This window comes from Paraburkholderia sp. A1BS-2L (assembly GCF_051125205.1).
Lineage (GTDB): Bacteria > Pseudomonadota > Gammaproteobacteria > Burkholderiales > Burkholderiaceae > Paraburkholderia.
The window spans coordinates 515,986-628,493 of record NZ_CP120429.1; the positions used below are offsets into that span (position 1 = coordinate 515,986).

Sequence of the window (112,508 nt, forward strand, 5' to 3'; positions counted from 1 at the left end):
GCCACCGGGCGCGCGCTCATCGTGTTCGCGCGCCAGCACTCGCTCGGCCCGGCCGGCTTCGCGCTGCTGCGCGGCGCGTTCTGGGCATTGCGGCGGCGCCGCGTTGCGCCCGCGCACGTCGTGCTGCTCACGCGCCAGGTGCGGCGCGCCGAGCGCCACGTGCGCGCCGGCATTCCGGCCATGGCGGAGAAATACGATCAGTCTGGCCAGCGGGCCTGGTAAATCGCTGCGCTAGCCGCGATAGTCCTCGATGATCGGCACGACCTGGCCCGCGATGATCCGGACGTTTTCCCTGCCGGTCAAGCCGTGGTAGCGATAGCCTTGCAGGTCTTTTGCCACGCTCGCGGTGTCGAACTGCCGCGTCGCGATGCCCCCGTCTTCCTTCAGCTGAATGCCGTTCTGCGCGCCATATTTATCGCCGAGACCCATGCGCTGAATTTGCGCCGACGACAATTTGCCATCGATGGTCAGCGCACGCGCCACCGCCTTGATAGACGTGTATTGGGCCGTCAGTTGCTCCTTCTTCCATAGTTGACGAAGCCCATCCGGGAGCCGACGATTTGCAGCACGCGACTGATCCGATTTGCGCCGCGCTCGATATTCTTGATCAAGGCATGACCGGAACGAAGTCGCGATATTCGACCTGCGCGCCGCGCACCACGATCGCGGTGGACTCGGGCACTTCGGCCCACACTTCCGGTAAATCGCCGAGCGGCTCGGACACGAGCAGGTAGGCGTCCTCGCCAGCGGCAGCGATGCGCGGGTCGTCGGGATAGAGTTCGCGCAGGTGCCTGAACGACGTGGTGTGAAAGAGCGAGCGCGAGTTGCGCTCGCTCGAATAGCGCACGGCCACGAGCTGTTCGCCGTCGCTCGCGCAAACCGTCATGTTGAGCGCCGGCTCGATACCGTGCTTTTTCGCGGTGGCCTCCACAAACCCCACCATGCGCTCGAGCGCCGGCACGGGATCGACTTCGAGCCCGAAGGTCATCGCCAGATAAAACATCGCTTCGGAGTCGGTCGAGCCTTCGATCGCGCTGAAGCGCCCCGGCTCGACCGCCACCAGCAATTCGCGGCGCACGAGCGGAAAGCTCTGGATCAGCCCGTTGTGCACGAACATCCAGCGCCGGTGCCGGAACGGGTGGCAGTTGGTCTCCTGCACGGGTGTATGGGTGGCGGCACGCACATGCGCGATGAACATCGGCGCGTGCACCGCGCGCGCGATTTCGCGCAAGTTGCGGTCGTTCCAGGCGGGCTGCACGCTGCGATAGCGATACGGAATGTCGTGCGGATGCTGATACCAGCCGACCCCGAAGCCGTCGCCATTGGTGGTGGTCGCGCCAAGCTTCGAATGCAGGCTCTGGTCGATCAGCGAATGGCGCGCATGAAACAGCACTGTTTCGAGCGGCACGGCGTTACCGGTATAGGCAAGCCAGCGGCACATGGTGACCTCCACTTTCAACGACTCGATGAACGACCCGACGTGGCGGCCGGCAAGACCCCGTGCGCCCGGTTTTAAATAGCCGCGTGCCCGCCCAGCAGCGGCACGAGAAAGCCGCTCAAGCCAGTAAGAATAATCTGCACGCCGATGCACAATAGCAGGAACGACGAAATGCGCATGGCCACGCGCGTGCCTTCCGCGCCCAGATAAAATGCCAGGCGCGCGGCGCGGCTGTAAACGTAATAGATCACCAACACCACGAGCACCGAGATCACTATCGAGGCAATGCCCGAGAGCAGAAATGCCGACAGCTTGTGCGTGCGGTTCGCGTTGAGCGCGATGGCCGTGGCAATCGAGCCGGGGCCCGTGGTCAGCGGAATCGTGAGCGGGAAAAAAGCCTTGCCGGTTGCCGACGCGGCGCTGAGCGGCTTGACCGGATGATCGGCCACCGACGGCTCGGGTTCAGGCGCATTGAGCATCTGCCAGCCGCTCACGGCCACCGCGAGACCGCCGCCGATACGCAGCGCCTCCATCGAAATGCCGAAGAAATGCAGGATGGGCGTGCCCACGAAGAACGCCGCCAGCAGCACGAAGCCTGCATTGGTGGCGACGCGCTTGGCGAGCAGGCGCCGTTCTTCGTCGCTGAGCGAGGCCGTGCGGTCTAGAAAAACAAAGGCAATGCCGAAGGGGTTGATGATGCTGATCAGTCCGGTGAAACCGAACAGAATGTCTGAAATCAGGCTCTCGATCATGTAAGCGATCCGGTGAACGCAGCAGGCCCAAATGGCGCCGCCGCCGGCAGCGAGCAGTGTAACCGGAGCGGCGCGCACCGTGCCGGCCGCCTGCCGGCCCGCCAACGCAAAACAACCCGCTTCATGACGCAGCGCACCAAGCCGAGCCATCCGCACTCGCCGCGCGCATCAGGAATATTGGCAGCTTTACGGGGCGCATTCGCGGGCATAGAGTGGACCGACCGAACCCAAACGAACCCCAACCGAACCCGAAACAAGGTTTCCCTTTTACCCAAAGGAGTTGCCATGTCACTGAGGTTGCTCGCTGCGCTACCCTTCATCGGCATTCTGCTAGGCGTGCCGTTCGTCAACCGCACCGAGCCCCTCGTGCTCGGCATGCCGCTCGTGCTGGCATGGATCGTCATGTGGGTCGTGCTGACCGCGGCCATCATGGGGCTCGTCTACAAGCTCGATCCGGCCAACCGCGACGTGCAGGACGCACAAGGCGGGGTGCGATCATGAGCGCGCTGATCATCATCGCGGCGATCACCGTGATCGCGCTTTATCTGGGCATCCGCGCGCGCCGCGGCCACGACATGAGTCTCGAGCAGTGGTCGGTGGGCGGACGCAGCTTCGGCACCGCGTTCGTGTTCCTGCTGATGGCGGGCGAGATCTACACCACCTTCACGTTTCTCGGCGGCAGCGGCTTTGCCTATGGCAAGGGCGCACCCGTCTATTACATCCTGACTTACGGGACGCTTGCGTACATTCTCTCGTACTGGATGCTGCCGCCCGTGTGGCGCTACGCGAAAGAACACGGGCTGGTCTCGCAGCCGCACTTCTTCGCGACCAAGTACCAGAGCCCCGCGCTCGGCGTGCTGGTCGCATGCGTGGGTGTGGCCGCGCTCGTGCCGTATCTCGTGCTGCAACTGAAGGGGCTCGGCATCATCGTGTCGACGGCCTCGTACGGCGCGATTCCTTCCACGGCGGCGATCTGGATCGGCGCGGTGGTGGTCACCGCCTACGTGATCTTCTCGGGCGTGCGCGGCTGCGCGTGGAACTCGGTCGTCAAGGACACGATGATTCTCGCCATCGCCGTGTTCCTCGGCATCTACCTGCCGGTCCATTACTATGGCTCGCACGCCGAGATGTTCCGCGCCATAGACGCAGCCAAGCCCGGCTTCCTCAGTTTCGCAGCGAAAGGCCAGGGCGTGACGTGGTTCCAGTCCACCACGCTGCTCGCATGCCTCGGCTTCTTCATGTGGCCGCATACGTTCATGTCGGTCTACACCGCGAAGAACGAGCGCATTTTCCGCCGCAATGCCGCGATCCTGCCGCTTTATCAGCTGATCCTGCTGTTCGTGTTCTTCTGCGGCTTCGCGGCCGTGCTCAAGGTGCCGGGCCTCAAGGGCACCGACATCGACCTCTCGCTGTTCCGCCTGTCGCTGCAAACCTTCGATCCGTGGTTCGTGGGCGTGATTGGCGCAGCGGGGGTACTCACCGCGCTCGTGCCGGGTTCGATGATCCTCACCACGGCATCCACGCTGCTCGCCAACGATGTCTATCGCGGCGCGCTGAGTAAAAACGCCAACGACGAAAGCGTCGCGCGCATCGCCCGCTTCTTCGTGCCGGTGGTCGCGCTGGTCGCGGTGGGCTTCACGCTCAAGGGCGGGGAGACCATCGTGGCGCTGCTGCTGATGGGCTACAACTTCGTCACGCAGTTGTTCCCGGCGCTGGTGTGCAGCCTCGCGGCGCGCAACCGCGTGACGAAGCAGGGCGCGTTCTGCGGGATTTTCGCGGGCGTGCTGGTGGTCGTGCTCACTACGCTGCTGCACGTGAGCGTCGCGCAACTGATCCCGTTCGCGTCCGATACGTTCAAGGACATCAACATCGGCTTTCTCGCGCTCGGCGTGAATATCATCGTGCTCGCTGCCGTGAGCGCGCTCACGCAGCCGCGCACGCATGCGGATCACAAGCACGCGGGCGCGCACTGAGATCTGCACCGAGATCCGCACTGATTTCGATTGCGAGCTTCAGTTGCGATGGTTGTTTCGATGATGGGCGGCGCATTCGTTGCGCCGCTTTTTTTTAGTTCGCCGGCACTGGACCGACGAAATTCAATTCTTTGCCGCGCGTGCCGTAAACACAGTGATCCCGTCACTGCACACTCGTCAAGCGCGCCGATGACCGACACACTCGAAACCGCCCCCGGCACCGCCTCGCTCACGCCGGCCGACCTCCCGCCCGGGCAGCCGCTCGAATGGCCGCTCGTGGACCACGACGGCACGCTGCTGCTCGAACGCGGCGCCACGCTCGTGGGCGAGATGGAGCGCGATTTTCTGTTCCGCCACTTCGCACCGCAGCGCGGCGACCGCGCAGCGCTCGAGGCCGAGGACGCATTTGCACCCGCGAAACCGCGAGAGCACGAAGCCGCGCTGACCGTGCGCGACCTGCATCTTTCCATTGGCGCGTCGATGGGCCTGCGCCCGCAACAGGGCGCCAGCGGCGCGCCGATGCAGCCGTGCAAGCTGATCGGGATTGCGCCGAACGAATCGATCTTCGCGACGCTGCCCTACGCCGATGGCCGCCCGACTGCCGTCACACCCGGCGAAAATGTCGAAATCGTGGCGATTGCGAGCCAGGCCGTCTATCGCTTCGTCTGCACGCTGCACGCGATCCATCACGCGCCATTGGGCTATCTCGTGCTCTCCGCACCAGCCCATATCCGCCTGCTGCGCGAGCGCAAGTCGATCCGCGTGCACGCGCGCTTTCCGGTGCGCTTCGGCATCGGCGCCGAGGGCTATCAGGGCGTCGCGCTCGCGCGCGGCATCAGCGCGCTGGGGCTCTCGCTCGTCGCGCCATGGGCGCTCGGCCAGGTGGGCGAGCGGCTGCGCATTGCCTTCAGCCTGCGCTCCGGCAATCTCGACACGCCCATCGAAACCAGCGCGATCATTCGCAACGTGCAGCAGGAAGACGGCGCGCAATGCTCGCTCGGCCTCGAGCTCGACAGCCTCACGAGCGCCGAGCAGATAGCGATGAAAGTCTATGTGTTCGACCGTCACGGCGACGTGATCTACTAGTGACCTGTTCCGGCTCATAACAGGCCCTGGCAAAGGCACGCGCTGAATCGGGCGCTCCGGTTTTACCCCTGGTGCGGCGCGCCCCTTGCGCGAAGGCCGAAATGCGTATGCTATGGTACCTGCGCATCCTCCAAACCGGCCTCCACGGCCGCACTCTTCCATGGCACAGCCCTTTGACGAAGCCGAACGCGCGGCGGTCTACCGCGCGATCCATGAGCGGCGCGACATGCGGCACTTCACGCCCGGCCCCGTCGACCCCGCGGTGCTCGCGCGTCTCTTCGACGCCGCGCATCACGCACCGAGCGTGGGCTATATGCAGCCGTGGCGCATCGTGCGCATCACCAGCGCAGCCTTGCGCGAGCAGTTGCACGAGACCGTCGAGCGCGAACGCCTCGCCACCGCCGACGCGCTCGGCAAGCGCCGCGACGAGTTCATGAAGCTCAAGGTGGAAGGCATGCGCGAATGCGGCGAGCTGCTCGTCGTCGCGCTGATGGATCGCCGCGAAGCGCACATCTTCGGCCGCCGCACCTTGCCGGAGATGGACCTTGCCTCGGTGGCCTGCGCGATCCAGAACATGTGGCTCGCAGCGCGCGCCGAAGGGCTCGGCATGGGCTGGGTGTCGATCTTCGACGTGGACGAAGTGCGCGCGCTGCTGCAGATGCCCACCGGCGCCAAGCCGGTGGCGATTCTCTGCGTCGGCCACGTAGCCGAGTTCTACCCGAAGCCGATGCTGGAGATCGAGCATTGGGCCGAGCGTCGGGTGCTCGGCGAATGCATGTACGAAAACCGCTGGCCGGACGAGCAGACCGAGGCCGTGGCGAAAGCCGAAAGCGCGAGCACGGGTTGCGCGTAGCCGCGCATCCGCGGCTCAGGCACCGATCAAGCGCCGAACGTGACGGCCTCGACGTTATTGCCATCGGGGTCGATGAGGAAAGCGCCGTAGTAGTCGGGACTGTAATCGGGCCGCAGACCCGGCGCGCCGTTGTCCGTTCCGCCAGCCGCGATGCCGGCGGCGTAAAAGCGGTCGACCTCGGCGCGACTCGCGGCGGCGAACGCCACATGCACGCCGCGCGGCGTGCCGGCGTCGCTGGGCGGCACGGCGTGGAGCCATAACTTAGGCATGCCAGGTTTGCCGATGCCGGCAAGATCGCCGTACAGCACGCTGACGCCACACCCCAGCGGCGACAAAGCCGCCTCATAAAACCGCATGCTGCGTGCGAAATCGCGCACGCGCAGACCCACGTGATCGAACATGTCTGTCTCCTGGTCAAAGCCCGTTGCCCAACGGCAGCCCGTGCCGCGGTACGTGAGGACCAGTTTAGTGCGCTCCCCCCGCGCGTGGCCTGGGGAAAATTGCACACTCTCGTGTGCGAGCCGCGGCCCGGCGATGCCTCACTGCGCGAGCGGCTTAATGGAGATCACGTCGGGCATGGCCGGCGCGCCCGCCTGACCAGCGGCGGCGTGATCAACCTCCTTCAGCTTCACGCGCCATTGCGGCGCGCCCGCGTACGGCAGCCGCGCGAGCGCGCCGGCGACCAGGTACGGCAGCGCCTGTTGCGCATCGGCATTGCGGTCGCGCTTCTCCGCACTCACCTTGTAGGCTTCGCGGCCGTCCGGCAGCGCGAGGAAACGCAACGTGAGCGTATGCGTGTAGCGCTTGCCGAACCACGGGAACGACGGCCCTTCGGACGGCACGCAGCCGCCAATGCAATTGCCCCCATTACCCGAGCCGCCGGTTTCCACACCGACGTCGCTCGGCCGCGAGGCCCATGCAGCCGAAACGATATAGCGCGCCGCCTCGGGCGTGCCTTCCTTGAAGCCGCGTTGCGCGAGGCCGGCGCGCAGCAGCGCCTCGTACGGCTGCGGCTCGTTGGCTTGCGCCTGCACGGGCGTGCGCGCGAGCCGATACGTGGCGGCGGCCAGGTCGGTTGCGTTCAGGTCGCCACTTGCTCGCACATCGGCGCTCGCGCCTGCGCAGCCGGCGAGCGCGCCCAGCATCGACAAGGTGCAGATCGTCATCAGGACTTTCACGGAGAACTCCATCGGAATCGTTGGCAGCCGGTTATGGCGCCGGGGTGTGCCATGGTGTGCATTCGGCGCGATCAGGCCAATAACACGACAACGCCGTCAAGCCGCGGTATCGAGCGCCGGCAACGACATCGTCACCGTCGTGCCCTGGTCCGGCGCGCTGTCCACATGGATCTCGCCGCCGTGACGCGTCACCACCGTCTTCACGAACGCCATGCCGAGCCCGGCGCCGCTCACCTCGGGCCGCTGGCCCGCATGAAAGCGCCGGAATGGCTGGAACAGCTTCGCCTGATCTTCGAGCGGAATGCCGTAGCCCTCGTCGCGAATCGAACAGATCACGCGCGGGGCCCGGTCGTCCGCGACAGCGATACTACAGACAATCCTCGTTTCGGGTGGGCTGTATTTCACCGCGTTGTTCAGAATGTTGACCAGGGCCCGGGTCATGAGCGAGCGGTCGGCGTTGATCCAGCCCATCTGCTCGCCGTCAAACGCCGTCTCGATCTGAATGTGCTTGGCGCTCGCCTGCGGCCAGACCTCGTCGCTCGCGTCGATGGCGAGCTCGGTCAGGCTGGTGGGCTCCAGAGCGTATTGCTGCGACTCCGCGCGAGCGAGCTGCACGAAATCGTCGGCGAGCGTGAGCGAGCGGCGCGCGTAGCGCTCGATGCGGTCCATCACCTCGCGCACCGGCCCGGCGGCCAGCGTGCCGCGCTCGCGCTCGGTCTCCACGAGCGCCACGATCGACGCCTGCGGCGAGCGCATGTCGTGCGACAGGAGACGCAGCGCGTGCTCGCGCTGGCGCTCGGCGTCGTGCAGCGCGGTCACGTCGACGAGGCCCGCGATCCAGCCCACCGCCTGCCCCTGCGCATTGGTGCAGCGCGCGTAGCGCAGCAGGTAGTCGCTGCCGTCGCGCGCGCGCACTTCCACGCCCCGCTCCATGAGCTGCGCGAACTCGCCGCGCGCGGGATCGAGCGGCGCGGGCCAGTGCGCATGCGCGAACGCGAGCGTCTCGGGGTTCGGGTCGATGGGCTTCACGAGCGCGAGATCGCCGAATACCTCGGGCATGCCGCGCCCCTCGGCCGCGCTCACGTTCAGGTCGGTGAAATAGGCGCGCGCCGCGTGGTTGGCGATCAGCACCACGCCGCGCAGGTCGGCCACGACGAGCGGCTCCGGCACCGAGTCGAGACTGTCCCAGACGAAGCGGCGCATGTCCTGCAGCCGCTGCGCGGCCTGCGCCATCAGCGCCATCTGCTGGGCCAGCACGTCGCCGCCGAATTCGCGCGGCGGCGTGGGCGCTTCGGGCAGCAGATAGGGTTCGTCGGCAAGCTGGCGCAGCTCCTTGCGCAGATACGCCATCGTCATTTCGAGGCGCCGCCAGCTCCAGAGCGGATAAACGAGTGCGAGCGCAACGATCGCCGGCACCGGCGCGAGCCAGATGCGCGCGTAGTAGAGCAGCGCGGCGCTGCCGGCCAGCGAAAGCAGCGCCAGCAAGGGCAGCAAGAGCAACGTGCGCAGCGGCGAATGGACGAGAAACGCATGCAGCAGGAGCGCAAGCGGTATCAGCGAGGCGAGCACCACGGCAATCGGCGAGGCTGGTTCGATCGCGGTGCCCGACAGCAGCGTGTCGAGCGTGAGCGCGTGGATATAGACGCCGGGCAGCGGCCCGAGCGTGCCCGAGAGCGGCGTGGCAAAGCGGTCGAACAAGCCCGATGCGGTCACGCCCACCAGCGCCACGCGGCCGCGCAGCACGTCGGGCGGCACGCGGCCTTCGAGCACTTGCGAGAACGACACCTTGCGGTAAGTGTGCGTATTGGCGCCGAACGGCAGCAAAAAGCGCGCTTCGCTATCCGCCGCGCCCGTGCGCGTGAGCCTCGCGTCCGCAGCCGCGGTCGCGGCACTGCTCGCGCGATCGGCAAGCGCGAGCGTGCCGTCGCGCACGGCGCGCCAGACCGGCACCATCAACTGGGGCCAGCGCTGCCGTGCATCGCCCTCGAACATCGCGACGCTGCGCACGATGCCGTCGTTGTCGACTTCGAGGTTGATGTGGCCGAGACCCGCGGCGGCCTGCGCGAGCGGCTCGACCGGCTTCACGACCTCGCGGCGGCCGTTGTCGGCCTCGTTGGCGGGAGACAGCAGCACCGGCAGATACGAGGGGCGCTCGCGCAGCGCCTCGCCCAGGCGCGCGTCGTCGGGCGAGGGTTCGGTGAAGAGCACGTCGTAGACCACGGCGGCCACGCCCGCCTTCGCAAGACGATCGACGAGCTGCGCATGCAGGCTGCGCGGCCAGGGCCAGCGCCCCAGCGCGGCAACGCTCTCATTGTCGATCTCGACGATCACGATGTCCGGAGAAACGGGCCGCTCCCGCGCCGCGAGAAAGCGGTCGTACACGAGGTGATCGGCGCTGAGGGTCCAGTGCCCCACCACGCTCAGCAGCACGACGGCGATGCCCGCGCACGCCACGCCCAGCCACTCGAACAGAAAGCGCCGCCCGACCGGACGGCCGGAACGGGAAAGACCGGGTGCGCTCACGCTCATGCGCGAGCGCCTCACCACTCGAGACGGAATGACTGTACCGGGCTGGCCTTCTGGAAGTACCGGCCCCCTTCGAACTGCTCGGCAATCACGGTCCAGTAATAGACGCCCTTGGGCAGGTCGCTGACGACGGCCTCGCCGTTCGTGATGCCGGTGCGGTCCACGAGCGGCGCGCGCAGGTCCTCCGAGGTAGCGAGCACGAAGCGAAAGCGCGTGCTTCCGGCGCTGCGCTGGTCGACGAACCAGCGGAACGCGTAGTCGCGCGTGCCTTCGACGCGCCCCGCCGACGCGCCCAGCGCGAGGCGCCGGCGCTGGACCGCGTAGGTCGACGGCATGCCTTCGAGGCCGTGCTCGTCGATGGCGGAAAAACGCGCGAAGTAGGTGCCGTCCTCGAGCGCGCCGACGGCGACGTGCGGCCCGTCAGAACGCGTGTCGCGAATCAGGTCCAGCAGGCCCGCATCGCGGCCGATCTGCACGTGATAGCTGCGCGCCGCTGTAACGGGCGCGAGATCGAACGCGACGGTTTCGTCGTCCTGGACCTTCCCGGGGTTGCGCAGATCGGGCGCGTCGAGCAGCGCGACGGGCGCGCCCACGGCGCCGCCCGCAAGCGTGAGGCTGCCGTGGCGCGCCGCGACGAGCTGCGTGGACGCGGCCAGCGGCATGCCCGGCGCGGGCGCGACCGAGGCAGCCGGGGCACGCGACGCCGCGTCCACGCCCACCGCGCCCTCGATCACTTCGACCGCTGTCGAGCCTTTATCGCCATCGTAATTCACGCGAAAGCTCGTGCCGCGCACGCCCGCCACCACCGAAGGCGAGCGGATCTGGAAGCGATCGTCCTTGCGGGTGGCCTTGGTGACCTCGGTGTTCAGCTGGCCGCGATGGAGGTTGACCACGCGGTCGGTCGAGCCGGTAAGCGCGGTCTGGCGCAGCGTGGCGAGATCGAGCGAGGCGCCCGGCGGAATGACGATATGCGAACCGTCGGCGAGTTCGAGCGTGGCGAAACCGTTCTCGCCGGTCTGGACGCGGTCGCCTTCGACGAGCGTGCCGCCGACGACGAGCGGCAGCAAGGGCCCCTTGCCGAATGCATGGCTCGCCGGCCCCGAAGTGGCGATCACGCGCGCCGTCAGATGATCCTGGCGCAGCAGCGCGACCGGCACGCGCAGCGAGGTGCCCGGCTGCAGGCGGCGCGGCGCGCTCACGCGGTTGAGGCGCGCGACCTTGGTCCAGTCGGCGGGATTGCGCAGATAGCGCGTGGCGATGTCGTATAGCGAATCGCCGGGCCGCGTGACGTAGACGGCCATTTCCGGCGCCTGCGGGTTCGGCTTGCGGGCTTCGGCGCGGCCGGCGGCGGGCAGCAGTCCCAACGCCAGCGCACAGGCCACCGCGCGGGCAAGCGGCGAACGCGCGAGTGCGCGGGCTGCGCTGTGCGGCGCGGCTGCCGGACCGGCAGGATCCGGCCAGGACAGGGCGACGGCCAGCGTCACGCGCCTGGGCGCGGCGGAATAGAGGGTGGGAAACGCCGAATAAGCGCCCCTCACGCCGCATCCCCCTCAATGCGTTCGAGCCGGTAGCCGTAGCCGTAAATTGGCGTGAGGCGATAGCCGTTCTCAGGCCGCAAGCCGAGCTTCGAGCGCAGCATGGAGACGTGCGTGTCCATGGTGCGGGACGGGATGTCGTCGGACTGCTTCCAGATCACGTCGAGAATGTGTGCGCGCGACAGCGGCCGGCTCAGATGCTGGAACAGCAGCAGCGCAAGCTCGAATTCCTTTTGCGTGAGCGCCACCTGCTTGCCGCCGACCGACGCCTGGCGCGACTTCAGATCGAATTCGTATTCGCCGAAAACTTCTTTCTGCGTCGGCGCGTGCAGTTGATACGCGCGGCGCAGCAGCGACGCCACGCGCGCCAGCAGGACCGGCGCGGAGACCGGCTTGACCACGTAGTCGTCGGCGCCGCTGTTGAGCATCAGCGCGATATCGACTTCGCGGCTGCGGCTCGTCATGAACAGCACGGGCAAGCGCGTGGACAGGCTTTGACGGACCCAGTGCAGGACCTCGTCGCCGGCCATGTCGGGGACGTTCCAGTCGAGCACGAGCAAGTCGAATGTCTGCCGCCGGAGCTGCTTGACGAGCTCGCCTCCCTTGGCGAACGCGTGGCAGACGTGGCCAGCCGCGCTCAGCGTCTGGCAGACGAAATCGGTCTGTGCCGGATCGTCGTCAAGTACTGCGATTCTCATAATGTCCTGCACCCAGTGTCGTTATTCATCGTCCCGGGATGTGCCGGCCCGGCGAGGCACGGCCATCATCCCTCCCCCTGCCGCGCGGCTTGCGCCGCACAGCCCGGGCGCCACTCTCGCCGCGTCTCGAAACAAAAGGGCGCACGTCACGCAGCCATGTGCTGAAAGAGATCGGGAACCAGTTTTCGCTCATGGTAGACGAAAACGCCCCCTATTGAACGCCGCGCGGCGTGTGCACCCGCCCGGCACGTCTCGCGGCTCGTCCATGGCAGCCGACCTCGCCGGCTGGGTTCATCGGTTCACCCCGCCCGCCTGGCTTCCCGCGCTCCCTGGGCGTGCGGCCTGCTGCGCGTCTTGCGCCAGCGGCACGATCATTGGCGACTCGGACAGCAGCGCCGCCAGTTGCCCGCGCACATGCTCCCACGCGGCGTGCGCATAATCGGACTGCGCGGCGGCGCGCGCCTGCGCGAGCACGAAGGTGCGCAAAACGGTTGACGAGCACTGCGTCAATTTATCTGAACGGCCGAAGCGCGACTGGCGCAACGCCTCGCTCAGCCAGGGCAGATCGACTTCGCACGAATCCGCATACGCTTCCATGGCCGCGCGCGCGTGCCGGTCGCGGGCGAGATCGAGTTCGATGCGATCGAGGTCGCGGTTGCGGCCCGAACCGTTGACCCGCGAACCCGGCGGGAACCGCATGCTGCCGGAACGAAAAACCATGAAACCCCTCGAGTAGCAGACAAGCTTCAGACCCGCCGGATGGGCTCCGCGCGCGCCCGACAGCACGGCCCCGCGCGCGGCGCGAACGGCGCATGCGTGAACGCGGGACTTCGTAAATGAAAAACGAGTGGCGACGGCCTCGAACTGCGCACTGCGTGGTCTCCGGCGTCCTTCCCCCCCGGACTCGGACCGCCGGCGCAAGCGCCGCCGGACCGGCGCGTCACGCACGAGCGGGCATCACCGCCCGACACCCGCCCACGACCGCAGCCGATCACACCATGGCGTTTCCCGCTGCCATCGCCACTCCCGGTACTTCCAGGCGCTGTTTTCCAGCGTTATCCGGCGAACTCGGGTCCGCTCTGCTTTCCTCGCTGCCGGCGCGTCGCCGTGTCCCGACCGCACCGGCCCCCGTAGCCGAATTTCCAGGCCTCGCGTGCGTGAGCCGCACGCCCTTTCCTGCGCGATCCATACCGGAACACGCCGCTACGAGCTATTGTGGCGGCAAGCGCGCAAAGCTACTGTCAGGGATTGTTAAATCGACGGAAAAACGGCTATCTGCCCGCTCGAAGGCGCTATTTCGCCCCGCGATTTATCGTTGCACAGTGTCAACAACTGGCATGCCGGCGGTCATTGATATGGAATCCAAATCAAATCGCTGGCCGACAGGGACGCCCATTGCAGGCGTCCTTGCTTGCGCATACGGAAGCGATCAGTACTGCTGCCGCTGGTCGCCCCGGCCGCCGCCCTGCCCGGACGGGTGGCCGCCTTGCGGCGGCGCCTCGGGACGGCCGCGCTCGGCCGGCGGCTCTGGCGGGCGCGCACCGCCGGGCGGCTGGCCTGGCGCGTGATTGAATGCGGGCGCGGGTCCTGGCCCCTGCGCAGGGGCGGGCGGACGGCCCATACTCGGCTGCGGCATGGGCGGGCGCGATGGATTGACCACCTGCGCAGGAGGGCGCGGCGGCTCGACAGGCGGCCGTGCCACCCCGACCGGTGGACGCTGCATTTCACCAGGCGAGCGCGCACCCTCGCCAGGCGGGCGCTGCATTTCACCAGGCGAGCGCGCACCCTCGCCAGGCGGGCGCTGCATTTCCGCAGGCGGACGCGGCGCTGCAACGGGCGGGCCGCCGCTCTCGGGCGGCCGGCCATGAACGGGTGGCGCTTCGTTGCCTGGGCGCATACGCGCCGGTTCGGGAGGACGCCCCGCGCCCGGCGGCGGACCGCCGTTGACCGGCGCACGCGCGCCTCCGGGTGGAGGCGGCGGTGGCCGCCCTCCGCCGTCGGGCGGCCCGCCGTGAAACCGCTGCGGCTCCGGCGGACGCCCGCGCCCCGGCGGCGGCGCATGCTCCCAGCGATCGCGGTCGCCATACCAGGGCCGGTCGCGATAAAAGCTGCCCCAGTACGCCCCCACGGAAAACGTGACGATCGGCAAGCCGATGACCGCGCCATAGCCGGTCAGCGGCACGTAAGCGCCTTGATACGGATAACTGAGATAGCCCCCGTAGACCCAGCCACGCAGGCCGGGCAACGCGACGTCGCACCACGAGTAATCGCTCACGCAGCCCATCACGGTGACCGGCACGTTGGGGCCGAGCTCGCTCACTACGGGGTATGCGTCGGAGGGTCCGGCAAACAGATCGACGGGCTCGTTCGTATAGGCCTGGGTCTGCGCGCGAACGCCCGAAGCTGCGAACACCATCCCCGCAGCCACGCAGACCGTCGCGAGCGGCAGGGCCAGCCCGCGCGGCAGTTTCGTGTATCGGCTTGTCATGCTCCCCTCTTGTCTTCTGTAACTATGCGGAAGCATCAGCATATTCCGTTCCTCGCTGGCGGGCGCGCCGACACAATGCCGCCGGCAATCCATATGTTTTACATATAAATAATCTATTAAATCCATATTTAACATATCGAAACCGATTCCCTACTATGCGGTGAGCCGCCCGATGCGCGCGCCGCCCCGGCAACGCGCCGAGGCGGCTGTGCTTCGCAGGGTGATCTCGATGACTAATCATTCCGGCCTCACGCGCGGAATGGCGGCGCTGTTCGCCATCGCCTGTGGCGTGATCGTCGCCAACGTTTATTACGCGCAGCCGCTGCTCGCGACGATCGCAGCCGCGTTCGGCCATCCGGTCGCCGATCTCGGCTATCTGGTCACGCTCACGCAGCTCGGCTACGCCGCCGGCTTCGTGCTGATCGTCCCGCTCGGCGACGTGGTCGACCGTCGCGCGCTGGTGTTGCGGCTGCTCGTCGTGAATATCGCCGCGCTCGGCCTTATCGTTTGCAGCCCGAACTTTATGACATTCGCCGCTGGCTGCGTGCTGGTCGGCTTCACGTCGTGCTCGACGCAGATCCTGATCCCAATGGCGGCGTCGCTCGCCGACCCGACCTCGCGCGGGCGCGCAGTCGGCGTCGTGATGAGCGGGCTGCTGCTCGGCGTGCTGCTCGCGCGCATCGTGGCAGGCTATGTCGCTTTCTGGGCGGGATGGCGCGCGATCTTCGCGATTGCGGTGGTGGCCAGCGTTGCCATCGCCGTGGTGCTCGCCATGATGCTGCCCAAGAGCACGCAGCCCGTTACTCCCGTAACGCCCGTAACGCCTGTGCGCTACGCGCGCCTGCTCGCGTCGCTCGCGCATCTGATGCGCCGCGAGCCGCTGCTCGTGCTGCGCTCGATTTACGGTGCGCTCGCTTTCGCGTGCTTCAGCGTGGTGTGGACCGGGCTCACCTTCGTGCTAAGCCGTGCGCCCTATGGATACGACGATGCGCAAATCGGGCTGTTCGGCATCGTCGGTGTGATCGGCGCGCTCGCCGCGCACCCGGCCGGCCGGCTCGTCGACCACGGCCACGAGAACAAGGCAACCGGCGCGTTCGCTGCGACGCTGCTGCTCTCGTTCGCGCTGCTCGCGGGCGGCGGTTCCTCGCTGCTCTCGCTGATTGTCGGCACGCTGCTGCTCGACGTGGGCGTGCAGGGCCTGCACATCGCGAACCAGAGCGTGATTTTCGAAATCGACGCCAACGCGCGCAGCCGCATCATGACCGCGTATCTGGCGAGCTACTTCCTGGGCGGCGCCGTGGGTTCGAGCGTGGCGGGCGCCGCCTATGCGGCCGAGGGCTGGCTCGGCCTGTGCGCGGCGGGCGGGGCGCTTGCAGCAACGGCCCTGCTCGTGTGGATCGGCGCGCAAAGCGTGGGCAAATCGCGACTTGCCGGGCCATCGACGTCCGCGCGGGAATGAACCGCTGTCAACGCAGCAACGCCCGGCATGCCGGGCGTTGCGCGAAAACTCAAGCCACCTCCTGAAACAGCCGGCCCCAGCCGCGCACTTCGTGCGTGTCCACGCCCACCATCCGCAACGACTTCCATACCGCCGTCGCCACTGTGTCGTAGATGGGGATGCCGGTCTCGGCCTCCAGCGCCTCGACCAGCGGCGCGGCGCGCAGGTTCGTGCAGAACGTCGTGATGGCCTGCGGCTTCGCGCGAGCAACCTCGCGCACTGCCGTGCGGATCTGCTCGTCGGTCACTTCGGCGAAACTGTAGTTCACCTGGAGCCCCAGATGCTGCTCGGCCACGCATTCGAGGTCGTGCCGCGCATAGTTGTCGACGATCTTGCGCTGCACGTCCTCGAGATAGGGCGTCGCGAGGCCGAAGCGGCGCGCGCCGGTACGCTCGAGAATCTCGTTTAGCGCGAGCACCGATGTGGTCGCCGGCACGCCGGTAGCCTCGGTGATGCGCCGGCACAATTCGCGGTCGCCGTCGAAGCCGAGCCAGCCCGCCGAGGTGCCGCTCCACGCGATCACGTCGACGCGCGCATCGGCGAGCAGACGCGCCGCGTCGACGATCTTGTCGAACTCGAACTGGCCGGTTGCGCGCGCGCCGAGCGAAATCTCCGTCACCGGGAAACGCGAAAAATGCGCGCTGACGCCGGGCAGGCCGGCAACCATTGCACCGGTGAGCGGTTCGAGCACCGTGTTCGACGACGGTGTCAACATGCCGAGAAGGATACGTTTTGCCATTGAATGAGGACTCCGATGAATCGGGCGGCCATGCAAGGCGCCCGATGCCAGGCAAATGAAGGTTGTGGAATCGATCAGGCGGTCGCGCAGATGGGCTCGCGCCACGTGCATAGATCGAGCATCACGCGTAGCCGGTTACGATCGAGGTTGCGTCCGATGAACACGATCTTGCTTTCGCGCGCCTCGTTGGCCCACGCCTCGGCCGCATGCAAGTCGAGTTGGCGGTGCACCGCCTGCACGATGTGGCGGCGCGAATCGCCCGCGATCTCGAAGATGCCCTTCATGCGGAACATGTCGTCGCCCTGCACGGCAAGCAGCGCGCGCAAGCCCGATTCGAGGCGCTCGCGGTCGAACCGACGGTCGAACACGAGCGACACCGAGTTCACCGAGGGATCGTGCCGATGGCCGTGGTCTGCGTCGTGATGATCGTGCGCGTGATCGCAGCTCGCGTCGCAGACGTGGTCATGATCGTGAGCGTGCGCATGATCGTCATGATCATGGTCGTGATCGTCGAGGCTCGTGCACCCGGGCGTGAAGCCGCCAATGCCGAGAATCTTCGTCAAATCGACTTGCGCGTGGTTCGAGCGCAGGATCTGCGCACCTTCGTTCAAATGATGCAGCCGCGCTTCGAGCCGGGTGAGCACGTCGTTGCTCACCAGATCGGTCTTGTTCATGATGATCCGGTCCGCCGCAACGATCTGGTCGACCGCCTGATTGTCGAACCCGGTCAGCTTCGGATCGTCGAGATGGCCCTCGATATGCAGCGCGTCGACCAGCGTGACGACGCCATCGAGCGCGACCTGGCGCGCCACATCATGATCCATGAAGAAGGTCGCGGCCACCGGCGTGGGGTCCGCGAGGCCGCTCGTCTCGACCAGAATGTGATCGAACTTCTCCGGACGCTCGAGCAGCTTCTGCAGGATCTTCACGAGGTCCGTGCGCACGTCGACCGTGCAACAGATGCAGCCATTCGTGACCTGGAAGATTTCCTCGTCGGAGGTCATCACGAGTTCCGAATCGACGTCCACTTCGCCGAACTCGTTCTCGATCACGGCGATCCGGTAGCCGTGGCGCTCGGTCAGGATGTAGTTCAGCAACGTGGTCTTGCCCGAGCCGAGAAAGCCCGTGAGGATCGTGACCGGCACCGGCTGCGACTGGGTTTGCGTGTTGAGCTGGCTCATTGTGTTGTCTCCTTCTGCGGGTCCGGAAAAATCAGCTTGCGGCTGCGTCGGCGCGCAGCCCTTGCCAACGGCCGACGAGGCCTTCGTGGTCGATGTCGAACAGGTCGAGCACGCGCCCGACCGTGTGGTCGACGATGTCGTCGACCGTGCGCGGATGGTTGTAAAACGCGGGCACCGGCGGCAGCACGATCGCGCCTGCTTCCGTCACGGTCGTCATGTTGCGCAGATGCACGAGATTGAGCGGCGTTTCACGCGCGAGCAGCACGAGCTTGCGGCGCTCCTTGAGCATGACGTCGGCGGCCCGCGTGATCAGGTTATCCGCGAGGCCGGTGGCAATGGCCGCGAGCGTGCGCATCGAGCACGGCGCGACCGCCATGCCGTTGCAGCGGAACGACCCGCTCGCGAGCGTCGCGCCGATGTCCCGCGGGTTGTGCACGACATCGGCGAGCGCCTCAACGTCGCGCCGCACCATGCCGAGTTCGTGGCCTGCGGTCAGCAGTCCCGAAGGCGACATCACGAGATGCGTTTCGCAGTGCTCGAAGCGCGCGAGTTGCTGAAGCAGCCGCACGCCGTACACCGCGCCGCTCGCACCCGTGATCGCAACGATCAGGCGTTTCATGATGCACTCCGCAGGTTCCGCGGCGTGAGCCCGACGAGCAGTTGCGCGGCGCGCGTCATCGCGTCGGCCCCGATCTGCGCGCGCACGCCGTCGAAGTGCGGGCCGCGCGTGGCGTCGAGCCCCATGCGCGAAGTCGTGCCCACGCCCGATGCGGACGGATCGAGCGCGCTGCCTGGCAGCCCGTCGACGATCACCACGTCGAGATGCGGCTGCAGATGCGTCGCGATCGCCCACAACACTTCTTCGTCGCGCGTGATGTCGACGTCCGCATCGACCGCCACCACGTTCTTCAGATACGGGTCCCACCCGAGCAGCCCCAGCATCACCTGGCGCGCCTCGCCGGGCCGCGACTGCTTCAGCGCGACATAGGCGTGAAAGTGCGTGCCCGAGGATGGATAGTGAACCGCCGTCACGCTGGGGAAGCGGTCCTTGAGCTTCTCGACCATCTCGGACTCGCGCGGAATGCGGCCGAGATTCAGATGCTCGGCCGAGTTGCCGCCCACCACGTCGATCAGGATCGGATCGCGCCGGTGCAGCACGCTTTCCACCTTGAACAAATTGTTAGTAGACCGATCCGACGAATAACCGGTGAATTCGCCGAACGGTCCTTCGTCGGCGCGCGCGTGCGGGTCGATCACGCCTTCGAGCACGAACTCCGCGTAGGCCGGCACTTCGATGCCGTAACGCGGCGTCTTCACGACGTCGAGCGGCGCGCCGAGCAGCCCGCCCGCGACGTGGCGCTCATCCACGCCATATGGCAGCCGCGCGGCACCGGAGAGCATGAAAAGCGGATGCGCGCCGATCACCATCGCGACCGGCAGCGGCAAGCCGCGCGCCTGAACGCGCTGCAGCATGCGCCACAGATGGCCGCGCGAATGCAGGCTGGTGGCAATTTCGTTGCGCGAGTGCAGCATCGAGCGGTGATAGCTCGCGTTGCCGATGCCGGTCTCGGGATCGTTGGCGATCAGGATCGCGTTCGTGATGTACGGGCCGCGGTCGGTTTCGAAATGGCGCAGCGTCGGGATCGTGGTGAGATCGATGCGCTCGGTCTCGACCGATTCGAGCACCGGGCCATCGGACACGACGCGCGGCGCCACCATGCGCCGGCTGCGTGCCTGAAATTCGTTGTGCAGATTCTGGAGGTTCGTATCGAGCATCCACGCAATGCGCCTTCTCGACGCGAACACGTTGGTGACGAGCGGCGTCTGCAAGCCGTCGACCTGCTCGAACGCGAGCAGCGGATGGCGGTTCTGCGCGGCGAGCTGCCAGACGAGCGCGGTAGCGTCCTGGTCGGCGCACACACGGTCGCTGATCGTCAGCACGTCGTCGGGATGCGCGGCGCGATAGCCGGCGAGAAAATGGCGAAAGTCCTGCGGATCAGCGTCTGCGCGATCGAGAGCGGACGAACGGGTCGATGTCATGGTGGTTCCTTGTCATCAGCCTTTCAACGGCGCGGGCCGCACGTCCTGCACGGCGCCGCGCCATTGCGCTCAGCTGCTATCGCGGGCCGCCGCGCACGATGCATGCATCGATGCACGAGCGGCCCACCGCATGGTCCCCGATCAGGCGGGGACGTTGTCGAGCGACGCGTAGCTGTCGGTCAAGCGCAGCTTCGCTTCCTCCAGGTTGCGCGGCGGCGGCGAGGTCTTGATGCCGCACAGGCGCGCGATGTTGTTGCCCATGTAGTCCTCGAGACCGTCCTCGTCGAGATCCATGCCTTGCGGCGCGGGTCCGCACAGCATTTCGAGCTCGCGCAGCCACATGCCCGGCTCGTTCGGCGGCGAGTCGGTGCCGAACACGATCTTGTTGCGCGGCAGTTCGCGTGCGAACTCGACGATGCGCGACTGGAAGCACCAGCCCGATTCGCACACCACGTTCGGCGTGTCCATCGCCATCCAGAACGCTTCGAACGAGTAGTTGCCGCCGGTCTGGATGCCGAAGTGGCCGATGATGAAGTTCACCATCGGAAACTCGCGGATGATCGGGTAGAACATCGTCGGAATCGTGTACGGGCCATCGCCCGTGTGGATCAGCACGACGGTGTTGTACTTCGCGCACACCTTCATCGCGGGGCGCAGCCAGTCGAGCGCCCGGTCGGGACGGTAGCCGTGCATGTTGGCGTGCAGCTTCACCATCTTGAAGCCGTATTCCTTGATGTGGAATTCGAGCTCCTGCGCACCCTCTTCCGGGCCCCAGCGCGGGTTGAACGTGAAGTTGCCGATGAAGCGGTCCGGGTACTTCTGGCACAGCTCGGCAATATACGACATGTAGTCACGAATGCCTTCGCGGCCGCGGCGGTTGCCGTCGCGATAGCCGGTGTTGCCCGGCGGCGGCTGAATGAAGCCCATGTCGATGCGGCGCGGCTTGCCGTTGATGATGTACGGGCCGTCCATCATCTCGAGCAGCCGCTCGCCCGTGAACGGCGTGCCGGTGTGGCGCCACGCTTCGTCGACGAGATTGGTCGGGTGCAGATGGGTATCGATAATCATGCTTGTCTCCGGTTCGTGTGACGTGGTGCGCTCATGCCGCGAGCAGCGCCCTGGCTTCTTCGACGGACTTCGGCACCGGCGTCGGCTCGAGGCCGATCATGCGCGCGGTGTTGTTGCCGAGATAGTCTTCGAGCGTGTCTTCGTCGAGATTGAGGCCTTGCGGCGGATCGAAGCAAAGCACTTCGAGCAGACGCAGCCACATGCCGGGTTCATTCGGCGGCGTGTCGGAGCCGAACAGGATCTTGTGCTTGGGCAGCACCTTTGCGAATTCGACGATGCGCGACTGCAGGCACCAGCCCGATTCGCAATACACGTTGGGCAGATCCATGGCGAGCTGGAACGGCTCGAAGCAGTAGACGCCGCCCGTCTGCACGCCGAAATGCGCCATGATGAAGTTCACCGTCGGGAACTCCTTGATCATCGGCACCCATTCGGTGGGGATACTGTACGGGCCGTCGCCGGTGTGCAGCTTCACGAGCACGCCGAGCTCCGCGCATTTGGCGAGCGCCGGGCGCAGCCAGTCGAGCGCGCGGTCCGGACGGTACGCATGCATGTTGGCCTGAAACTGCACCATCTTGAAGCCGAGCTTGCGCACGTAGTAGTCGATGGCGTTCACGCCGTTCTCGACGCCGCAGCGCGGGTTGTAGACGAAGCAGCCGATAAAGCGCTCCGGATACTTCTTCACCATTTCGACCGTGTAGGCCATATAGGCGTCGATCGATTCGGTGCCGGTCTTCACGCCATCGGTGTACGTGTAGATGGTGTTGCCTTGCGGCGGCTGGATGAACGCCTTGTCGATGCGGCGCGGCTTGCCGTTGATCAGGAACGGACCGTCCATCATTTCGATCAGGCGTTCGCCGGTGAACGGGTCGCCGTCGTGCCGCCAGGCGAGATCGACGAGATTCGTCGGATAGCAGCTAGTGTCGATAATCATGCGGGCTCTCCTCGCAGTGCTTGAGGTGGAACGCAGCAGCTCACGGCGCGCGTGTGCGGCGCCGGGTGAACTGCCTCGATTTCGGGAGCACTGTGAGAGCGGCAATGGTTGGAAAATTGGCGCCACCGACAGAAACTCCGTCAGTGAGCAATCTCCAGTTGAACGATCGCGGTATTGCACCGCTGCTTGTTCAATCGACCGCTTCTACCCACGGCCAGATCATGCCGTCCGCGAATGGGCTTTGTCAAGCGTGCGATCAAATTTCCGGTATTTCGACTGCGAAACCCTAGTCCGGACTGGATCAAGATGCTCCGGCCGCGCCTTCATCTCTACCATTATTTCATTCGGTATCCGAATTTTTTGCGCCGATTTCGCGCCGCCATGCAAGCGTCACCTCTTCCAGCAGTGCCAGAAAACGCTCCAGCGCCGGCAGCGTGTCGTCGCGGCGCACGGAGGCGTATAGATCGGCGTTGACGCCGCGCTCGTCCAGCCGCACGAACACGACGTTCTCGCGCGGCGTGGTCGACAGCGATTCCGGCAGGATGCTCACGCCAACGCCCGCGCCGACGAGGCTTAGCACCGTCTCGGGATCGATCGACTCGTGCAGCACGCGCGGCTGGAAGCCGTCGCGCACGCAGGCGGCGAGCACGTCGCGAATGATCGGGCTTTGCGAGTTGAGCAGCACGAACGCGTCGCCGGCGAGCGCCTTGAGCGCAATGCGGCGGCGCTTTGCGAGCGGATGCTCGCTTGGCAGCGCGACGCGCAACGGCTGCGGGTATACGCGGATCGAGCGCAGCTCGGCGCGCGTCGCCGCGCTGCACGCGAAGCCCACATCGATCTTGCCGGCGACCAGTGCCTCCTGCTGCTGCTCGGGCAGCAATTCGTGCAGCGTCCACTCGACTTCGGGATTGTGCTTCTGGAACAGGTGCATCGTGCGCGGCAGCGGCCCGTACATCACCGAATTGATGATGCCGATGCGGATATAGCCTTCGAGCCCGTCCGCCACGCGGCGCACGAGTTTCTCGACCGAATCGCAATCGCTCACGATGCTGCGCGCGCGCACGAGCAGCGCCTCGCCCGCGCGCGTAAGCCGCGCGCCGTGGCGGCCCCGCACGAACAAGGTCACGTGCAGCGAATCCTCCAGCGTCATGATCTGCTGGCTCAGCGGCGGCTGCGAAATATGCAGGCGCTCGGCCGCACGGCTGAAATTTCCCTCCTCGGCGACCGCAATGAAATAACGCAACTGCCTCAAATCCATATGAACCTCGTATCGAATGGATTCCAAAATCGTATTTCACATATCGATTTTGTGCACATAGGCTTTACCCACACGAAAAAGAAACACGTCCATGCAGCGCTCAGCGATGCATGGACCGCACTAAGAGCTTTGCTCCAGGTGCGGCCGACAGGAGACGACATGACGAAGTTGAACGTGAACGGCGCCGACCATGCGGTCGATGCCCCGCCCGATACGCCGCTGCTGTGGGTGCTGCGCGATACGCTGCACCTGACCGGCACGAAATTCGGCTGTGGCATGGGGCTGTGCGGCGCGTGCACCGTGCATCTCGAAGGCGCAGCGGTGCGCTCGTGCCAATTACCGCTCGGCGCAGTCGCCGGCAAGCGGATCAAAACCATCGAAGGACTCGGCAAGCCGGACGCGCTACACGCCGTGCAGGCAGCGTGGCGCGACGAGGACGTGCCGCAATGCGGCTACTGCCAGTCCGGGCAAATCATGTCGGCGGCTGCGCTGCTCGCGACGAATCACGATCCGAGCGACAGTGACATCGACGCCGCGATGGCAGGCAATATCTGCCGCTGCGGCACCTACGACCGCATCCGCAGCGCGATCCACCGCGCGGCTGTCGCGCTGCGCGACAAGGCGGCCGCATGAAGCGCAACGATCATCAACACGAGCGCGAGGCCGCGCCCACTTCGGGCAGCCGCCGCCGTTTTCTTCAAACGAGCGCCGCGCTTGCCGGCGGCCTGCTGCTCGAAATCGGCGGCGCGGGCATCCAGGTCGTGCAGGCAACGCCGGTCGGCGACAGCACCGCGGGCCGAGTCGCATCAAACTTCGCGCCCAACGCATGGGTGCGTATTGCGCCGGATAACCAGATCTTTCTGGTCTGCCATAAATTCGACAGCGGCACCGGCGTGAAGAACGCGCTCGGCATGCTGCTCGCCGATGAACTCGACGCCGACTGGTCGCAAGTACGGATCATCCAGCCCGACGATCCGCTCGCAGCGGTCTATATCCAGAAGCTGTGGGGCATGCATGCCACCGGCGGCAGCACCAGCGTGTCGTGGCAATGGGAGCCGCTCAGGCGCGCTGGCGCAACGGCGCGCGCGATGCTGGTCGCCGAAGCCGCGCAGCGCTGGTCTGTCGATCCGTCGACGTGCCAGACCGCGAACAGCGAAGTGATCCACCCGGCGAGCGGGCGCCGCTTCAATTACGGCGAGCTCGCCACCGCCGCTGCTGCACGCCCGGTGCCGCAACAGGTCACGCTCAAGCGCCCCGATCAGTTCGTGTTGATCGGCAAGCCGCGCCGCAGCTATCGCGTCGTCGAAAAGCTCACGGGCCGCGCGCAATACGCGATCGATCTGCAACTGCCGGGCATGCTCACGGCAATCGTCGTTCACCCGCCCGTCGTCAACGCGAAAGTGAAATCGTTCAACGCCGCTGAAGTAAAAGCGTTGCCCGGCGTGCACGACGTGTTCGCGCTCGACGTTCCCGAAGTGATCGCGCATTTCCGGCCCGACCACGCGCCCTCGCGCGTCGCGAACGGCGCGTGCCAGCCGGGCGTCGCGATCGTGGCCGATCAGTTCTGGAGCGCGCAGCGCGCACGCAAGGCGCTGAAGATCGAATGGGAACCCAGCGATCTCGCGAACTTCAGCTCGGAGGGCGCGATCCGCGAGATGAACGAGCACGTCGACGATCCCGGCAAGCAATCGAACGGCAAAGGCGACGCAAAGACCGCGTTCGCGCAAGCGGCGCGCGTGGTCGAGGCGGTGTACACGATGCCGTACAAGGCGCACGCGCAGATGGAGCCGCTCAGCATCGTTGCGTGGGTGAAGCCCGATTCGGTCGAGTACTGGGGCGGCCTGCAAGTGCCGTCGCGCTGCGCGCAGGCAGCAGAGACGATTGCAGGCGTGCCGCGCGACAAGGTTCGCCTCCATCTGACCGAAGCCGGCGGCAGCTTCGGCGCGCGCGAAGGCCTGCATCAGGTGCTCGAAGTCACTGCAATGTCAAAGCGCGTCGGCAAGCCGGTCAAGTTGCTGTACAGCCGCGAGGACGATATTCGCGGCACGTTCTATCAAAGCGCGAGCGTGCACAAGGCGCGCGTCGCGCTCGACGCGAACGGCCACGTCACGGGCTTCAGCCTGCGCGCGGTCGTGCCGTCGATCAAGGAGCCGGACGACCCCGGCTTCCTGACGAAATTCCCGGTCGATCCGAGCTGCACCGAAAGCATGCGCGCGGACTTCCATTACGACATGCCGGCGCTCGATCTCGCGTGGGTACGCCACGAGCCCGGGTTTCCGGTCTGGTGGTGGCGCGCGGTCAGCTTCGTGCCCAACGTGTTCGCGATCGAAAGCGCGGTCGACGAAACCGCGCATGCGGTCGGCCAGGACCCCATCGCGTATCGCAGCACGATGCTTGCGTGCCGGCCCGAATTGCGCACGGTGCTCGGGCGCGCGGCGACGCTCGCGCAATGGACGCCCCACACGATTCACGACGCGGACGGCACGCGGCGCGGCATGGGCGTCGCGATCTACAACGGCTACGAGAGCTTCATCGCCATCGTCGCGGAAGTCGCGGTAAAGGACAACACGATCGCGGTGCGCAAGGTCACCTGCGTGGTCGATTGCGGCATCGCCGTGGACCCGGGCTCGGTGCATCAGCAACTCGCGGGCGGCATTCACTGGGGTGTGAGCACCGCGCTCATGAATGCGGTGCACATCGAGAACGGCCAGGTCCGCGAAAGCAATTTCCACGACTATCCGGTGCTGCGCATCCACGAAGCCCCGGTCGTGCAGATCGAGCTGATGCCGCCGACAGACCGCAAGCCAGGCGGCATCGGCGAGCTCTCGAATCCGCCCGTCGTGCCGGCCATCGGCAACGCGATCTTCGCCGCGACCGGGCGACGGTTGCGCGCGACACCGTTCGCGCTCGCGTGAATTTGCCTGAATCCGCCAGAACCTATTACACCGCAAGGAGACAACCCGATGTCCGCAGAACTCGATTCGGTACGACGCGAAATCGCTCCCGTCGACAGCGTGCCCAAAGCGCCGCTGCTCGTAATGCTCGGCCTGCAGCACGTGCTCGTGATGTATATCGGCGCGGTGGCGGTGCCGATGATCATCGCGAGCGCGCTCAAGCTGCCGAAGGAATCGATCGCTGTGCTCATCAATGCGGACCTGTTCACCTGCGGAATCGCGACCATCCTGCAGTCGGGCGGCATCTGGCGTTTCGGCGTGCGCATGCCGGTCATGCAAGGCGTTGCGTTCAGCGCGGTGCCGCCGATTCTCGTAATCGCGACCGCGCCGGGGCTCGGGCTGACCGCCGTGATCGGCGCGGTGATGGCGGGCGGCGTGATCACGATGCTGCTCTCGCCGGTGTTCGGCCGACTCGTGAAGTTCTTTCCGCCCATCGTGGGCGGCTCGATCGTGATGGTGGTCGGCTTGTCGCTGTTCCCGGTGGGGGTGAACTGGATCGGCGGCGGCAAGGGCTCGCCCGAGTTCGGCGCACCGCAAAATCTCGCACTCGCGGCTTTCGTGTTCGTGATGATCCTCGCCATCAATCGCTGGCTCAAGGGCTTCTGGTCGAACGTTTCGGTGCTGCTGGCGCTTGCGATCGGCATGATCGTCGCAATCCCATTCGGCATGGTCAACTTCCACGGCGTGGCCGAAGCGCCGCTGGTCGACATGATCCAGCCGTTTTACTTCGGCATGCCAATTTTCGATCCGATTGCGGTGAGCACCATCGTCGTGGTGATGGTGATCGTCATGATCGAGTCGATGGGGCTCTTCATCGCGACCGGCGACGTGGTCGACAAGAAGCTCACCTCGGCCGACATGACGAGCGGGCTGCGCGCGAACGGCCTCGCGAGCATCATCGGCGGGATCTTCAATGGCTTCCCGTACACGATCTACAGTCAGAACATCGGCCTGCTCGTCGTGACCGGCGTAAAGAGCCGCTGGGTGGCGGTGGCCGCAGGCGCGATCCTGTGCCTGCTCGGACTGCTGCCGAAACTCGCGACCATCGTTGCTTCAGTGCCGTTGCCCGCGCTCGGCGGCGCGGCGCTGTTCATGTTCGGCGTGGTGACCTCGACCGGCGTGAAGACGCTGTCGCGCGTCGACTTCGAAACCAGCCGGCGCAACGTCTATATCGTCTCGGCCACGCTCGCGGTTTCGCTGCTGCCGACCTTTGCACCCGCTTTGTTCGCCAGGCTGCCCGGCGCGATCCAGCCGATCCTGCACAGCAGCATCCTGCTCGCCTGCGTGACCTCGGTCGGGCTGAACCTGCTGTTCAACGGCATCCCGACGGGCGACCCGCATGGCCACGCCGAGCAGGATCCTTCGCTGTGTCTGGCCAAGCACTAAGCTAACCCCGCGCGGCTGCCTCAAAGCGGCCCTACGGACGGTCGTCTCCAGTGCCCACGCCTCCTGTGAACGCACTGTTCGGCTCTCGTTTCGCGAGGGCCGTTTTTTATTCGGGCGCTTGCGGCTGCCGAGACCGCTGCCATGCGCGATCGCCCCGATGCCGGCCGCCACCGCAGCCGACGCGCCGCCGCTGGAACCGCCCGGCATGAGGCCGGCGGCCCACGGATTCAGCGTCCTGGCGTACAGATCGTTGTCGGTGAGCCGGCGGTACTAAAACGCGGGCGCATTGGTGCGGCCGATGATGCCCCCCTCCAGAAAAATTCAGCGCCTGTAACCGGACATCGAAACTCACCGAATTAACCAGCGTATCCGCCCATAGCGCTCCACGCGCAGCAAGAGCCCGCCATGCAGCCTGAACATCGCCCCGCCGACTTCGCGGCAGCTTTCGTGCCCGGCCTGACGAACCCCGATGCAGCCACGCCCGAGGGGGTCGTGGCCGGTCCGGTCGCGCTCGGCAAGGGTGTCGTCAAGCGCTACAACATCTATCGGAACAACGTCACGGTCAGTCTGATCGATGCGCTCGCGGCGATCTATCCCGCCGTGCAGCGCATCACCGGCGTCGAGTTTTTCCGCGCGATGGCCCGCTTTCACGTGCGCGCCAAGCCGCCGGTTTCTCCTCTGCTGTTCGAGTACGGGCGCGAATTTCCATCCTTCATCGAAACCTTCGAGTACGCACGCGAGATGCCCTGGCTCGCGGATACTGCACGCATCGAACGCGCCTGGCTCGATGCCTATCACGCCGCCGATGCGTCGCCGCTCACCGCCGATGCGCTCGCCTGCATCGATCCGTCCGCGCTCGCGCAGGTGCGCTTCGTTCCGCACCCCGCCGCACGCATCGTGCGCTCGCGCTACCCGGCTGTCGCGATCTTCGCGATGAATCGCGCGAGCACGCCTGTCACGCCGCTGCATTCGGGCGATGCGGAGGATGCGCTCGTCACGCGGCCCGACGCCGACGTGATGGTCTCGCGCCTGCCTGTGGGCGGCGCGGCCTTTCTCGTTGCACTCGTCGAAGGCGCCACGCTCGGTGCGGCTGCGGAGACGGCCTTCGAGGAATCCGCCGATTTCGATCTGCCAGCCAATCTCGCCGCGATGATTTCAGCCGGTGTATTCGCCGCGGTTCAAACGGCGCAGTAGTTGGCCTGTCGATTCGACAAGCCCGGAGGCCGGCCATGAAAACGCGAGATCTCGTCGATCGCCTCGCAAGCGGCGTGTCGCCCGTCGAGCACAACGCCGTTGCGCGGTTGCTCAATCGCGCGCTCATGACTGGCCTCGGCGGCAGCGCCGTGCTGCTGGCCGCGCTATACGGCGTGCGCAGCGACATGCCCGAGTTGATCCTCACCGCCATGTTCTGGGTGCGCCTTGCGTTCCCGCTCGCGATCATTGCCACCGCCATGAAGCTCGCGGAGCGGCTCGGCCGTCCCGGCGCGCCGTTGAAGCTCGCGTGGTGCGCGGCGGCGCTGCCCATCGCCGCAATGCTGCTCGCCGCCGGCGGCATCGTGCTGGCGACGCCGCCGGGTTACCGGCTCCAGTTAATGCTCGGCATGACGTGGCGCACGACGACTGCGAACATCGTGCTGCTGTCGCTGCCTTCGCTCGCCGCGATGCTGCATGCGATGAAGCAGCTTGCGCCAACCCGTCTCGCACTGGCCGGAACCGGCGCGGGCCTGCTCGCGGGCGCGCAGGGCCTGCTCGTCTACTCGCTGTATTGCCCGGAGATGGCTGTGCCGTTCTGGGGCGTCTGGTACGTGCTCGCGATCGTCATCACGACGGCCATCGGCGCGGCGATCGCACCGCGTTTTTTGCGCTGGTGAGTTTATCGAATTAAATATTCGGCCGCTGTAACCGGCACATTGCCATTCCCGAATTAGCTGGTGTATCCGCTGCGGATACCACTCTTTCCTTCTACTGGAGATCGCTCATGTCCACCAAGATCAATGTCAGTTCCGCGCTGCTTGCCGGCGCCGTTGCCAGCCTTCTAGCGGCCACGGCCCATGCCGCGCCGCTCACCAAGGCGGAAGTCAGCGCGGCAATGGCCGCGCATAAGGAAAAGTGCTATGGCGTCGCGCTGAAGGGGCAAAACGATTGCGCCGCTGGTCCGGGAACGACCTGCCAGGGCACGTCGACGATGGATTTCCAGGGCAACTCGTGGAAGTTCGTTCAGGGCGGTACATGTGCGAGCATCGTCGTGCCGGGCGGCGGCCACGGCTCGCTCACTCCCATGAAGTCCTGATCGCGCATGATGAGAGGAGACGGACGGCCATGTACCCTTCCACTGGCAGCGTGACGGCACATGCGCCCGGCCGTCCTCTTCGCGCAGTCGAAGCCGCACGCGCGAAGCCCGTGCTGACCGGCACCAGCTTCAAACATGAGCACTTCGCCGCCATTCTCGACGATGGGCTGGAAAACGGTTTCTTCGAAGTCCACGCCGAGAACTACATGGGCGCGGGCGGCCCGCCGCATCGCATGCTCGGCACGATCCGCGAATCCTGGCCGCTCTCGCTGCATGGCGTGTGCATGTCGATCGGCGGCCCGGATGCGCTCGACGCCCAGCACCTCGCCCGCTTTCGCGCACTGGTGCAGCGCTACGAACCGCTGCTCGTCTCCGAGCATCTGGCGTGGTCCTCGCATGCCGGAACCTTCCTTAACGACCTGTTGCCGCTGCCTTATACGAAGGCCACGCTCGACAGGGTTTGCGCGCACATCGATCAGGTTCAGGAAGCCATCAAGCGCCCTATTCTGCTCGAAAATCCTTCCACCTATGTTGCGTTCGCGTCTTCGACCATGAGCGAGCCCGAGTTTATCCGCGCCGTCGCGCAACGCACGGGCTGCGGATTGCTGCTCGATGTGAATAACGTTTTTGTTTCGGCAGTCAATCACGGCTATCCGGCTCGAGCGTATCTTGCGGAATTTCCGTCCGAATACGTTGGCGAGATTCATCTCGCGGGACACAGCGAGCAGCGCGACGACGAGAATGCGCCGCTGCTCATCGACAGTCACGACCGTGCCATTGCAGAACCCGTCTGGGAACTCTACGGGCTCGTCATCGAACACCTCGGCCCCGTGCCGACACTGATCGAATGGGACAGCAATCTGCCGGCGTGGGCCGAATTGCGTGCGCATGCAAATACGGCACGGCGGATCGCTGCCGCTACGCTCACTTCCGTTTTGAATGGAGAGCAATCATGATGTCGATCCAGCAAGTTCTCAAGCCATCCCTTTTCGGCATCGTCACGATAGCAATCGTTCGTGCGCGGCGCCTGGTCGAAAAGCTCGCGCAACCGTGGTTCGTGCAATTGCTGCTGCGCATTGCGCTTGCCGTGCCTTTCTGGCGGTCGGGGATACTCAAATGGCACGGCTTCCTCCAGCTCAACGACACGGCCATCGATCTGTTCACCGAAGAATTTCGGCTGCACCTGCCAGGCGGGCCTTATCCGTTTCCTGCGCCGGCTGTCTTCGCGTTTCTTTCGGCATGCGGCGAGATCGCATTCCCGGTGCTGCTCGTGCTCGGCATCGGCACGCGTTTCGCTGCGCTGGGTCTGTTGCTAATGACCTGCATGATCGAATTGACGGTGCCGGATGGCTGGCCGGTCCACATTACGTGGGCCGCCATGGCGCTCGGCGTTGCCGCCTGGGGCCCCGGCTTGATCTCGATCGATTATCTGCTGGGCGACCGCAACCACCGGACATGAGCGTGCCACGTTGCCCGCTGACTTACCGGCAAGCGAGTAATATTCAAGCCCTGCATGTTGCTTTATTCATCTAGAGGGGGCGGCATGGAGGCAGTCAAGGAGATTGCCGCCAGCCAGACGCAAGCGCGTCATGCATGAAAGGTCTCGAGTTGCCGATTCAGCGGAGCACACCATGGATGTAGCGGTTTTCAGTTCGACGCGCTACGAGCGCCGGTTTCTCGACGAGGCCAACCGGGCCGCGCAACACGATCTGCACTACTTCGACGTCCTGCTCGATATGGACAGCGTCGGTCTTGCGGCCGGCTACGGCGCGGTGTGCATCTTCGTCAACGACCGTGCCGACGCACAGGTACTCGAAGCGCTGCACGAGGGCGGCACCCGCCTGCTCGCGTTGCGCTGCACGGGCTTCAATAACGTCGATCTGGAAGCTGCCGCGCGGCTCGGCATGAAAGTCGTGCGTGTAGTCACATACTCGCCGTACTCGGTGGCCGAGCACGCGGTGGCGCTGCTGCTCGCGATCAACCGCAAAGTGCACCGCGCCTATAACCGCACGCGCGATTCGAATTTCTCGCTCGATGGCCTGACCGGCTTCGACCTGCACGGCAAGACGGTTGTGGTGGTGGGAACGGGTCAGATCGGCTGCGTGTTTGCGAAAATCATGGTCGGCTTCGGCTGCAAGGTGATCGGTTTCGATCCCTATCCATCGCCTCAATTCGAAGCGCTTGGCCTTGGCTACGCAACAGCAGGCAAATTTGCCGAACAAGCCGACGTGATTTCGCTGCACTGTCCGCTGACGCCCGAGACGTATCACATCATCAATTCGCAGACGCTCGAGTGCGCGAAGCCCGGCGCCATCCTGATCAATACGAGCCGGGGCGGCCTGATCGACACGGAAGCCGCCATCGAGGCGTTGAAGAGCGGCCAGCTAGGCGGCCTGGGGATCGACGTTTATGAGCAGGAGGCGGATCTGTTCTTCCGCGATCTCTCCAGCGAGATCATCACCGACGACGTCTTTCAGCGCCTCGTGTCGTTTCCCAATGTGATCGTCACCGGGCATCAGGCCTACCTCACACGCGAGGCATTGACGACCATCTGCGAAACCACGGTTGAAAGCATTACGAAGTTTGAGAAACAGCTGGAATTGAAGAACGAGGTGAAAGCCCGCTAGGCATACGCGTCGACTCCGCGCACGAGCCGCCGGGCCAGCCGCGGCTCCCTCAACTGCTCCAGCCACCATTGCAGCGCGCGGCCCTCATGCTCGTTGCGCCAGCCGACATACAGCACGTTTGGCTCGCGCGGATTCGCGGTGCGCTTTTCCACCAGTTCGCCGCGCTTGAGCAGCGACGCCACGCGATGCCGGGGCAGCCAGCCGATCCCGAGCGCAGCGCGCTGTGCCTGCGTCTTGGCGCGCATGGAAGGCGCGGCCAGCGAACGCTGCCCGCCCACCGTGCCGTACGCGCGGCCCGCCGTGGAACGCGACGAGTCGGCCACCACCACCGCGCGGTGGCGGGCGATGTCCTCACGCGTCAGCGGTTCGCGGGCCGCCGCGAGCGGATGCCGGGGCGAGATCGCGAACACCCACTCGACCACGCCCAGCTCGAACCACCCGAGATTGGGAATCGCCGGCGGCTCGTTGGTCGCGCCGACGACCAGATCGGCCCTGCCGTCGCGCAGCGCTTCCCAGGTGCCGGCGAGGACTTCATGGGTGACGCGCAGGGCCACCCCGGATTCGAGCTTGTCGAATGCATGCATGACCGGCATGAGCGTTTCGAACTCCATCAACTCGTCGGTCACGATCCACAGCTGGTCCTCCCAGCCGTTTGCCACTTGCCGCACGCGCTGCGTGACGCGCGAGACGTCCTGCGCGAGCCGCGCGGCTTCTTCGGTGAGCACCTCGCCCGCGCGCGTCAACTGCAAGCGGTAGCGGCGACGGTCGAACAGCAGCGCGTCGAAGCGCTGCTCGAGTTGCCGCGCGGCGTGCGATACGGTCGAGGGCGCCTTGCCCAGCCGCGCCGCCGCGCGCGACAAGCTGCCTGCGTCGCGGATGGCCTCCAGCAGGGCCAATTCGTCTTCCGACAACATGTGCAATTCCTTCGAACGTGTTCATCGATACGATCGTATGGCAAACCGCTATGCCGCGTCCATACTGCACTCACGCAATCGACGAAGTTCCACCCAAGTTCCACTTTTTCCACTGGAGAACATCATGAATCGCTTCGAAGGCAAAACCGTTCTGGTCACTGGCGGCAACAGCGGCATTGGTCTGGCGGCCGCACAGGCATTCGCGAGGGAAGGCGCACGCGTGGTCATCACCGGCCGCGACGCGGCAACGCTGGAAACCGCCCGCGCCACGCTGGGCAGCAAGGCTCTCGCCATCCGCAACGAAACCGGCACAGTGCATGACGCGCGCGACCTGGCCCGCCAATTGTCCGAACACGGCATCCGTCTGGACGCCGTTTTCATCAACGCCGGCGTCGCCAAATTTGCGGCGCTGCCCGATGTGAACGAGGCGCTCTGGGATGCCACCTTCAACGCCAACGTAAAAGGCGCGTACTTCCAGATTCAGGCGCTGCTGCCGCTGCTGAACCCGGGCACCTCGATCGTGCTGAACGGCTCGATCAACGCACGTATCGGCATGCCGATGTCTTCCGTGTACGCCGCCAGCAAGGCCGCGCTGATCTCGCTGGCCAAGACGCTGTCGGGCGAGCTGATCGGTTCGGGCATTCGCGTGAACGTGGTCAGCCCCGGACCGGTGACGACGCCGCTGCACGGCAAGCTAGGCATGGATGCCGACACGCTGTCGGCCACCGTTGCGCAAATCCAGAACCAGGTTCCGCTGGGCCGCTTCGGCCTGCCGGCGGAGATCGCCTCGACCGTGCTGCATCTTTGCGCGCCGGAATCGGCTTTTATCGTCGGCACCGAAATCATCGCCGATGGCGGCATGAGCCAGCTTTGAGCCTTCAGGGGAGGGCCTGAGTTGTTGCTGGGAGCGCTCGCAGCGGCAGGCGCGACGGGAGTCGCCCTGCTTCGCGCCTGCCAAAGAAAAACCCGCGAGGCGCAAAGCCATCGCGGGTTGGCAGCGATGCGGGGGTGGCGGCAAACTTCGCCGCCACATCCGCTCAAGCCATCAGAAGCGGTGGATGATGCCCACGCCCACCGCAACCATGCTGCGCGACGACGAAGGCGAGCCGTTCTGGCCGTCGCCGATGTCCGCCGTGGCGTTGATGATGGTCTTGCCGTTCGTGCCCAGCGTCTGGCCGTTCGCGCGCTGATACGCTTCCAGCGCATACAGGCCCGTGCGCTTGGACAGCGAGTAGTACTGCGAGAGGTTGAACTGGTTGTAGCTCGCCGCGCTGGTGATGCCGTTCGATTGCGTCGCGGCGGTGTAGCTATAGCCAGCGGCCAGGTCCAGCGCCGTGGTCGGCTTCCAGTGCAGCACGGCGCCGGCCGTGTTCCAGATCTGCGTGCCGTGGAACAGCGAAGCCGTGCCCGCCGCGTATTGCACGTTCGAATACGAGAGCGACACGTCCCACTGCGAATTGAACGCATAGCCGCCCGTCACCGCCACGCGCTGCTGCTTGGCTGCCGACTGGAAACCATTGTTGATGCCCGAAACACCCGGCTGCGAGCCGTTGTTCGACGCGGTGGAGTTCGCACCCCATGCGCCGCCGCTCGTGTTGCCGTTGTCGATGCGCTGGATACCCGCCGCGATGCCGACCGGGCCGTTCAGGTACTGCGCCGCCACGCTCCAGGTCTGGCCGGCGCCCGTGCTGCCCGGCGTGCCGCCCAGCGCGTACGAGCCGCTGACGGTGAGGCCGGCGATGGTCGGCGACGTATAGACGAGCGAGTTGTTCACGCGGTACAGCGTATCCAGCGAGTCAATATCGCCCGGGTGCGCGCCATATGCGCCGGTCAGCCAGGTAGTCGGGCTGTACGGTGAAAGCAGCGTGTAGTACGAGGTGTACTGGCGGCCCGCCGTCAACGTGCCGAAGCGCTTGTCCGTCATGCCCACCCACGCCTGACGATTGAACATCAGACCCGACACGGCTTGCGCGCCGTTCGCGCTGTTGAAGCCCTCTTCCAGCTGGAAGATCGCCTTCGTGCCGCCGCCCAGATCTTCCGAACCCTTCAAACCGAAACGGCTGCCGGCCCAGATGCCGTTATTCATCTTGACCACCGAGCGGCCGCCCGAGTTCGAGCCGAGCGCCGCCGAGCTGCTTTGATAGCCGATCCCCGTATCGACAATACCGTACAAGGTCACACTGCTTTGCGCATGGGCGCCGAGGGCGACCAGCCCCAGAGCCGAAGCCAAAAGCGTCTTTTTCATTTTCTCTCCTCTGCTAGAAACGCTATTTATGCGGCCTTGAATGAAGGCCGCCGAGTGTGAAAGCCAACGTGGTTGAAACATCCAGAATCAATACACCGGGTGGCCGTTGATGAGGCTCGGCAACCAGGTCGAAAACCACGGGACATAGGTGACGATATTGATAGCCGAAAAGATAGCGAGGTAGTACGGCCACGCGACCTTGGTGGTTTCACCAATCGACACATTGCCGATCGCGCAGCCGATGAACTGCACCGAGCCGATCGGCGGATGCACGAGACCGAGCGCGCAGTTCAGCAGAATCATGATGCCGAACTGCACCGGACCCACGCCGTTGTGCATGGCCATCGGCAGAAACAGCGGCGTCGTGATCAGGATGTGCGCCGCCATGTCGACGAAGGTGCCGAGAAACACCTGAATGATGTTGATGTACAGGAGCATCAGCCACGGCATCGAGGTCGCACCGTCGAGCATGCGCTCGATCGAATCGGGAATCTCCAGGTAGGCCATCTGGAAGCGCAGCATGTTCGACACGCCGATCAGCAGCAGCACCACGCCGGTCGTCTTCGCCGCCTTGCCGAGCGCGTGGCCGAGCTTCGCCAGCGACATCGAGCGGTACACCACGATGGTGAGAATCAGCGAATACGCCACGGCAATCGCGGCTGCTTCCGTCGCGGTGGCGATGCCGCGCGCCACGCAGAACAGAATGATCGCGATGACCATCAGGCCCGGCAACGCGCCGATGAAAGTGCGCAGCACCGCCATCCAGCCGGGAAAACGCTGCAGCTCGGTGGAGCCGTCGGCACGGCGCGGATAGCCAAACTTGACGGCCTGCCAGTAAGCGGCGATCAGCACGAGGCCCATCACCCACAGCACCGGCAAGAGCCCCGAGAACAGCAGATCGCCGATCGACACGCCGCTCATCTGCACGCCGTTGAGCGAGCCGCTCACGCCCTGGGCCGCGAACGCGTAGATGATCATGTTCGTCGAAGTCGGCATCAGCGCGCCGGCGAGCGACGAGTGCGTCGTCACGTTGACCGCGTACGCCGCGCTGTAGCCTTCGCGCTTCATCAGCGGGATCACCACGCCGCCCATCGCCGAGGTATCGGCGGTCGGCGAACCCGACACGCCGCCGAACATGGTGCAGGCAACGACGTTGGCCATGCCGAGGCCGCCGCGGAAATGACCGACGGTCGCCTGCGCGAAGCGCAGGATGCGGTCGGCAATGCCGCCGTGGAGCATCAGTTCGCCCGAGAAGATGAAGAACGGCACCGCGAGAAACGAGAACGCGTTCATACCCGAGATCATTGACTGCATCGCGGTGGCCGTCGGAAGTCCTTCGTAAAGATACGTCAGGACGCAGGACAGCCCGAGCGCGAACGAGACCGGCACCCCGAGAAAAAGGAAAACGAGAAAACTGGCGGTGAGAAGGGCGAGTTCCATGATGGTTCTACTTGTGTTTCCGGGCAAAGAGCCCGAGCAGATGCTCGGCCGAGAACATCGCGATGCAGACGCTGGCGACAATGGGAATGCAGTAGCGCAGTCCTTCCGGCAGGCCGAGAATCGGAATCCGGTCGTGCCGCGTGGTTTCCGCCATCTCCAGGCAACCGACGAAAGTCGCCACCGCGAAAACGATCAGGCAGATATGCTGAATGGCCGTCACGACCGTCTGGCCCTTCGGCGGCAGTCTCTTCACGAACGAGTCGAGCCCGATGTGGCCGCCTTCGCGCACCCGCAGCGCCGCGCCGAACATCGCGATCACGATGACGAGCAGCAGTGCAATGGACTCGACGAAATCGGGCGCGTCGGCAAAGACGTAGCGCATCACCACGCTATAAATCACGAGCGCGCACAGCGCCGCGAGGCTCACCGCCGCGACGACCACCAGCACGCGAAAAAGAAAATCGTTGGGGCGTTTAAGGAAATTCATTGACGCTGCCCTTCTTGCGACAGACCGGTCTTGAACATCTTGAGCGTTCAGCATGTCGTCTCCTGACACACCCGTTGCGCGCGGCGCGGCACGGTACGGCGCGAAGCCCGCAGGATCGCCTGCCGCAGGATCGCCTGCCGCAGGATCGCCTGTCGGGCAAGTCGCGCCGCTCCTGCCACAAACGGTGTTGATGCGGTTGGCGTACGGGACGCGGGACTTACTTGATTGCCTGGATCTCGTCGACGATCTGCTTCATTTCAGGCGTCTTTTCGTACTTTGCCCAAATCGGCTGCATGGCTTTCACGAAAGCGGGACGGTCGATCTGCGAAGCGGTGACGATGGTGGCGCCGCCCTTCGTGACCGTGTTCTGCGCCTCGGCTTCGCGCGCGGTCCACAGCTTCTGGTAGTACGGCACCGAGTCGGCCGCCGCCTTCTTGATGATCTGCTGCTCCTGCGGCGTCAGCGTGTCCCACACCTTCTTCGAGAACACCAGCACTTCCGGCGTCATCGAATGCTGGGTTTCCGAGTACACCTTGGCCACTTCGAAGTGCTTGGTTTCTTCGTAGGATGGCAGATTGTTTTCCGCGCCGTCGACGAGACCGGTTTTCAGGCCCGTGTAGACCTCCGCGAACGGCATCGGGGTCGGCGTGCCGCCCATGGCCTTGATTTCGTCGACCATCAGGTCGGACGGCTGCACGCGCACTTTCAGGCCCTTCATGTCGGCCGGCGACTTGATCGGCTTCTTCGCGTACATCGAGCGCGCGCCGCTCTCATAGAAAGTCAGCGCAATCATGCCCTTCGCGGTAAAGGCGTCGAGAATCTTCTGGCCTTCGGGGCCGTACATCACCTTGCGGAAATGGTCGATGTCGCGAAACAGGAACGGCAGCGACGGGATCATCGATTCGGGCACGATCTCGTTGAACGCCGCGCCGTTCGCGCGCGCCATGTCGAGCGCGCCGATGCGCACCTGATCGATGGTGTCGTTCTCGGAGCCGAGCGCGCTGTTGCCGAACACCTTCACCTTGTCCTTGCCGTCGGTCGCCTTGCTGATTTCCTCGCCCATGTACTTCACGGCCATGTTGGTCGGATAGTTGTCGCCATGCACATCCGAAACGCGGAACACGCGCGCTTGAGCCGACGTCGTGCCGAACGCCAGCGCTGCGGCGGCAACGATCATCGAAACACGGGAAGATGCAAACCTCTTGTTCATCGTGACATTCCTTGGAAATTGACCATCCCATCGATTGCGGATGCGACATGGTTTTGATGCGTCTGCGGCTGCGCGCATCGTCCCTTCGCAGGACGCGGCGCTCGCCGTGCTGGTTGTGCAACAACCCCGGCACAGGTTATCCAGCACTCCTGTCGATTACTCGACTGCCCTGCTTGGACCAGGCCGACAAACTTTCGGGTACGCATGGAGAAACGCGATGCCCATTTGAAAGCCGCCAGCTTTGTACTGCGACTCGACTTTCAGGTGAAAGCGATTTGTTGGACCTGTTTATGTTGTACGACGACAGACGAAGTCTATAAAAGCACTTTTCGCTTGTACAGACAGTATTTACCCGCAGAAAAACCCTCCCGGCAGCCATGAGCGAAGCGGCGCACTGCCACGGCTGACGCTTGTTTTGAAGGATCCTGCAACAGTGTTCGAAGCGCCTCGCAAGATGTTGTTGTTTTGAAGCATGAACTCAGAACACGGTAGCTTCTACGCATCTTGTTGTACGACGAGTGATGATAACCGGCTGCAGAAAAGGCGCCGTAAACGAAAAACGCCGGGAGAAAGACGCCCTCCCGGCGCACGCTTCGCGCAAGCCTGATTACAGTTGCCCTGCAAATTCGGGCTCGGGAAGTCCGCTCACGCCGGGCCGCAGCGCGAACACGTGGCCGTCGTGCTCGCTCGCGCCCGTTCCCGGACGGATCGACGTGACAAACAGCGTATCGAGATCGCGGCCGCCGAACGCGCACATGGCCGGCTTCACGGCCGGCACGGCGATCTCGCGGTCGAGCTTGCCTTGCGGCGTGAAGCGCAGTAGCCGTCCCGCGTCGTTCGCGCAGATCCAGTAGCAGCCATCGGCGTCCACTGCCGCGCCGTCGGGGCGGCCCGCGTAGTGATGCAGATCGGCGAACACGCGCCGGTTGCGCGGCGCGCCCGATTCGATGTCGTAGTCGAAGGCCCAGATCAGGCGGCGCAGCGGATGCGAGTCGGTCAGATACATCGTCGCGCCGTCCGGCGACCAGCCGAGGCCGTTCTGCGTAATGAGCGCATCGACGACCGGCGCGGACAGCACGCCGCTTGCGTCGTAGCGGTACAGTGCGCCGTCCGGAATGGCCGCGGCCATGTCCATGACCATCGTGCCGGCCCAGAAGCGTCCTTGCCGGTCGCAGCGGCCGTCGTTGAAGCGCATGCCGGCGCGCGGGAACACAGGCGCCCCGAGCTTGCGGACGGCAGCCGTCAGCGGCTCGCCTCCGTCAGCACCCGACGCATCCGACGCCTCATCGAGCGTGACCGCGAACAGCCCCGTTTCGCAGCCCGCGAGCACCGTGCCGTCACGATTGAAGGCGATGCAGGCAACCTGCTCCGGCAGCCGCCAGTCGGTGCGCCGGCCCGTTTCGATCTGGGCGCGCACGATCTTCTGCGCCGGAATGTCCACCCAGTACAGCGCCTGCTCCGCCGCACGCCAGACCGGGCTTTCGCCCGTCGCCGCGGGCAGCGGCCCGGCGGCTTCGAGCCGCTCCACCTTCGGGTTAGCCGTTGCGCCCGTCATCTGGATTCACCCGTCGCGTTGCCGTGCTTCGGCTCCATCGGTCCGGCGAGCACGAACGGGCCGCCCTGGTACAGCTGGGTCGGATCGTCGAAACGCGGGTCGGGCGCGCCCGCCGGAAACAGATGCTCGAACGGCTCGGAGCTGTCCTTCGGACGGAAGCCGAGGAACGCGGCCTTGGTGTTGTCCACCCACGAAATGCGATTGTTCGAGACGCCGTAGACGATTGCATGGCCGACGCGATTGGTGAACAGCGAGCAGCGCACGAGTTCGATGAAGTCGCGATAGCTCAGATACGTGACGAGCATGCGCGCCGACTTCGGCTGCTCGAACGACGAGCCGATCCGCAGACACACGGTCTCGAGCCCGAAGCGGTCGAAGTAGTAGCGCGACAGCGATTCGCCGAAGCACTTCGTGACGCCATACAGGCCATCGGGGCGCAGCGGCGCGTCGGCATCGAGCACCGAGGTCACCGGATGAAAGCCCACCGCATGATTCGAGCTCGCGTAGACGATGCGCTTCACGCCCTGCTTGTATGCGGACGAGTACAGGTTGTAGAGGCCGCGGATATTCGCTTCGAGCAGATCCTCGAACGGCGCCTCGACGGAAATGCCGCCGAGATGCACCACGGCGTCCACGCCTTCGAGCAACGCGTGCACAGCCGCCGCATCGGCGAGATCGACGATAGCGGCCTCTTCGTGCGCGGCCACTTCGCCGAGCGGCGCGATATCGGACACGCGCACGATGTCGGCCCAGTCGGCGAGCGCGCCGCGCAACTGCTTGCCGAGATTGCCCGCCGCGCCGGTGAGAAGCAGGCGGCGGAACGGCTTGCTTGCCGCGGAGCGGTTAACGTTCGAATCGTTCGAATCGGTCATGTCCTTATGCTTCTGTGAGTGCTTCTGTGGGTGAGGTTGGATCGGTTCGCCGGATCGACGCGCGAGAAAGCGAAACGGCGCTCAGGTCACCGGCGCCGGGTTGAACAGCACCAGCGCGTTATGGAGCTTGAGCTTCTCGGCGCAGGTCTCCTTGCGCCCACTCGCGACGTCGAGCATCAGCCGGAACAGTTCCCAGCCCACGTCCTCGATGCAGGACTCGCCGGTCGCGATGGTGCCGGCGTCGATGTCCATCAGATCGCGCCAGCGGCGCGCGAGATCCGAGCGCGTCGCGACCTTGATGACGGGCACTTCGGCGAGGCTGTACGGCGTGCCGCGGCCCGTCGTGAACACGTGCAGCGTGATGCCCGAAGCCAGTTGCAGCGTGCCGCAGATGAAGTCGCTGGCCGGTGTCGCCGCATAAATCAGGCCCTTCTGCCGCACCTTCTCGCCCGGCGACAGCACGCCCGAGATCGCCGAGTTGCCCGACTTGATGATCGAGCCCATCGCCTTTTCGACGATGTTCGACAGGCCGCCCTTCTTGTTGCCGGGCGTCGTGTTCGCGCTGCGGTCGGCGCCGCCGCGCTTCAGATAATCGTCGTACCACTGCATTTCGCGGATGATCGCCGCGGCCACCTCCGCATTGGCCGCGCGCGCCGTGAGCTGGTCGACGCCGTCGCGCACTTCGGTGACTTCCGAGAACATCACGGTCGCCCCCGCGCGCACGAGCAGGTCGGTGGCGAAGCCGACGGCCGGGTTCGCGGTCAGCCCGGAGAACGCATCGCTGCCGCCGCACTGCACCCCGACCACGAGATCGGAGGCCGGACAGGTTTCGCGGCGGCGGTTGTTCAGACGCTTGAGATGACCCTCGGCCATGCGCATGATCGACTCGATCATCGACTGGAAGCCCACGTGCGCTTCGTCCTGCAACACCACGACGTCGCCGTTATGGTCCGCCGCGACATCGCCGATATCGGCGATGTCGTCCGCGTTCGCGGCCTCCGCGATCGGGATCGTGCCCGGCGGCATCAGGCGCTCGGGCTGCAGCTTCTCGCAGCCGAGGCTCACCATCATCACCTCGCCGCCGAAGTTGGGATTCAGCGCGATGTTGCGCACGGTGCGGATCGGCACCATCGCGTCGGGCGCGTCGATGGCGACGCCGCAGCCGTAGGTGTGGCCGAGACTCACGACGTCGTCGACGTTCGGGTACTTCGGCAGCAGCTCCGCCTTGATGCGCGTGACCGCGTGCTGAACCACGTCGGCCACGCACTGCACGGTGGTCGTGATCGCGAGGATGTTGCGCGTGCCGACCGAGCCGTCCGCGTTGCGATAACCCTCGAACGTGTAGCCGTCGAGCGGCGCCATCTCCGGCGCCTTGATGGTGGCGATGGGCAGATCTTCGAGCCCGGGCGGGCTGGGCATGCGGATCACGTGCTCGTTGATCCAGCTGCCTCTCGGCAGCGCCTTCAACGCGTAGCCGATCACCACGTTGTAGCGGATGATCTCGTCGCCCTCGGCCAGGTCGGCGAGCGCAACCTTGTGCCCCTGCGGCACGCGCTCGCGCAGCCTGAGGCCGTCGGCAAATACCGCGCCCTCGCCCAAGCCGCCGTCGTTGACGACGATTGCGACGTTGTCGTTGGGGTGAACGCGTATGTAGAGCGGAGTGTGTTCCATTGCATCGATCCTCACGGCGCGGCCGGCTTGCCGCGCCATTATTTATACGTCATCATACAACATAGGCGTTAACCGCAACGTTCCGTATTTACCCTACCGTGCGCGATACGCCGCGAATCCCCGTTGAATTCCCGGATTCCTTGTTGTACGATGACGTATAAGTGTTCGAGATTTATTTAGCGAATCCCTACTTGTCGGACCTTCGGCCCTGCGAGTCGATCAAACCGGGCCCAGCCGACCCACCGAAACATACCGCTTCTGGATATTCACATGACGACACCGCAGGAACTCAAGCAGATCGTTTCGGAAGGCCTCCTGTCCTTCCCCGTCACCGACTTCGACGCACAAGGCGATTTCCGCGCCGACACCTACGCCGAGCGCCTCGAATGGCTGGCGCCGTACGGCGCTTCCGCCCTGTTCGTGGCCGGCGGCACGGGCGAATTCTTCTCGCTCACGCACGACGACTACTCGAAGGTCGTGCGCACCGCCACCGAAGTCTGCAAGGGCAAGGTGCCGATTCTCGCCGGCGCGGGCGGCCCGACCCGCACCGCGATTGCCTACGCGAAGGAAGCGGAGCGCCAGGGCGCGCAAGGCATTCTGCTGATGCCGCACTACCTGACCGAAGCCAGCCAGGAAGGCATCGCCGCGCACGCGGAACAGGTCTGCAAGGCAGTGCCGAACCTGGGCGTCATCATCTACAACCGCGCCAATTCGAAGCTCAACGCCGACATGCTGGAGATCCTGGCCGAGCGCTGCCCGAACCTGATCGGCTTCAAGGACGGCGTGGGCGAGATCGAAAACATGGTGACGATCCGCCGCCGCCTGGGCGAGCGCTTCTCGTACCTTGGCGGCCTGCCGACCGCCGAAGTCTATGCCGCCGCGTACAAGGCGCTTGGCGTGCCGGTGTACTCGTCGGCGGTTTTCAACTTCATTCCGAAGACCGCGATGGACTTCTACCGCGCCATCGCAGCCGACGACCACGCCACCACCGGCAAGCTGATCGACGAATTCTTCCTGCCGTACCTGAAGATCCGCAACCGCCGCGCGGGCTACGCGGTCAGCATCGTCAAGGCGGGCGCGAAGCTCGCGGGCCACAGCGCGGGTCCGGTGCGCGCGCCGCTCACCGACCTGACCGGCGAAGAAATGGAACAGCTCGACGCGCTGATCCGCAAGCTCGGTGCGCAGTAAAGCCGCGGCGGCGCGCCACGTGCACACCCGCGCGCACGCCACCAGCCAGATCGACGAGGACCGCGCAGACGGTCCCGTCACGAACGCCCGGCGCGGCCACGCCGCCGGGCGCTCATAACGGCCCCTGCCGGATAACTCAGGAGACAACCATGAACATGAGCCGCACGGCCAGTTCCGCCAGCGCGGTCGCGCGCACCCGGGTTCGCTACGCGATTCTGGCGCTGATCTTTCTGATCACGACCCTCAACTACGCTGACCGCGCGACCCTCTCGGTCACGGGCTCCGCGATGCGCGCCGCGTTCAGCCTCGACGCGATCCGCATGGGCTACATCTTCTCCGCCTTCAGCTGGGCCTACGTGCTCTCGCAGCTGCCGGCCGGCTGGCTGCTCGACCGCTTCGGCGCGCGGCGCGTGTACGCGGCCAGCATTTTTTCGTGGTCGCTGTTCACGCTGCTGCAAAGCTCGATCGGCCTGCTGGGCAGCGCGGGCGCCGCGGTGGCCGCGTTGTTCGTGCTGCGCTTCGCGATGGGCGCGGCGGAATCGCCCGCGTTCCCGGCCAACGCGAAGGTCGTCGCGAGCTGGTTCCCGACCAACGAGCGCGGCACCGCATCGGCCATTTTCAACGCCGCGCAGTACTTCGCCGCCGTCGTGTTCACGCCGCTGATGGCATGGCTCACCCACGCATTCGGCTGGCAGACGGTCTACGTGGTGATGGGCGTGCTCGGGCTGCTGCTCGCGCTCACGTGGCTGATGTTCATGAAAAATCCCACCGACCACCCGCGCGTTTCGCGCGCCGAACTCGACTACATCGAGCAAGGCGGCGGCCTCGTGAGCGGCGCGCGCAAGATTCGCTCTGACGACGCCGAAAAATCCGGCGGCTGGGCGCTCATGCGCCAGCTGCTCAGCAACCGCATGCTGCTCGGCGTCTATCTCGCGCAGTACTGCATCAACGTGCTGACCTACTTCTTCCTCACCTGGTTTCCGATCTACCTCGTGCAGGCGCGCGGCATGACGATCCTGCAGGCCGGCCTCGTCGCTTCGCTGCCGGCGATCTGCGGCTTTTCCGGCGGCGTGCTCGGCGGCCTGATCTCGGACGGACTGATCCGGCGCGGCGCATCGCTCACGCTCGCGCGCAAGGTGCCGATCGTGGGCGGCATGCTGCTGTCGACGTGCATCATCGGCTGCAACTATGTCTCGACCGACTGGATCGTCGTCGCGCTGATGTCGCTCGCGTTCTTCGGCAAGGGGATCGGCGCGCTCGGCTGGGCCGTGGTGGCCGATACCTCGCCGAAGGAAGCCCTGGGCCTGTCGGGCGCGATTTTCAACATGTTCGGCAACGTGGCCGGCATCGTCACGCCTATCGTGATTGGCTATCTGGTCGCACGCACGGGCTCGTTCAATGGCGCGCTCGTGTTCGTCGGCGCGAACGCGCTGCTGACCGTGTTCAGCTACCTCGTGATCGTGAAGGACATCCGGCGAGTCGAACTGCGCGCGGCCTGAACGGCGATCGGACAACGATATAATCCCATGCAGAGACCTCTGCCAATTTCCGATCAAGGGGCGTTTTCGATGGCCACACCAGTCGCGCCTCCGCCACGACGCGCACGCAATCTTGCCGAACTCGTCGTCAACTATGTCACCGAGCAAATTGCCGCCAAGGCACTGAACCCCGGCGACAAACTCCCGACCGAATCGCAGTTGATGCACACGCTCAGCGTGAGCCGCACCGTGATTCGCGAAGCCATTTCGCGCCTGCAAGCGGGCAAGATCATCGAGACGCGGCACGGTATCGGCAGCTTCGTGCTCGAACCGCCGCGCGAAAAACTCGGCATCGCCGTCGTGCCCGCCACTACGTTGCGCGACGTGCTGTCGATTCTCGAACTGCGCATCAGCCTGGAAACGGAATGCGCGGGCCTCGCGGCGCAACGCGCAAAACCGGACGACCTCGCGCGCATTCGTGCGGCGCTCGACGCGATTGAAACCTCGCGCCACAACGGGCAAGACAGTGTGGACGCCGATTTGCAGTTTCACGTTTCGGTGGCGCGCGCCACGGGCAATCGCTATTTCGTCGACATCCTCTCGCAGATGGGCAGCGCGCTGATTCCGCGCAAGCGGCTCGACTCAGCCGGCATTGCGCGCGCCGATCCGGATGCGTATCTGTCGCTCGTTAATCTCGAACATGAGAGCATTTTTGAAGCGATTTCGCGGCATGATGCCGAAGGCGCACGGGCGGCGATGCGGATGCATCTTTCCAATAGCCGGGAGCGGTTGCGGCGGGCGAATGAGGTGAGCGACGCGAATAGCTGAGCGGGTTTCTGCTGATATCGCGGAGTTCGGAGCCGCGGCGCGCCCGGGCATCGTCAGAACAATCGAAACCCACCAGCGCCCGGCTGCAACGGCTGAAAGGCGAATTCCCGCGCAACGAAATGCCATTGCCCGAACTCCGGGTCGTACACCGCATACTGGTTGCCTGCTTCGGGTGTCGAGGTGGTCACGAGCGGCATCGTGTCGAGCGCCCGATCTAGTACCCGCTGCGTGCGCGGCCGCTCCCAGAGCCTGACCAGTTCCGCAGTTTCCCGCCAGGCAAACAGGCCCCCCTGTTCGTGCAGGTAGTCGATATGCACAAGCGCATCCGCGTCCACTTCGATGCCAGACGACGTGGAGCGCGTTCGCGAACCTTGCACGCAGACCACCGTCCATAGCGAACCATCGGGGCGCTCGAGCACGCGTCCGTCATGCGCCGCCCAGGCGATGTGAAGGGAAACCTGCATCTGCTTCGCATCCGGGCAAAAGATGTTCGGTTTAACCCCGGAAACGCGCGCTAACTGGAAGCTCCCGCCATTGCGCCTCGCCTGGTACTCGCCTGAAATCAGCGCATTGAACATCGACAGATAGAAGTTCGGGGCCTCGCCTTCCGGAAGACGACTCCCTTGCACCTGCACCGCAACGCCATCCGCTGCCAGGCGGATCAACATATAAGGGTCGATTATTTCGCCGGCCTTGATGTTTTCGTCCGAGGCGCGACGACGCATGCGATTCCAGCCGAACATCTAGTTGCGCCCCGATGACGGCATACTCGAAATCAATTCAGCCCCGCACGAGGCCTTGTGACCTTCGAATGCCGCGGCGGCGCCATCGACTTCGAAGCTGTCATCGCCGTCGGCAATTACGACCTCGCCATGCAACGCGCAGAGGCAAGCATCGCCCTTGCGCGCAACCGAGCGCCCCATGACCGTGTAATTGGGCGCCCCAGCCTCCACATGTCCGCCGTGACTGAGAAGGTCGCCGACCCGGATGATGCCTCGCATAACCTCTCCTTTACTCTGAATAGCCCTGCTTTAACCCCTTGTCCTCATCGAAGCGGTGCCCCCACCACGGCAGATAGGCATTGTTCCCGCCGCGTGCGCGGAACCAGTCGGCCTCGGCGTCGATGGGGTTGAGTTTCGATGGCGGCACGATCACGACCGCAACGGGACGGTTCGCGTCCGTGGTGCCCGCGACCAGCACATTGCCGCCCAGATGATTCGCTCGGCCAATGGCGAGCGCAACGTCCGTCAATGCGGTGCCCGCGCCCATTTCGCCGAGCAACGCGGGCGTATTGAACATTTGTTTGCCGTAGTCGAAATCGGGCAACGTCTCGGTAAGCGTGCGCGACAACGGACCCACGCGCGCCGATGCCTCGTCGCTGGCCCGACCGGCATCGTGTATGACGTAGTGAATGTCGGGAACGGTGACGCCTGTGTTGTGCGCGGCGGCTTCAATCGTTGCCTTCCACGCCTGCACCGTGCGAGTCGTTCCGGCCTTCGAGTCGAAATCGCTCGCGTTGCCGGTTGCCGCGCGTCCGATCCAGGCGAGCGGTTCGCGCTCCGTTTTGAAGTCGGGGCCAGTCAGTATCAGCAGCACCATGTTTTCGTTAAGCTGGCCGTCCTTCGGCGGGAAGCTCGGTGCGTCCCAGTTCATGACCCATACGCTTTTGTCCGGGTTGGTCTGGAGGTAATCGAGTGCGGCGTTCAGCGAGGTGAAGCCTGCGTTTGGGCCGCCGGGCGTTACGCGAACCTCAGGCGGGGTGCTGTCGCTCCAGAGTTTGGGGAAATATTTGTTTCCGATGTTGAATTCGCTGATGATCTGCTTTTGCAGATAGGTTTGGGCTTCAACCGGATCGAGCCGCGTGGGAATAGCGAACTCGACATGGATGCCGGCGAGTTCTCGCCAGTCCTTTTTGTTTTCCGGTTTGACCGTATAAAAGTATCTGGAATTCATTACGTAACGGGTTCCGAATAAATTCAGTAATTTTCTAATGTATTTTTTATAGAATCCATCAAATGTTTCCGTACCATCGTTTCCATAAGCGATTCCGGCAACGTACTGGAGCGTCGAGTATTTTTGCGGCTGCGTCCGTACCATGTCATCGTTCTTGTTCGGTTTCACCAGACCTAACATCCACAGCAATTGCCATTCGGTCGGATAGTCGCGCCGTTGCAAGGGATTGAGCCATTGGACTCCAACGACCTGTGCAAGGAAAGGCCGGGAAGACTCGCTGGTCGCGGCCGCGGCTTCTGCCGATGGCGTGGCGGTCTGCGCCGTCTCTGGCATCAGCACCGTGCTCAGCACGAACGTTGCCCAGGCGACAAGACCCGGCAGCAGAAGCAGTCGTTTCATGAATTCCCCGGCCTACTCTGAATAGCCCTGCTTTAACCCCTTGTCCTCATCGAAGCGGCGCCCCCACCACGGCAGATAGGCATTGTTCCCGCCGCGTGCGCGGAACCAGTCGGAATCGGCGTCGATGGGGTTGAGTTTCGACGGCGGCACGATCACGACCGCAACGGGACGGTTCGCGTCCGTGGTGCCCGCGACCAGCACATTGCCGCCCAGATGATTCGCTCGGCCAATGGCGAGCGCAACGTCCGTCAATGCGGTGCCCGCGCCCATGTCGCCAAGCAACGCGGGCGTATTGAACATTTGTTTGCCGTAGTCGAAATCGGGCAACGTCTCGGTAAGCGTGCGCGACAACGGACCGATACGCGCCGATGCCTCGTCGCTGGCCCGGCCAGCATCGTGTATGACGTAGTGAATGTCGGGAACGGTGACGCCTGCGTGGTGCGCGGCGGCTTCAATCGTTGCCTTCCACGCCTGCACCGTGCGAGTCGTTCCGGCCTTCGAGTCGAAATCGCTCGCGTTGCCGGTTGCCGCGCGTCCGATCCAGGCGAGCGGTTCGCGCTCCGTTTTGAAGTCGGGGCCAGTCAGAATCAGCAGCACCATGTTTTCGTTAAGCTGGCCGTCCTTCGGCGGGAAGCTCGGTGCGTCCCAGTTCATGACCCATACGCTTTTGTCCGGGTTGGTCTGGAGGTAATCGAGTGCGGCGTTCAGCGAGGTGAAGCCTGCGTTTGGGCCGCCGGGGGTTACCCGAACCTCAGGCGGGGTGCTGTCGCTCCAGAGTTTGGGGAAATATTTGTTTCCGATGTTGAATTCGCTGATGATCTGCTTTTGCAGATAGGTTTGGGCTTCAACCGGATCGAGCCGCGTGGGAATGGTAAGCTCGACGTGGATGCCGGCGAGTTCTCGCCAGTTTTTTTTGTTTTCCGGTTTGACCGTATAAAAGTATCTGGAATTCATTACGTAACGGGTTCCAAATAAATTCAGTAATGTTCTAATGTATTGCTCATAGAACCCATCAAATGACTCTTTGCCACGGTTGCCATAAGCAAGAGCACTGAGCTTCCCCTGAAATTTCGCCTTCCAGCAGGTCGTGTGTAAACTCGACCCGAAGGAAGGAAAGAATCGATGTTCAAAATACCGAAGCAGGCATACACCGCGGAGTTCAGGACGCTCGCGGTACAGCGAGTGAAGGACGGGCAAGGCGCGCGGGACGTTGCTCGTGAACTGGGGATTTCACACCAGTCGCTGCGCAACTGGGTCAAGGCCGATGAGGCAGGCACGCTCAATGGCGCGGGGGCAAAGGTTGTCACGCCAGAGCAGATGGAGCTGTCTCGCCTGCGGGCTGAGAACAAGCGTCTGCAGATGGAACTTGAAATCGCAAAAAAAGCGGCGGCGTTCTTCGCGAAGGACCTCCTGTGAAGTACGCCTGGATTGATTCGCATCGCCGGCACTATCCGCTGTCGGCGCTGTGCGGGGTCCTCTCGGTCAGTCTGAATGGCTATCGCGCGTGGAAGCGCGGCGGCACGCCCGCGCGCAAGCGGCTCACAGATGCGCAGTTGCTCGCCCTGATCCGGTCTATCCATGCTGCGGTCAAGGGCGCCTATGGCTCGCCACGGATGACCGAGGAGATTCGCGCACGCGGCTTCCCGGCCAGCAAGGAGCGGGTTGAGCGGCTCATGCGCGACAATGGCATCCGGGCCCGTCACAAGCGCCGTTACCGCGTCACGACGGACTCGAAGCACAAGCTGCCGGTTGCAGAAAATCTGCTGGCTCGCAACTTCACGCCGACGGCGCCGAATCAGGTCTTTACGTCGGACATCACGTACATCTGGACCGATGAGGGCTGGCTGTATCTTGCGATCGTGCTGGATCTGTTCAACCGGGAGGTCGTCGGCTGGTCGATCAAGCCGCGCATGACGGCTGACATCGTGACGGACGCGCTGACGATGGCGTGGTTTCGACGCCGGCCCGAGCCCGGCGCGCTGCTTCATTCGGACAGGGGCAGCCAATACGCCAGCGACGACTTCCAGCGCAAGCTGGCGCAATACGGCATGCACTGCTCGATGAGCCGCAAGGGAAATTGTTGGGACAACGCCCCCACCGAAAGTTTCTTCAACAGCCTGAAGAACGAACGGGTGCATGCTACGCGATACCGTACCCATCAGGAAGCGATGACGGACTTGTTCGAATACATCGAAGTGTTTTATAACCGCAGTCGTCGTCATTCGTCGCTCGGCTTCATATCGCCGGATCAGTTCCTGCAAAACTGGATCAAAGCTCAGCAGACCAAGGATGCGGCTGCATAACCAAGGGCCTCTGGAAGGCGAAAAACCGAGGGAACCTCACACCGATGGACTGAAGCGTCGAGAATTTTTGCGGTTGCGTCCGCACCATGTCGTCGTTCTTGTTCGGCTTCACCAGACCCAACATCCACAACAATTGCCATTCGGTCGGATAGTCGCGCCGTTGCAAGGGATTGAGCCATTGGACTCCAACGACCTGTGCAACGAAGGGCCGGGAAGACACACTAGTTTCGGCCGCGGCTTCTGCCGATGGCGTGGCGGTCTGCGCTGTCGCTGGCATCAGCACCGTGCTCAGCACGAACGTTGCCCAGGCGACAAGACCCGGCAGCAGAAGCAGTCGTTTCATGAATTCCCCGGCCTACTCTGAATAGCCCTGCTTTAACCCCTTGTCCTCATCGAAGCGGTGCCCCCACCACGGCAGATAGGCATTGTTCCCGCCGCGTGCGCGGAACCAGTCGGAATCGGCGTCGATGGGGTTGAGTTTCGACGGCGGCACGATCACGACCGCAACGGGACGGTTCGCGTCCGTGGTGCCCGCGACCAGCACATTGCCACCCAGATGATTCGCTCGGCCAATGGCGAGCGCAACGTCCGTCAATGCGGTGCCCGCGCCCATTTCGCCGAGCAACGCGGGCGTATTGAACATTTGTTTGCCGTAGTCGAAATCGGGCAACGTCTCGGTAAGCGTGCGCGCCAACGGACCCACGCGCGCCGATGCCTCGTCGCTGGCCCGGCCGGCATCGTGTATGACGTAGTGAATGTCGGGAACGGTGACGCCTGTGTTGTGCGCGGCGGCTTCAATCGTTGCCTTCCACGCCTGCACCGTGCGAGTCGTTCCGGCCTTCGAGTCGAAATCGCTCGCGTTGCCGGTTGCAGCGCGTCCGATCCAGGCGAGCGGTTCGCGCTCCGTTTTGAAGTCGGGGCCAGTCAGAATCAGCAGCACCATGTTTTCGTTAAGCTGGCCGTCCTTCGGCGGGAAGCTCGGTGCGTCCCAGTTCATGACCCATACGCTTTTGTCCGGGTTGGTCTGGAGGTAATCGAGTGCGGCGTTCAGCGAGGTGAAGCCTGCGTTTGGGCCGCCGGGGGTTACCCGAACCTCAGGCGGCGTGCTGTCGCTCCAGAGTTTGGGGAAATATTTGTTTCCGATGTTGAATTCGCTGATGATCTGCTTTTGCAGATAGGTTTGGGCTTCAACCGGATCGAGCCGCGTGGGAATAGCGAACTCGACATGGATGCCGGCCAGTTCTCGCCAGTCTTTTTTGTTTTCAGGCTTGACCGTATAGAAGTATCCAGAATTCATTACGTAACGGGTTCCGAACAGAGGTAACAATGAGTCAACATACTTGTGATAAAAGCCCTTGAAAGTCTCTGTGCCATCGTTTCCATAGGCAATTCCAGCAACGTACTGGAGCGTCGAGTATTTTTGCGGGTTCGTCCGTACCATGTCGTCGTTCTTGTTCGGCTTCACCAGACCCAACATCCACAACAATTGCCATTCGGTCGGATAGTCGCGCCGTTGCAAGGGATTGAGCCATTGGACTCCAACGACCTGTGCACGGAAAGGCCGGGAAGACTCGCTGGTCGCGGCCGCGGCTTCTGCCGATGGCGTGGCGGTCTGCGCCGTCACTGGCATCAGCACCGTGCTCAGCACGAACGTTGCCCAGGCGACAAGACCCGGCAGCAGGAGCAGTCGTTTCATGAATTCTCCAGTATCGAGCGGTTCCAGGTTGTCATGCGCCATCCAAACCAGCATGACAACCGCTGACAGGAACAACGCGCAGAATGCAAGCGCCACGCGGCGCGGCCAGGTTGCAATCAGGGCGCTCACGCAACTCCCCCGATATTCAGATAGAAGCTGCCTTCTCGTTCATCCGCAATCTTTGCAGGCATTTTTGCTTCGTCATCCGTTTTCGCCCATATATCCAGTGACACGCCTCCGAGAAGGCCATTTTCGAAGTACTTCGAGTATTTCTTGTTCGGATTGTCGTCGCCCATTCCTATGCCAAGCCGCCAATCAGCTTCAAGACGAAGGGCCTTCATCTGCTCCGGCGACAGGTAACACAACCCGATCGCAACGTCATACGCAAGCGCCTTCTCCGCATGCATCGGATTCGTCATGATGGTCGAGTGATTGGTCGGATTGTTGTTCGCGCCCTTGTTCAGAATGCTGACGACCTGCGCATTGCGCCATTGCGTGTATCCCTCCGGGGCCGTGCTCTTGCCGTCCTCGCCAATCACGTTGCCGTTCCCGTCGATCCAATCCGGATTACGTTGGCGCAGCGCGCGCATGCGCAGAATGGCGTGATCCTCATAACGCTGTGCCGCTTCGCTGCCTTTGTCGCCGATGGCCTTCGCCCCTTTCTCGTAGTTGTCGTACGGATCGTCGGGTTTCGCATCGGTCTTCGCCGCGTCACGCGCCGCAGCGGGCGGGTCATGGCTTTCGTTGAAGTCGCTGTGCGCATTCGGACCGTCTTCGATTTCGCATTCCTTACCGTATCGCAACGCTTTCGGCGTGAACGGCTCGTCCAGCCTGGGCGCATCGGCCACGACTTTCCAGCCGGTCGGCGGGTCCGCGTTCACGCGCATCGCGTCGAGCGACGACGTCACCAGCGTCACGATGGACAGCAGCGGAGCCGTCATGGTCGTGGCAAACCATCCGACAGGGTTCTCATTGCCGCTCCACGCATCTGTCAATCCATATTTCGCGGGCGGCGACGGCGGATACCAGAAGCCGCTGGTCTTTCCTTTTCCGTGCCGCCAGTCGTCTTCCCAATAGCGATATTCCAGCGGCGTGTTCTTCAGGCTATACAGCCCCACCGGGAAGTGCGTCGCGAACACGCGCTGCGTCAGCACACCCTGCGCCCCCGTATCGGCAAGCTCCCGGCCCGCAAGTCCGCGCCAGCCGATGCCCTGCACCGTCGTGGCCGAGATCACCTGGTCGTGCGGGCAGCAGTACAGCGTGACGCGACCGTACGTGCTGTTGTTGACGCCGTGCGCCGCACGATCTTCCGCTGCCTTGTAGCGCTTCCCGCTGGTCGGCGATATGCGCTCGTTAGCCATGTCTTCATCGACCTTGTCGACGGGCATTTCGAATGCCCGTCGGGCACGGATGATATTGAAGAACTCCCGCAGCGTCTTCGTGCGCGCCTCGTAAGTTTCACGCCCCCGGTTGTCGCCCGCATCGCGAATCTTGCGCTGCGACCAGTTCTCCATCACCGTGCCCGTGTTCGAGACGCTGTACGGCGGATTCGCGAGCACGTAGGCATCGGCCACGCAGCGGCCGACGTTGCCCCATGGGTCGGTGACTTCCGGCAACTGATCGCCGAAAAATGCGGCCGTGAGGCCCACCATGTTTCCCTGGCTGTGGCAAACGATCGTGATTGGGACATTGGCCTGCGTCTGCCGGATCGACTGGATCAGCTTCGCTAGCCGCAGTGCGGCCAGCACGCCGTAGGCGCGTGGTGGCGTCCGGTACAGCGGGCGCTGCGTCGGGTTGAGGCCCTGGACGGTGATGAAGCCGAAGATGCGGTCGTCGATGCCCTCCTGCCACAGGTCCGGCAGACTCGAGCAGCCGTTGGCGAATGGACCGCCGCCCCAGTAACCCTGTTCGTTCAGGAAGATCTTGTCGCCGTACTCCTTCAGTTCGTCCTTGTTCGCCTTGTAGCCCCAGCGGAAATGAATCACGGGCGAGAACGACGCATCGGGTTTGATGTAGTTGCCGGCCCACAGGTCAGGATTGAGAAACCCATCGGGCGTCAAGCTCTCGGTGTAGTGTGCCGGACACATCTGCCCGCCGACCACGCCCCTGTACGCCATCTGGTCATCCAGACGCGCGAGCCGCCGGTTCAGCCCCTTGCACAGCCCTGCCTCGGCGGGTTCGAACCACTCGCCTTCGGAGTTCACGCCATGCACAAAGATAACGACACCGGGCAGCGGCTGCTGTTTTACGCAGATCAGTTCGCTAGTTAAATCGAAGACCAAAGGCCCCTGCCCCTGTCCGATCACGATGCGCGGCGGCTCGGTGGCAGGTGCTGCGGGTGGAATGGATGACGCCGTATCTGGATTCGGGAAAGAGTCGGTCATGCTCGAGCAAACTCTTCAGAATGGAAACCAGGTATTCTGCTCGACGAACTAATTCACGAATGATTCAAACGACTTGCTGTTGACAGGCAACAATTTTCCGCGTCGTTTGCCCATGTCGAAACAAGACGAGGGCCGCGAATATGTTGTGCCTGCAATCAAAATCGGCGGATGTTTTGGATCTACTGTAGCTATTCCGGGCGGCAATCAGTATTAGCGTCCCGGCACAATCTTCCCAATATGAATGAGAGGTTGGTCATGAAACATCAGAATGCCTGAACCTGCACTGATTCGTATCGCGGGCAAAAAAATTGCCGGAGGTCTGTGAACCATCCGGCCATTTTTTCGCTGTCATACCTTCAATTTAACCCCGCACGATCTCCCCATCGCGGCGACGCCACAAATCAAGCGGATTCTCATCAGCCAGCGCTTGCGGCAGCAGTTCAGCCGGGAAATCCTGATAGCACACCGGACGCAGGAAGCGATCGATCGACGTCGTCCCAACCGAAGTCGCGCGTGCATCCGAAGTCGCCGGGAACGGACCGCCGTGGACCATCGCGTGACACACCTCGACGCCAGTCGGGAAACCGTTGACCAGAATCCGCCCCGCCTTGCGTTCGAGTATCGTCACCAGCTTTTTCGCGCTCGCCACATCGGCGCTATCCATCTGCAGCGTCGCGGTCAGTTGACCGGCAAAGTGCTCGGCCACCTTCAGCAACTCCTGCTCGTCCTTGCAGCGAATAACCGTCGACACCGGGCCGAACACTTCGTCTTCCAGCGCCGGGGTCGACAAGAACGTCTGCGCGTCGGTCACGAACAGCGCCGCGCGCGCCTGGGTCGGACCAGTCGCGGCCACGCCACGCGCCACAGCCTCGACGCCCTTCGTCGCAGCGAGCTTGCCCTCGCCATCCTCATACGCGGCATGAATGCCCGAAGTCAGCATCGTCTGCGCCGGCTTCACAACCAGCGCCTCGGAAGCCGAAGCGACAAAGCGCTCCAACGCATCGCCTTCAATCGCAATCGCAAGCCCCGGGTTCGTGCAGAACTGCCCCGCTCCCAGCACGAGCGAGTCGACGAAACCACGCGCGATGCTCTCGCCGCGCGCTGCAAGCGCATTGGACATCAGGAACACGGGATTGATGCTGCTCATTTCCGCATAGACCGGAATCGGCTCGGGACGCGCCGCCGCCACACGCATGAGTGAGGTGCCGCCCGCACGCGAGCCCGTGAAGCCAACCGCCTTGATAGCCGGGTGCGCAACAAGCGCCTCGCCGACCGAGTTGCCCGCGCCGACAATCATCGAGAACACGCCTTCGGGCAGATCCATCTCCTGCGCGACGCGCTGGATCACCCGACCGACCAGTTCCGAAGTGCCAAGGTGCGCACGATGCGCCTTCACGACAACCGGGCAGCCCGCCGCGAGCGCCGCGGCGGTATCGCCGCCCGCCACCGAAAACGCGAGCGGAAAATTGCTCGCGCCAAACACGGCAACCGGGCCGAGCGCGATCTTCTGCATGCGCAGGTCCGAACGCGGCAGCGGCTTGCGCTCGGGCAGCGGCGAGTCGAGCGTGGCGCCGAGCCACTGGCCCGCGCGCACGACCTGCGCGAACAGCTTGAGCTGACCGGTGGTGCGGCCACGCTCGCCTTCCAGGCGCGCCTTCGGCAGGCCCGATTCGGCCTGGGCGCGCTCGATCAGTTCGTCGCCTAGCGCGGTGATGCCGTCGGCGATGCGCTCGAGGAACTCCGCGCGCACCGCGAGCGGCAGTTGGCGATAAGTGTCGAAAGCTGCGCGCGCCAGCTCGCACGCCTCATCGACATTGGCGACGGTGCCGCTGCCGAACACCGGCTCGGCAATCTCGGCACCCGTCGCGGGATTGAAGGCGCGCAGCGCTTGTTCTTCGCCGCGCACGGCTTGGCGGCCGACCAGCATCTCTCCGGTAACAGGCATTTGGGCTTTCCTCGAATGGCGTCTTTAGATATATGTCATCCTACAACATGTAGGAACTTGCACGCAACCGGGAGCACGCCTATCTGGCTGGGGATTCCGGGTTTACGTACCCATTACAAGCGAAGCCATCGTGTTACCCTGCCACTAGACATACGATGACCTATAACATCACAATAGACTGCGTTTTTTTGCAGCGGGTTTGCCGTCATCGTTGCCGGTTTTCAGATCCATCGCCATTCAGGAGACATCCGATGTCCACCGTCACGCCTTACCAGTCCCTGCCCAACCGCTTCCGCCAGGCGGTGCGCGGCGGTGCAACCCAGATCGGCTGCTGGGCGTCGCTGGGCAGCCCGATCGTCACCGAGCTGCTGGGCACGGTCGGCTTCGACTGGATCCTGCTGGACGCCGAGCACGCGCCCAACGACGTGCTCACGCTGATCCCCCAGCTGATGGCGCTCAAGGACAGCGGCAGCGCGCCGGTCGTGCGGCCGCCGGCCAACGACAGCGTCGTCATCAAGCGCTTTCTCGACAGCGGCTTCTCGAACTTCCTCGTGCCGTTCGTCGACAGCGCCGACGACGCCGCCCGCGCCGTCGCCTCGACGCGCTATCCGCCGCAGGGCATCCGCGGCGTGTCGGTCGGCCATCGCGGCAACCGCTACGGCACGCTCGCCGATTACTTCGCACTCGCAAACGACAACGTCTGCGTGATTGCGCAGATCGAAAGCCGCAAGGCGGTCGAGGCGATCGACAGGATTCTCGCGGTGGAAGGCATCGACGCGGTCTTCGTCGGCCCCTCCGATCTCGCGGCGTCGTACGGCCATCTCGGCAACGCGAATCACCCCGACGTGCAGCAGGCCATCGCGCACGTATTCGATCGCGCGCAGGCAGCGGGCAAAGCGAGCGGCACGCTCGCGACCGTGCAGGCGGACGCGGAGCATTATCTGTCGATGGGCGCGCGCGTGGTCGCGGTGTGCGCGGATCTCGGGCTGCTCAAGGGCGCCGCGCAAGCGGTTCAGAAACATTTCATGCAGAAGCGGGCGGGCGAAGCTTGAGCGCCGCCCGCATGACTCAGGAGCATTCGATGAAAAAAGCAGGTTTTATTGGACTCGGCATCATGGGCAAGCCCATGGCCGCCAATCTTCTGAAGCACGGCGTTGCGCTTGCCGCGTTCACGCGCAGCGGCGTGCCCGACGAGTTGACCCGGGCCGGCGCCGTGGCGTGCGACAGCCCGGCCGCGGTGGCCGCCCACGCCGACGTGATCTTCGTGATGGTGCCGGACACGCCGGACGTCGAGCGCGTGCTATTCGGCGAACAGGGGCTCGCGAGCGGACTGCACGCGGGCCAGATCGTCGTCGACATGAGCTCGATTTCGCCGATGGCGACGCGCGATTTCGCGGCGCGGGTGCGCGAGCGCGGCGCCGACTATCTCGACGCCCCGGTCTCGGGCGGCGAGGTAGGCGCGAAAGCCGGCTCGCTGACCATCATGGTGGGCGGCGAGCAAGCGACCTTCGACACCGTGAAGCCGCTGTTCGACATGATGGGCAAGAACGTCACGCTGATCGGCGCGGTGGGCGCGGGCCAGGTGTGCAAGGTCGCGAACCAGGTGATCGTCGCGGCGACCATCGAGGCGGTGGGCGAAGCGCTGCTGCTCGCCTCGAAGGCCGGCGTCGATCCGGCGCGCGTGCGCGAGGCGCTGATGGGCGGCTTCGCGTCGTCGCGCATTCTCGAAGTGCACGGCGAGCGCATGACGAAACGCGCCTTCGATCCGGGCTTCCGCATCGAGCTGCACCAGAAGGATTTGAACCTCGCGCTCTCGACGGCGCAGGCGCTCGGCGTATCGCTGCCGAATACCGCCACCTGCCAGGCGCTCTTTAACGCGTGCGTCGCGCACGGCGGCAAGGCGTGGGACCACTCGGCGATGGTGCGCGCGCTAGAACTGCTCGCGAATCACGAAATCGGGCAACAGGTGGCGTGATTTCGCCGCGCAGGCATGGTTCAAACCTCGATTCAAACCGCGATTCAAACCTCGATACCCAGCGCGACGATGCGCCGGTATGGCGTCGCGCGCGCCATGCCGATGCGCGCGGCGGCATTCGCCACATGGCCGTGCGCCGCGCGCAGCGCATTGGTCAGGAAGCGGCGCTCGAAATCCTGCATCGCTTCGTCGTACTGCTGCGCGCCGGCGCGATCGGGCACGGCGGCAATCGGTGCGCCCTTCGGCTCGTCGCGCTGATCGCCCGCTGCGCCGCGCGCGTCGTCTTCGGCCTCGATCTGGCCGCGCCCGTCACCGATGAAGCGCGCCAGCGAACGCGCATCGATCCGCTCGTTCTCCGACAGCAGCACCGCGCGTTCGAGCATATTGCGCAACTCGCGCACGTTGCCCGGCCAGCGATACGCGCACAGCACCGCGAGCGCATCGCGGTCGAGTTCGAGGCGCACGGCGCCGCTTTCCACCGACAGCTTGTCGAGGATCGCATACGCCATCGCCTCGATGTCGGCCAGTCGCTCGCGCAGCGGCGGCACGCGGATCGTCAGCACGTTGATGCGATAGTGGAGATCCGCGCGAAATCCGCCCTGCGCCACCAGTGCGGGCAGATCCGCCGAGGTCGCCGCGATGATGCGCACATCGGTGCGCACCGATGCGGTTCGAGCCGAGCGGCTCGAATTCCTGGATTGGCGGCGTGGCGGCCTTTCTCTGCTCCGAGTCCGCGAACAAAATACGCGGCGCGGAGATCAAGGTCGACGGCGGATGGATCGCGCAGTGAAACCCGCATGAAATCTTTGCTGGAATCGGCAACCCGCTTGTTCCAGGGGGCTGTTCAGATTCATAACGGCCCTTCTGGCGGCCAGCCCCGAGATTAAATTGTAGAGTTTGGGGAACGTGCCTTGCCGGCCGCATTGCGGCGTCGCGCGTCGCTTGTTTGGCTCGGCCAAACGGCGCGCCGCGCTCCTTGCACTGCGGCCAGCAAGGCACGTTCGCAAGCCCGTTATGAATGTGAACAGCCCCAGGCTCCGATGATGCCGCGGCCCCATCAAGTCTGAACGTCTTCTCGAAGCATTGCCCGTTGCCTGAACAACAATCATGGAGACATCGATGAGAGATACCCCGTTTGCAGTCCGACATAAATTCGCGCTGCTCGGCGCGGCACTGGCGCTAGCCGGCGCGGCGCTCGTGCCCGGCGCTCATGCAGACAATCAAGCCGGGGAACGCAACGGCGGCAACGGCGGCCACGCCGCGCTGAACCGGCTGCCGTCGTTCGTGGTGGCGGGCAGCCTGAAGTCGACGAGCTACGACGGCGTGAGCGACGATCTGCTCACGGCCGGTCTAGGCAAGACCGGTCTGGCGGGCGCGGCGCCGTCGATTGCGAACCCGGCGGCGCCAACCGCAGCGGAGTTGCGCCGGCTTGCCATCTGGTCGAACTACCGCGCGCTCGTCGACATGAGCGCAAACGGCGGCTATGGGCGCTTCTGGGGACCTAACGTGGACGTGTACGGCAACGACACGCTGGGCGAAGGGAAAATTGCCGGCACCGAATATCTCGCGTATGCCGACGACGGCTCGGGCCGGCAGAACGTCAGCCTCCTCGTTCAGGTGCCGGCAAGCTTCAACCCGGCGAACCCCTGCATCGTGACGGCAACCTCGTCGGGCTCGCGCGGCGTGTACGGCGCGATCTCGGCAGCCGGCGAGTGGGGCCTCAAGCGCGGCTGCGCGGTGGCCTATACCGACAAGGGCTCGGGCAACGGCGCGCACGAACTGATGACCGGCACAGTCACGCTGATCGACGGTCTCCTTGCCGATGCCGCCACGGCCGGCCGCAACAGTCTCTTCACCGCGAACCTGCCCGCCGCTGCGCTGGCCGCGTACAACCAGCAATACCCGAATCGTTATGCGTTCAAGCACGCGCATTCGCAGCAGAATCCGGAAGCGGACTGGGGCAAGGACACGCTCGAGGCGGTGCAGTTTGCGTATTGGGTGCTGAACCAGCAGTTCGCGCCGCGCGCTGATGTGTCGAATGCAGCGACAAATGCAGCGCCGAACCACGGCGTGCGCTTCGCGCCAGGCGACATCACGACGATTGCGGCTTCGGTGAGCAACGGCGGCGGCGCATCGCTCGCGGCCGCCGAGCAGGACCCCGGAAAGTGGATCACGGCCGTGGTGGTCGGCGAACCGCAGATCAACGTGCGCATGCCCGGCAACGCCCAGGTCAGGGAAGGCGGCCAGCGCATCGCGGCGGCGGGCAAGCCGCTCGCCGACTACATGACGCTCGCCAACCTGCTGCAGCCGTGCGCCGCGCTCGCGGATAGCGCCGCTGGCGCGCCTTATCTCACCGCGCTGCCCGCCGCCACGACGGCGGCCATCCGCCAGGCGCGCTGCGCCTCGCTGGCGTCGGCGGGCTACGTGCACGGCAGCGACACGCATACGCAGGCAAACGATGCGCTCGCGCGTTTGCACGAAGCGGGCTATGAAGCCGATTCCGACCTGCTGCAAGCGCCCATGTGGGACTCGCAGGCCGTGCCGGCCGTGGCGGTGACTTACGCCAACGCGTACACGCGCTCGAGCGTGGTCGACAACCTGTGCGGTTTCAGCTTCGGCACGACCAGCGCATCGACGGGCGCAGCGGGCGTGCCGCCCGCGCTCTCGCCCATGTTGACCGTGTTCGGGCTCGGCAATGGCGTGCCGCCCACCAATGGCGTGAATCTCGTCTACAACGTCACGCCGCCGGGCGGGGCCGACCATCGGCTCGCCACCCCCGATGCCAGTTTTGCAGGCGCCGTATGCATGCGCGCGTTGTGGACCAACGGCGACCCGCGCATGCGCCAGAGCGTGCAGGCGATCAGCGTGAATGCGAATTTGCACGGCAAGCCCGCGATCATCGTTCAAGGCCGCAGCGACGCACTGGTGCCGATCAATCATGCGTCGCGCGCGTATCTCGCGGCCAATAGCGTGCGCGAAGGCTCGCGCAGCCAGTTATCGCTTTACGAGGTGATGAACGGACAGCACTTCGACGCGTTCCTGGGCGTGCCGGGTTTCGACAATCGTTACGTGCCGGTGCATTACTACAACATCGCAGCGCTCAATCTGATGTGGGATCACCTGAAGAACGGCACGCCGCTGCCGCCTTCGCAGGTCATCCGCACCCTGCCGCGCGGCGGCAACCCGGGCGCCGCGCCGGCGCTGGCGCTGACCAACCTGCCGGCGATCGTTGCGAATCCCGGCAGCAATGCGATCAGCGCGCGCGACGGGCTGGTGAACGTGCCGCATTGACCGCAGTTTCAGCCATCCTGAGCAAGTGCATGAAACAGTTCGTCTTCCTGTGCACAGTGCAGCCGGATGATCGCATCGAGCCCGTACAGCAGTCGCTGGGCTTCGCGCCGCCAGTCGGCGCCCGCGCAATCTTCGGACAGGTCCTTGGCCATGCGGTCCAGGGCCTGTGCGAGGCGAAATATTTCCCGATGCATCGCGCTCATGGTTGACAACGGGTCCTCGCCTTCGAGCAGTCCGGCGATTCGCGGATATAGATGGGTGTCGTCGCTCACCTCGTGCGGTACGAGTATCCGTCTCAGCGAGTCGTTGAGGTGCGCGAGCCGGTCCTTGACTGCCGCGGAGGACAAGCGCGGCAGCTCGTCGGCGAGCCGGCGTATCTGCTCCATCACCGGTTCGAGTTGCGCATGCTCGCCGCTCAGGCGCGCGACGTCGTCGGGCGCCAGCACGCCGGCCGCGCGTCGAGGCGCACCTCCCAGCGCCCGCAGCGCGTTCGCGATGGCCGCCACGTCGATCACCTCCTGAAGGATCGCGCCCGCCAGTGGCGGCAGGAAGCCGAGCGCGGCAACAATCATCGCGACCAGAGAAAGTCCCATGCCGACAAACACGCTTTCGATCGCAATGCGACGCGTCCGGCGAGCGACGCGGCGTGCGTCGACCAGCCGGTCGAGCCGGTCGACGAGCAGCACGACATCGGCCGCTTCGGACGATGCGGCGGCGCCGCGCGCGCCCATTGCAACGCCCACGTCGGCGGCCGCCAGTGCGGGCGCATCGTTCACGCCGTCGCCGACCATGATGACCGGGCCCTGCCGCTTGGCCTCCTGAATCGCAGCGAGCTTGCCGGCGGGCGTCTGGCCCGCCCGCACCGCATCGACTTGCAGGACGGCCCCCACGGTTTGGGCGACATCGGCGTGGTCGCCCGTCAACATCTCGATGCGCGCGATGCCTTCGCGCCGCAGCAAACGCAATGCGCGCGGCGTCTCCATGCGAATGCTGTCGGCCATCTGGATAGCGCCGGTCATGACGCCGTCCTCACTGACGAAGACCGACGATGCGCCTTCATAGGCAATGCGGCGAAGGAACCGGCCGGCCCACGGCGCGACGGCCGATGCCGAGCTCACGAAATCGAAGCTTCCTATCGCCACGGCGTGCCCGTCGATTTTGCCGCGCATCCCGGCTCCGGCCGTCTCGCGCACGTCGAGGGGCGCGCTCAGCAACAATTGGCGCGTGCGTGCCTCCGCCGCGAGCGCGTCGGAGATGGCGTGGTTCGAGGCCTGCGCCAGCGAAGCCGCCACACGCAGCACGCGCTCCGGCGTACCGCCGGGCCCCGTCTCGATAGCGACGACGCGCGCGGCGCCGCCGGTCAGCGTTCCGGTCTTGTCGAAGAAGAGCGTTTGCGCCGTTGCCAGCTGTTCGAGCGCGGCGCCGCCCTTGATCAGCACGCCGCGACGCGCACATCGCGAGATTCCCGAAACAATGGCGACCGGCACGGCGAGGATCAGGGGGCAAGGCGTGGCGACCACGAGCACGGCGAGCGCCCGCTCGATTTCGCCGGTGCCGATCCAGCTCCCCCCCGCCATCACGAGCGTGCAGGCGACGAACCACCAGGCGTAGCGGTCCGCGAGCCGCGCGGCCGGACTGCGGTCGCGCTGCGCCATTTCCACCATGCGCACGATGCCGGCAAAGGTGCTGTCCGCCGCTGTGGCCGACGCGATCATCTCGAACGTCGGCCCCGCATTGATCGCGCCGCTTCGCACCGCCGCGCCGGATTCGCGCGTGCACAGACGCGACTCTCCCGTCAGCGTCGACTCGTCGAGCTCGGCATTTCCAGCCAGCGTTCCGTCGACCGGCACGATGTCCGCGTGACGCACCATCAAGCGGTCGCCGACGCCAATCTGCTCCAGCGACACCCGGTTCCACTGTCCCGCTTCCAGCCGGGTCGCGTTTCGTGGCGCATGGCTCAGCAGCGCGGTCATTTCAGCGCGGGCGCGATTGTCCGCATAGGCCTCCAGGGCCCGGCCGCTCGCGAGCATCAGGGCGATCACCGCAGCGGTCAGCCATTCGCCCAGCAGCAGCGCGAAGGCGATGGCGAGCACCGAAAGCATGTCGACGCCGCCCTCGCGGCGACGCAACGCCCTGGCCGTCGAGACGCCGAGCGCCGCCAGAACCGGCAAAGCGCCGGCCATCCACGACAGGCGCGCGGCGTCGGGAAAACCGGCCCCATCGAGCGCAAGCCCGGCGAACAAGCCGGTCACGCACGCGGCAAGCCAGACAAAATTCAGCGAATGGATGACGTCCCGCATGGCCCGCTATGCGTCCTGTTTAGTCGAACTCGAATCATGCGCGCCCGGAACCGCACACGATTGATCTTCATCAATCGCGCAGACGGATTTGCGTTCACGGTAAGCGTGCCAGCCCTCACTACCGATCGAGACAGCGATGACGACTCCTTCAAACGACTCCAGCGCGCCCGCGTCCATTACGCCTGTTACGCCTGTTACGCGCATTCTGGTCGCCGTCGACGCGTCGCCCGCGTCGACGGCCGCGCTTCGCTATCTAGGCCAGCTGTTGCGCTCCGCATTGGGCCCTGCATCGCGCCCTGATGCTGCGGTGCGCATCGTGAGCGTCGCGGAGAACCCGCGATCCCTCGTGCCGCTCGGGACTTGGGCGGCCGAGCAGCTCGACGCCGCGAGAGACGAAATTCACCGCGACGCCGAAAAAGCCGCCCAGCTGGCGCTCGATGCATTGCATGGCTGCGGATTGCGCATCGACGCAGAGGTCGTCGATCTTTGCAAGGAAGGGGGCGATGTGGTGGACGCGATCGCCGCCGCCGCGTCGCGCTGGCCGGCCGACCTGGTCGTTCTCGGCACGAGCCACCATCGAGGCCTCATGCGCTGGGTGGAAGGCGAGGTTGCCGCGCCGTTCGCGCGTCTGCTCCGCTGGCCGGTTTTGCTCGTGCCCGCGGGCTACGAGGCGCCTGAGGACGAGGCTGCGTCGCGTATCCTGTTCGCGACCGATGGCAGCGATGCCTCTTTCACCGCCTTGCGGACGGCCACGGCGCTCGCCACGCCCGACGCGCACTGGTGTGCGATCTATGTGGTCGACCGGTTGCTGGCGCCGGGCACCGGATTTTTCGAACGCAAGCTGGAGGAAGCGCTGAGCGAAGCCGGTGGCGTGGCTGTCGCGAAAGCACGCGCCGACCTCGCTGCGTGCGGGCAGGAAGGATGGAACGTCGAAACCGCGATAGTCAAAACCGCGAATTCATTTGACGACGTCCCGCACACGCTCGATCGCGAGGCGAAGCGCTGGAATGCGCAACTGCTCGTGCTCGGCACGCACGGGCGGCGTGGCCTGACGCGCTGGCTGCTTGGCAGTGTCGCGGAGCGGGCCACGAGGCTCGCCTCCGTTCCCCTGCTGCTCGTGCCGCCGGCAATGGAGTGAGAGGGAGTGGGCGCCGCCCCCTTCGGGGCGGCGGGTCGCGCCAGGTAGCGGCCACAAAGCGACTACGAAGCGACTACGAAGCGACTACGAAGCGACTACGAAGCGGCCACAAAGCGGCCACAAAGCGGCGTCAAGCATCCAGCGCATCCGGGACGTCGACCAGCAGCAGCGGCGTGCGCGTGAGATGGGCGACCTGGCTGGCGACGCTGCCCACCACGAGACGCTTCAGCCCCTGGCTGCTGTGCATGCCCATGACCAGCAGATCCGCATGCCATTCGGCTGCCTCACGAACCAGGACGCGTGCAATGTCGTCGCTCGTTTCGGCGGCGCCGATGGTGGCCGTCGTCACGTTGATCGAGGCGCGCTCGAGGACCTGCCTGGCTGCGGCAAGCGCCTTCGCGCCGCGATCGAAGCCCATTGCACGGTGCTCGACCGGCCATACCGGGGCAGGCGCGGCAACGCATACCGCGCGCAAAAGCGAGTCCGGCGCCGCGAAGCGCAACCCATACATTGCGCAATGTCGCGCATCTTCCGCGGAGTCGACCGCGAAGAGCATCCGTGCCGGCCAATCACCTTCGCCGCCGTGCCAGCCATGCGGGACGATCATCAGCGGGCAGGGGCACAGCCGTGTCAATGCGCCGGAGACGCTTGCCTCGAGCCAGCGCAGCCACTGCCGGTGCTGCCGCGCCCCCACGACCACAAGCTCCGCGTGCCACGCCGCAGCAGCAGCGACGATGGCGTGTCCGATATCGGCGTCATGCCAGGACATCTCGATCGTCTGCGTGTCCGCGCGGATGCCGGCGTTCGCAAAAAAGTCCGCCGCGTCCGCGAGCGCATCCCTTGCATCGTGCCTGCTCCGCCTCGCCCGCACCCGGCCGTTGCGCGACGGCTCCGCAACCGGTATGGCCGCATCGCCGGGCAGCAAAGCCGACGCTTCGCCCGGCGCCACGTTGACGACGCGCACCACGCTATCGATTGGCGCCACGTCGCGAACAAATCTCAGCACGTCGCGCGAAACGTCTGATGTATCTATGGCGACGAACATTCTGAGCGGCACGCGTGCGTTCATTGTCGAATTCGCCCCATGACTCCGCACGGCCCGCAAGCGGGTCACCGCGCCTTTCGGCACAGGATGATCACACCGCATTCGTCAGGATCCTCGAGGCGGATAACCGTTTCCGCACCGCCACGCGCCGGCACCTGCACCGTCTGCGTCACGCTTTGCGACCGAAGATGAACTTCGATCTCGTAGCGGCCCGCGGGCACGCGGACGAACAGGAATGGCCCGCGCGTACGCACGCGCAGCAGGCGATGATGCGGTTCGGTCCAGATGCTCACGTCGACATCGGACAGGTAAGAGCCCGTTTTCGTCGCGAAGGTCATGCGCAGGTTGTATTGGCTCGCCTGCGCCCTGAACGCCTCGACTTCGGTTTGCCCGATGCCGCCCGTGATGTAGGGAACGCCGTTTCGCCCGGCGGGCATATGGGCCGTCTGCGCGTCACCTGCCCCGGCAAAGACGCAAAGTCCGGCAATGAAAACGATGGCGGGGAGGCGGAATAGAGCAGACATGACGGGCACCCATTGACGTAATCCTGGCGACGGCGTGTCTAGCGCCGCGCGGCATCGATGAAGCAAGAATAGGAGTGGGCGGCAAACGGCCGTTGATACAGATCAATCGCGCCAGACCCTCGCGACGTAAGCTGCATCCCACGGTAACCGTCAAAGTTCTCTTCCTGTCACACAGCAGAGGCCCGCCATGAACAATCTTTCGTTATCCAGAACAATAGGAAAAGCCAGCATTGCGCTGCTAATCGGTCTCGGCGTCTCCCTGTCGTTCGCCGACGAACGCAACGCCCCGAACAACGCCAACACTGCCAACAGCGCCAGCTACGGTCCGGGCATGATGGGCGAGTACGACGGCAGCTACATGGGCCCCGGCATGATGGGCTTTGGCATGCCAGGACGAGGCATGATGGGCGGCGGCATGATGGGCGGTTACGGTTGCGGCCCGGGTTACGGCAGCGCAATGGGCGGTCTCGACCTCTCCCGCGATCAACGCAGCCGCATCAACGCGATCGTCGATCAAACGCGCAAGGCGCATTGGGTGCTGATGGGCAAGATGCTCGACCAGCAGGCCAGCCTCCGCGATTTGTATATCGCGCCCACGCGCGACCAGAACGCGATCGACCGGAGTTATAAGACTTTGCGCGACTTGCGCCAGCAGATGTACACCACATCGATCGATGCGCGTAAGCGGATCGAAGCCGTTCTGACCCCCGGACAGCGGGACAAGTTGCGCGAGGACTGGCGCGAAGGCGGGCCGATGGTCTGGTAGCGGAAAAAGGAAACACCCCAAGCCCATCTGCCAGGAGGCATCATGGCGACGCTGGCGATTCTTTTCGCCGTGGTCCTGCTGATCAACCTGATGCCCGCGTTCGCACCGCCTACGTGGATGGCCATGTCATGGATCGGGTTCAACGTTCCGGAAGGCAGCGCCTTGCAGTTCGCCATCGTCGCCGCGAGCGCGGCGACCATCGGGCGGCTCGTATTGGCAAACTGCGCGCGATGGCTGGTGCGCGGAAAACTGATGCGAGACGCCGACCGGCAGAATATCGACGTGATCAAGGCCTGGCTCGAAAAGCACAACACCACGACGGTCAGCGCGTTTTTTCTTTATGCCTTGAGCCCGTTCCCTTCGAACTATCTTTTCATCGCCTATGGACTATCGGGTTTGCCGCTCAGGAACATCGGCGTCGCATTCTTCATCGGCCGCACGGTCAGCTATACGGTGTGGGCTCGACTCGGAAAACTCGCATCCACCTATGTCGATCCGGAATTCGAGCTCGAAGGCGGCTATTTCAGCGTCTGGTTCGTGATCACGCAGCTCGCGCTGCTCGGTTTCGTCTACCTGCTCATGAAGATCGACTGGAAAATGCTGATCGAGCAACGCAAGCTCGCGTGGCGACGCTCGCTCAAACGGCCCGATGACGCAGGGCGCGGCCACACCACAGACTCCTGATCGGGCCACCGTGACCGAGGCATGCAGCGGGAGAATCGGCCGGACCGGCACGTCCTTAAGCCTGCGTTAACCTTGCCTCCCCTACGCTTGCCGCTTCCACACTCAAGGAACGACAACGAACATGTCCGGGTTTCCGCTTTCCCTTCGCGCCAGCGTGCTGCTGTGCGCTGCGCTTCTTGCCGCCCCGTCGTTCGCACAGGCGGGCGAGATCAAGGCGCTGATGAAAGACATGAAGCTGGCCATGCAGGGCGCGATGGCCAGCACCACGATGCCGGAGCTAAGCGGCTATGTGGCCCGACTCGAACGCGACGCGCAGCAAGCGAGTCGTCAGACTTATCGCGACGACCAGCGCACGTACGACGAAGGCATGCACGCGTTGCAGCAACAGTTGGCCGAGGTGGATCAGGCCATCCGTGTGAACGATATGAATGGCGCGAAGAAAGCGCTGCACCAGATCAACAACACACGGAAGCATTATCACCACCTGCTCAGCTGACCGATTCGCACGTTCATTCGAAAATCGAACACCGCCCATGGAAAAATTCTCGCGATATCCCCTCTCGGTCAGCCTGCTGCACTGGCTGCTCGCCGTTGCGCTGACCGGCAATCTCGTCATCGGCTGGCTGCTCGACGACCGGGAGGAACTGGTCACCCTGCACAAGTCGATCGGCATTGCGATCCTGGGCCTCGTCCTGATTCGCCTGGCGAACCGTGTACGTGTGCGGGGCCGGGTGCCGGAATCGGTCAACCGGGCGGGCACGCCGGCACATTTTGTGGAAACGGCCGTGCATCGTTTGTTCTACGCATTGATGCTGGCCATACCGCTGATCGGGTGGATGAAGACCAATGCGGCGGGACACGCCGCCAGTTGCTTCGGACTCTTTTCGCTGCCTGCGCTGATACCGAAAAACCGCGAACTCTCGCATCTGCTCGGGCAACTGCACTCGCTGACGGCCTACGGGCTGGCTGCGTTGATCGGCCTGCACGTGGCCGGGGTCCTGGCACATCGGGTTTTCAAGGCGCGAAATATCCTTCCACGCATGCTTCCCCTGCCTCTGCGGAGGCCGGACCGTCAGGCGCATGCCCCTGAATAGTCGAATGCTGCTGGTTGAAATAACGCACGCAGCGGCACGTCTGGCCTTTCACTGAAACCCGCGGCCAACTCCATGGCGGCTTTCAGACGAAGCCCCCCCGGATTGCTGACAACCCCACGTTTTTCGGAGCGTGGGGTTTTTGCTTTTGGTCCAGGCGCGCGCGCAGCGCTTGATGCATATCAATCGTGACGGCATGGAAGCAAGCAAATCTGTGTGTCGGGACGGATGTTTTCCTTGGGTGGCGGTCATGCGCGGCGCTCGAGCCACGGCGCGCGCGCTCGAGGGCACGCATCCGGTTTTCACACCACGGAGAAAGCACCATGCAACGCATCGGTCGAAGTGGAATGCTTGCTGGCGTAGCGGCACTCGCCATCGGCGCGGCATCGATATGCACGGCAGCCGCCGACGAAACCATCGCGCCGGCGGCGCCCGCCGACGCGGTCTCGGGCGCCAGTGTCAGGCATGCGAATGCGGTTGTCTTTGCCATCGATACCGGGCGCAACAGCATCACGCTGCTCGAAGACAACGGCCAACCGGTGGACGTGATCGTCGACCGCCGCCTCGGCGACGTCGCCAGGCTGCAGCTCGGCGACACCGTTGCCGTCACGTTCAGCAAGGCCTTGCTGCTGCGCGCCGACAAGTCCAATTCGGACGGGATACGCAAACGCATCGATAAAGGCTTCACGTCGGGCGTGCCGCTCGGTTCGTCGCTGTCGCTGTACCGGGTCGAGGAGGTGGCGACCGTCGTGCAGGTCGACCCCGGCAAGCACGAGCTCACCGTGCGCGGCCCCACGCGCACGATGACCTTGCAGGCAACGGCGAATAGCCTGATAGACGGGCTCAAGCCGGGCGACAGCGTGAAGGTCGACTACGTCGAGGCAACCGCCGTCCAGATCACGCGAAACGGCATGCCGCTGCGCTAGGCCGGTCCCGCATCAATTGACGTGAATCAAGAGCGGCCAGGCACCCAGCCAGACAATGAATGCTCTCTTCAAGGAGGATTCACCATGAATGACGAAACGACCAAGCTGCCCGTGAAAAAGCCGGAAGAAAGCGCACAGCGGCCCGCGGTGTTCCAGGCGTGGCACCCGGTCGAAAACCTGCGCCGCGAGATCGATCGTCTCTTCGACGATTTCGACCGCGGTTTCAGCCTCCAGCCGCCGCGCCGCGCTTTCCTCGGCATCGAGCCGTTCTGGCGCCGCGAACGCGCGTTCGCGGCCGCGCCGGCGGTGGACATTGCAGAAACCGACAAGGCGTATGAGATCGTGGCCGAGTTGCCCGGCCTCGACGAGAACGACATCGAAGTGAAGCTCGCCAACGGCGGCCTCACGATCAAGGGCAAGAAGCAGGAAGAGAAGGAGGAAAAGAAAAAGGATTACTACCTCCACGAGCGCCGCTTTGGCGCGTTCGAGCGCTACTTCCAGATGCCGGAAGGCGTCGATCGCGAAAAAATCGAAGCGAGCTTCAAGAAAGGCGTGCTGACCGTGACGCTGCCCAAAACCGCGGAAGCGCGCAAAGCCGAAAAAAAGATTCCGGTGAAGGCGGCCTGACGCAAGGCTGGAGCCGAAGCCACGCTCGCCCCGGCTCATGCGGGCGGCGTGGCTCGGGAAGCGCGCCATGCGGAGAATGAAAGTGAAAGCGGCGCAGCCGGAGTTGAGGGTTCCGCGCTAAACAACGGCGGCTCGCGTCTGGACCTCGTAGCCGTCCGCCGCAATGTTCCAGTGGCTCACGCACTGTATCCGCTCGAACTCGAAAATGGCCCCTGCGATGGCCTCGTCGCGTTCCACGGACTCGCCATGCACGCGCATGAGCTCGCAGCGGTGCGGGAATCCGCGATGGTCGAGAATCTCCTTGTAAAAGACGACCTCAACGCTCGCCAGCCCCGAAGCCGCCGTACACGACGCCCCGCGCTGTTTCGCACGGCGCCGGCTGCCCTTGTCCGCCGCGCTTGCCTGCTGCTCCAACGGCTGCCCGCCCCGCGGCGGCTGAATACGCGGCGCGCCCCCACACATGCCCATGATTGCCGCGCGCGGGGCATCGGCGCGCGGTACCGGACAGTGCATGGCCCTGTTGCCTGTGTGCGTGGTCGAATGCAAGTTCATGATCGGACCTCTCTCGCGGTTTCGTCGCTGCGCGCCGCCCCCGCCTCACATTTCACATTTCGATGATGACCTTCAGCGCCTGCGTGCTGGCCGCGTGCGAGAACGTTTCGTATGCCTTGAGAACATCGTCGAACGCAAACCGGTGCGTGATGAGCCGGGCCGGATCGATGCGCCCGGCGCACACGGTCTTGAGCAGCATGGGCGTGCTCACCGTGTCGACGAGACGCGTCGTGATCGACACGTTGCGGTCCCACAGCTTGTCGAGGAAGATCGACGCGCTCACGCCATGCACGCCGATGTTCGCAATCGTGCCGCCCGGGGCCACCAGCTGCTCGCACAGCTCGAAGGTGGCCGGCACGCCCACCGCCTCGATGGCGCAGTCCACGCCCACGCCGTCCGTGAGCTTCATGACCGCTTCCACCGCGTCCGCAGCGCGCGGATCGACGCACGCCGTGGCGCCGAAGCGCTTCGCGCATTCGAGACGGTTCGCGTCCATGTCGATCATGATGATCTGCGCGGGCGAGTAGAACTGCGCGGTCAACAGCGCCGCCAGCCCGATCGGCCCCGCGCCCACGATGGCGATGGCGCTGCCAGGCTCGACCTTGCCGTTGAGCACGCCGCATTCGAAGCCCGTGGGCAGGATGTCCGAGAGCATCACGAGCGCCGCTTCGTCGAGGCCCGCGGGGATCTTGTAAAGACTCGTCTGCGCGTGCGGCGTGCGCACGTATTCGGCCTGGGTGCCGTCGATGCGGTTGCCGAGAATCCAGCCGCCCGTCTTGCAGTGCGAGTACATGCCGCGGCGGCAGTATTCGCATTGCCCGCAGCTCGAAATGCACGACACCAGCACGTGATCGCCGGGTTCAAGCGTGCTCACGCCGCTGCCCACCGCATGCACGACGCCCACGCCTTCGTGGCCGAGGATGCGCCCCGGCGTGCAGCTCGGCACGTCGCCCTTGAGGATGTGCAGATCGGTGCCGCAGATCGTCGTCTTCGACATCTTGACGATGGCGTCGCCGGGCTCCCGCAATTCCGGCATCGGACGCGTTTCGACCGCGAAGCGGCCCGGACCGTTATAGACCAGTGCTTTCATGTTTTCTCCATCGGCGTTCGGAAATGGGCCGGCGCGGCGCATGCCAACGGCGTGGCAACGGCTTGGCACAACGGCGTGCCGGCGCTATCGGCTTTGATCATGCGCCGCCGAGCCCAGGCGCATTTGACTTCGATCAAGAGCACCGGGGCCGACGCGGATTCGCATCAGGAAGAAGGAAGCGTGGCGGGGCTACGCCACCGGCGTCTCGGCGCTGCCCTCGCGCCGGTGCCAGCCCGCCGCCGGTTCGAGCGGTTCGAGCGCGCTGGTTTCGTCGAGATGGAACAGCGCATCGAACTGCGACGCGAGCGAGGCTTCGAAGTAGTGGCTCTGGCGTTCCGTCTGCGGCAGGTACAGCACGCCGATGGCCCGCTCGAGCATGGGTTCGTCGAGCGGGCCGGACGCCTCATCGCGCAGCGGCAGAAAGAACCGGTCGTAGCCCGTCGTGTGGAACAGGTGCTCCCAGCTCTCGGGCAGCGCGGGACGCACCCACTTTTGCTCGACCTCGCCGTCCCACTGCGAGGCCGCCGACACGTGGCCGGTGCAGGTCGTGAAGCCCACCAGCAAGGCGCGATGCTGCGCGCTCTCGCGCACGATCTGGCCGAGGTTCCACTCGCCGCGCCGGCGCGATTCGGTCGCGCGGGCGTCGCCAAGGTGCGAATTGTGGGCCCAGACCACGACCTTGCCGCTGCCGCCGCGCCGCACGCGATAGCGCGCCAGTGCGAACAGCGTATTGGCCATGTGCGCGTCGCGCAGGTTCCAGGTGTTCAGCCGGCTGCTGAACATGCCGCGGTAGTACGCCTCGGCATTGACCACCACCTGAGCGTTCTGCTCCGCGAAGAACTGCGCGTCGAGCGCGTCGGTGCCGTCGCGCGAGAGGTACTCGAATTCGCCGGCGCGCAGTTGCAGCAGCTGCTGCACCGCGCCCGCGCGCGCAGCAGGCCGCGCGCCGAGCGCCACCGCGTAGCCATAGGTCTGCGCCTCGCGCACGTGATCGAGCGCCGCATAGCGCTCGCGCGCCAGCGCCGCTTCGTGCGGATCCACGGCCTCGAGATAGCGGATCACGGCGTCCGCCGAGCGGTAGAGGCTGTATAGATCGAGACCATAAACGCCCGCGCGCTGCCGCCGCGGGCGCGCCGCGTTCAGCTCGCGCAGCGCCGCGATGAAATCGCGCATCTCGCGATTGCGCCACATCCATTCGGGGAATCGCTCGAAGTCGTCCAGCGCGGATGTGGCGTCGTCGGCGCCCACGCCTTGCACGAAACGGTTGATGCGCCAGGCGTCGGGCCAGTCGCCTTCGATCGCCACGGTGTCGAAGCCGCATTCGCCGATCAGGCGCAGCGTGATTTCTGCGCGCATGCGGTAGAACTCGGCGGTGCCGTGAGTCGCCTCGCCGAGCAGAACCAGATCGCGGCCGTGCGCCATCTCCAGCAGTGCGTCGTAGTCCGCAAGCGTGCCGTCGAGGCGTTGCGCGAGGTCGCGAACGGCCAGAAAGGGGGTCTTCGAAGGCTGCATGATCCATGCCCTCCTTGCCAGGGTCGGTTTACTGGCCGCTCAAGCCGGGCCGCCGCCGGGCGGCACAGAATGCGCGCCGCCCGCATCGCCATCCGCAGCGCCGTGAGCCGGGTCCGGTTGCCCGCCTTGCGCGGCGTCGAGGCAGGCTCGAACCTCCTCGTCGCTGGTCTGGGCGAAGTCGGCATAAAACTGCCCGATGCCCATGAACCCATACGGCTGCAACACGCAAACGAAATCGTCCGCCACTCCGGCGAAGCGCTCTTCGGCGCCAGCCGGGCAAACCGGCACCGCCACCACGAGCGCCCTCGGCCGTCTGCCACGCAGCGCCTTGAGGGCCGCATGCATGGTCGCGCCTGTCGCCATGCCGTCGTCCACCACGATGACGGTCTTGCCCTGCACCGCCGCCGGCGGCCGCTGCCCCCGGTAAGCCGACTCGCGGCGATGAAGCTCGATGCGTTCGCGCTCGAAGGTATCCGCGAACTGCGCCTCGCTCACGTAGAGCGCGCGCATCACCGCGTTGTTCACGTAGAGCGCGTCGCCGCTGGCGATGGCGCCCATGGCGAGCTCGGGATTCTGCGGCGCGCCCAGCTTGCGCACGATCAGCACGTCGAGGGGGCAGCGCAAGGCCTTCGCCACCTCATAGCCAACCGGCACGCCGCCGCGCGGCAGCGCGAGCACCACGACGTCGTCGCGCGCCGCGTAGCGCTCCAATGCCAAGGCAAGCTGCCTGCCGGCATCGACACGATTCTGGAACAGGTCACGCATGATCTGGCATCCTGATCAAATCTCGACCCCGCGGGTCATCGGGCGCGCCTCGAGCCAGCGTCCGAACCAGTCGCTGGCAAGACGCGTCACCGCCTCGAGCGCGCCCGGCTCCTCGAACAGATGCGTCGCGCCGGGCACGATCTCGATGCGATGCTCGCAGCGCATCTGCGCGGCGGCCTTGCGGTTCAGGCGGATGACCTCCTCGTCGAGTCCGCCCACGATCAGCAGCGTGGGCGCCGCGACCGCGGCAAGCGCCTCCCTCGCAAGGTCGGGCCGACCGCCTCGGGACACCACCGCGCTCACCGAATCCGTCTGCGCCGCCGCGACGAGCGCGGCGGCCGCGCCCGTGCTCGCGCCGAACAGACCCACTGGCAGCGGCGCGATCTCGGGCCGCTCGCGCAGCCAGACGAGGGTCGCAGCGAGCCGGCGCGCCAGCAGCGAAATATTGAAGCGGTACGTGGCGTCGACGCTGTCGTGCCGCTGCTCCTCAGCCGTGAGCAGGTCGAACAGCAGCGTCGCGAAGCCCGCGCCATGCAGCCCCGCCGCCACCTGCCGGTTGCGCGGGCTGAAGCGGCTGCTGCCGCTGCCGTGCGCGAACACCACGATGGCGCGGGCCTGATCGGGCATCTCGAGGGTTCCGCCCAAGGTCACGTAATCGACTGGAATCTCCACCTGCAGCGCTTGCATCTGTCCCTCCTGGGGTGGCGTCCGTGCATGGTTCGCGGGGCGCTTGATCCCATCATCGTGGCGGCTTCGCACCGCCGGTTGACTTCGATCAATCGCATGCGGCGCGGGTCGGGTCGAATGCACTTAGCCGGCGCGCCGCCTGCCCATGTGCGCCCACCCTCGACCCGGAGCTACGATCATGACCCTGCCGCCCCTCCTGCACCGCCTCCTGCACCGCCTGCTGTGCGGCCCGTGCCGCGCACGCCGCGTGCGCGTCATCACGCTCGAGCGCACGTGCGCCGCACGCGCGCATGCGCCGATTCCTGTGCTTCTGCCATGTCCCGCGCACACCACGTTCCCTTCGCGCTAAGCGGCGGCAAGGCGCGCCGCGACGCCCGCCGCGTCGATCGCGCCTTGCACCGCGCAAGCACCTACCCGCATCCCGCGGGCCGCATCCGGCGCATCGAGACGCACCTGTCGGTGGTATTTCTCGCTGGTCGCTACGCTTACAAGCTTTTCAAGCCGGTGAAGTTCGACTTCGCCGATCTCACGCGGCTCGCGCGGCGCCGCCGCTGCGCGCAGGCCGAGTGCACGCTCAACCGCGCGCTGGCCGGGCCGCTCTATCTGGGCGTATGGCCGCTCGTCGCGCGGGGCCGGCGCTGCGTCTTCGGCGCCGTCTCGACCGCGGCTGCAGGCCGCCGCCAGGCGCCGCCTGCCGGCGCGCTGGAATACACGGTGCGCATGCGCCGCTTCGATGCGGGTGCGGTGCTCTCCGCGCGCTGCGCCCGCCGCGACGACGGTCTCGCGGACGCCGACGCGCTGGCGGCGCGCCTCGCGCACTATCACCTGCACGCGCCCCGCCGCGCACCGCGCGCACGCTACGGCAGCGCGGCCAGCGTGATGGCCCAATGGCGGCCGCTCGCCGATGCGCTCGACCCCGCCGTGCCGGCCGAGGCCGCGTTGCGCGCGTGGTGCGAGGCGGCGCTGACGCGCCTCGCGCCGCAATTCGACGAGCGCCGCGCGAACGGGTTCGTGCGCGCCTGCCACGGCGATCTGCATCTGGACAACCTGATCCGCTGGCGCAACCGGCTGCTGATGTTCGACTGCATCGAGTTCGACGACGCGCTGCGCTGGATCGACGTCGCCAGCGATCTCGCGTTCGCGGTCATGGATTTCACCGCCCACGGTCGCGCGGACTGCGCGCATCGGCTGCTCGGCGCATGGCTGGCCGCAACCGGCGATTACGCGGCGCTGCGCGTGCTGCCGTTCCACACGGCCTTGCGCGCCCTCGTGCGCGCGCTGGTGGCGCACCTGCGCGGCGATGCCGCCGACGCCGCGCGCTATCGGCGCGTGGCGGCGGACGTCGCGGCGCGCCTGAGCGATGCGCGGCCCGCGCTGCTGCTTTGCCACGGCGTCTCGGGCTCGGGCAAATCGCTCGCGAGCCGCGCGCTCGCGCAGCGGCTTGGCGCGATCCGCCTGTCGAGCGATGCCGAGCGCAAGCGCCTCGCCGGCGTCCCGGACGCCGCGCGGCTGCCCGCCTGCGCCTATGCGGCGGGCCAGGTCGAGGCGATCTACGGCGGCCTCCTCGCGCATGCGCAAACCGTGCTCGAAAGCGGCTATACGGCGATCGTCGATGCGACCTTCCTGCGCGAACGCAACCGCAGCGACTTCATCGCGCTCGCGCGCCGCCTGGGCGTGCGCATCGTCCTGCTCGATTTCACGGCGGATCGCGCGACGCTCTTCGCGCGCGTCGAGTCGAGGGCGGCCTTGGGGCGCGATGCGTCCGACGCCGGCCCGGCCGTGCTCGCCGATCAACTCGCGCGGGCCGAGCCCCTGAGCGCCACGGAGCGCGCGCTGGCGATGCGCTTCGACACCGGGGGCGAACCCTCGGCTTACGAAACCGAAGCCTTCTGGACGCCGCTGCTCGACGCGCTCGCGCGCCCGTGCCTTCATCCGGTCAGCCGATAAACCACCGCAAACCCGCCGACATCATGCCGATCCACAATGCCGATATCGCCGAAGTGTTCAGCGAGATAGCCGACCTGCTCGACATTCAGGGCAGCAATCCCTTTCGCGTGCGCGCTTACCGCAACGCCGCCCGCTCGGTGAGCGAATACGCGCGGAACGTGCGGACGATGGTGGCCGAGGGCGCCGACCTGAGGACGATTCCCGCCATCGGCGACGACCTCGCGCTGAAGATCCAGGAGATCGTGCGCACCGGCACCTGCGCGATGCTCGCGAAGCTGCGCACCGGCATGCCGTCGGCGGTCACGGCCCTGCTGCGCATTCCGGGCCTCGGGCCGCGGCGCGTGCGCAAGCTCTACGAGCATCTGCACGTGCAGTCGCTGCAGGAGCTGGAGCGCGCCGCGGCCGAAGGCCGGATCCACCAGCTACCCGGCTTCGGCAAGCAGACCGAAGCGCAGATCCTCGCGCACATTCAGGCGCGCCTCGACAAGGCGCGCCGCTTTCCGTTCGTGCAGGCGAGCCAGCGCGCAGAGCCGCTGCTGGCCTGGCTCGCCGCCTCGCCGCAGGTGGAGCGCGTCGAGGCGGCGGGCAGCCTGCGGCGGCTGCGCGACACGGTGGGCGACATCGACATCGTGGCGAGCGCGCGCGATCCGGCTGCCGTCACTGGCCGCTTCGTCGGTTACGAAGACGTCATCGAGGTGCTCGCGCACGGCCCGACCCGCGCCAGCGTCGTGCTGCGCGGCGGTCTGCAGGTCGATCTGCGCGTGGTCGAGCCCGCGAGCTTCGGCGCCGCGCTGGTCTACTTCACCGGCTCGAAGGCGCATAACGTGGCGTTGCGCCGGCTCGGCCAGGAGCGCGGCCTCAAGATCAACGAATATGGCGTCTTTCGCGCGGACACCCGCATTGCCGGCGAGACCGAGGAATCCGTATACGCGGCCGCCGGCCTCTGCTGGATCCCGCCGGAGCTGCGCGAAAACGCGGGAGAGATCGACGCCGCGCGCACCGGCGCACTGCCGGCATTGATCGCGCGCGCCGATCTGCGCGGCGACCTGCACGCCCATACGGCGGCGAGCGACGGCCGCGCCTCGCTGCACGAAATGGCGCTCGCCGCGCGCGAGCGCGGCTTGTCCTACCTCGCCATCACGGATCACTCGAAGCGCCTCGCCATGGCGCACGGTCTCGGGGCGGCCAGGCTCGCCGCGCAGATCGACGAGATCGACGGGCTCAACGCGCAGCTCACGGGCATCACGCTGCTCAAGGGCATCGAGGTCGACATTCTCGAAGATGGCAGCCTCGATCTGCCCGACGCGATCCTCGCGCGCCTCGATCTCGTGGTCGGCGCGATTCACAGCCATTTCGACCTGCCGCGCGAGCGCCAGACCGAGCGGATCCTGCGCGCGATGGACCACCCCTGCTTCACCCTGCTCGCGCATCCGAGCGGCCGCCTGATCGGCAGCCGCGAACCGTGCGATATCGACATGCTGCGCGTCGTGCGCAAGGCGCAGGCGCGCGGCTGCTTTCTCGAGATCAATGCCCAGCCCGAACGCCTCGACCTGACCGACACGGCCTGCCGCATGGCGAAGGATCACGGCGTGCTGGTCTCGATCGGCTCCGATGCGCACAGCATGGCCGGGCTCGACGACCTGAGTTTGGGCGTCAACCAGGCGCGCCGGGGCTGGCTCGAAAAGGCGGACGTGCTGAACACCCGGCCGCTCGCGAAGCTGCGTGCGCTCATTGCGCCTACGATGCGTGAAACGCCGGAAGACAACATGGCCGCCCTTGCGCGAGCGCCTCGCGTTCACTCGCAAGTGGCGGGCCAAGGCCGCTCGGGCCAACAAGAGGCCGCAAGCCAGTGAGGTCAACCATGTGGTATGCCCTGGTCGAACAGCAGCGCCAATGGCTGCGCGCATGGCGCGCGGCGTCGCAATCCATGCGCAGCGCCTGCGAGGCGTGGCCCGCGCCCCCGCTCGCGCACGCCGCTTCGTCCTGCTACGCCGATCTGTGCGAGCCCCTGCTCGGCCTCGCGGACGGCCCGCCGCCGTTCGCGATCGACGCCATCGCGCTCGCGGGCCGCCGCTGCGCCGTCGAGGAAAGCATCGTCGCGCGCACGCCGTTTTGCGACCTGCGCCGCTTTGCATGTCATGGCGCGCGCCCCGGCGCCGCGCGCGCCGTGCTGCTGTGCGCGCCGCTGGCCGGCCATGCGGCCGTCATGATGCGCGAGACCGTCGAGGCGCTGCTCGCCGACGGCGACGTCTACGTCACCGACTGGATCAACGCGCGCGACGTGCCGCTCGCGGCGGGACGCTTCGGCCTGAACGAATACGTGGCGATGCTCGACGGCTTCATCGGCCAGCTCGCAGGCGATGGCCGGCCGTTGCATGTCGTCGCCGTCTGCCAGTCGACGTTTCCCGCGCTCGGCGCGCTTGCGCTGCGTGCGCAGCGCGCGCTGGCGCCGCCCGCCAGCATCACGCTGATAGGCGGCCCGCTCGACGCGCGCCGCAATCCGGGCACGCTCGGTCTGGCCGCCGCGTCGCATTCGCTCGACTGGTGCGAGCGCCACCTGATCGACGTCGTGCCGCCGGGGTTCGCGGGGCACGGCCGGCGGGTGTTCCCGACATGGCTGCAGCGGGCCGAGATCGCGATCGTCTATCCGCAGCGGTACATGTCGCTGATCGACTGCTACACCCATGCCGCCGCGAGCGGCGACGCACGCGCGCTGGCCGCCGCGCGCCGGGCATTGATCGAATACTCCGCGCTGATCGACATGCCGGCGGAGTACTTCCTCGACACTGTCGATATCGTGTTTCAGCGCGCGCTGCTAGCGAACGGCACATGGCGCGTGGCGAGCGGCACGAGCGGACCCAGCGCGGGAAGCACGGAAAGCGGCACGCTCGTCGAGCCGGCAGCATTGCGCGACGTCGCGCTGCTGAGCGTGGAGGGCACGCGCGATGCCGTCACCGGGGCCGGGCAGACGCACGCGGCGCTGGAGATGTGCAGCGGCATTGCGCCTGATGCGCGGCAGCGCCTCGACGTGGACGGGTGCGATCACTACGGGCTGTTCACGGGCGAGCGCTGGCGCGCCGACGTGCATCCGGCGCTGCAGGCGACTTTCGTTCGCGCGGAAGCCGCCCGCTCGCCGCTGCACGCGCTCGCGCGCACGCCCCGCGGCGAACGAACCTGATTTGGGCCTGATTTGGGCCTGATTTGGGCCTGATTCAGGCCTGCAGCACGTATTCGCCCGGCGCCGCGCCCAGTCCCGCAGCCGGCGTGCGCGCCGGCGCCTCGCCGGTCGAGCGCTCGCGCAGCCAGTCGCGCCAGCAGGTCCACCAGGACCCCTCGACCACGGGCGCGCCCCTCACGAATTCGCGCCCGCTGCGGTACGCCGCGCCGGCCTCGCGCGTGGCGCACCGGTAGTAGCGCTGCGCGTGGCCGGGCTCGGAGACGATGCCCGCATTGTGGCCGCCCGCGGTGAGCACGAAGGTGAGCGCGTTGTGGGTGAGCAGATGCAGCTTGTAGACCGAGCGCCACGGCGAGACGTGATCGCGCTCGGTGCCGACGACGAACATCGGCGCCTCGATATCGGAGAGCGCGACCGGCTGGCCGCCGACGCAATAGCGGCCCGCCGCGAGGTCGTTGTGGAGAAAGAGCTGCGTGAGGTACTCGGTATGCATGCGATACGGCATGCGGGTCGTATCCGCATTCCACGACATGAGGTCGTTGGGCTTGGTGCGCCGCCCGAGCAGATACTCGCTCATCATGCGCGACCAGATCAGGTCGCGGGCATTGAGCAGCTGGAACGCCGCCGACATCTGCGCGCCGTCCAGGTAGCCCTGGCGCCACATCAGCGCATCGAGCGCCGAGAGCTCGCTCGCGTCGATGAAGAGCCCGAGCTCGCCGGGTTCGCTGAAATCGGTCAGGGCGGCCAGCAGCGTGATCGAGCGCAGCGCGTCGCGCCGGCCATCGCGCGCGAGCGCCGCCGCGCCGATCGCGAGCAGCGTTCCGCCGAGGCAATAGCCCATCGCGTGCACGGCCTCGCCGCAGCGCGAGCGCACCGCTTCGAGCGCGGCGCAAAAGCCGTCGCGCAGGTAATCGTCGAGTCCGAGATCGCGCGCTTCGGCGCCCGGATTGCGCCACGAGATCGCGAACACCGTGAAGCCCGCTTCGACCAGAAAGCGGATCAGCGAATCGTGCGGCTGCAAGTCGAGGATGTAGTACTTCATGATCCACGACGGCACGATCAGGATCGGCTCGCGGGCCACGGCGGGCGTCGCCGGATCGTACTGAAGCAGTTCGCAGATCTCGTTGCGCCACACGACCCGGCCCGGCGTGAGCGCGACGTCGCGGCCCGGCACGAAGCTCTGCGCACCGCGCGGATGCACGCCGGCCAGGCTGCCGGTCATGGCCACGGCGTCTTCGAGCCAGTTGCGCAGGCCCGCCGCGAGATTTGCGCCGCCGTTGCGGATCGTCGTCTCGAACACGACCGGATTGGTGGCGATGAAGTTGCCGGGCGAGCACGCATCGAGCCACTGGCGCGCCGCGAAGCCCACCAGTTGCGCGTGGTGCCGCTCCACGCCCGGCACGCCGCGCGTCGCCTCGTTCCACCAGCGCTGAACCCCGAGAAAGGCATCGCGATACAGCTGAAACGGCCAGTTCGACCACGCGGCGGCCGCGAAGCGCGGGTCGGCCCCGCCGGCGTGCACCGCGACGCCGTCTTCATCCTCATCCGCGTGCGCGCCGGCAGCGGGCACGGCGGCAGGAAAGAGGCTCGCCGCGAGCCACGCGTGCGTGGCGAGGTCGAAGCATTTGCCGGGCGCAATCGCCAGATGCGCGCCCCAGTCGATGGCGGCGAGCGCAAGCGAGATCGGCGAGAGGCCGAAGGTGATGGCGGCCAGGCCCGCGTGGGCCGCCCGGTTCCATTCGTCGGCGCTGACCGTCTGCGGCCGGGCGCAGCCGATGTCGCAATCGGCGACCCAATCGGCGACCCAATCGGCGGCGCGGTCGGCGGCGCGGTCGGCGGCGCTGGCGGGCGCGCCACGGGCGGCGCGCGCGCGCTCGTCGATTCGTGATTCGGCATCGTGCACGGCAGCTTTCATCGTCCTTCCCCAGTTTTGATCCGGCCGGTTGAGCGGCCGCGCGTCGGGCGTCAACCGGCGACGCCGCGCGGCCACAACCGCTCAACTGTGGGTTCGCCGCGCGCGGGCCCCGTTGATCTGAGTCAAGCGTGCGGGTGCCTCCCGGCATAGACTGCGTTGCACCCACTGCCGGAGCAGACACCGTGCCACGCGATGGCCGCCGGCAGACGCCTGAACCCGCACCGGGGAGACCCATGCGCACGCTTGCACTGCTTGTCATCAACGCCGGCTCGTCGAGCGTCAAGTTCGCCGTGTTCGCCTGGCCGGCGCATGGCGACCCGCAGCGCCAGCCGCTGCACGAAGGCGAAGCGATCGACGCGGCCGATGGCATCGCGATCCGCTTCGACGCGGCCCCCGCGCGCCTGCTGCAAAAAACGCCCGGCGAGGACCCGTTTCGCCGGATCCTGCGCGAGGTCGTCGAATGGACGCGCGAGCAGCTCCCGCATCTCACACTGGGCGCCGTCGCGCATCGCGTGGTGCATGGCGGCACGCAGTATGCGGCGCCGGCGATCGTGGACGCCGGCGTGCTCGGCGCGCTGCGCCGGCTCACGCCGCTCGCGCCTTTGCATCAGCCGCACAGCCTCGATGCAATCGAGTTGCTGCACACCGCCTTTGCGGGCATCCCGCAGATTGCCGTATTCGATACGGCGTTCCATCAGACGCTGCCGCGCAGTGAGCAACTGCTGCCGCTGCCGCATGCCTGGTTCGACAAGGGCGTGCGCCGCTACGGCTTTCACGGCTTGTCCTACGAATACCTGAGCGTCGCGCTCGACGAGGCCTTCGGCGCGCGCGCGCGGGGCCGCGTGATCGCGGCCCACCTCGGCGGCGGCGCGAGCCTGTGCGCCATGCGCGCGCTGCGAAGCGCCGCGACGACGATGGGGTTTTCCGCGCTCGACGGCCTGATGATGGGCACGCGCTGCGGCACGCTCGATCCCGGCGCGGTGCTGCATCTGCTCGACGTCGAGCACCTCAGCCACGAAGCGCTCGGCCAGATCCTCTATCACGAGTCGGGGCTCAAGGGCGTGTCCGGCATCTCATCCGATCCGCGCGAGCTGCTCGAGCGCGAGGCGAGCGGCGACGAGCGCGCGCACGACGCGCTCGCGCTGTACGTGCACCGGATCGTGCGCGAGACGGGCGCGCTCGCCGCACTGCTGGGCGGTCTCGACATGCTGGTTTTCACCGCCGGCATCGGCGAGCACTGCGCGGCTTTGCGCGAGCGGATCTGCGCGGCGCTCGGCTGGCTCGGCGTCGAGCTGGACCCGGCGGCCAATGCCGCGAACGCGCACGTCATCTCGCGGGCGTCGAGCACGGTCACGGTGGTGGTCGAGCCGACCAACGAGGCGTGGATCGCCGCGCGCGACGCGATCCGGCTGGTGGATGGCCGGCAGCGGGACGTTGCGGGTACGTGAAGCATGGCGCGCCTCTCCGGCGCGCCGTGTGCCTCAATCCGGCTCCGCTTCCTCGACGATGGCAAGCGGCATCGTGATTTTCACCGCGAAACCCCGGCCCGGAGCGGTCTCGATAGCGAGCTTCCCGCCCAGGCGCTCGGCACGCTCGCGCATGCCCAGCAATCCGAACGATTTGAGGCCCGGCCGAACTTCGTTGGCGGCCCCGCGGCCGTTATCCGCGATGCTCACGTTACAGTCGGTTGCGCCGCGCAGGATCTCGACGCGGACTTCGGTCGCGTTCGCGTGGCGCGCGATATTCGTCAGCGCTTCCTGGATCATGCGAAACACCGCCGTGGCGCTGTCGCGATTGAACGCGATCGCGTCTGCGTCGATGTTCGCAATCACCTCGATCCCATACCGGATCGAGAACTCCTCGATCAGCCAGTCGACCGCGGGAATCAGGCCAAGGTCATCGAGCATGCGCGGACGCAGGTCCGAAGCGATGCGCCGCACGGAAGCGACGATCTGGTCGATCATCGCGTTGAGCCTGCCGATCTCGGCATGGTCCGTGCCGGGCTCGGCCCTTCTGAGCCGGTTTTCGAGCAGCCCCGTTTCGAGCTTGAGCGCAGTGAGTTGCTGCCCAAGGTCGTCGTGCAGTTCGCGCGCGATGCGCGCCTTCTCCTCTTCCCTGACACGCTGGATGTTCGCGGAGAGACGCTTGAGCTCCTCGCGCGAGTCCCGCAGCGCCTCCTCCGCGCGTCGGCGATCGGTGACGTCCACGATCCAGCCCACCATGCGGTAAGGCTCGCCTGCGCTATTCCATAGCGCCTGCCCCCGCGACAAAATCCAGCGCAGGTCACCCGATTTCGTGCGCACCCGATACTCCACGCTATAGGCGCCCTGGTGCGCGAGGTGCGCCTCGAGGGTGGAGCTCACACGTTCGATGTCGTCGGGATGAATCGCATAGCGGTGCACTCTGATGTCGCGGGGCAGTTCATGCTCGGCATAGCCGAGGATTTCACAGAAGTGCGGCGAGAAATAAACCGCGTTGCTACGCGGGTCCCAGTCCCAGAGTCCGGCAGCCGCGCCGCTGACCGCCAACTGAAACCGCTCCTCGCTGGCCGCCAGCACGGTCGACACGCGCTGCCGCTCGATCGCGTAGCGGATCGCGCGGCTCAACAGCATGGGCTGAATTTCCCGCTTGAGGAGGTAGTCCTGCGCCCCGTCCTGAATCGCCAGCAGGCCGGCCGACATGTCGGCGAGCCCGGTCAGCACGAGCACGGGGGTCTCCGGTTTTTGACGATGGAGCGTGTGGAAGGTATCGAGACCCTGCGAATCCGGCAGCCCGAGGTCGAGCAGCACCACGTCGAAGGGCGTCGCCCGCAGATGCGCCAGCGCCGCCGACAATTGCTCCGCATGCACCAGCACCGGCGCGAATTCCGGCACATCCGCTAGCGCCTCGCGGACCAGGAGCGCGTCGGTCGGGCTGTCCTCGACAAGCAGGACGCGAAGCTCTTCGAGCGCAACGCTCATTGTTCACCGGGTGGCAGCGTGACCACGCCGAACCAGAATTCGCTGATGCTGCGCACCACGTCTGCAAACTTCGCGAAATCCACCGGCTTCGCGATGTAGCAGTTGGCATGCAGTCCATAGGATTTCACCACGTCCTCCTCGGACCTGGAAGTTGTCAGGATCACAACCGGAATGTTGCGCAGCTCGGGATCGTCCTTCAATTCCTGAAGCACCTCTCTGCCGCTCTTCTTCGGCAGATTCAGATCCAGAATGATGAGTCCTGGCCGGCGCGCGGCGTGGTACGGCCCCTCGCGGCGCAGGTAGGCCATCGCAGCCACGCCGTCATCCACCACCCGCAGCGGGTTGAGCACCTTGTGGTACTCCAGCCCCTCGCGCGTCATCATCACGTCCGTCGGGCTGTCCTCGACGAGCAGAATTTCGACAAGGCCGTCAAACGCGTTGCGTGACATCGGCTCGCTCCTTCAGGGTTGCGCTGCTATCGCGATTCGCTCCCGCCTTGCCCCGGCAGCGTAAAAAAGAACGTCGTGCCCTTGCCCGGTTCGGATTCGACCCAGATCCGGCCGCCGTGACGCTCCACGATGCGCTTGCACAGCGCGAGTCCGATACCGGTGCCCGGGTAATCGCGACGGGTATGCAGGCGCTGAAAAATCAGGAAGATCCGTTCGAAATACTGCGCATCGATACCAATGCCGTTGTCTTCCACGCGGAACTGCCAACCTGCTCCGCGCGCTTCGGCGCCCACGCGAATCTCCACTGGCCCCTCTTTGCGCCGGAACTTGATCGCGTTGCCCACCAGGTTCTGGAACAGCAGCGAAAGCTGGGGCGCAATCGCGCGCACGGCGGGAAGCGGCTCACGATGCACCTGTGCGCCGGCTTCCTCGATGGCCGTGCTCAGGTTCTTCAGAGCGTAGTCGAGCGCGGCTTCGCACTCAGTCGGCTGGAACACATTTTCGGCCCGGCCCACGCGCGAATAAGTCAGAAGATCCTCGATGAGCGCCTGCATGCGCGCGGCGCCTTCAACGGCGTGGCCGATGTATTCGTCGGCCCGCGCGTCCAGTTGGCCCTCGTAGCGCCGCTGCAGAAGCTGCAACGGTCCGGCGACGGCACGCAGCGGCTCCTGCAGGTCGTGCGAGGCGACATAGGCGAACTGCTCGAGGTCGCGATTGGAGCGGGCCAGTTCGTCGGTGCGCTCCTGCAGCGCGTCTTCGGCGCGCCTGCGCTCCGTAATGTCGACGACCGCTGCCAGAACGAACATGCCTTCGTCGGTCTCGATGGGATTGAGGCCGATTTCCACGGGAAACTCGCTGCCGTCCCGGCGCAGGCCGTAAAGATGCCGCCCGGTGCCCATTGGCCGGCTCTTCGGGTCGCCGAAGAAGGCCGCGCGCCAGGCAGGATGACCCGCGCGAAGTCTCGCCGGCACGAGTTCGTCGATGCCGAGGCCGAGCAGCTCGTCGCGCGAGTAGCCGAACACGCGCTCCGCCTGCGAATTCACGAGCACGATGTGGCCGGCGCGGTTCACCATGATCATGGCGTTGGGCGCGGCCTCCACGACGAGCCTGAGCCGCTCCTCCGCCCGCTTGCGTTCGCTGATGTCGGTGGAAATGCCGCCGATCGCGACCGTGCGGCCTTCGGCGTTGCGGATCGGAAAGCCCACGGAAAGGAAGGTGTGCAACTGGCCGTCGAGCGAGACCTCTTCCTCCCGCTCGACGACTTCTCCCGCCAGCACCCGCTCGTCCGCCTCGCGGAAGGCGAGTGCGCGCTTTGCCGTAAACAGTGTTTCGTCCGTACTGCCCAGCGCACGCTGCCTTTCGATGTGAAAAACCGCTTCGAAGCGCCGGTTGACGAGCGCGTAACGGCGATCCAGCTGTTTGACGGTGATCACGGTGGCCGCGTTATCGACGATCGACTGGAGCCGCTGCTGGCTATCGCGCATCTCCCGCTCCGCGCGCTCGTGCTCCGCTGCCTTGCGGCGCAGCGCTTCGTTGGCGCTTTCGAGTTCCGCCGTGCGCTGCGCGACCCGCTCTTCGAGCTCGCGCGTGAGCGAACGCAACCGTTCTTCCGCAGCCTGGCGCGCCGCGACCTCGCGCACGAGATCCCGGTTCGTCTGGTAGAGCTGCTTCGGGCTTGGCAATGCGAGCGCTTTCGGAATCAGCGGCCACATTGCGGCGGCAGTGGCCAGCGAAGCCAGCGCCGTGACGGTCTTGACGCCCGCGTCCAGCCAATAGACGGGGTGCCAGATGTCGACGATGGCGAGCAAATGCGTGGTCCCGCAAGCGAGGATGAACACCGCGAACATGAGGAACAGCCAGCTGAAAGGAAGATCGGTGCGGCGGCGCGCGAACGACCACAGCACCACCGGTATCGAATAATACGAAAGTGCGATGACCGCGTCGGATCCCACGTAGGTCCAGATCAGCGGGAGCGACCAGTGCAGACAATAGCCGTGAGGGATGAAATCCGAGGTCGCAAGGAATTGAGCAATGGCGTCCACGCTTTGTTCTCTCCCAACGATGGACTTTCGGACTGCTCCAGATGGAGGAAGGTACGCGCGGTTGTCAATCGACGGAGTAAGCGATCAGGTCAAGCCCGAAAGGTTTCGCATGGCCGGCAGGTCCGCACCGTGGCTCAAGTGAAGCACTCATCAAGATTAGGCACCGAAATTGCCGGATTCAAGGAATGGGGTGATGCGAGGCCAGCTGCGCGCCTCGTCGGGGTGGTCCACGACTGGCATCTCCGCGGCGGCGAACGCTTCGTCGGCCCTCATGACGATTGAGAACATCGCCCGCAGCAGGTAATGCTTCATGAACAGCAGCAACGCGATGTGCTGCCTTTCATAGAGCTCAGCAGGGTGAATCGTGAGCGGCGGACGCTAGTACCGCAGGACTGGCTCGCCGCACAGGATCGCGATGCTCGCGCCCGTCGCCTCGTGGCGCAGCGCGCGCGCCGCGGACTCGCTGGCGATGCCGCCGCCCACGCGCGCTTAATCGAGCCGAAGCGAAGCTCGAACCGAAGCGAAGCGCCGCTCGCGCGCGGCATGGTCCTGCGCCATGTTCAGCGGGACACCGCCTCGTGTTCGCGCGCGGCCAGCGCGTCCTTGATCGCGAGCACGAAGCGGGCCACCTTCTCCACCGCCACATCGCGCCGCATGTCGCGCGCGGAAATCGCGCAGGTGGCCAGCGGCGCGCGGTGCGCGAGCTGCTGCATCTGCGCGAATGTGTCTTCGCTGCCGCGCGAGCCCATCGTGCAGAAGAACGCCGTGGCACGCACTTCGTGCGCGTGCTGCGCAAGCCAGCTCGCGACTGGCGTCGAGGCACGGGCGGCCCACACCGGCGTGCCGACCAGCACCATGTCGTAATTCGCGAGCGTGTGCGTCATCGGCCGCAGATGCGCGGGGCGCTTGCCGATCACGTCGATAATCGAGCGCAGGAATCCGAACGGTCCCGCGCGCCGCCCGAACTCGACCTCCTGCAGCCGTTCGTAATCGCCTTCGAGCTCGGCGGCAAGCCGCCCGGCAAACTCGGCCGTGGTCTCGCTGCGCGAGTAGAAGACCACGAGAATGCGTGATGAAGCGCTCATGGAGACCTCCTCGATGCTACGCAGCTACTCGAACGACTTCGGCTCGCCGCGGTGTTTCGCTTCGAAATGTTGCTGCCGCGCCGCGATGAGGCGCAGCTCGTCGAGCAGGGTCGCGGCCGCATGAATCAGGTCGTCGAGCGAGACGATGCCCACCAGCCCGCCGTCGTCGCCGACCACGGGCAGCCGGCGCACGCCATGCAGACGCATGCGCCTCGCGAGCAGCCAGAAGTCGTCGGTGCCACGCGCGAGCACGGCGGGCGCCGACATCACGTCTCCGGCATAAAGCGTCGCCGGTGACGCATCCTGGCTCACCACGGCCAGCACGATGTCGCGATCGGTGAGCATGCCGACCGGCACGCGCACGCCGCCCTCCTCGTTCACCACCACGAGATCGCCCGCATGCAGCGCGCGCATTCTGGCCGCTGCTTCAACGATGGTTGCTTGCGGGCCGCACGTGGCGACCTCGCGCGTGCATAGCGCTAAAGCGTTCATTGCGCCCCCTTCCATTCGGCCTCGAGTTGTGCGCACGGGGCAGGCTGGCTCGCCTGCTCGCAGGCGAGCGCGTTGTCGGCAGCGGCATTGGCGGCGAGCGCATCGAGAAAGCGCTGCACGGGCACGCCGCCGCATCGCTCGACGACGATGAAACCCGCACAAGCGATGGCCGACGCCGTCACCAAGCTGAACGCCAGCCATTCGAATCGGCGAAACAAGCGATACATGACCGTGCTCCTTGCGTTGCCATTCATTCGATGTTCAGCAGATCGACGATCGCCCGCACGCCCGGCGTCGCCCTCGCCGCCCCGCACACGAGCCGCCGCTCGGCGTGCGAGGCGACCTTGCCGGTCAGGATGGCCGTGCCGTCGTCAATCTCGATCCCGATGTGCTTCGCTTCGCGATCCCCGTGCCGCTGGATCGCATCGCGAATGCCGCTTGCGATGTCCTCGGCCGAGGCCTCGCCACGAATGCGGATTTTGTCGGTGACTCCGGTCACACCGCGCATGCGCGCGATCGCGCTTTGCGCGGCGTGGCTCTGGTAGCCCCAGTCGCAATCGCCCGTCAACGTGACCCAGCCTTTCTCGACCTGCACCTGCACGTTCTGGTTGTTCAGCCCGACGGTCCATTCGAGAATCGAGCGCACCGTGTTGGCGATATCCTCATCGCTGCGCATGTCGTGGCGCGGCAGACGCACCTCCATTTCGACGACGATCCCGCGCACGCCCGAGACTCTGCCCGCCGCCCGCTCCGCGGCGAGCTTCTGCGCGAAGCTGGCCGGATGCCCCGACAGCGTGACCACGCCGTTCGACACTTCCACGCCGATCTCCGCGAGATTGATCGACTTGTCCCACGCGAATTCGGCTTCCACGTCGCGCTTCAATTCGATATCGGTTTTCATTACAGGTCACTCCTGATCTAAATGCTGATATAGCCCCGGAAGCACCATGGCTGCGGCATCTGCTGCGGCGCGGGCGAAGCGCCCGGCTGCTCCACGCAAGTGCCGAAGAAACCCGGCGCGCCATCGGCGGAAAAGACCGGCACGAACGCGAAGGCGTCGTTCACCCGGATGAGGAAGTCGCTGTTGTAACGTGACGGCGCAAAGATCTCGATCGACTGGAAGAACGCGCGGCCCTGCGCCATTTCCCGCACTTCCCGCGTGGCCGGCCCCCGCATCTCGTATCGCGCCGGCAGCTCGTCGCTGCGCGTGCCGCGCCGCACCGACTCGCCGGGGCTGAAGACCAGTTCGACGCCGGGGTACGGCAGGCAATGCGGCTGCTGTGCGACCGGCCCTTCCGGGCCGAGCAAAAGCGGCGGATAGACCCACATCGACATATTGACCACCGGGGTTCTGCGCGAAAAATATTCTGCGAGCCAGTTCATCACTCCTCCTTGCCTTGAAAACACCGCGTGCGCCTGAGTCCACATGCGCTCATCCTCTTGCGTCGTACCACTCGCGGATGGCCGACCAGATATGCTCCGCGCTCTCGCAAAAACGAAATAGCGCGAGATCGCGGGGCGCGATCATTCCTTCTTCGGCCATCAAGTCGAAATCCATGAGCGCGCGCCAGTAGGTTTCGCCCACCAGCACCACCGGAATCGGCTCGATCTTGCGGGTTTGCAAAAGCGTCAGGACTTCGAATAATTCGTCGCAGGTTCCGTAGCCGCCCGGAAAGAACACCGCGGCTTTCGCCTTTTCCAGCAGATGCAGTTTGCGGATGGCGAAGTAGTGAAACCGGAAGCACAGCTCGGGCGTCAGATACGGGTTCGGAAGCTGGTCGCGCGGCAACGCGATATTCATGCCGACGGTAAGCGAGCCGCTTTCGAACGCACCGCGATTGGCCGCCTCCATGATGCCGGGGCCGCCGCCCGTGACGATCGTGAGCCGCGCAAGCCTCGGCGTCGCATCCGCGGCGCCGACCAGCCGCCCGAACTCGCGCGCGATTTCGTAATAGACGCTATGCCGGACCCGCGCCTCGGCCGCGCTAACGGCGCGTTGAGCTTGCGTATCGGCGGCGTCCGCCTTGAGCCGCGCGCGCGCCACGGCCAGCATGCGGCGCGCGCGAGCGGGGGCTTCGACGCGCGTGCTTCCGTACACCACGACCGTGTCGCAAATGCCGAACTGCTGCAGCTTCTCGGCGGCTTTCCAGTAATCGAGCTGCAGGCGCACGCCGCACATTTCGGGGCGGCGCAGGAAGGCGCTGTCCTCGTCGGCCTGAACGTAGGTCGGGCTTTCGATCAGGCGGCGCACGCGCGGCGGCAGCGCCTGCCGCGCCTTGCGGGCAGGACGGCGCACACGCCTCGCGATCGTGCTCATGCTGCCGGCACCGAAGCGAAGTGCTCGCGCACGAACTCGCGCACGCGCGCGAGATCGGCGGCGGCAGTCGAATGGTCCATCGCCGGCCCGACTTCGTCAAAGTGCAGATGCCCGACGAACTCGAATCCGGCCGCGCGGAAGATGTGCGTGTCCTGCAGCAGCTCCATCGCCTGCCAGCGGCCGTCCTGCACCAGCGCGGCAAGCGGCGCGCCCGACACCGTGACCGCCGCCGCCCGGCGCCCGGACAGCAGGCCGCGCAGGTTCCCCTGCTCCACCTCGTAGGCAAAGCCGCGGCTGAACACGCGGTCGATGTAGCCCTTCATCATCGCGGGCATCGACATCCACCAGAGCGGATAGATAACCGTCACGACATCGGCCGCGAGCAGGTCCTCCTGCGCCGCCAGCACGTCGACCATGCGAATGTGCACGTCTTTCCCGTCGATCAGTTCACGTGCGGACAGCACGGGATCGAACCCCATCCGGTAAAGGTCGTGCACGTGCACGTCGTCGCCCACGCGGATCAGTTCGCCGACATAGGTCCGCGCCAGGCTCATGGTGAAGCTGTCTTCCACCGGATGCGCGACCACGATCAGATGCTTCTGCATGGCGAGGGCTCCCTTTACATTCGAAGCGCGCAGCACTTTTGCTGCACCGACACGTCGATCGTGCGCGCCATCGGCGCGATCCAATTGACACATATCAACGATGCGGATCGCGCGCGACGGACGCCTGCAGTGAGCGCGCGCGCCGCGCCTGGCGGCGGTTCATTGCACGACCAGCCGATCCACCACGGCCCGCACGCCTCGCGTCGCCCAAGCCGCGCCGCAAGCCGCGCGCCGCTCGCGCAGCGAAGCGACCGTGCCGCTCAGCGTCACCACGCCATGGCTCTCGTCGATGTGGATGCCCGCGAAATCGCGTTGCGCCCGCCGCGCCAGCGCCGCGCTGATATGCTGCGCGACCTCGAACGCCGCGTCGCTGTTGCGCACGTTCAACCGGTTGGCCACACCCACCACGCCGCGCATGCGGCTCACCACTTTCTCGGCCATATTGCGCTGGTAGCCCCAATCCACGTCGCCGATGAGGGTCACGCAGCCGCGTTCGACCTCCACGCGCACCGCGTCGCCGCTCAAGCCCGCTTGCCAGTGCAGGGCGACCATGATCGCGGCGGCCAGATCGGCGTCGGGATGCGCGTTGCCCGCAGCCTGATCGGTCGACAGTTCCACCACGATCGCCCGGCAGCCGGCCACGCGCTCGACGGCGCGCTCGACCGCCAGCTTCTGCGCATAGTCGGGCACCCGCCCTGATAACGTGACGACGCGGTCTCGCACCGCCACTTCGATGCCCGAGGCGTCGAGCGCCATGTCCCACGCCAGTTCCTGCTCCACGTCCTGCCTGAGTGCTTCATCCGTTTTCATGGTCCGCTCCATGGTTCGTTATCCCTACCGGTTCGAGCATGGCGCAGCCCATCGTCATGCGGCTGATCCGGGTCAATTCGTCGTGCATTGGCCGGCACGATGCGACGCGCTCGTCATACGCACCGCCCCGATTGATCTGAGTCAATCGCGCACCGGCGCCGGGCGTCGAGACTAAAGCAGCAAACGGATGCCGGCTGTGAACCATCTGGAGAACGCCATGACCGAATTTCAACGCATCGACTACCAGCCCGTGCCGCTGCTGCCGCCCGCTGCCGCGAGCGGCGAGGCGCCCGCCTTCATCGACCTGCCGCGCCCGCGACTCGACGCCGGCGCGCCGCTGATGAAAGCGCTCGCGCAGCGCAGGAGCACCCGCGCCTACGCGGACACGCCCATGACGCTCGACACATTGGGCGAACTGCTGTGGGCCGCGAACGGCGTGAACCGCGCCGAAACCGGCGGCCACACCGCGCCCTCCGCGCACGGCTTCAATGAGATCGATGTCTATGTCGCCCTGCCTCACGGCGTCTATCGCTATGAGCCCGAGTTCAACCGGCTTGCGCTCAAGCACGCCGTCGACGCGCGCAACATGACGGGCTACCAGGACTTCGTGGGCAAGGCGCCGCTCGATCTCGTGTACGTGCTGCGCGGCTCGCAGGTGCTCGCCGCGCCGCGCCAGCAGCGCGAGCTGTTCGCGGCTATCGCTACCGGCGCGATCAGCCAGAACGTCTCGCTCTACTGCGCCTCCGAGGGCCTCGCCACCGTGGTGCGCGGCTGGATCAACCATCGCTTGCTCGCCGACGCGCTGCGCCTGAACGAGGACGAAACGCCGGTGCTCGCGCAGACCGTCGGCAGCCCGGCGGCAGCGTAAGCGGCTCACGCCGCGCCCGCGAAACACCGCGAAACAGGAAGCTGGCGATGACGACGCGCGTCGACTTGACCGCCGTTCAGGAGACCTATCGTCTCTGCTATGTGCACGCGCCGTGGGCGTACTTCACGCGCGTGCCGCTCGATCAGCAATGGGGCGACAATTGGGAGCGCTCGCCGTATACATCCGAGGCCGGCTTGCCCTATGGCGGCGAACCCGACCAGATCCTCAAGGTCGCCTTCGACGGGCCGCTGCTCACGCCGGAAACTGGCGAGCACGCGCACCCCTACAGCGTGCAGGAGATCAACGACCGACGCGCGCCCTGGCTGCGCACCGACAGCTATTTCGGCGGCCCGCCCGTGCACATCATGGCAGGCGCGACGCTCCAGCACTTCACCGAACGGGTCGAACTCGCGGGCGGAACCGTCTATGCGCCGGTCGGCTGGGGGCAGTTGCCGGCGCGGGGGTCAAAGCGGGCGGCGGCCTGCTGAACCCGGAGCTTCTGCATCTGTCCGCCCGGTGCGGGTGCGTCGAACGGGCAGGAATCCGTGATCCGCGAGGAGTGAATCAGAAAAACACGGAGAAAAGCGCGCGCACCCGTGCGCTTCATCCTCACGCTGCGGGTTCGACACTCCGGTTCTCTTTGGCATCCGAAGCATTTTCCGCGCTCTGCCCGGCGCTGGCGCCCGGGACCGACTCGCCCGCAATCAGCGCGACCAGTTCGTCATGCTCGAGCACTTCCCGCTCGAGCAAACGCCTGGCAATCCTGTCGAGCGTCTCGCGCCGTTCGGCGAGCGTGTGCGCGACACGTTCGTGCGCCTCGTTGAGCAGCCGGCGCACTTCGTCGTCGATGCGCTGCGCCGTGTGCTCGCCGCAGCGCGGGCCATCCGCACCGCCGAGCGCGCGCGCCATGCCGTCGTGGTCGGCGCAGTTCGCGAGACCGATGCGCTCGCTCATGCCGTATCGCGCCACCATGTGCCACGCCATCGCGGTCGCGCGCTCCAGATCGTTCTGCGCGCCGGTGGAGACGTCGCCGAATACCAGCTCTTCCGCGACCCGTCCGCCGAGCAAGGCATCGAGCCGGTCGAGCAGCTCGCTGCGCCTGAGCACATAGCGGTCCTCGGTGGGCACCTGCTGCGTATAGCCAAGCGCGGCAACGCCTCGCGGGATGATCGACACCTTCTTGACCGGATCGCAGTGCTCTCGGCTTTGCGCCACGAGCGCATGGCCCGCCTCATGCCAGGCGATGGTCTGCTTCTCCTGCGCGTTCATCACGCGGCTCTTGCGCTCGGAGCCCGCGAGCGAGCGGTCGATGGCCTCGTCGAAATCCGCCATGGCGACGCTCGAGCGGTCGGCTTCCGCCGCATGCAGCGCGGCCTCGTTCACGATGTTCGCGAGGTCCGCGCCCACGCAGCCGGGCGTGCGTGCCGCCAGTTCCTCCAGATCGACATCGGGCGCGAGCGGCACCTTGCGCGTATGCACGGCGAGAATCTGCCGGCGCCCGACCAGGTCGGGGCGGTCGATCGCGATGTGGCGGTCGAAGCGGCCGGGACGCAGCAGCGCCGGGTCGAGCGTTTCGGGCCGGTTCGTCGCCGCGAGCAGGATGACGCCCGCATTGGGTTCGAAGCCGTCCATCTCGACGAGCAGTTGATTGAGCGTCTGCTCGCGTTCGTCGTTGCCCGAAATGGGACTTGCGCCGCGCACCTTGCCGAGCGCGTCGAGTTCGTCGATGAACACGATGCACGGAGCCTGGCGCTGCGCCTGATCGAAGAGGTCGCGCACGCGCGCCGCCCCCACGCCGACGAACATTTCCACGAACGAGGAGCCGCTGATGGAGAAAAACGGCACCCCTGCCTCGCCCGCGAGCGCCTTCGCGAGCAGGGTCTTGCCGGTGCCGGGCGCGCCGACGATCAGGATGCCTTTGGGTATCTTTCCGCCGAGCCGGCGGTATCGGTCCGGATTGCACAGGAACGAGACGATTTGCTGAAGCTCTTTTTTGGCCTCGTCGATGCCGGCGATATCGTTGAACGTCGCGCTCGTCTCGCGTTGCACGTAGACTTGCGCACGGCTTCTGCCGATGCCCATGAAATCGCGCGCGCCGCCGCCCCGGCGCATCATGAACTGCCACACCATCACTAGCAGCACGAGCGGAGCGAGCCAGCCGAGCAGCGTGCTGCCCCAGTTGCTGTCGAGCGCGCCGCTATAGCGCACGCCGGCGGCGGCGAGACGGGACGGCAGCGCGTCGTCGGCAACACGCGTGGTCGCAAAGAAATAAGGCGCCGGCCCCGTGCCGAACGCGGCGGCCTCGGAAGCCGGCAGCATCGTTTTGGCCTGTTCCGTGCGCAGCTCTCCGGTAATGCGGGTGGGGCTGATCACGAGGTTGTCGACCGCGTGCGCGTCGACGAGGCGCAGAAAATCGCTGTACGCGAGCGGCGGCACGTTCGGCGTGCCCCAGAAGAGCTGTAGCGCCAGCAGCAACAGGAGCCCGATAAAAAACACGACGCCGCCGGAATCGAACTTCTTCTCCATGCTGAATTCGCTCCTCGTTGCATTTCGACGGCCGGCGGCCCAGCGGCCCGGCTCACCCGTGCCGCGTCACGCGAGCACGAGTTCGTCGACGACCGCGCGCACGCCCGGCTGCGACCACGCCACGCCGCGCACAACGGCGCGCTCGGCCTCCGAGCCCACTTTGCCCCGGAGCGTCACCACCCCCTCGCAGATCTCGGCATGGATTCGGACCGCCTCATCTTCAACGTGGTAGTGCAGCGCCTTGCGGATGCGCTCGGCAATCCTGCCCGGATCGGTGCGCCGGCGGGCGGTCACGCGGCTCGTCACGCCGGACACGCTGCGCAACTGCGTCAGTGTCCGGACCGCTAGCTCGCGCTGCCATTCCCATTCGACGGTTCCCTGCAAGAAGAGATGTCCGCGCACCGCCTCGACCTCAACGGCGTTTTGCGGCACTCCGGCTGTCCAGTGCAGGACCGCGCGCGCCATCGTCGCGATCTCGTCGTCGCTGTGCTGGTTGGCAGCCGGCCGCTCGAGCGCCAGCTGGTCCGGTACGTCCTGCCCCGGTTGTGGGTTGCTTTTCATGGCGTACATCCCGTTCAGCTTTCCAGATACACCGCGAAGCAGCCGGTCGCGAGCCGAGGCGGCGCTTCTTTCCGCTTCGCGTGCGGCTGCGACCACTATCGGCCCGCAGGCGGCGATTCGTTTGATGCAGATCAGTCTGAATAGGGTTCGGACGACCACGATGAAATCTCATGATGCGAGGAGGTCGCCATGGCACACATCCATCACTTTCATCCGGAGTTGCGTCACGCAACCGTCCCCACCTATCTGGCGAGTTACGGCTTTCCCGCGATTCTCGCGATCTACGAGATTTACCGTGTGGCCTGGTGGATCTCCCAGCATGGCTGGAACCTCTTTGGGTTCAACCAGGCGGGATTCGAGTTTTTGATCATGCTGGTTTTATTCGCCATCCAGATCGTTACTCAGACGATATTCCTGATGGCGTCTGCGGCCGGGCCGCGTCCCGACCTGGGTCACAGGCTGGCGAATATCGGCTTGGGGCTGCTCTGCTCGGCAGCCGTCCTGATGTTCGATCTCCTGCTGCAAGCACGATCCTGAGCGCTGGCGCGCCGCGGGCAGCCCGTGGAGGCATCATGCGCGGCGGCAGCGGCAGCCGCGCACTCGATGCGCGTCCCCGCGCCGCGACGATCACGCGGATGTCGCCTGATGTTGCGCACTCGCGGGTTTCGCCTCGCCGTCCGGACGCATGCCCATGAACGGCCCAAGACAGGACATCCAGTCCGCCGCCTGCGGCGCGGTTCCGGCCCGCCGCGCCATCTGGGCCGGCGCCGCCCGCCACCAGGCGTTTCCGGCATTGAAGCCCGCGTCGCGAAGCAGCGCTCCGTATGCCGCCTGATTTTTCACAGCCGAAACCAGGCCTTGCTCCCACAAGGCAATGCTCGCCGCAAGGTACTCGCGCGTCATCGCTTGCCAGGCCTGCGCGATAGCCCCCGCATCGCCGGCGCGCGCGCGCATGAGCGCATCGCCCACGCGCTGCGCGGCGGCACGATCGCGTTCAATGCACTTCGCTTGCAGCGCCAGCGCGGCCGCGAGTTGATCGAAGCCGATCTGCGCCATGCGCGTGCCAATGCTCGACGGGGAAACAGGCTGAAGCGGCATGCTCAAGGGGATATCGCTCATTTCATTCTCCTGATCATTCGATTGTGGGCCGAGATCCGCAGCACACGAGTCCATGCGGGGAGTCGCATTCCTCGTCCAATCTAGCGGCCGTGTTCTTCGCATGATTGACTTGCATCAGTTATCGCCGTCATCCGGAGACCCGATGGCCGGACGAGGCGCGCACCGGCTTTTTCTTGACCTGTATCAGCCGCCGCCGCCTCCGCGCGCGCGAGTCTTCTGACTATTCCGACTGACTTCCTGCGCGACGCGCGCCTTGCAACCATGCCTTACGCAACGAACGACGATTTGCCCGCGAGCGTGCGCAATCACTTGCCGCCGCACGCGCAGGACATTTTCCGCGCCGCATTCAATCGCGCCTGGGCCGACCACGCCTGGGACCCGCGTCATGAAGAAGCGGCGCGCCGGATCGCTTGGGCGGCCGTCAAGCGGCTCTACGCCCGCGAGGGCCCGCGCGGGCACACGTATTGGGTGCCGCGCTGAACGATTTCCGGTGCGTTCCTTGCTGAGGGCATTGCCATGAATCCGCAGCCGCACGACGACCGCGATATCGAGGACAGCCGCGCCGCACGCATCGTGCGCCTCGTCGACACGCTTGCCGGAGAGCTGCACGGCGAAGGACACCGGCCCGGGCGCGTTTCGATGACGACGCATCTCGAACGCGATCTCGGCTTCGACAGCCTCGCGCGCGCCGAACTGGCCGAGCGGATCGAGCAAGCCTTTGGCGTGCGGCTGCCGCCCGATGCGTTCGCGGCCATCACGCCGGGGGACCTGCTCGCGGCCATCGAGCGGGGCGCGGAGGCCGCGCCCCGCGCCGGCACGGCGGGTACGCCAGCCGCATTGGCAGCGCGCAGCGTGTCCGCATCGGCGGCGCCGGAACAAGCGCGCACACTCGCCGAAGTGCTCCAGTGGCACGCGCACCGGCATCCGGACCGGCTTCATCTCACGCTCATCGAGCCAGGCGCCGCGACGGAACTCAGTTACGGCGCACTGTTCGAGCGCGCCTCGCGCACGGCCAACGCGCTGCGCGCGCGGCGTCGATCCGGGCGCGCGAGTGGCGCTGATGCTGCCCACCAGCATCGATTATTTCGTCGGCTTCGCGGCGCTCGTGCTGTGCGGCGCGGTTCCGGTGCCGATCTATCCGCCGACGAGCCTCGCGCAGGTCGAGGAGCACATCGCGCGCCACGCGCCAATCCTCGCGAATGCGGGGGTCTCGGCGTTGATCGCCGCAGGGCCGCTCGGCCCGGTGGCGCAATTGCTCCGGCTGAAAGTCCCGACGCTGCGTCAGGTGTTCACCTGCACGGCCCTCGAAGCGGCCCAGCCGCATAGCGAGGACGAGGCGCCGCTGATCCAGGCCGGCCCGGACGATCTCGCCTTGCTCCAGTACACCTCCGGCAGCACCGGCGAACCCAAAGGCGTCATGCTGAGCCACGCGAACCTGCTTTCGAACATCCGCGCGATGGGCGAGCGCATGGGCGTGCAGCCCGGCGACGCGCTCGTGAGCTGGCTGCCGCTCTATCACGACATGGGGCTCATCGGCGCGTGGCTCGCTCCGCTCTATTTCGGCTTTGGGCTCGTCGCCATGTCGCCGCTCGCGTTTCTGGCCCGCCCGGCGGTCTGGCTCGAAACGATCTCGCAACGCCGTGCGACGATCACGGCCGCGCCCAATTTCGCGTACGACTGGTGCGCGCGGCGCGTGCCCGAGCGTGCGCTCGCTGGGCTCGATCTCGCCTCGCTGCGCTTCGCGTTCTGCGGCTCCGAGCCCGTGAATCCGGACACGCTGCGAGCCTTCGCCGCGCGCTTCGCGCCGCTCGGGTTCGACGCGCGCGCCATCACACCGGTCTACGGCCTCGCGGAAAATACGCTTGCCGTCACCTTCCCCGCGCCGTCGCGCGGCCTGCGCGTCGATCTCGTGCAGCGCGAAGCGCTCGCCACGCGCAGCGAGGCGGTGCCCGCCTACGCGGGCGACGACGCCCTCGCGCTCGTCGCCTGCGGCTATGCGCTTGCGGATACGCGCCTGCGCATCGTCGACGACCAGCGCCAGGCGCTCGCCGAACGCCACATCGGCCATATCGAGTTTCGCGGCGCGAGCGCCACGGCAGGCTATTTTCGCAATCCTGAGCAAACCGCGCGCCTCGTGCGCGACGGCTGGCTCGACAGCGGCGACCTCGGCTATCTCGCGGACGGCGAGCTTTTCGTCACGGGGCGCGCGAAGGACCTCATCATCCGTGCGGGCCGCCACCTCTTCCCCGACGAACTGGAGCACGCGATCGGGCAACTGGGCGGCGTGGAGCCGGGCGGCGTGGCCGCCTGCGGCGAGCCCGATCCGCTCGCGGGCACCGAGCGCCTCGTCGTGATCGTCGAGACCGCACTGGGCGAAGCCGCCGAACGCGCCGATCTTCAGGCGCGCGTCAACGCCATCGTGCTGCGGCTGTGCGGCGCACCCGCGGAGCGCATCGTGCTGGTCGCGCCGCATGGCATCCTCAAGACGCCTGGCGGCAAGATCCGCCGCGCCGCGACGCTCGAGCGTCTGCGCCACGGCGCGCCCGCCGCCCCACCTTCGGGTGCGTTCGCGCCATGGCGCCAAAGCTTCGCGCTCGCCGCCGCCAGCGCGGTCCCGCTCGCGCGGGCCGCCGGCCACTCGCTGCGGCACATCGCTCGCGGTCTGTGGTGCGGGTCGCTCGTCGCACTGGCATTTGCGGCCGTCTGGATCCAGGTCACGCTCGATCGCAACCCCGCGCGCCGCTGGCGCTCGGCCGCTCGCGCGTGCCGCTTCGTGCTGCGCGCCGCGGGCCTGCACACGACGCTGCATGGAGCGCAGCACTTCAGCCGCACGGCGCATCCGGTGCTGGCCGTCAATCACACAAGCTATCTCGACGTGATCGCGCTGCTCGCCGCGCTGCCCGCGCCGGTCCATTTCGTCGCCAAGCGCGAGCTCGCGCGCCGGCCGTTCGTCGGCACGCTGCTGCGCGCGCTCGGCACGCGCTTGGTCGCGCGCGACGACTATGGCCAGAGCCTCGTCGACGAAGCGCAGCTCGTCGAGTGCGCCCGCGCCGGCGAAACCTTGCTGTTCTTCCCCGAAGGAACCTTCGTGGCTGCCGCCGGGCTGCGCGCGTTCAAGCTGGGCGCGTTTCGCGCCGCAGTGCTGGCAGGCCGTCCGGTGTTGCCCGTGGCGCTGCGCGGCGCGCGCGCGGGGCATTGCGCGACGGGCACTGGATTGCGGAGCGCGGCGAGATCGAGGTCGAGATTCTGGCGCCGGTCGACGCGCAAGGCAGCGATTTGCGCGCCATGGCGAACCTGCGCGAGCGCACGCGTGCGGCGCTGCTCGCGAAATGCGGCGAACCGGACGCGGCGGCCCAGCCCGCGCCAGCCGAACCCGTCCCGGGCGCGCCGGAGGAGGCGCCCATCTCGACATGACGCCGCACTGCGCTGCTCAAAAAACGCTGCTCAAAGACCGCAGCCCCTCACAACGGCACCCGCCCGGCAAGCGTCACCGGCATGCCGGCATGCGTTTCGCGCGCCGACTCGCTGGCCGCGACGCGCTGCTTGAGCGCAACGAAGCTATCGGGGTTCACCGAAATCGAGTCGATGCCGCACTCGACCAGGAACTCGGCAAACTCGGGATGATGCGCGGGCGCCTCGCCGCACAGGCCGACCTTCGCGCCGGCGCGGTGGGCCTCGGCGATCACCGTGCGCACCATCCACTTGAGCGCGTCGCTTTGCTCGTCGAAGAGCCCGGCGAGCTGCGCCGAGTCGCGATCCACGCCGAGCGTGAGCTGCGTGAGATCGTTGCTGCCGATCGAAAAGCCGTCGAAGCGCCGCGCGAACTCGCGCGCCAGCACGACATTGGAGGGAATCTCGCACATCACGTAGATTTCGAGCCCGTTGCGCCCGCGCTCGAGACCGTTCTCGCGCATGACCGCGAGCACGCGGTCGGCCTCCTCGGGCGTGCGGCAGAACGGGATCATCACGACGACGTTGGTGAAGCCCATCTCTTCGCGCAGCCGGCGGAACGCGCGGCATTCGAGCGCGAAGCCTTCGCGGTACAGCGGCGAGTAGTAGCGCGACGCCCCGCGAAAGCCGAGCATCGGATTGGCTTCGTGCGGCTCGAACTGCGCGCCGCCCACGAGGTTCGCGTACTCGTTGGTCTTGAAGTCGCTCATGCGCACGATCACCGGATGCGGAAAGTGCGCGGCCGCGATGCGCCCGAGCGCACGCGAGAGCTGGTCCACGAAATAAACGGTTTTGTCGGCGTATCCGGCGCTCAGGTCGCGAATGATGCGCTTCGCCCGCTCGTCCTTCAGCTGGTCGTAGTGGACCAGCGCCATGGGATGCACGCGAATCTGGCTGCCGATCACGAACTCCATGCGCGCGAGCCCCACCCCGTCGGCAGGCATGCGCCACCAGCGAAACGCGGCTGCGGGGTTGGCGAGATTGAGCATGATGGCGGTGCGGGTGGGCGGCAGATGCGAGAAGTCGATCTCCTGCGCGTGAAAGTCCGCGATGCCTTCGTACACCGCGCCTTGCTCGCCCTGCGCACAGCTCACCGTGACCTTCTGGCGGTTGCGCAGCACGCGCGTGGCATTGCCGGTCCCGACGATGGCCGGCAGGCCCAGCTCGCGGCTCACGATCGCCGCGTGCGAGGTGCGGCCGCCGTGATCCGTGACGATCGCCGCAGCGCGCCGCATGACCGGCACCCAGTCCGGATCGGTGGTCTGCGCGACCAGCACGGCGCCGTCCACGAAGCGCGCCATGTCGCGGGGCTGCTCGATCACGCAGACCGGTCCCGCGCCGATCGCCTCGCCGACGCTCACGCCCGAGAGCAGCTTCGGCCCGGCTTTGTCGAGGTGCCAGGTTTTGAGCGCGCCCGCATCGCGGCGCGACTGGACCGTTTCCGGGCGCGCCTGCACGATGAAGATCTCGCCGGTCGCGCCGTCCTTCGCCCACTCCATGTCCATCGCGCAGCCGTAGTGCGCCTCGATCCGGCAGGCCCAGCGCGCGAGCTTCAGGATTTCGTCGTCTTGCAGCACGTAAGCGCGGCGCTCGGCCAGCGAGGTCCGCACGTTTCGGGTCGGCTGCATGCGGCTGCGCACGCAGATCATCTTGAGGGTCTTGGCGCCGCGCTGCTTGCCGACGATGGGCGCAAGCGACGGGTCGTCCAGCAGCGGCTTGAAGACCTCGTATTCGTCCGGGTCGACGGCGCCCTGCACCACGTTCTCGCCGAGCCCCCAAGCCGCGTCGATCAGGACGACGCGCTCGAAGCCGGTCTCGGTATCGATCGAGAACATCACGCCCGCGCCGCCCAGGTCGGCGCGCACCATCTGCTGCACGCCTACCGACACCGCGACCTTCAGCGCGTCGAAGCCTTTGGCCTGGCGGTAGCTGATCGCGCGGTCGGTATAGAGCGACGCGTAGCAGCGCCGGCAGGCGTCGAGCACCGCCGGGCCGCCGGAGATGTTCAGGAAGGTCTCGAACTGCCCCGCGAAGCTCGCCTCGGGCAGATCTTCGGCGGTCGCGCTGGAGCGCACGGCGACGCTCAGCTTCTCCTGACCGCTCTGGCGGCACAGGTCCGCGTAAGCGGCGTGGATGGCGTCCGCAATCGCGGCGGGCCATTCGCCGCGCAGGATTGCCGCGCGGATCAACGCGCCGGTTTCGGCGAGCGTGCGCCGCTTCGCGTGCAGTTCGTCCAGCGCGGCGGCGATCGTTTCATCGAGGCGGTTTGCTTCGATGAAGTCGCGATAGGCCTGCGCCGTGGTCGCGAAGCCCGGCGGCACCTTGATGCCGTGCGGCGCGAGGTTCGCGATCAGCTCGCCGAGCGAGGCGTTCTTGCCGCCGACGCGCGCGAGATCGGCGCGCGTGACCTGCGAAAGCCAGACGACCGCAGCGGACGCGGCGCTCATGAATGGCCCCGCACGAGCAGCACCGGACAGTCCGTCTCGCGCACGAATTCCTCCGCCACGCTGCCGAGCAGCGCGCGCCTCACGCCGCGCCGGCCATGCGTGCCGAGCACGACGAGCTGCGCGCCCACGCGCGCGACGCAGCGGTTCAGGCAATCCGCCACGCTGTCGGTCACGCTTTGCAGCTGCAGCAGTTCCGTTTCGCAGTGCACGTCGGCCGCCTTTGCCTCGGCGTGCGCAGCATCCAGCAGCTTTCTGGCGTCTTCCCGATACATCGCGATCAGGTCCGCCGGCACGTACGACAGGCCCATGCCGAACGGCGCCAGAATGTCGATCACATGCGCTACATAGAGTTGCGCGCCGGTCAGCCGCGCAACGCGCAGCGCCTCGGCGAGCGCCCGCTTCGACGTCTCGCTGCCGTCGAACGCCACCAGAATCTTGTCGTACATGGTCGGCCTCCTCACTCGGGATATCCCTTGCCTGATGCCACATCTTCGGTGTGGCCAGCGTCACGCCATTGATTTGCATCAAGAGACAAACGCGGCCGGAACACCGCCGTGGCCGCATCGGGCCGCCGCTCAGCGCTGGCCGCCTCCCGCGTCGCCCCAGCCGCCGCCCAACGCCGCATAGAGCGCGACGGTGTCCTGCAGCCGCTGGGCGTCGGCTTCGAGCCAGGCGATCTGCGCCTGATGCAGTTGGGCATCGGCGACGAGGATCTGGACGTAGTCCACCGTTCCCGCGCGATAGTCGGCGCGCAGCAAGCGCAGCGCCTCGCGCGCCGCCGCGAGCGCGCGCGTCTGCGCCTCCAGTGCGCCGGCGTCGTGCTCGAGCGCATAGAGCACGTCCGCGACCTGCGCAAAGGCGCTCAGCACGGTCTGCCGGTACTGCGCGCGCGAGGCATCGTAGGCGTCCTGCGCGGCCTTGCGCCCGTACCAGAGCGTGCCGCCCTCGAAGAGCGGCGCGGCCACGTCCGCGGCCAGCACCCACGACTGGCCGGCACGCGCGCCCATCGACGCGAGCGATGTACCCGCAAGCCCGCCGCCGGCCGAAAGCGTGAAGTTCGGCAGCATCGCCGCCGTGGCCACGCCGACCTGCGCGCTCGCCGCGTGCAGCAGCGCCTCGGCCTGCAGCACGTCGGGCCGTTGGCGCACGAGCTGCGACGGCACGGTCGCGGGCAAATCCGCCGGCAGCGTGATCTCGTTCAGCGAAAGCTCGGGCGCGGACCACTGCACCGGCAGCAGGCCGCTCAACGTGGCCAGCAGATCCGCCGCCTGGGCGCGCTTTTGCTCCAGCACCGGCAAGGTGGCTTCGAGCGCGGCCTGCTCGTTCTGCAGCGTGAGCACCGCCGCGTAGGCGGCGGTGCCGGCGCGCGCGCGCACCTCGGCAATGTGGACCTGCTCGCGCAAGAGCCCGATCATCTCGCGCGTGGCGTCGATCTCGTCGCGCCAGCCGGCGCGCGCGATCATCGTGTTGACGACGTTCGATTCGATGGTCAGGTAGGCCGCCGCCAGCGCGTAGCGCTGCGCATCGCGCTGCGCCGCGAGCGCCTCGACGAAACGCCGGTTGCCGCCCCAGAGATCGACGGCGTAGCTGATCGACGCCGACAGCGTGAACAGGTTGAAAATCGAGGGCGCCATGCCGGAGCCGACGTGCAGCGGGGCATAGCGCTGCCGGGAGGCGCCGGCCGCGGCGCTCGCCTGCGGATAGAACACGCCCGCTCCGGCGCGCAGCTGATGATCGGCACGCCGAAGCGATGCCTCGGCCGCATCGAGCGTGGCGTTGCCGGTGAGGGCGTCGTCCACGGCCGCATCGATCGCGCGGCAGCCGAACTGGGTCCACCAGTCGTCTCGCACGGCGACGCCGGCCCGCAGGGTCTGCGAGACGCCGGCCGCCGCGAAGGCCGCCGGCGTGCCGGCGCGCACATACGCATCGACCTGCGGCGGCGCCGGCCGCGTGAAATCCGGCCCGACCGCGCAGCCCGCCAGCCCGGTTGCAGCGAGCCATGCGAATACGCGCAGCGCACTGCGCGCGCGCGCGCGATGGCGTCCCCCCCGCGTCCTGCTCGAAGCAGGTCGCCTAGCGCGCGGCAATGTACACATCGACGATCTGCCCTGGATAGAGGCGCAGGCCCGCCTGCGGCTCGATGCGGAAAATCACCGGCAGCACGCGCAGGTCCACGCGCTCGGTACGCTGGTCGGAAAGCTCGATCTTCGGCGTCACATAGGGCTGGATGCGCTCGAAGGTGAGATTGGCCGCGATGTTCGCGCCGCGCACCGTCATGCGCCCCTTGAGCTGGTCCGGCTGGGGCAGCCGCGAGATCAGGATCTCGTCCACGTAACAGCGCACCGCGAGACGCTCGGGCGCGCTGCCCAGCACGATCACGGGCGCCATGCCCCGCGTGTAGGTGTCATAGACGCCCTGCTGCGAAAGGTACGAGCCCTGCGCCGTGTTCACCGCAAGCACGATGCCGTCGGACGGCGCGCGTAGCGTGTAGTGCGCGAGCAGCGCCTCGGCCGACGCGGCCGCCTTGCGCAGCGCCTCCACCTGCCCCTGCTGGTTGCGCACTTCGTAGACCCACGCGCCCGCGCGCGTGAGGCGATCCTGGCGCGTGACGACCTCGAGGTTGGCGCGCGCGACGTGCATGGCGTTCTCCGCGCTGTCGAGCACGTCGCGGCTCACGGCTTTGGGGTCGATGTCCCATGCCTGCTTTTGCTTCGCATAGGTGTCCTGCGCCATCTTCAGGCTGGCCCGGGCCGCCCGCACCTGGGCGTCGGCAACGTCGCGCGTTTCCGGCCTGGGCTGGGCCTCGAGCTCGTCGAGCAGCGCCTGCGCGGCAAGCGCCTGGGCCGCGAGCTGCCCGGCGTTCGCGCGCTGCACTGAATCGTCGATCGTGAGCAGCACGTCGCCCGCCTTCACGCGGTCGCCGTCGTGCACGAGCAGCCGCGTGACCGTCCCGCTCACTTCGGGGTAGAGATTGACGTTCGCTCCGGCGCTCTGGTCGCTTTCGACGATTCCCGTGGCATAGACGCCGTGCGCGTAAGGATTGGCCGCCGGCTGGAACACCGGCGGCTGCGGCGGCTGCTGGATGCCGAACACCCAGGCCGCGGCAACGGCCGCGAGGAAACCGATCAGCGACGCGGCAAAGACCAGCCGATGCTTCATCGCGCGCCTCCTGGGACGATGTCCTTGAGCTTGCCGTCCTCCATATGCAGGATGCGGTCCGCGTACTCGAAGATGCGAGCGTCGTGGGTGACGATGACGATGCAGCGCCGCTCGTTGAGCACCTGATGCTTGACGAACTCGATGATGGTGCGCCCGGTGTCGCCGTCGAGCGAGGCGGTGGGCTCGTCGAGCACGAGAATGTCGGGCTGGCTCACGATCGCGCGGGCGATCGCCACGCGCTGCTGCTCGCCGCCCGAGAGCTTCACGGGCGGCAAGGCGGCCCGGTTTTCGAGGCCCACGACTGCCAGATAGCGCCGCGCCTCGGCGAGCGCGTCGTCCCAGGGCCGGCGCTTGAGGATCAGCGGAATGGCCACGTTCTCGGCCGTGGTGAGGCGCGGAAACAGATGGTAGTCCTGAAAGACGAAGCCGATGCGGTTGAGCCGGAACTCCGCGAGCCGGTCGTCGGGCTGGGCCCACAGATCGACGCCGTCCACCGACACGGTTCCGCCATCGGGCCGCAGAATCCCGGAGATGACGCTCAGCAGCGTGGTCTTGCCGCTGCCCGACGGCCCGACGATCAGCACCATCTCACCGTAGTGCGCCTGCATGGAGACGCCTTGCAGCGCCTGGGTGCGCGCCGCGCCCTCGCCGAACCACTTGTCGAGCGCATGTGCCTCGATGGCAATCGAATCGACCATTGCCTCAGCCCCGGAAGATGTCGAACGGCTCGATGCGCAGCACGCGGCGCACGCCGAGATAGCTGGAGAGCGCGGCGATCACCACCACCATCGCGAACGCGATCGCGAGGTTGCCGAAGGTGATCATGGCCGCGTAGTCGCGGATGCGCAGCCGCGCGAGGCTGATCAACGCCGCGCACAATCCGACGCCGAGGCCGTAGCCCGTGAGCGCCGTGAAGGCCGCCTGGAACAGGATCATCGCGACCAGCTCGCGCCGCTTCGCGCCGATGGCCTTGAGCGCGCCGAATTTTTCGAGATTTTCGAGAATGAACGTATAGAAAGTCTGCCCCGAGATCGACAGGCCGACCACGAAGCTGATCACGGTCATCAGGAGAATGTTGGTGCCGAGGCCGGTCTGGTACTTGTAGAAGTCGGCGATGTGCTGCATGAACTCGTCTTTGGTGTAGGCGACATAGCCGAGCGCGGCAACCTGCGCCTTGATGTGCGCAATGTCGGCTGCCGACTTAGGCTCGACGAGAATGTACGAGGTCGTGTAGCGCGTCGACGGAACGTCCTGGATGGCGCGGCGGTACGTCGTGTAAAGCGTAGGGGTGCCAAACAGGCTGCTGCTCGCCACCGCGGCAATGCCGACCACCACGGCGCGGTGGTCGTTCAGCTCGAAGTCGGTGCCGGGCGCGGGGCTGCCGAGCTTGTAGAACTCGGCGTCCTGCACGGCAATGAAGCCGTCCTCCGCAAAAATGTCTTCGATGCGCCCGGTCTTCATCTTCGGCCAGCCATAGAGCGTGGTGTCGTCCAGCCCGATCACGGTGGCCGCCTGGTAAGTGCCGTTGCGCAGCTTCACGAGCGCCATGCCCGAGTAGAGCGGCACGGCGTACTTCACGCCGTCGATGCTGCGCACGGCGTCGAGCACGTAATCGGGCATACCGATGCTGCTCGCGATCGTCTGCACCGCCGGGTCCATCACCCAGACCTTCGCGCCCACGTTGATGACGGTGGACGACGAGCGGTTGAGGATGCCCGCGAACATGGACGTCATCTCGACCATCAGAAACACCGCGAACGTGATGCCGATCAGCAGCGCCGTGAACTTGGCGCTGTCGTTGACAAGCAGCTTGAACGCGAGGCGCAGGATGCACCGCATGGACGCCCTCCGGTTTGGCCAGCCTCGCTCGCCGTGCACGAGGCGCGTGCAGGGTCCGGGCCGGTTGAGGCGATTCTGCGGCGCGCGGCCCTGTTCCAGTTGACGTGTATCAAACAAGCGCCCATGTTTGACTTGCATCAAGAATCGACACGAGCCCGGCGATAACACTCGACGCCAGGGTGATTGCCCGTCCGCACGCGTCCTGCGGCAAAACGAGACGCACGGCTCCAGGAGACGCAGCCATGCACTACAAGACCCTGCTCGCTTATCTCGACCCGGGCGAGCGCGCGCAAGCGCGGCTCGACTTCGCGCTGACGCTCGCGGGCCGCTTCGACGCGCATCTCATCGGCCTTTACTCGCCGTTCGCGCCCGAAGCGCGCTCGTACTTCACCGTCGCCGGTTGCGCGCCCTACTACAGCGAATACTGCGACGCGCGGCGCAGCCAGCAGGCCATGGCGGAGGAATCGTTTCGCCACGACTTGCGGCGCGTCGGCATGGAAGGCGAGTGGATCGCATTCGACGACTACGCCGACGAGCCGATCATCCGCCGCAGCCGCCACGCCGATCTGCTGGTCGCCGGCCAGGCGAGTCCCGACGATGATGCCCATGCGCTGCGCGCGCGCTTTCTGGAAAGCGTGGTCATGACGTCCGGCAGGCCGGTGCTGGTACTGCCTTACGCGGGCGCGCTGCGCGCCGCGTGCGAGTCGATCGTGATCGGGTGGGACGGCAGCCGCGAAGCCGCGCGCGCGGTGCACGACGCGATGCCCCTGCTGCAAGCCGCGAAGCGCGTCACGGTGCTGCATATCGGCACGCCCGCTTCGCCGCGCGCCGCGGCGGCGGACGACGGAATCGCGAACATCGACCTGATGCTGGCAAGGCACGGGGTCAATGTCGACTTTGCGCAAAGCTTCAGCGACGCGGACGAGACGGCGGGCGACACCCTGATTTCGTGGGTCGCGACGAGCGGCTGCGACTGCGTCGTGGCGGGCGCCTACAGTCATCCGCAATGGCGCGAGCACCTGCTCGGCGGCGTCACGCGCGCGCTGCTCGAATCGGCCACCGTGCCGGTTCTGCTATCGCATTGACGGCGACGCGCGCGGCGCGCGATCGGCTGATGCAGGTCAATCGAGCGAGGTCGACGGGATTTAAGCTAAATCCATACTCCTGCCTTCCCCGCGAGATTCAACCATGTACAAGCGCCTGCTCTTCCTTGCCGCCCTTGCGCTGCCCGGCTCGTTCCTCATCATCGCGGCGTTCGCCTTCCATCCTCGCGGCCGCGCGCTGCTCGCGGACGTAACGGGTTTCTCCGTGCCGCATGCCAGATACGCGCCCTCCCGCGACGGCGCGGCGCGCTGAGACCCGGAAACCCCACGAAGCACGTTTGCCGCGGCTGCACTGCTGCTGCGCAATTCACGCATTCAGCACACGGGGCTCGCGGCCTCATAGAACCGTTGCACCTGCGCAGCGTCGCAAAGCGCCGTGCCGCTCGTCAGCAGGGTTGCCGATGCCGCCGCCTGCGCAAGACGCGCCGCCGCCGCCAGCCCCTCGCCCCGGCGCAACGCCACGACCAGTCCCGCAAGAAAGCTATCGCCCGCGCCGGTCGCACTCGATACCGATACCGGCAGGGCCTTCACCCGCAGCGTTTCTTGAGCCGATACCAGCAGCGCGCCGTGTTCGCCGAGTGTGAGCGCAACGATTTCCGCGCGCCGCCGCGTCACGATCTCGCGCGCGGCGGCCAGTTGCGCGGCCTCGTCGGCGAGCGGCCGCCCCGCCAGCCCGGCCAGTTCGCCCAGGCTCGGCTTCACGAGATAGACGCCCGCCTCCAGCGCCAGCGCGAGCGGCGCGCCCGAGGTGTCGAGCACCACACGCGTGCCGCGCGCACGGGCCCGCTGCGCGAGATCCGCATAGGCCCGCGCCGGCAGTCCCGGCGGCAGGCTGCCGCTCATCACGAGGTAGCGCGGCGCGGGCACGAGCGCCTCGCACGCCGCCATGGCGCTCGCCCATTCGCCAGCCTCCACCGGCGCGCCGGGCAGCACGAAACGGAACTCGCGCCCGGTCGAGCGTTCTATCACCGAGAAGTTTTCCCGCGTTTCGCCCGCGACAGGCAGCCTTCGGCTGTCCACGCACTCGGCTGCAAGCAGTTGCTCCAGCAAGTCGCCCGTCACGCCGCCCGCGAGATACAGCGCGAGGCAGCGGGCCTGCGCGCCGTCGAGACGCTGGATCACGCGCGCGACATTGATGCCCCCGCCGCCCGGATAGCGGCTTGCCGCCTCGCAGCGCAGCTTGTGCGTATCGATCACGCGCTCCACCGCCGTCGACACATCGACGGCGGGATTGGCCGTCAGCGTCAAGATTTCGATCACGTTATCGACTCCGATCCGGTGCCAGGCGCTGTAGGCCGACGCCTACAGGCTCCAAAAACCACCTACATCAGTTTCAGCGCCGGCTCATTGGGACGCCTGGCCATGCCGTCCATACTGAAGACGTAGCGAAATCCGCTCGAACGTTTATCGCCCCTGGAGCGCCGTCATGCACACCGCCGAAAACCGTACGCCATCTCCCGTTCCGCTTGCCGGCGCGATTGCGATCGACGACGCCGATGCGCTGCTCGCGCTCGCGCGCTCCTCCGGCATGCTCGTCACGCTCGACGGCCAGATCGGCCGCGAAAAATACCAGAGCGTCGCGGGTTCGCTGCGGGC

Annotated in this window: 107 protein-coding genes and 4 pseudogenes (2 of these 111 only partly in view); 45 read left to right on the forward strand and 66 right to left on the reverse strand. The window is 66.1% G+C overall.

Going from position 1 to position 112,508, the window contains the following annotated elements; all coding sequences use genetic code 11:
- On the forward strand, positions 1-222 hold the final stretch of the coding sequence (locus P5W98_RS17105; protein WP_421026830.1) for a glycosyltransferase family 2 protein. Its footprint begins 792 nt before the window's first position; only the last 222 of its 1,014 coding nucleotides appear in the window; its start codon lies beyond the left edge, outside the window; it ends in the stop codon at positions 220-222.
- Positions 223-231: 9 nt separating this feature from the next.
- On the opposite strand, the gene P5W98_RS17110 is transcribed toward P5W98_RS17105, so the two are convergent.
- The 3 genes from P5W98_RS17110 to P5W98_RS17120 form a co-directional block, all read right to left on the reverse strand.
- A complete protein-coding gene (locus P5W98_RS17110; protein ID WP_421073356.1) occupies positions 232-429 on the reverse strand; it encodes a hypothetical protein in 198 nt (65 codons plus the stop codon).
- Positions 430-607: 178 nt separating this feature from the next.
- Positions 608-1,441, reverse strand: a complete 834-nt coding sequence (locus tag P5W98_RS17115; RefSeq protein WP_421026828.1) for a class II glutamine amidotransferase — start codon at positions 1,439-1,441, stop codon at positions 608-610.
- A 71-nt stretch (positions 1,442-1,512) separates the two neighbouring features.
- The gene (locus P5W98_RS17120) at positions 1,513-2,190 is read right to left on the reverse strand and encodes a MarC family protein (RefSeq protein ID WP_421026827.1); all 678 of its coding nucleotides are present in this window, start codon (positions 2,188-2,190) and stop codon (positions 1,513-1,515) included.
- A 285-nt stretch (positions 2,191-2,475) separates the two neighbouring features.
- Here P5W98_RS17120 and P5W98_RS17125 point away from each other — a divergent pair, with 285 nt between their 5' ends.
- The 4 genes from P5W98_RS17125 to bluB all read left to right on the forward strand — a co-directional run bounded on the left by P5W98_RS17125 (position 2,476) and on the right by bluB (position 6,102).
- Complete coding sequence (locus P5W98_RS17125) at positions 2,476-2,691, forward strand: DUF3311 domain-containing protein (RefSeq protein WP_035529726.1); 216 nt, start codon at positions 2,476-2,478, stop codon at positions 2,689-2,691.
- Complete coding sequence (locus P5W98_RS17130; RefSeq protein WP_421026826.1) at positions 2,688-4,163, forward strand: sodium:solute symporter family protein; 1,476 nt, start codon at positions 2,688-2,690, stop codon at positions 4,161-4,163. The genes P5W98_RS17125 and P5W98_RS17130 overlap by 4 nt, the downstream gene beginning before the upstream one ends.
- Positions 4,164-4,352: 189 nt before the next feature.
- Entirely contained in the window at positions 4,353-5,249 is an 897-nt protein-coding gene (locus tag P5W98_RS17135) for a flagellar brake protein (RefSeq protein ID WP_421026825.1), read from the forward strand.
- Positions 5,250-5,409: 160 nt separating this feature from the next.
- A complete protein-coding gene (gene bluB / locus P5W98_RS17140; RefSeq protein ID WP_421026824.1) occupies positions 5,410-6,102 on the forward strand; it encodes a 5,6-dimethylbenzimidazole synthase in 693 nt (230 codons plus the stop codon).
- A 26-nt stretch (positions 6,103-6,128) separates the two neighbouring features.
- Here the strand turns inward: bluB and P5W98_RS17145 are convergent, their stop codons facing one another.
- The 7 genes from P5W98_RS17145 to P5W98_RS17175 form a co-directional block, all read right to left on the reverse strand.
- On the reverse strand, positions 6,129-6,503 hold the full coding sequence (locus tag P5W98_RS17145) for a VOC family protein (protein ID WP_421026823.1): 375 nt from the start codon (positions 6,501-6,503) through the stop codon (positions 6,129-6,131).
- Positions 6,504-6,641: 138 nt separating this feature from the next.
- Positions 6,642-7,280, reverse strand: a complete 639-nt coding sequence (locus P5W98_RS17150; RefSeq protein ID WP_421026822.1) for a DUF4136 domain-containing protein — start codon at positions 7,278-7,280, stop codon at positions 6,642-6,644.
- A 96-nt stretch (positions 7,281-7,376) separates the two neighbouring features.
- Complete coding sequence (locus tag P5W98_RS17155; protein WP_421026821.1) at positions 7,377-9,809, reverse strand: CHASE2 domain-containing protein; 2,433 nt, start codon at positions 9,807-9,809, stop codon at positions 7,377-7,379.
- 11 nt (positions 9,810-9,820) lie between these two features.
- Complete coding sequence (locus P5W98_RS17160; protein ID WP_421027091.1) at positions 9,821-11,290, reverse strand: FecR domain-containing protein; 1,470 nt, start codon at positions 11,288-11,290, stop codon at positions 9,821-9,823.
- A 50-nt stretch (positions 11,291-11,340) separates the two neighbouring features.
- Positions 11,341-12,039 carry a response regulator transcription factor gene (locus tag P5W98_RS17165; protein WP_175197993.1) on the reverse strand — a complete coding sequence of 233 codons (699 nt, stop codon included), beginning with the start codon at positions 12,037-12,039 and terminating at the stop codon, positions 11,341-11,343.
- Between the two features lie 291 nt (positions 12,040-12,330).
- Positions 12,331-12,759 carry a hypothetical protein gene (locus P5W98_RS17170; protein ID WP_421026820.1) on the reverse strand — a complete coding sequence of 143 codons (429 nt, stop codon included), beginning with the start codon at positions 12,757-12,759 and terminating at the stop codon, positions 12,331-12,333.
- A 709-nt stretch (positions 12,760-13,468) separates the two neighbouring features.
- Complete coding sequence (locus P5W98_RS17175) at positions 13,469-14,527, reverse strand: SH3 domain-containing protein (RefSeq protein ID WP_421026819.1); 1,059 nt, start codon at positions 14,525-14,527, stop codon at positions 13,469-13,471.
- A gap of 229 nt (positions 14,528-14,756) precedes the next feature.
- Here P5W98_RS17175 and P5W98_RS17180 point away from each other — a divergent pair, with 229 nt between their 5' ends.
- The gene (locus tag P5W98_RS17180; protein ID WP_421026818.1) at positions 14,757-15,986 is read left to right on the forward strand and encodes an MFS transporter; all 1,230 of its coding nucleotides are present in this window, start codon (positions 14,757-14,759) and stop codon (positions 15,984-15,986) included.
- A gap of 49 nt (positions 15,987-16,035) precedes the next feature.
- On the opposite strand, the gene P5W98_RS17185 is transcribed toward P5W98_RS17180, so the two are convergent.
- From P5W98_RS17185 to P5W98_RS17215, 7 genes are all read right to left on the reverse strand, one after another.
- Positions 16,036-16,764: a maleate cis-trans isomerase family protein gene (locus tag P5W98_RS17185; RefSeq protein ID WP_421026817.1), complete on the reverse strand. Its 729-nt coding sequence runs from the start codon at positions 16,762-16,764 to the stop codon at positions 16,036-16,038.
- 74 nt (positions 16,765-16,838) lie between these two features.
- Positions 16,839-17,945 (reverse strand): CobW family GTP-binding protein, encoded by a 1,107-nt coding sequence (locus P5W98_RS17190; RefSeq protein ID WP_421026816.1) that lies wholly within the window; start codon positions 17,943-17,945, stop codon positions 16,839-16,841.
- A gap of 31 nt (positions 17,946-17,976) precedes the next feature.
- Positions 17,977-18,564: a UbiX family flavin prenyltransferase gene (locus P5W98_RS17195; RefSeq protein WP_421026815.1), complete on the reverse strand. Its 588-nt coding sequence runs from the start codon at positions 18,562-18,564 to the stop codon at positions 17,977-17,979.
- Positions 18,561-19,985 (reverse strand): UbiD family decarboxylase, encoded by a 1,425-nt coding sequence (locus tag P5W98_RS17200; RefSeq protein ID WP_421026814.1) that lies wholly within the window; start codon positions 19,983-19,985, stop codon positions 18,561-18,563. The genes P5W98_RS17195 and P5W98_RS17200 overlap by 4 nt, the downstream gene beginning before the upstream one ends.
- Positions 19,986-20,126: 141 nt before the next feature.
- Positions 20,127-21,053, reverse strand: coding sequence for an amidohydrolase family protein (locus P5W98_RS17205; protein ID WP_413188868.1), 927 nt, complete (start codon positions 21,051-21,053; stop codon positions 20,127-20,129).
- 31 nt (positions 21,054-21,084) lie between these two features.
- Complete coding sequence (locus P5W98_RS17210) at positions 21,085-21,987, reverse strand: amidohydrolase family protein (protein ID WP_421026813.1); 903 nt, start codon at positions 21,985-21,987, stop codon at positions 21,085-21,087.
- Positions 21,988-22,327: 340 nt separating this feature from the next.
- Positions 22,328-23,245 carry a LysR substrate-binding domain-containing protein gene (locus tag P5W98_RS17215; protein ID WP_421026812.1) on the reverse strand — a complete coding sequence of 306 codons (918 nt, stop codon included), beginning with the start codon at positions 23,243-23,245 and terminating at the stop codon, positions 22,328-22,330.
- Between the two features lie 159 nt (positions 23,246-23,404).
- Between P5W98_RS17215 and P5W98_RS17220 the strand changes: the two genes are divergently transcribed.
- From P5W98_RS17220 to P5W98_RS17230, 3 genes are read left to right on the forward strand one after another with little or no spacing between them, the layout of a single operon-like run.
- Complete coding sequence (locus tag P5W98_RS17220) at positions 23,405-23,878, forward strand: (2Fe-2S)-binding protein (protein WP_421026811.1); 474 nt, start codon at positions 23,405-23,407, stop codon at positions 23,876-23,878.
- Complete coding sequence (locus P5W98_RS17225; protein ID WP_421026810.1) at positions 23,875-26,160, forward strand: xanthine dehydrogenase family protein molybdopterin-binding subunit; 2,286 nt, start codon at positions 23,875-23,877, stop codon at positions 26,158-26,160. The genes P5W98_RS17220 and P5W98_RS17225 overlap by 4 nt, the downstream gene beginning before the upstream one ends.
- 48 nt (positions 26,161-26,208) lie before the next feature.
- Positions 26,209-27,585: a nucleobase:cation symporter-2 family protein gene (locus P5W98_RS17230; RefSeq protein ID WP_421026809.1), complete on the forward strand. Its 1,377-nt coding sequence runs from the start codon at positions 26,209-26,211 to the stop codon at positions 27,583-27,585.
- 125 nt (positions 27,586-27,710) lie between these two features.
- Here the strand turns inward: P5W98_RS17230 and P5W98_RS17235 are convergent.
- Positions 27,711-27,888 (reverse strand): annotated as a pseudogene (locus tag P5W98_RS17235) (amidase family protein); the annotation flags it as partial.
- Between the two features lie 102 nt (positions 27,889-27,990).
- Between P5W98_RS17235 and P5W98_RS17240 the strand changes: the two are divergent.
- The 6 genes from P5W98_RS17240 to P5W98_RS17265 all read left to right on the forward strand — a co-directional run bounded on the left by P5W98_RS17240 (position 27,991) and on the right by P5W98_RS17265 (position 32,502).
- Positions 27,991-28,779: an HvfC/BufC family peptide modification chaperone gene (locus tag P5W98_RS17240; RefSeq protein WP_421026808.1), complete on the forward strand. Its 789-nt coding sequence runs from the start codon at positions 27,991-27,993 to the stop codon at positions 28,777-28,779.
- Between the two features lie 35 nt (positions 28,780-28,814).
- Positions 28,815-29,456: a DUF1109 domain-containing protein gene (locus tag P5W98_RS17245; RefSeq protein ID WP_421026807.1), complete on the forward strand. Its 642-nt coding sequence runs from the start codon at positions 28,815-28,817 to the stop codon at positions 29,454-29,456.
- Positions 29,457-29,563: 107 nt separating this feature from the next.
- The gene (locus tag P5W98_RS17250) at positions 29,564-29,875 is read left to right on the forward strand and encodes a BufA1 family periplasmic bufferin-type metallophore (protein ID WP_035529754.1); all 312 of its coding nucleotides are present in this window, start codon (positions 29,564-29,566) and stop codon (positions 29,873-29,875) included.
- Between the two features lie 29 nt (positions 29,876-29,904).
- Positions 29,905-30,831 carry an MNIO family bufferin maturase gene (gene bufB / locus P5W98_RS17255; protein WP_421026806.1) on the forward strand — a complete coding sequence of 309 codons (927 nt, stop codon included), beginning with the start codon at positions 29,905-29,907 and terminating at the stop codon, positions 30,829-30,831.
- Positions 30,831-31,334: a DoxX family protein gene (locus P5W98_RS17260; protein ID WP_421027090.1), complete on the forward strand. Its 504-nt coding sequence runs from the start codon at positions 30,831-30,833 to the stop codon at positions 31,332-31,334. Before bufB ends, P5W98_RS17260 begins: the two co-directional genes overlap by 1 nt.
- Positions 31,335-31,506: 172 nt before the next feature.
- A complete protein-coding gene (locus P5W98_RS17265; RefSeq protein WP_421026805.1) occupies positions 31,507-32,502 on the forward strand; it encodes a 2-hydroxyacid dehydrogenase in 996 nt (331 codons plus the stop codon).
- On the opposite strand, the gene P5W98_RS17270 is transcribed toward P5W98_RS17265, so the two are convergent.
- Positions 32,499-33,416, reverse strand: a complete 918-nt coding sequence (locus tag P5W98_RS17270; protein WP_421026804.1) for a LysR family transcriptional regulator — start codon at positions 33,414-33,416, stop codon at positions 32,499-32,501. The two genes, P5W98_RS17265 and P5W98_RS17270, sit on opposite strands and share 4 nt — an antisense overlap.
- A 124-nt stretch (positions 33,417-33,540) precedes the next feature.
- On the opposite strand from P5W98_RS17270, the gene P5W98_RS17275 reads away from it, so the two are divergent.
- Positions 33,541-34,290 (forward strand): SDR family oxidoreductase, encoded by a 750-nt coding sequence (locus P5W98_RS17275; RefSeq protein ID WP_421027089.1) that lies wholly within the window; start codon positions 33,541-33,543, stop codon positions 34,288-34,290.
- A gap of 171 nt (positions 34,291-34,461) precedes the next feature.
- Here the strand turns inward: P5W98_RS17275 and P5W98_RS17280 are convergent, their stop codons facing one another.
- From P5W98_RS17280 to garD, 7 genes are all read right to left on the reverse strand, one after another.
- On the reverse strand, positions 34,462-35,661 hold the full coding sequence (locus P5W98_RS17280) for a porin (protein ID WP_421026803.1): 1,200 nt from the start codon (positions 35,659-35,661) through the stop codon (positions 34,462-34,464).
- Between the two features lie 87 nt (positions 35,662-35,748).
- Positions 35,749-37,101: a TRAP transporter large permease gene (locus tag P5W98_RS17285; protein ID WP_421026802.1), complete on the reverse strand. Its 1,353-nt coding sequence runs from the start codon at positions 37,099-37,101 to the stop codon at positions 35,749-35,751.
- Between the two features lie 7 nt (positions 37,102-37,108).
- Positions 37,109-37,588 (reverse strand): TRAP transporter small permease, encoded by a 480-nt coding sequence (locus tag P5W98_RS17290; protein ID WP_421026801.1) that lies wholly within the window; start codon positions 37,586-37,588, stop codon positions 37,109-37,111.
- A gap of 217 nt (positions 37,589-37,805) precedes the next feature.
- On the reverse strand, positions 37,806-38,798 hold the full coding sequence (locus tag P5W98_RS17295; RefSeq protein ID WP_421026800.1) for a TRAP transporter substrate-binding protein: 993 nt from the start codon (positions 38,796-38,798) through the stop codon (positions 37,806-37,808).
- A 607-nt stretch (positions 38,799-39,405) separates the two neighbouring features.
- Complete coding sequence (locus P5W98_RS17300) at positions 39,406-40,353, reverse strand: SMP-30/gluconolactonase/LRE family protein (RefSeq protein ID WP_421026799.1); 948 nt, start codon at positions 40,351-40,353, stop codon at positions 39,406-39,408.
- Positions 40,350-41,225, reverse strand: coding sequence for an NAD-dependent epimerase/dehydratase family protein (locus tag P5W98_RS17305; RefSeq protein ID WP_421026798.1), 876 nt, complete (start codon positions 41,223-41,225; stop codon positions 40,350-40,352). Before P5W98_RS17305 ends, P5W98_RS17300 begins: the two co-directional genes overlap by 4 nt.
- Positions 41,226-41,306: 81 nt before the next feature.
- Positions 41,307-42,896 (reverse strand): galactarate dehydratase, encoded by a 1,590-nt coding sequence (garD, locus tag P5W98_RS17310; RefSeq protein WP_421026797.1) that lies wholly within the window; start codon positions 42,894-42,896, stop codon positions 41,307-41,309.
- A gap of 270 nt (positions 42,897-43,166) precedes the next feature.
- On the opposite strand from garD, the gene kdgD reads away from it, so the two are divergent.
- The 3 genes from kdgD (at position 43,167) to P5W98_RS17325 (ending at position 46,390) form a co-directional block, all read left to right on the forward strand.
- Complete coding sequence (gene kdgD, locus P5W98_RS17315) at positions 43,167-44,084, forward strand: 5-dehydro-4-deoxyglucarate dehydratase (RefSeq protein ID WP_421026796.1); 918 nt, start codon at positions 43,167-43,169, stop codon at positions 44,082-44,084.
- Positions 44,085-44,233: 149 nt separating this feature from the next.
- Positions 44,234-45,583 (forward strand): MFS transporter, encoded by a 1,350-nt coding sequence (locus P5W98_RS17320; protein ID WP_421026795.1) that lies wholly within the window; start codon positions 44,234-44,236, stop codon positions 45,581-45,583.
- Positions 45,584-45,652: 69 nt separating this feature from the next.
- Positions 45,653-46,390 (forward strand): FadR/GntR family transcriptional regulator, encoded by a 738-nt coding sequence (locus P5W98_RS17325; protein WP_421026794.1) that lies wholly within the window; start codon positions 45,653-45,655, stop codon positions 46,388-46,390.
- 53 nt (positions 46,391-46,443) lie between these two features.
- On the opposite strand, the gene P5W98_RS17330 is transcribed toward P5W98_RS17325, so the two are convergent.
- From P5W98_RS17330 to P5W98_RS17345, 4 genes are read right to left on the reverse strand one after another with little or no spacing between them, the layout of a single operon-like run.
- Positions 46,444-47,133 carry a hypothetical protein gene (locus tag P5W98_RS17330; protein ID WP_421026793.1) on the reverse strand — a complete coding sequence of 230 codons (690 nt, stop codon included), beginning with the start codon at positions 47,131-47,133 and terminating at the stop codon, positions 46,444-46,446.
- Positions 47,134-47,391, reverse strand: coding sequence for a PAAR domain-containing protein (locus tag P5W98_RS17335; RefSeq protein WP_421026792.1), 258 nt, complete (start codon positions 47,389-47,391; stop codon positions 47,134-47,136). It abuts the gene before it with no gap.
- Positions 47,392-47,401: 10 nt separating this feature from the next.
- Positions 47,402-48,742 carry a virulence factor gene (locus P5W98_RS17340; RefSeq protein WP_421042696.1) on the reverse strand — a complete coding sequence of 447 codons (1,341 nt, stop codon included), beginning with the start codon at positions 48,740-48,742 and terminating at the stop codon, positions 47,402-47,404.
- Positions 48,743-48,754: 12 nt separating this feature from the next.
- A complete protein-coding gene (locus P5W98_RS17345; RefSeq protein ID WP_421073354.1) occupies positions 48,755-49,939 on the reverse strand; it encodes a virulence factor in 1,185 nt (394 codons plus the stop codon).
- Here P5W98_RS17345 and P5W98_RS17350 point away from each other — a divergent pair.
- A protein-coding gene (locus tag P5W98_RS17350) for an IS3 family transposase (RefSeq protein WP_421023114.1) occupies positions 49,865-51,045 on the forward strand; the annotation gives its coding sequence in 2 pieces (ribosomal slippage) (positions 49,865-50,117 and positions 50,117-51,045; 1,182 coding nt in all). The genes P5W98_RS17345 and P5W98_RS17350 overlap by 75 nt on opposite strands.
- 43 nt (positions 51,046-51,088) lie before the next feature.
- On the opposite strand, the pseudogene P5W98_RS17355 reads toward P5W98_RS17350, so the two are convergent.
- The 4 genes and pseudogenes from P5W98_RS17355 to P5W98_RS17370 all read right to left on the reverse strand — a co-directional run.
- Positions 51,089-51,388: pseudogene (locus P5W98_RS17355) on the reverse strand (virulence factor); the annotation flags it as partial.
- A gap of 12 nt (positions 51,389-51,400) precedes the next feature.
- Positions 51,401-52,870 (reverse strand): virulence factor, encoded by a 1,470-nt coding sequence (locus P5W98_RS17360; protein WP_421073926.1) that lies wholly within the window; start codon positions 52,868-52,870, stop codon positions 51,401-51,403.
- The gene (locus tag P5W98_RS17365; protein ID WP_421026791.1) at positions 52,867-55,125 is read right to left on the reverse strand and encodes a T6SS effector phospholipase Tle3 domain-containing protein; all 2,259 of its coding nucleotides are present in this window, start codon (positions 55,123-55,125) and stop codon (positions 52,867-52,869) included. Before P5W98_RS17365 ends, P5W98_RS17360 begins: the two co-directional genes overlap by 4 nt.
- Before the next feature lie 361 nt (positions 55,126-55,486).
- Positions 55,487-57,070, reverse strand: coding sequence for an aldehyde dehydrogenase (NADP(+)) (locus tag P5W98_RS17370; RefSeq protein ID WP_421026790.1), 1,584 nt, complete (start codon positions 57,068-57,070; stop codon positions 55,487-55,489).
- Positions 57,071-57,321: 251 nt separating this feature from the next.
- Between P5W98_RS17370 and garL the strand changes: the two genes are divergently transcribed.
- Positions 57,322-58,122, forward strand: coding sequence for a 2-dehydro-3-deoxyglucarate aldolase (gene garL, locus P5W98_RS17375; RefSeq protein WP_421026789.1), 801 nt, complete (start codon positions 57,322-57,324; stop codon positions 58,120-58,122).
- Positions 58,123-58,151: 29 nt separating this feature from the next.
- Positions 58,152-59,045, forward strand: coding sequence for a 2-hydroxy-3-oxopropionate reductase (locus P5W98_RS17380; RefSeq protein ID WP_434716975.1), 894 nt, complete (start codon positions 58,152-58,154; stop codon positions 59,043-59,045).
- 44 nt (positions 59,046-59,089) lie between these two features.
- On the opposite strand, the pseudogene P5W98_RS17385 reads toward P5W98_RS17380, so the two are convergent.
- Positions 59,090-59,741, reverse strand: a pseudogene (locus P5W98_RS17385) (sigma 54-interacting transcriptional regulator); the annotation flags it as partial.
- A gap of 423 nt (positions 59,742-60,164) precedes the next feature.
- Between P5W98_RS17385 and P5W98_RS17390 the strand changes: the two are divergent.
- Complete coding sequence (locus P5W98_RS17390; RefSeq protein WP_421026787.1) at positions 60,165-62,336, forward strand: D-(-)-3-hydroxybutyrate oligomer hydrolase; 2,172 nt, start codon at positions 60,165-60,167, stop codon at positions 62,334-62,336.
- A gap of 8 nt (positions 62,337-62,344) precedes the next feature.
- On the opposite strand, the gene P5W98_RS17395 is transcribed toward P5W98_RS17390, so the two are convergent.
- On the reverse strand, positions 62,345-64,438 hold the full coding sequence (locus tag P5W98_RS17395; RefSeq protein WP_421073364.1) for a heavy metal translocating P-type ATPase: 2,094 nt from the start codon (positions 64,436-64,438) through the stop codon (positions 62,345-62,347).
- Here P5W98_RS17395 and P5W98_RS17400 point away from each other — a divergent pair.
- Positions 64,419-64,700, forward strand: a complete 282-nt coding sequence (locus tag P5W98_RS17400; protein WP_421073368.1) for a hypothetical protein — start codon at positions 64,419-64,421, stop codon at positions 64,698-64,700. The two genes, P5W98_RS17395 and P5W98_RS17400, sit on opposite strands and share 20 nt — an antisense overlap.
- A 72-nt stretch (positions 64,701-64,772) precedes the next feature.
- Positions 64,773-65,774 carry a universal stress protein gene (locus tag P5W98_RS17405; RefSeq protein WP_421026785.1) on the forward strand — a complete coding sequence of 334 codons (1,002 nt, stop codon included), beginning with the start codon at positions 64,773-64,775 and terminating at the stop codon, positions 65,772-65,774.
- Positions 65,775-65,904: 130 nt separating this feature from the next.
- On the opposite strand, the gene P5W98_RS17410 is transcribed toward P5W98_RS17405, so the two are convergent.
- On the reverse strand, positions 65,905-66,921 hold the full coding sequence (locus P5W98_RS17410) for a universal stress protein (RefSeq protein WP_421042699.1): 1,017 nt from the start codon (positions 66,919-66,921) through the stop codon (positions 65,905-65,907).
- Complete coding sequence (locus tag P5W98_RS17415) at positions 66,885-67,343, reverse strand: carboxypeptidase regulatory-like domain-containing protein (RefSeq protein WP_421026784.1); 459 nt, start codon at positions 67,341-67,343, stop codon at positions 66,885-66,887. The genes P5W98_RS17410 and P5W98_RS17415 overlap by 37 nt, the downstream gene beginning before the upstream one ends.
- Before the next feature lie 187 nt (positions 67,344-67,530).
- Here P5W98_RS17415 and P5W98_RS17420 point away from each other — a divergent pair, with 187 nt between their 5' ends.
- From P5W98_RS17420 to P5W98_RS17445, 6 genes are all read left to right on the forward strand, one after another.
- Positions 67,531-68,109 carry a Spy/CpxP family protein refolding chaperone gene (locus tag P5W98_RS17420; protein ID WP_421026783.1) on the forward strand — a complete coding sequence of 193 codons (579 nt, stop codon included), beginning with the start codon at positions 67,531-67,533 and terminating at the stop codon, positions 68,107-68,109.
- A 42-nt stretch (positions 68,110-68,151) separates the two neighbouring features.
- Positions 68,152-68,793, forward strand: a complete 642-nt coding sequence (locus P5W98_RS17425) for a hypothetical protein (RefSeq protein ID WP_421026782.1) — start codon at positions 68,152-68,154, stop codon at positions 68,791-68,793.
- Between the two features lie 121 nt (positions 68,794-68,914).
- Positions 68,915-69,289 (forward strand): cytochrome b562, encoded by a 375-nt coding sequence (locus tag P5W98_RS17430; protein WP_421026781.1) that lies wholly within the window; start codon positions 68,915-68,917, stop codon positions 69,287-69,289.
- Positions 69,290-69,326: 37 nt separating this feature from the next.
- Positions 69,327-69,887: a cytochrome b gene (locus P5W98_RS17435; RefSeq protein WP_421026780.1), complete on the forward strand. Its 561-nt coding sequence runs from the start codon at positions 69,327-69,329 to the stop codon at positions 69,885-69,887.
- Between the two features lie 320 nt (positions 69,888-70,207).
- The gene (locus tag P5W98_RS17440; protein WP_421026779.1) at positions 70,208-70,810 is read left to right on the forward strand and encodes a hypothetical protein; all 603 of its coding nucleotides are present in this window, start codon (positions 70,208-70,210) and stop codon (positions 70,808-70,810) included.
- Between the two features lie 84 nt (positions 70,811-70,894).
- Entirely contained in the window at positions 70,895-71,437 is a 543-nt protein-coding gene (locus P5W98_RS17445; RefSeq protein WP_421026778.1) for an Hsp20/alpha crystallin family protein, read from the forward strand.
- Between the two features lie 117 nt (positions 71,438-71,554).
- Here the strand turns inward: P5W98_RS17445 and P5W98_RS17450 are convergent, their stop codons facing one another.
- The 5 genes from P5W98_RS17450 to P5W98_RS17470 all read right to left on the reverse strand — a co-directional run bounded on the left by P5W98_RS17450 (position 71,555) and on the right by P5W98_RS17470 (position 76,043).
- Entirely contained in the window at positions 71,555-71,989 is a 435-nt protein-coding gene (locus P5W98_RS17450) for a hypothetical protein (RefSeq protein WP_421026777.1), read from the reverse strand.
- 52 nt (positions 71,990-72,041) lie between these two features.
- The gene (locus tag P5W98_RS17455) at positions 72,042-73,079 is read right to left on the reverse strand and encodes a zinc-dependent alcohol dehydrogenase family protein (RefSeq protein WP_421026776.1); all 1,038 of its coding nucleotides are present in this window, start codon (positions 73,077-73,079) and stop codon (positions 72,042-72,044) included.
- 189 nt (positions 73,080-73,268) lie between these two features.
- Entirely contained in the window at positions 73,269-74,591 is a 1,323-nt protein-coding gene (locus tag P5W98_RS17460; protein WP_421026775.1) for an erythromycin esterase family protein, read from the reverse strand.
- Between the two features lie 39 nt (positions 74,592-74,630).
- The gene (locus P5W98_RS17465) at positions 74,631-75,356 is read right to left on the reverse strand and encodes a phosphoribosyltransferase (protein WP_421026774.1); all 726 of its coding nucleotides are present in this window, start codon (positions 75,354-75,356) and stop codon (positions 74,631-74,633) included.
- Between the two features lie 15 nt (positions 75,357-75,371).
- Positions 75,372-76,043, reverse strand: a complete 672-nt coding sequence (locus tag P5W98_RS17470) for a dienelactone hydrolase family protein (RefSeq protein ID WP_421026773.1) — start codon at positions 76,041-76,043, stop codon at positions 75,372-75,374.
- A gap of 178 nt (positions 76,044-76,221) precedes the next feature.
- On the opposite strand from P5W98_RS17470, the gene P5W98_RS17475 reads away from it, so the two are divergent.
- From P5W98_RS17475 to phaZ, 4 genes are read left to right on the forward strand one after another with little or no spacing between them, the layout of a single operon-like run.
- On the forward strand, positions 76,222-76,392 hold the full coding sequence (locus P5W98_RS17475) for a hypothetical protein (protein ID WP_421026772.1): 171 nt from the start codon (positions 76,222-76,224) through the stop codon (positions 76,390-76,392).
- Complete coding sequence (locus tag P5W98_RS17480; RefSeq protein ID WP_421026771.1) at positions 76,359-77,990, forward strand: AAA family ATPase; 1,632 nt, start codon at positions 76,359-76,361, stop codon at positions 77,988-77,990. The genes P5W98_RS17475 and P5W98_RS17480 overlap by 34 nt, the downstream gene beginning before the upstream one ends.
- Positions 77,991-78,013: 23 nt before the next feature.
- Entirely contained in the window at positions 78,014-79,843 is a 1,830-nt protein-coding gene (gene polX, locus P5W98_RS17485) for a DNA polymerase/3'-5' exonuclease PolX (RefSeq protein ID WP_421026770.1), read from the forward strand.
- A gap of 8 nt (positions 79,844-79,851) precedes the next feature.
- Complete coding sequence (phaZ, locus tag P5W98_RS17490) at positions 79,852-81,168, forward strand: polyhydroxyalkanoate depolymerase (RefSeq protein ID WP_421026769.1); 1,317 nt, start codon at positions 79,852-79,854, stop codon at positions 81,166-81,168.
- Between the two features lie 34 nt (positions 81,169-81,202).
- On the opposite strand, the gene P5W98_RS17495 is transcribed toward phaZ, so the two are convergent.
- The gene (locus P5W98_RS17495) at positions 81,203-83,080 is read right to left on the reverse strand and encodes a PHA/PHB synthase family protein (protein WP_434718530.1); all 1,878 of its coding nucleotides are present in this window, start codon (positions 83,078-83,080) and stop codon (positions 81,203-81,205) included.
- Between the two features lie 233 nt (positions 83,081-83,313).
- Between P5W98_RS17495 and P5W98_RS17500 the strand changes: the two genes are divergently transcribed.
- Complete coding sequence (locus P5W98_RS17500; protein WP_421026767.1) at positions 83,314-84,528, forward strand: acetate/propionate family kinase; 1,215 nt, start codon at positions 83,314-83,316, stop codon at positions 84,526-84,528.
- 33 nt (positions 84,529-84,561) lie between these two features.
- Here the strand turns inward: P5W98_RS17500 and P5W98_RS17505 are convergent, their stop codons facing one another.
- From P5W98_RS17505 to P5W98_RS17560, 12 genes are all read right to left on the reverse strand, one after another.
- Positions 84,562-86,040, reverse strand: coding sequence for a PAS domain-containing protein (locus P5W98_RS17505; protein WP_421026766.1), 1,479 nt, complete (start codon positions 86,038-86,040; stop codon positions 84,562-84,564).
- On the reverse strand, positions 86,037-86,489 hold the full coding sequence (locus tag P5W98_RS17510) for a response regulator (protein WP_421026765.1): 453 nt from the start codon (positions 86,487-86,489) through the stop codon (positions 86,037-86,039). Before P5W98_RS17510 ends, P5W98_RS17505 begins: the two co-directional genes overlap by 4 nt.
- A gap of 26 nt (positions 86,490-86,515) precedes the next feature.
- Positions 86,516-88,531, reverse strand: a complete 2,016-nt coding sequence (locus P5W98_RS17515) for a sensor histidine kinase (RefSeq protein ID WP_421026764.1) — start codon at positions 88,529-88,531, stop codon at positions 86,516-86,518.
- Between the two features lie 156 nt (positions 88,532-88,687).
- Complete coding sequence (locus tag P5W98_RS17520) at positions 88,688-88,843, reverse strand: hypothetical protein (protein ID WP_421027108.1); 156 nt, start codon at positions 88,841-88,843, stop codon at positions 88,688-88,690.
- Between the two features lie 248 nt (positions 88,844-89,091).
- Positions 89,092-89,616, reverse strand: a complete 525-nt coding sequence (locus P5W98_RS17525; RefSeq protein WP_421026763.1) for a flavodoxin family protein — start codon at positions 89,614-89,616, stop codon at positions 89,092-89,094.
- Between the two features lie 24 nt (positions 89,617-89,640).
- Positions 89,641-90,108 (reverse strand): CBS domain-containing protein, encoded by a 468-nt coding sequence (locus P5W98_RS17530; RefSeq protein ID WP_421026762.1) that lies wholly within the window; start codon positions 90,106-90,108, stop codon positions 89,641-89,643.
- Positions 90,105-90,335 carry a hypothetical protein gene (locus P5W98_RS17535; RefSeq protein ID WP_421026761.1) on the reverse strand — a complete coding sequence of 77 codons (231 nt, stop codon included), beginning with the start codon at positions 90,333-90,335 and terminating at the stop codon, positions 90,105-90,107. Before P5W98_RS17535 ends, P5W98_RS17530 begins: the two co-directional genes overlap by 4 nt.
- A gap of 23 nt (positions 90,336-90,358) precedes the next feature.
- A complete protein-coding gene (locus tag P5W98_RS17540; RefSeq protein ID WP_421026760.1) occupies positions 90,359-91,009 on the reverse strand; it encodes a BON domain-containing protein in 651 nt (216 codons plus the stop codon).
- 17 nt (positions 91,010-91,026) lie between these two features.
- A complete protein-coding gene (locus tag P5W98_RS17545) occupies positions 91,027-91,491 on the reverse strand; it encodes a hypothetical protein (RefSeq protein ID WP_421026759.1) in 465 nt (154 codons plus the stop codon).
- A gap of 49 nt (positions 91,492-91,540) precedes the next feature.
- On the reverse strand, positions 91,541-92,425 hold the full coding sequence (locus P5W98_RS17550; RefSeq protein WP_421026758.1) for a TIGR00730 family Rossman fold protein: 885 nt from the start codon (positions 92,423-92,425) through the stop codon (positions 91,541-91,543).
- Entirely contained in the window at positions 92,422-93,030 is a 609-nt protein-coding gene (locus tag P5W98_RS17555) for an NAD(P)H-dependent oxidoreductase (protein ID WP_421026757.1), read from the reverse strand. The genes P5W98_RS17550 and P5W98_RS17555 overlap by 4 nt, the downstream gene beginning before the upstream one ends.
- 159 nt (positions 93,031-93,189) lie before the next feature.
- Entirely contained in the window at positions 93,190-93,840 is a 651-nt protein-coding gene (locus P5W98_RS17560; protein WP_421026756.1) for a BON domain-containing protein, read from the reverse strand.
- Positions 93,841-94,057: 217 nt separating this feature from the next.
- Between P5W98_RS17560 and P5W98_RS17565 the strand changes: the two genes are divergently transcribed.
- On the forward strand, positions 94,058-94,708 hold the full coding sequence (locus tag P5W98_RS17565; protein ID WP_421026755.1) for a nitroreductase family protein: 651 nt from the start codon (positions 94,058-94,060) through the stop codon (positions 94,706-94,708).
- Positions 94,709-94,755: 47 nt separating this feature from the next.
- Positions 94,756-95,196, forward strand: a complete 441-nt coding sequence (locus P5W98_RS17570) for a hypothetical protein (protein WP_421026754.1) — start codon at positions 94,756-94,758, stop codon at positions 95,194-95,196.
- 121 nt (positions 95,197-95,317) lie between these two features.
- Here P5W98_RS17570 and ftsH read toward each other — a convergent pair whose 3' ends face one another.
- Both ftsH and P5W98_RS17580 read right to left on the reverse strand, forming a co-directional pair.
- Positions 95,318-97,234, reverse strand: a complete 1,917-nt coding sequence (gene ftsH / locus P5W98_RS17575; RefSeq protein WP_421026753.1) for an ATP-dependent zinc metalloprotease FtsH — start codon at positions 97,232-97,234, stop codon at positions 95,318-95,320.
- A 66-nt stretch (positions 97,235-97,300) separates the two neighbouring features.
- Positions 97,301-97,954: a BON domain-containing protein gene (locus tag P5W98_RS17580; RefSeq protein WP_421073351.1), complete on the reverse strand. Its 654-nt coding sequence runs from the start codon at positions 97,952-97,954 to the stop codon at positions 97,301-97,303.
- Positions 97,955-97,984: 30 nt separating this feature from the next.
- On the opposite strand from P5W98_RS17580, the gene P5W98_RS17585 reads away from it, so the two are divergent.
- On the forward strand, positions 97,985-98,332 hold the full coding sequence (locus P5W98_RS17585; RefSeq protein WP_421026751.1) for a hypothetical protein: 348 nt from the start codon (positions 97,985-97,987) through the stop codon (positions 98,330-98,332).
- Between the two features lie 90 nt (positions 98,333-98,422).
- On the opposite strand, the gene P5W98_RS17590 is transcribed toward P5W98_RS17585, so the two are convergent.
- Complete coding sequence (locus P5W98_RS17590; RefSeq protein ID WP_421026750.1) at positions 98,423-98,914, reverse strand: hypothetical protein; 492 nt, start codon at positions 98,912-98,914, stop codon at positions 98,423-98,425.
- Positions 98,915-99,175: 261 nt separating this feature from the next.
- Here P5W98_RS17590 and P5W98_RS17595 point away from each other — a divergent pair, with 261 nt between their 5' ends.
- The 3 genes and pseudogenes from P5W98_RS17595 (at position 99,176) to P5W98_RS17605 (ending at position 102,461) form a co-directional block, all read left to right on the forward strand.
- The gene (locus P5W98_RS17595) at positions 99,176-99,394 is read left to right on the forward strand and encodes a ChaB family protein (protein WP_421026749.1); all 219 of its coding nucleotides are present in this window, start codon (positions 99,176-99,178) and stop codon (positions 99,392-99,394) included.
- 159 nt (positions 99,395-99,553) lie between these two features.
- Positions 99,554-99,637: pseudogene (locus P5W98_RS17600) on the forward strand (phosphopantetheine-binding protein); the annotation flags it as partial.
- Between the two features lie 337 nt (positions 99,638-99,974).
- Positions 99,975-102,461 (forward strand): AMP-binding protein, encoded by a 2,487-nt coding sequence (locus P5W98_RS17605; RefSeq protein ID WP_421026748.1) that lies wholly within the window; start codon positions 99,975-99,977, stop codon positions 102,459-102,461.
- Here P5W98_RS17605 and ppsA read toward each other — a convergent pair.
- The 6 genes from ppsA to P5W98_RS17635 form a co-directional block, all read right to left on the reverse strand.
- Positions 102,376-104,811, reverse strand: coding sequence for a phosphoenolpyruvate synthase (ppsA, locus tag P5W98_RS17610; RefSeq protein ID WP_421026747.1), 2,436 nt, complete (start codon positions 104,809-104,811; stop codon positions 102,376-102,378). The genes P5W98_RS17605 and ppsA overlap by 86 nt on opposite strands.
- Positions 104,808-105,257: a universal stress protein gene (locus tag P5W98_RS17615; RefSeq protein ID WP_421026746.1), complete on the reverse strand. Its 450-nt coding sequence runs from the start codon at positions 105,255-105,257 to the stop codon at positions 104,808-104,810. The genes ppsA and P5W98_RS17615 overlap by 4 nt, the downstream gene beginning before the upstream one ends.
- A 129-nt stretch (positions 105,258-105,386) precedes the next feature.
- Positions 105,387-106,907, reverse strand: a complete 1,521-nt coding sequence (locus P5W98_RS17620; protein ID WP_421026745.1) for an efflux transporter outer membrane subunit — start codon at positions 106,905-106,907, stop codon at positions 105,387-105,389.
- Complete coding sequence (locus P5W98_RS17625; RefSeq protein ID WP_421026744.1) at positions 106,885-107,970, reverse strand: HlyD family secretion protein; 1,086 nt, start codon at positions 107,968-107,970, stop codon at positions 106,885-106,887. The genes P5W98_RS17620 and P5W98_RS17625 overlap by 23 nt, the downstream gene beginning before the upstream one ends.
- Positions 107,967-108,668 carry an ABC transporter ATP-binding protein gene (locus P5W98_RS17630; RefSeq protein ID WP_421026743.1) on the reverse strand — a complete coding sequence of 234 codons (702 nt, stop codon included), beginning with the start codon at positions 108,666-108,668 and terminating at the stop codon, positions 107,967-107,969. Before P5W98_RS17630 ends, P5W98_RS17625 begins: the two co-directional genes overlap by 4 nt.
- Before the next feature lie 4 nt (positions 108,669-108,672).
- Positions 108,673-109,809, reverse strand: coding sequence for an ABC transporter permease (locus P5W98_RS17635; protein ID WP_421026742.1), 1,137 nt, complete (start codon positions 109,807-109,809; stop codon positions 108,673-108,675).
- Positions 109,810-110,051: 242 nt separating this feature from the next.
- Between P5W98_RS17635 and P5W98_RS17640 the strand changes: the two genes are divergently transcribed.
- Together P5W98_RS17640 and P5W98_RS17645 are read left to right on the forward strand one after the other, a co-directional pair.
- Entirely contained in the window at positions 110,052-110,894 is an 843-nt protein-coding gene (locus tag P5W98_RS17640) for a universal stress protein (protein WP_421026741.1), read from the forward strand.
- A 103-nt stretch (positions 110,895-110,997) separates the two neighbouring features.
- Positions 110,998-111,165 carry a hypothetical protein gene (locus P5W98_RS17645; RefSeq protein WP_421026740.1) on the forward strand — a complete coding sequence of 56 codons (168 nt, stop codon included), beginning with the start codon at positions 110,998-111,000 and terminating at the stop codon, positions 111,163-111,165.
- 62 nt (positions 111,166-111,227) lie between these two features.
- Here P5W98_RS17645 and P5W98_RS17650 read toward each other — a convergent pair whose 3' ends face one another.
- Entirely contained in the window at positions 111,228-112,172 is a 945-nt protein-coding gene (locus tag P5W98_RS17650; RefSeq protein WP_421026739.1) for a 1-phosphofructokinase family hexose kinase, read from the reverse strand.
- Between the two features lie 166 nt (positions 112,173-112,338).
- Between P5W98_RS17650 and P5W98_RS17655 the strand changes: the two genes are divergently transcribed.
- Positions 112,339-112,508, forward strand: the 5' portion of a protein-coding gene (locus P5W98_RS17655) for a hypothetical protein (protein WP_421026738.1). Its footprint extends 58 nt past the window's final position; 170 of the gene's 228 nt are visible here — the first part of the coding sequence; its start codon is at positions 112,339-112,341; the stop codon falls past the right edge of the window.

Bases quoted from the DNA above. Each gene is read 5' to 3' on its own strand.
- P5W98_RS17110 (WP_421073356.1), bottom strand. From the start codon at position 429: ATGGGTCTCGGCGATAAATATGGCGCGCAGAACGGCATTCAGCTGAAG.
- P5W98_RS17115 (WP_421026828.1), bottom strand. From the start codon at position 1,441: ATGTGCCGCTGGCTTGCCTATACCGGTAACGCCGTGCCGCTCGAAACA.
- P5W98_RS17120 (WP_421026827.1), bottom strand. From the start codon at position 2,190: ATGATCGAGAGCCTGATTTCAGACATTCTGTTCGGTTTCACCGGACTG.
- P5W98_RS17125 (WP_035529726.1), top strand. From the start codon at position 2,476: ATGTCACTGAGGTTGCTCGCTGCGCTACCCTTCATCGGCATTCTGCTA.
- P5W98_RS17130 (WP_421026826.1), top strand. From the start codon at position 2,688: ATGAGCGCGCTGATCATCATCGCGGCGATCACCGTGATCGCGCTTTAT.
- P5W98_RS17135 (WP_421026825.1), top strand. From the start codon at position 4,353: ATGACCGACACACTCGAAACCGCCCCCGGCACCGCCTCGCTCACGCCG.
- bluB (WP_421026824.1), top strand. From the start codon at position 5,410: ATGGCACAGCCCTTTGACGAAGCCGAACGCGCGGCGGTCTACCGCGCG.
- P5W98_RS17145 (WP_421026823.1), bottom strand. From the start codon at position 6,503: ATGTTCGATCACGTGGGTCTGCGCGTGCGCGATTTCGCACGCAGCATG.
- P5W98_RS17155 (WP_421026821.1), bottom strand. From the start codon at position 9,809: ATGAGCGTGAGCGCACCCGGTCTTTCCCGTTCCGGCCGTCCGGTCGGG.
- P5W98_RS17165 (WP_175197993.1), bottom strand. From the start codon at position 12,039: ATGAGAATCGCAGTACTTGACGACGATCCGGCACAGACCGATTTCGTC.
- P5W98_RS17170 (WP_421026820.1), bottom strand. From the start codon at position 12,759: ATGGTTTTTCGTTCCGGCAGCATGCGGTTCCCGCCGGGTTCGCGGGTC.
- P5W98_RS17175 (WP_421026819.1), bottom strand. From the start codon at position 14,527: ATGACAAGCCGATACACGAAACTGCCGCGCGGGCTGGCCCTGCCGCTC.
- P5W98_RS17180 (WP_421026818.1), top strand. From the start codon at position 14,757: ATGACTAATCATTCCGGCCTCACGCGCGGAATGGCGGCGCTGTTCGCC.
- P5W98_RS17185 (WP_421026817.1), bottom strand. From the start codon at position 16,764: ATGGCAAAACGTATCCTTCTCGGCATGTTGACACCGTCGTCGAACACG.
- P5W98_RS17190 (WP_421026816.1), bottom strand. From the start codon at position 17,945: ATGAGCCAGCTCAACACGCAAACCCAGTCGCAGCCGGTGCCGGTCACG.
- P5W98_RS17195 (WP_421026815.1), bottom strand. From the start codon at position 18,564: ATGAAACGCCTGATCGTTGCGATCACGGGTGCGAGCGGCGCGGTGTAC.
- P5W98_RS17200 (WP_421026814.1), bottom strand. From the start codon at position 19,985: ATGACATCGACCCGTTCGTCCGCTCTCGATCGCGCAGACGCTGATCCG.
- P5W98_RS17205 (WP_413188868.1), bottom strand. From the start codon at position 21,053: ATGATTATCGATACCCATCTGCACCCGACCAATCTCGTCGACGAAGCG.
- P5W98_RS17210 (WP_421026813.1), bottom strand. From the start codon at position 21,987: ATGATTATCGACACTAGCTGCTATCCGACGAATCTCGTCGATCTCGCC.
- P5W98_RS17215 (WP_421026812.1), bottom strand. From the start codon at position 23,245: ATGGATTTGAGGCAGTTGCGTTATTTCATTGCGGTCGCCGAGGAGGGA.
- P5W98_RS17220 (WP_421026811.1), top strand. From the start codon at position 23,405: ATGACGAAGTTGAACGTGAACGGCGCCGACCATGCGGTCGATGCCCCG.
- P5W98_RS17225 (WP_421026810.1), top strand. From the start codon at position 23,875: ATGAAGCGCAACGATCATCAACACGAGCGCGAGGCCGCGCCCACTTCG.
- P5W98_RS17230 (WP_421026809.1), top strand. From the start codon at position 26,209: ATGTCCGCAGAACTCGATTCGGTACGACGCGAAATCGCTCCCGTCGAC.
- P5W98_RS17240 (WP_421026808.1), top strand. From the start codon at position 27,991: ATGCAGCCTGAACATCGCCCCGCCGACTTCGCGGCAGCTTTCGTGCCC.
- P5W98_RS17245 (WP_421026807.1), top strand. From the start codon at position 28,815: ATGAAAACGCGAGATCTCGTCGATCGCCTCGCAAGCGGCGTGTCGCCC.
- P5W98_RS17250 (WP_035529754.1), top strand. From the start codon at position 29,564: ATGTCCACCAAGATCAATGTCAGTTCCGCGCTGCTTGCCGGCGCCGTT.
- bufB (WP_421026806.1), top strand. From the start codon at position 29,905: ATGTACCCTTCCACTGGCAGCGTGACGGCACATGCGCCCGGCCGTCCT.
- P5W98_RS17260 (WP_421027090.1), top strand. From the start codon at position 30,831: ATGTCGATCCAGCAAGTTCTCAAGCCATCCCTTTTCGGCATCGTCACG.
- P5W98_RS17265 (WP_421026805.1), top strand. From the start codon at position 31,507: ATGGATGTAGCGGTTTTCAGTTCGACGCGCTACGAGCGCCGGTTTCTC.
- P5W98_RS17270 (WP_421026804.1), bottom strand. From the start codon at position 33,416: ATGTTGTCGGAAGACGAATTGGCCCTGCTGGAGGCCATCCGCGACGCA.
- P5W98_RS17275 (WP_421027089.1), top strand. From the start codon at position 33,541: ATGAATCGCTTCGAAGGCAAAACCGTTCTGGTCACTGGCGGCAACAGC.
- P5W98_RS17280 (WP_421026803.1), bottom strand. From the start codon at position 35,661: ATGAAAAAGACGCTTTTGGCTTCGGCTCTGGGGCTGGTCGCCCTCGGC.
- P5W98_RS17285 (WP_421026802.1), bottom strand. From the start codon at position 37,101: ATGGAACTCGCCCTTCTCACCGCCAGTTTTCTCGTTTTCCTTTTTCTC.
- P5W98_RS17290 (WP_421026801.1), bottom strand. From the start codon at position 37,588: ATGAATTTCCTTAAACGCCCCAACGATTTTCTTTTTCGCGTGCTGGTG.
- P5W98_RS17295 (WP_421026800.1), bottom strand. From the start codon at position 38,798: ATGAACAAGAGGTTTGCATCTTCCCGTGTTTCGATGATCGTTGCCGCC.
- P5W98_RS17300 (WP_421026799.1), bottom strand. From the start codon at position 40,353: ATGACGGGCGCAACGGCTAACCCGAAGGTGGAGCGGCTCGAAGCCGCC.
- P5W98_RS17305 (WP_421026798.1), bottom strand. From the start codon at position 41,225: ATGACCGATTCGAACGATTCGAACGTTAACCGCTCCGCGGCAAGCAAG.
- garD (WP_421026797.1), bottom strand. From the start codon at position 42,896: ATGGAACACACTCCGCTCTACATACGCGTTCACCCCAACGACAACGTC.
- kdgD (WP_421026796.1), top strand. From the start codon at position 43,167: ATGACGACACCGCAGGAACTCAAGCAGATCGTTTCGGAAGGCCTCCTG.
- P5W98_RS17320 (WP_421026795.1), top strand. From the start codon at position 44,234: ATGAACATGAGCCGCACGGCCAGTTCCGCCAGCGCGGTCGCGCGCACC.
- P5W98_RS17325 (WP_421026794.1), top strand. From the start codon at position 45,653: ATGGCCACACCAGTCGCGCCTCCGCCACGACGCGCACGCAATCTTGCC.
- P5W98_RS17330 (WP_421026793.1), bottom strand. From the start codon at position 47,133: ATGTTCGGCTGGAATCGCATGCGTCGTCGCGCCTCGGACGAAAACATC.
- P5W98_RS17335 (WP_421026792.1), bottom strand. From the start codon at position 47,391: ATGCGAGGCATCATCCGGGTCGGCGACCTTCTCAGTCACGGCGGACAT.
- P5W98_RS17340 (WP_421042696.1), bottom strand. From the start codon at position 48,742: ATGAAACGACTGCTTCTGCTGCCGGGTCTTGTCGCCTGGGCAACGTTC.
- P5W98_RS17365 (WP_421026791.1), bottom strand. From the start codon at position 55,125: ATGACCGACTCTTTCCCGAATCCAGATACGGCGTCATCCATTCCACCC.
- P5W98_RS17370 (WP_421026790.1), bottom strand. From the start codon at position 57,070: ATGCCTGTTACCGGAGAGATGCTGGTCGGCCGCCAAGCCGTGCGCGGC.
- garL (WP_421026789.1), top strand. From the start codon at position 57,322: ATGTCCACCGTCACGCCTTACCAGTCCCTGCCCAACCGCTTCCGCCAG.
- P5W98_RS17380 (WP_434716975.1), top strand. From the start codon at position 58,152: ATGAAAAAAGCAGGTTTTATTGGACTCGGCATCATGGGCAAGCCCATG.
- P5W98_RS17390 (WP_421026787.1), top strand. From the start codon at position 60,165: ATGAGAGATACCCCGTTTGCAGTCCGACATAAATTCGCGCTGCTCGGC.
- P5W98_RS17400 (WP_421073368.1), top strand. From the start codon at position 64,419: ATGGCGAGCACCGAAAGCATGTCGACGCCGCCCTCGCGGCGACGCAAC.
- P5W98_RS17395 (WP_421073364.1), bottom strand. From the start codon at position 64,438: ATGCTTTCGGTGCTCGCCATCGCCTTCGCGCTGCTGCTGGGCGAATGG.
- P5W98_RS17405 (WP_421026785.1), top strand. From the start codon at position 64,773: ATGACGACTCCTTCAAACGACTCCAGCGCGCCCGCGTCCATTACGCCT.
- P5W98_RS17410 (WP_421042699.1), bottom strand. From the start codon at position 66,921: ATGCGGTGTGATCATCCTGTGCCGAAAGGCGCGGTGACCCGCTTGCGG.
- P5W98_RS17415 (WP_421026784.1), bottom strand. From the start codon at position 67,343: ATGTCTGCTCTATTCCGCCTCCCCGCCATCGTTTTCATTGCCGGACTT.
- P5W98_RS17420 (WP_421026783.1), top strand. From the start codon at position 67,531: ATGAACAATCTTTCGTTATCCAGAACAATAGGAAAAGCCAGCATTGCG.
- P5W98_RS17425 (WP_421026782.1), top strand. From the start codon at position 68,152: ATGGCGACGCTGGCGATTCTTTTCGCCGTGGTCCTGCTGATCAACCTG.
- P5W98_RS17430 (WP_421026781.1), top strand. From the start codon at position 68,915: ATGTCCGGGTTTCCGCTTTCCCTTCGCGCCAGCGTGCTGCTGTGCGCT.
- P5W98_RS17435 (WP_421026780.1), top strand. From the start codon at position 69,327: ATGGAAAAATTCTCGCGATATCCCCTCTCGGTCAGCCTGCTGCACTGG.
- P5W98_RS17440 (WP_421026779.1), top strand. From the start codon at position 70,208: ATGCAACGCATCGGTCGAAGTGGAATGCTTGCTGGCGTAGCGGCACTC.
- P5W98_RS17445 (WP_421026778.1), top strand. From the start codon at position 70,895: ATGAATGACGAAACGACCAAGCTGCCCGTGAAAAAGCCGGAAGAAAGC.
- P5W98_RS17450 (WP_421026777.1), bottom strand. From the start codon at position 71,989: ATGAACTTGCATTCGACCACGCACACAGGCAACAGGGCCATGCACTGT.
- P5W98_RS17455 (WP_421026776.1), bottom strand. From the start codon at position 73,079: ATGAAAGCACTGGTCTATAACGGTCCGGGCCGCTTCGCGGTCGAAACG.
- P5W98_RS17460 (WP_421026775.1), bottom strand. From the start codon at position 74,591: ATGCAGCCTTCGAAGACCCCCTTTCTGGCCGTTCGCGACCTCGCGCAA.
- P5W98_RS17465 (WP_421026774.1), bottom strand. From the start codon at position 75,356: ATGCGTGACCTGTTCCAGAATCGTGTCGATGCCGGCAGGCAGCTTGCC.
- P5W98_RS17470 (WP_421026773.1), bottom strand. From the start codon at position 76,043: ATGCAAGCGCTGCAGGTGGAGATTCCAGTCGATTACGTGACCTTGGGC.
- P5W98_RS17475 (WP_421026772.1), top strand. From the start codon at position 76,222: ATGACCCTGCCGCCCCTCCTGCACCGCCTCCTGCACCGCCTGCTGTGC.
- P5W98_RS17480 (WP_421026771.1), top strand. From the start codon at position 76,359: ATGTCCCGCGCACACCACGTTCCCTTCGCGCTAAGCGGCGGCAAGGCG.
- polX (WP_421026770.1), top strand. From the start codon at position 78,014: ATGCCGATCCACAATGCCGATATCGCCGAAGTGTTCAGCGAGATAGCC.
- phaZ (WP_421026769.1), top strand. From the start codon at position 79,852: ATGTGGTATGCCCTGGTCGAACAGCAGCGCCAATGGCTGCGCGCATGG.
- P5W98_RS17495 (WP_434718530.1), bottom strand. From the start codon at position 83,080: ATGAAAGCTGCCGTGCACGATGCCGAATCACGAATCGACGAGCGCGCG.
- P5W98_RS17500 (WP_421026767.1), top strand. From the start codon at position 83,314: ATGCGCACGCTTGCACTGCTTGTCATCAACGCCGGCTCGTCGAGCGTC.
- P5W98_RS17505 (WP_421026766.1), bottom strand. From the start codon at position 86,040: ATGAGCGTTGCGCTCGAAGAGCTTCGCGTCCTGCTTGTCGAGGACAGC.
- P5W98_RS17510 (WP_421026765.1), bottom strand. From the start codon at position 86,489: ATGTCACGCAACGCGTTTGACGGCCTTGTCGAAATTCTGCTCGTCGAG.
- P5W98_RS17520 (WP_421027108.1), bottom strand. From the start codon at position 88,843: ATGAAGCATTACCTGCTGCGGGCGATGTTCTCAATCGTCATGAGGGCC.
- P5W98_RS17525 (WP_421026763.1), bottom strand. From the start codon at position 89,616: ATGAGCGCTTCATCACGCATTCTCGTGGTCTTCTACTCGCGCAGCGAG.
- P5W98_RS17530 (WP_421026762.1), bottom strand. From the start codon at position 90,108: ATGAACGCTTTAGCGCTATGCACGCGCGAGGTCGCCACGTGCGGCCCG.
- P5W98_RS17535 (WP_421026761.1), bottom strand. From the start codon at position 90,335: ATGTATCGCTTGTTTCGCCGATTCGAATGGCTGGCGTTCAGCTTGGTG.
- P5W98_RS17540 (WP_421026760.1), bottom strand. From the start codon at position 91,009: ATGAAAACCGATATCGAATTGAAGCGCGACGTGGAAGCCGAATTCGCG.
- P5W98_RS17545 (WP_421026759.1), bottom strand. From the start codon at position 91,491: ATGAACTGGCTCGCAGAATATTTTTCGCGCAGAACCCCGGTGGTCAAT.
- P5W98_RS17550 (WP_421026758.1), bottom strand. From the start codon at position 92,425: ATGAGCACGATCGCGAGGCGTGTGCGCCGTCCTGCCCGCAAGGCGCGG.
- P5W98_RS17555 (WP_421026757.1), bottom strand. From the start codon at position 93,030: ATGCAGAAGCATCTGATCGTGGTCGCGCATCCGGTGGAAGACAGCTTC.
- P5W98_RS17560 (WP_421026756.1), bottom strand. From the start codon at position 93,840: ATGAAAACGGATGAAGCACTCAGGCAGGACGTGGAGCAGGAACTGGCG.
- P5W98_RS17565 (WP_421026755.1), top strand. From the start codon at position 94,058: ATGACCGAATTTCAACGCATCGACTACCAGCCCGTGCCGCTGCTGCCG.
- P5W98_RS17570 (WP_421026754.1), top strand. From the start codon at position 94,756: ATGACGACGCGCGTCGACTTGACCGCCGTTCAGGAGACCTATCGTCTC.
- ftsH (WP_421026753.1), bottom strand. From the start codon at position 97,234: ATGGAGAAGAAGTTCGATTCCGGCGGCGTCGTGTTTTTTATCGGGCTC.
- P5W98_RS17585 (WP_421026751.1), top strand. From the start codon at position 97,985: ATGGCACACATCCATCACTTTCATCCGGAGTTGCGTCACGCAACCGTC.
- P5W98_RS17590 (WP_421026750.1), bottom strand. From the start codon at position 98,914: ATGAGCGATATCCCCTTGAGCATGCCGCTTCAGCCTGTTTCCCCGTCG.
- P5W98_RS17595 (WP_421026749.1), top strand. From the start codon at position 99,176: ATGCCTTACGCAACGAACGACGATTTGCCCGCGAGCGTGCGCAATCAC.
- P5W98_RS17605 (WP_421026748.1), top strand. From the start codon at position 99,975: ATGCTGCCCACCAGCATCGATTATTTCGTCGGCTTCGCGGCGCTCGTG.
- ppsA (WP_421026747.1), bottom strand. From the start codon at position 104,811: ATGAGCGCCGCGTCCGCTGCGGTCGTCTGGCTTTCGCAGGTCACGCGC.
- P5W98_RS17615 (WP_421026746.1), bottom strand. From the start codon at position 105,257: ATGTACGACAAGATTCTGGTGGCGTTCGACGGCAGCGAGACGTCGAAG.
- P5W98_RS17620 (WP_421026745.1), bottom strand. From the start codon at position 106,907: ATGTGTACATTGCCGCGCGCTAGGCGACCTGCTTCGAGCAGGACGCGG.
- P5W98_RS17625 (WP_421026744.1), bottom strand. From the start codon at position 107,970: ATGAAGCATCGGCTGGTCTTTGCCGCGTCGCTGATCGGTTTCCTCGCG.
- P5W98_RS17630 (WP_421026743.1), bottom strand. From the start codon at position 108,668: ATGGTCGATTCGATTGCCATCGAGGCACATGCGCTCGACAAGTGGTTC.
- P5W98_RS17635 (WP_421026742.1), bottom strand. From the start codon at position 109,809: ATGCGGTGCATCCTGCGCCTCGCGTTCAAGCTGCTTGTCAACGACAGC.
- P5W98_RS17640 (WP_421026741.1), top strand. From the start codon at position 110,052: ATGCACTACAAGACCCTGCTCGCTTATCTCGACCCGGGCGAGCGCGCG.
- P5W98_RS17645 (WP_421026740.1), top strand. From the start codon at position 110,998: ATGTACAAGCGCCTGCTCTTCCTTGCCGCCCTTGCGCTGCCCGGCTCG.